The sequence below is a fragment of the Cryobacterium suzukii genome, from assembly GCF_004403185.1.
GTDB classification, from domain to species: domain Bacteria; phylum Actinomycetota; class Actinomycetes; order Actinomycetales; family Microbacteriaceae; genus Cryobacterium; species Cryobacterium suzukii.
On sequence record NZ_SOHJ01000013.1, the window covers coordinates 55,872 to 171,214 of the forward strand.

Sequence of the window (115,343 nt, forward strand, 5' to 3'; positions counted from 1 at the left end):
TTTCACGAGCGCTTGAGGCATAGCCTTCATGGCCGCCGCGAAGTGAGTGCTGTTCACGTGAGCTCCCGCGGCGTCATCTTGGAATGCCTCGACGAGGACGAACTGGTGAGGATCGTCAACACTTCGCGACCAGTCGAACCACAGGTTGCCCGGTTCCTGGCGCGTGGCCTCTGTGAAATCTCGGGTGAGGTCCAACCAACGATCACTCCACTCTGGTTTCACAGTGAACTTGGCAACGATAAAAATCATGGGATGGTCCCTTTCCGTGGGTCGCGTCCCATTGAATGGTGGCGCTTCCTAAAAACCTGACAATGAGTTGTCCTAGCTTACGCGGCGGCGGATTCAGTGCGGATCGTCGTCGCCCGACCTGCGCCGCGCACCCGCATCGCCCCTATCAACCCTGGGTGTGGCAAACAAGCTGCCCGTTCAGGGACACCGCGCTGTCGAGGAGCACCTGTCGACTATATTCGAGACGAATATTGTAGACCGATCACCGCTTAGGAATTCTGAACATGAAAACTCGCAAAGTAGCCATCATCACTGGGGGCTCCCAAGGCATCGGAGCAGGTCTGGTGTCCGCCTTCCGCGGGCTCGGCTACGCCGTCGTGGCTAATTCACGCTCCATAACGGCGTCCGAACACTCGGACGTTATTACGGTACCCGGAGATATTTCGGACCCCGCTGTGGCCGGGAAGGTCGTCAGCACCGCGATGGAGAAGTTCGGCCGAATCGACACGCTCGTGAACAATGCCGGAATCTTTATCGGAAAGCCATTCACCGAGTACACCCAGGAGGACTACAACAACATTCTTCAGGTGAACCTCGGAGGTTTCTTCCACATTACGCAGAAGACCATCGCGCAGATGGTCGAACAGGGAGCGGGCCACGTGGTGAACGTGACAACGACGCTTGTTGAATTCGCGAACTCAAGCGCTCCGTCTGCTCTCGCCTCACTGACCAAGGGCGGACTGTCATCCGTCACGAAGTCCCTGGCGATCGAGTACGCCAGCCGCGGCATCCGCGTGAACGCCGTTTCTCTGGGAGTCATCCACACCCCCATGCACCCGGAAGAGACGCACGGAACGCTCGCAGGCTGGCACCCGGTCGGACGGATTGGCACGATCGATGATGTCACCCATGGCGTCCTCTACCTTGAACAGGCCCCATTCGTCACGGGGGAAATTTTACACATCGACGGCGGACAAAGCGCCGGAAGCTGAGTCATGATTCGACGTGCAGGCTGAGCTGTCCGTCTCATCTTTGACTGTAGAAAAACGTACGGGAGAGAAACCGATGACCGCGCTTGATAACATCGCTCGAGTTCGCATCTTGACGGAAGTCTTCAATGCCTGGGCGAACGGAATCCGTGAACATGAGCCGGAACGTGTCGCCTCCTACTTCACCGAAAATGCACTATTCCAAGGCGTCGCGCCAACGCATTCGATTGGCAGGCTCGGTGTGATCACCTATTACGACAGCCAGCCGGTCGGCCTCAGTCCCGCCTTTCGCATTCTCGAACACCGCCAACTCTCCGACACAACATTGATCTCATATATCGACGTCGACTTCACCCGTCCTGACGGTGTCGTCATTCCCGTTCACCTGACGGCTGTTCTGCAATACGTCGATGATTCATGGCTCATCAGCCATTACCACGTTTCACAGGTCGAGTAAGAGCGTGCGAGGTCGTTGATCGGTTCGCCGGTAGTAATTCCCTTGTGGCACAAATCGTTGAGTTCCCGGATGCGCCACGGTGCCCTTTATTTTATTAGCCTGCGCGTGTCAGCGTCACAGACTGACGATCGCTAGGTTCCGGCTGTGGTGGAGGTCGCGCGGGTGCCGTCGCTGCAGATATGCCGCGAGGTGTTCCCCGACAGGTGCGCTCCACCTTTGATCCACCGGCAGGACACCGGGGCGACATCTTCACGCGGCAGCCTGAAAGCGTTCAACGCTTCCAACGCAAGGAGATCCCATGAGCACGCCCACTGTCACCGTTCCCGCCGTATCGTTTCGACGCCGTCGCGTCGCCGGTGCTGCCGTCGCTGCTTCCCTGGTCGCCGGCCTGTCCGTCGGCGCGGCACCCAGTGCCTTCGCGAGCGAATCCGACGACGTGATCAACGCAGCGCATCGCGGCGCGAGTCAATCTACTCCCGAGAACACCCTCGCCGCCTTTCGCGCAGGAACGGACCAAGGCGCCGACCTGATCGAGATCGACGTTCAACGCTCCGTCGACGGAGAACTCGTGGTCATTCACGACACGAACCTGACCCGAACCACAAACGCGGAGGACGTCTTCCCCGACCGGGCACCATGGAATGTGGGCGACTTCACCGCTGCAGAGATGCAAACCCTCGACGCCGGCTCGTGGAAAGGCGCCCAGTTCACCGGCGAAAAGCTACCAACCTTCGCCGAGGCGATCGAGGTCATTCGAAAGAGCGGATCCGGCATGCTGCTCGAAATCAAGTCACCCGAGCTGTACACGGGTATCGAGGCCGAGATATCAGCCGCGCTTCGTGAATCCCGCGGCTACGTGCAGTCCGCCGTGGGTCAGGACAAGCTCGTGGTGCAGTCGTTCAACTTCGACTCGATGAAAACCTTCACCGAACTCGAACCGACCGTTCCGGTGGGCCTCCTCGGCACACCGACCATCGATCGACTGCCGGAACTTGCCACGTGGGCAGATCAGGTCAATCCGTACCACACGTCGATTGACGCGGCCTACGTGGCCGAGGTTCACCGCCTCGGCATGGACGTGCTCGTGTGGACGGTCAATGCGGAGGCAGACATGGTGCGGGCCATCGAGCTGGGCGTGGACGGCGTGATCACCAACCGTCCGGACGTGCTCAACTCCCTGCTCGAGAACTAACCCGAGCGCTATCGCCGGGTGTCAGGAGATCCACCGACACCGTAATCCGTGGCTTCCACGGGCGTTGCTGGACGGACATGGTTGGCAGCGGGGAACAATTCCGCCGCCACCCTCGTTGTCGCCATCATGACAACTATCGGAATCATCGGTGCAGGAAACATTGGCAGCCAGGTCGCCCGCAAGGCGATCGAGAACGGCTATGACGTCGTGATCAGCAATTCGCGAGGTGCGGAGACCCTCGCAGAGCTCGTCGCCGAGCTGGGCCCGAAAGCGACCGCCGGAACCTCGGCGCAGGCCGCTGAGGCCGCCGAGGTCGCGGTTGTGACTGTGCCGCTGAACGCCTACGCGGACGTGCCCGTTGAGCAGCTCGCCGGCAAGATCGTGATTGACACCAATAACTACTACTTCGAACGCGACGGACACATCGCAGCCCTCGATAACGGCGAAACGACCGTGACGGGCATGCTGCAGAAGCACCTGCCGACCTCACGCGTAGCGAAGGGCTTCAACCACATCACGGCCGCCGACATCACAGCGGACTCGTTCCCCACCGGCGACCCGGCGCGGCGGGCGCTGGCCACGGCGTCCGACTTCGCGGATGCGTCCGCCTTCGTTACGAAGCTCTACGACGAATTCGGCTTTGACACCGTGAACATCGGCCCGCTCGAGGAGAGCTGGCGCGTCGAGCGCGACCGCCCGGCCTATGGCATCCGTCAGACCACTGCAGAGCTCGAGGCCAATCTGGCGAAAGCCCCGCGCACCGTCTGATTGCTCAACACGCCCGCGCGAACATGGGACATCGGAATCACCGGACAAAACTGGCGAGTTAGCGAGGATTCGTGGCTTTCTCGCGCTGAGGCGACCAAGGCGGACCGACCAGGGATGTAACGAAATTTGCCCTAGCGCGTTGTGCACTGTCGACCTAGGCTATCCGCATGGCAGCTGGTCCTATACCTGCCGGGTTAGACGGAAAAGCGTCAGACACGATGTTGGCCCTTGGCCGTTTTTTCACCCGTTGGGAACACACAGATGACGGACGTGCGGTCTTCCGCGAGGGCGGCCGTAAAGGAGACGTGTTCTACCGAGACCGGTGGAGTCATGACAAGGTCGTTCGTTCCACCCACGGGGTGAACTGCACCGGGTCGTGTTCCTGGAAGGTCTACGTGCGCGACGGGATTATCACCTGGGAGGCCCAGCAGACGGACTACCCGTCGGTCGGGCCGGATAGCCCGGAATACGAACCGCGTGGCTGCCCGCGCGGTGCCGCGTTCAGCTGGTACACCTACTCGCCAACTCGGGTGCGGTATCCGTATGCGCGCGGTGTCCTCGTCGAAATGTACCGTGAGGCCAAGGCCAGGCTCAATGACCCGGTGCTGGCCTGGGCGGATGTCGTGAACGACCCGGAGCGCCGCCGCCGATACCAGCAGGCGCGCGGCAAGGGCGGGCTGATTCGCATTCCATGGTCGGAAGCTATCGAGATTTCCGCCGCAGCGCACGTTCACACCATCAAGACCTACGGGCCAGACCGCTGCTCCGGATTCTCGCCCATTCCGGCCATGTCGATGGTCTCTCATGCCGTGGGCAACCGGTTCATCCAGCTCATCGGTGGCGTCATGACGTCGTTCTACGACTGGTACGCCGACCTGCCGGTGGCGAGCCCGCAGGTCTTCGGCGACCAGACGGATGTTCCAGAATCGGGCGACTGGTGGGACGCCACGTACCTCATGATGTGGGGTTCAAACGTCCCTGTTACCCGCACACCGGACGCCCACTGGATGACGGAGGTGCGCTACCGAGGTACAAAAGTCATTGCCATCAGTCCCGACTACGCGGACAACACCAAATTTGCCGACGAATGGTTACCCGCGCAAGCCGGCACCGACGCCGCACTGGCGATGGCCATGGGGCACGTCATTCTCAAGGAATTTTTCGTCGAACGCACGATCCCGTATTTCGAGGGCTACGTGCGCCGGTATACCGACCTGCCCTTTCTCGTTCGGCTCGAACAGCACTCAGATGGGCTCGGCCTGGTGCCGACTAAATTCTTGACCGCCGCCGACCTGCCGGGCCAGGCCGCAGTCGAGGGCGCGGCATTTAAAACCGTCCTGCTGGATGCAGCAACGGGGGAGCCCGTCGTACCCAACGGATCAATCGGCTTTCGCTACGGAGAAGCCGGACAGGGCAAATGGAACCTCGACCTGGAAGGGATCGACCCCGCCCTGTCGCTGCTGGGAGTCGCGAATGGTGAGGCCGCCAGCATCCGGATGCCGTGCTTCGAAGCGCCCTCGGGCGAAGGCTCGATTCTCACCCGCGGTGTTCCAGTCCGCCGGGTGGCGGGGCATCTCGTGACAACAGTTTTTGACCTGATGATGGCCCAATACGGCGTCGGGCGCCCAGGCCTCCCGGGGAACTGGGCGTCGGGCTACGACGACTCTTCGACGCCGTACACCCCCGCCTGGCAGGCCGAGATCACTAGCGTTCCGGCAGCGGCGTGCATTCGGGTGGCCCGGGAATTCGCCCGCAATGCGGAACAGTCCAAGGGCCGCTCCATGATCATCATGGGGGCCGGAATCTGCCAGTGGTTCCACGGTGATGCCACCTACCGAGCGGTATTGTCGATGCTCATGCTGACGGGATGCATGGGCCGCAACGGCGGCGGCTGGGCACACTATGTGGGGCAGGAGAAGACCCGACCGATCACGGGGTGGATCTCGCTCGCCAACGCCATGGACTGGAGCCGGCCGCCGCGCACCATGATCGGCACCGGCTACTGGTACATGCACACCGACCAGTGGCGCTCCGACGGATATTCCGCCGACTCCCTGAAATCCCCGCTGGCGGAGGGGCACTTTGACGGAATGCACACCGCCGACACCCTCGCCCAATCTGCGCGGCTCGGGTGGATGCCGTTCTACCCGCAATTCGACCGCAACCCGCTCGACCTCGCCGACGAGGTACAGGCGGCGATTGAGCGGGGTGAGGCGACCGATGCCCCCGCCTACGTCGCGGCGGCACTCAAATCCGGGCAACTGAAAAGCGCCATCGACGATGTCGATGCCCCCGAAAACTGGCCGCGTACTCTGGTGCTCTGGCGCTCAAACCTGTTCGGTTCCTCGGCCAAGGGCAACGAATATTTTCTCAAACATCTGCTGGGTACCCACCACAATGTGCTGGGCCAGGACCACGTGAATGCGGCACGGCCTCGCGACGTGGTGTGGCACGAGAATGCACCGGAGGGCAAACTCGATTTCTTGGTCTCGGCCGATTTCCGCATGACCTCCACGACGCTCCTGTCCGACATCGTCTTCCCCGCCGCCACCTGGTACGAGAAACACGACCTCTCCTCAACCGACATGCATCCGTTTGTGCACGCCTTCACGCCGGCCATCGATCCGCCCTGGGAAGCTAAAACCGATTTTGAGATGTTTCACCTGCTCGCCGAGGAAGTCTCCAGGCAGGCCAAAAGGCATCTGGGCACTCGACGGGACCTCGTCAGCGTGCCCCTGCAGCATGACACCCCCGGCGAGATCGCCCAGCCAGGTGGGGTGGTCAGGGACTGGCGCCAGACGGATATTCCCGCGGTACCCGGCCAGAACATGCCGGTCTTCCAACTCGTGGAACGGGACTATACCCAGATCGCCGAGAAGCTGGCCACGGTCGGTCCCCTGGCGGAGCAACGGGGTTTCACCGTCAAGAACGTCACATTTCGCATGGAACACGAGATTCCACGTCTGGCTCAAAGTAACGGTGTGATGCGGGGCGGCGCGGGTCATGGACGGCCAGCGATCGACACGGATGCGAAGTTCGCGCAGGCAATTTTGAGCTTTTCCGGCACGACCAACGGCGAGCTCGCCGTTCAGGGATTCCGCGAGCTCGAGAAGCAAACGGGAATGCGCCTGGCCGACCTGGCCGAGGGGTCCGCGGAGAAACGGATCACGTTCGCACAAACCCAGGCTGCCCCGGTACCGGTGATCACGTCGCCGGAATGGTCTGGGTCAGAAACCGGAGGCCGACGCTACTCACCGTTCACGATCAACGTGGAGAGGCTGAAGCCCTGGCACACGCTGACCGGCCGAATGCACTTCTTCCTCGACCATGACTGGATGATGGACCTCGGCGAAGCCCTACCCATCTACCGGCCTCCCCTCGACATGCAACGCCTGTTCGGCGAACCCAAGTTCGGTCCGAACGGCGACACTGAGGTGACGGTGCGCTATTTGACGCCGCATTCCAAATGGTCGATCCACTCGGAGTACCAGGACAACCTGTTCATGCTGTCACTCTCCCGCGGCGGGCCGACCGTATGGATGAGCCCCCAAGATGCCGACTCCATCAAGGTCCTTGATAACGACTGGGTCGAATGCGTCAGTATGAACGGTGTTCTGGTGGGCCGGGCGATCGTCAGCCACCGGATGCCGCAGGGAGTTGTGTACGTTTACCACGCCCAGGAACGCACCATCGATGTACCCAAGTCCGAGGCCACCGGCAGGCGTGGCGGGATCCATAATTCGGTGAGCCGGTTGCTGGTTAAACCCACGCACCTCATCGGCGGCTACGCGCAGCTGTCCTACGCGTTCAACTATCTGGGCCCGACCGGTAACCAGCGGGACATCGTCTCGACGATCCGTCGGCGCTCACAGGAGGTAACGTACTGATGCGAGTGATGGCCCAGATGGGCATGGTGATGAATCTCGACAAGTGCATCGGCTGCCACACATGCTCGGTTACCTGCAAGCAGGCCTGGACGAATCGCGCCGGCACGGAATACGTCTGGTTCAACAACGTCGAGACCAGGCCAGGGCAGGGGTACCCGCGACGTTACGAGGATCAAGAGAAATGGCGCGGAGGCTGGCAGCTGAACAAGAAGGGTCGGCTGGTGCTCAAGAGCGGCGGTCGGATCAAGAAACTTCTCGGCCTGTTCGCTAGCCCGGTTCAACCGGAGCTGAAGGACTATTACGAACCCTGGACCTACGACTACAAGACGCTTATCGATGCCCCGTTGGGCGATGACTTTCCGGTGGCCCGTCCGAAATCCCTGATCACCGGCAAGGACACCAAAATCACCTGGTCGGCGAACTGGGACGACGACCTCGGCGGTGCGCCCGCGATGGGACACCTCGATCCCATCGTAGAAAAGGTGCGCAAGGAATCCGAAGACAAAATCAAATTCGCCTTCGAACAGACCTTCATGTTCTACCTGCCGCGAATCTGCGAGCACTGCCTCAATCCTTCCTGCATGGCTTCCTGCCCATCGGGAGCAATCTACAAGCGGGTCGAAGACGGCATCGTGCTCGTCGACCAGGACAAGTGCCGCGGCTGGCGGCAGTGCATCACCGGATGCCCGTACAAGAAGATTTACTTCAACCACAAGACGGGCAAAGCCGAGAAGTGCACGTTTTGCTACCCCCGCGTCGAAATTGGCCTTCCCACCGTGTGTTCGGAAACCTGCGTTGGGCGCCTGCGCTATCTGGGCCTGTTTCTCTACGACGCCGACCGGGTCACGGACGCGGCCGCTGTCACCGACGTGAAAGACCTGTACCAGTCACAAATGGATGTGCTCCTCGACCCGAACGATCCCGCAGTGGCGGCTGCCGCCACCGCCCAGGGAATCCCCGCCGACTGGCTGGACGCGGCCAGACGCTCGCCCGTCTACGCACTCGCCAAGGTGTACAAGGTTGCCCTGCCCCTGCACCCCGAGTACCGCACCATGCCCATGGTCTGGTACGTTCCGCCGCTCTCACCCATCGTCGACCTACTCACCGAACAGGGTCACGATGGGGAAGACCGTGGCAATCTGTTTGGCGCCATCGACGCGCTGCGCATTCCTGTTGAATATCTCGCGGAGCTCTTCACCGCCGGGGACACCGACATGATCACTGATGTCCTGCGCAAGCTCGCAGCCATGCGCGCCTACATGCGAGGAATCACCATGGGGGAGGAACCCGACCGGTCCATCCCCGAAGCCATAGGAATGACGCCGGAGAGCATGTACGAGATGTACCGGCTGATGGCGATCGCTAAATACGAAGAACGCTATGTCATTCCGAAGGCCCACGTCGAACAGGCGCACGATCTCGAGGAGATGGGATGTTCCGTCGATTTCGAGGGCGGGCCGGGCATGTACGAGGATTCCCCATTCGGTGAGGCCAGCGGGCGGCCAACGCCAGTCGCTGTCGAGAACTTCTATGCGCTCAAGGACCGGCAGACGTCTGACACCCCCAGCGGCGAGCGCAGCCTGCGTAACCGAGTCAATCTACTCAACTGGGATGGAAACGGGAGCCCAGAGGGTCTCTTTCCCGGCGGCAGAAATCAGCCACGCGCAGCGCAGCCGTCGCCAGCAGATCTGGACGGCCGCGGGCCGGCCGTCGATTCGACCGGCGGCTCGGCGGGTAGCCCGTCGGTGGACCCATGAAGCGCGATCATCGGGTTTTGTACCAGGCGGCCTCCTGGTGTTTGTCCTACCCCGATGCCGAGCTCATCGGCCACATCGACCTCATGCACGCCGCGCTCGCCGAACAGGGTCGAAACACGCCCAAACTCGACGAATTCCTTCGCTTCCTGGAGGGGACGGAGCTCGCCACGTTGCAGCGTTCCTACGTCGACACCTTCGATCTCAGCAAGCACCATCCGTTATATTTGTCGTACTGGACCGACGGTGACACACGGAGGCGCGGGAACGTTCTGGCAGCCTTCAAACAGGTCTACCGCAACAGCGACTACCTGACGAACACGCACGGAGAATTGCCGGACTTTCTTCCCCTGGTACTCGAATTCTCAGCGATCGTCGACCCGGCAGCCGGACGGGAGTTGCTGCTGCAATATCGACCGAGCCTGGAACTGCTGCGGCTCGCCCTATCCGAACACGAATCGCCCTATGCCGAGGTCCTGGCTGCGGTGTGCGGCACCCTCCCCGGGGCCTCGCCATCCGATCGCGAAGCAGTGCAACGGATGGCAGGCTACGGACCGCCCGTGGAATCGGTCGGGCTCGAACCCTATGACCCACGTCTGTTACCGCTACGAGGAGCGTGAGATGAACTTGTTGCTCTGGGGCGTGTTGCCGTACGTAATGGTGGCGATTCTGATCGGCGGATCGATCTGGCGTTACCGCTACGACCAGTTCGGGTGGACCACGCGGTCGTCACAACTGTACGAATCCCGCCTGCTGCGCATCGGATCGCCGATCTTTCACTTCGGCCTGCTGGCGGTGATTGCCGGGCACTTCTTTGGTTTGGTGATTCCCATGACCTGGACGCTCGCGGTGGGCATGAGCCAGGATTTCTACCACCTCAACGCACTGCTGGTCGGGGGGATCGCGGGGATAGGCACGCTCGGTGGAATCGTCATCCTGATCTACCGCCGGCGCAAGACCGGGCCGGTGTTCATGGCGACAACCCGCAACGACAAGGTCATGTACGTCGTGCTGACCGCCGCGATCATTTTCGGACTCTGGACAACTCTTGCCAGCGTGTTCGAAGGCGAACACGGGCACAACTACCGGGAGACCGTCGCGCCGTGGTTTCGCTCGTTGTTCATCTTCCAGCCAGACATCGCGGCCATGGCCGCGGCCCCGTTCTCGTTCCACATCCACACGCTGGTCGGCATGCTCCTGTTCACCATCTGGCCATTCACCCGGCTCGTGCACGCGTTCACCGCGCCACTGCACTACCTGTTCCGGCCCTACATCGTCTATCGTTCGCGCGACAAAATACCGGGTGAGGTCAGGCCCATTCGACGTGGCTGGGCACCGATCGGAACCGAGGACCGAGCGCGGGACAAACGATAGCCATGACACCGGTCACCGTGCGGGAACGGGCCAGAACCAGTAAGGGGTTCAATCTCGTCCTGGCGACCCTGTCGTCCGTGGTGTGTTTTTGGGCGTGGACGAGTATTGCCCCGCTCGGGGTGCGGTACAGCGTGCAGCTGGACTTGTCGTCAGCGCAGGCTTCCGTCTTGGTGGCCATGCCCGTTTTCGTGGGTTCGATCGGTCGTATTCCGGTGGGGGTGCTCACGGATCGGTACGGGGGGCGGATCATGTTCACCCTGGTCTTGCTGGCCACCGTTCCGGCGCTGCTGCTCGTGGCGCTCGCCGGAACCGTGGGGGTCTACTGGATGCTCGTGTCGTGCGCGTTACTGCTCGGCGTCGCCGGAACGGTCTTCGCCGTTGGAATCCCGTTCGTCAGCAACTGGTACGAGCTCTCTCGGCGTGGATTTGCGACGGGTGTTTTTGGTGCCGGTATGGGAGGTACAGCCCTGTCCGCTTTCTTCACGCCGCGCTTCGTTGACTGGTTCGGGTACATTCCCACCCACCTGATTCTGGCGTTGCTGCTGATCGGGACCGCCGCCCTGGTCTGGACCTGCATGGGAAACGCGCCGGGGTGGGTGTCCAATGCCCAGCCGTTCATACCCAAGCTCTTTGCCGCCGCAAAACTCGGTGTGACCTGGCAGATGTGCTTTCTCTACGGTGTGGTGTTCGGCGGGTTCGTGGCCTTCTCGACCTACCTGCCGACCTACCTGCGCGATATTTACGATTTCGACCTGACGGCGGCGGGAACCCGCACGGCCGGATTTGCCGTCGCCGCGGTTCTGCTGCGCCCGGTCGGCGGAATTCTCGCCGACCGCATCGGTCCCAAACCGGTCGTCATCGTGGCGCTGGCCGCGGTCGCTGTTTTGGCCTGGGTGGTAAATCTGCGCCCGGACGGCGAGATACCGGCCGGGCTGACTTTTGTTGCGATGGCGTCGGCCCTGGGACTGGGTGCGGGGGGAGTCTTCGCCTGGCTGGGGCGAAACTCGCCACCCGACACGGTCGGATCAATCAGCGGCATCGTTAGTGCGGCCGGTGGGCTCGGCGGGTACTTCCCTCCGCTCGTAATGGGCGCAACCTACAACGCCGCCGACAACAGCTATGCCATCGGCCTGCTCCTGTTGGCGGGAACGGCCGCCGTGGCCCTCGTCTTCGCCATAGTCGCGGTGCACGAACGCCGCACCCAACCGACGGCAAATCAGGTCGACTGATAGCGACGCTGCCGCTGGGCGCTGCTATTTGGTCGACTCAGGGATGAGCTTCTCGGTGCGGTAGCGATCGAACAGGGCTGTGAAGGAGTCGATCGTGCGGTGGTGCGCGGTGAAGCCGGCGAGGCGGCTCTTGGTGATGTCGGTGAAGACCTCGATGTTCCGGCCGAGGTCGGCGTCGGTGTGCCACCACGATGCGATGCGACCCAGGTCGGATTCGACGAGGCCGTGCGCGGCAGCGAGTTCGGCCCAGACCGACTCCATGCCGGCCATCTGTACCTCGAGCGGTCGTGGCTCGTTCACGAAACCTTCCGGCTCGACGCCGAAGTAGGCGGCGATCTTTGGCCACATCGCTCGCCAACGGAAGACGTCGCCGTTGACGACGTTGAATGCTTCGTTGGCGCCGGCATCCGTTGTCGCTGCCCACACCATCTGCTCGGCGAGGATCGTCGCGTCGGTCATGTCGGTGACGCCATTCCACTGGGTCTCGCTGCCGGGGAAGACGAATGGGATACCGAGGTGCCTGCACAGGGTGGCCTGTGCGGCGAGGGTGAGTCCCATGTTCATGAGGTTGCCGACCGCGTGGCCGATCACGGTGTGCGAACGGTGCACCGACCAGGTGAATCCCTGGCGAGCGGATGCCGCGAACAGCTCGTCTTCCTGTGCGTAGTAGAAGTTCGCCACGTCCAGGCGCGGTTCGTGTTCGCTGAAGGGGGTGTCGGGCATGGCGCCCTGCCCGTAGGCCTCGAACGGTCCGAGGTAGTGCTTGAGGCCGGTGACGAGCGCGACATGACGCACCGGCGCGTGGGCGAGTGCGGCGAGGAGGTCACGCACCATGCCGGCGTTCACCTCGATGTTGAGTTCTTCGGTGTTCTGACGCGACCAGGCGGTGAAGAAAACCCGTTCGGGCATCTCACTGGCCAACGCTCGATTGAGGTCGGCGGCGGAGCGAAGGTCTGCCTGGATCCAGCGCACCCCTGGCAGATCGCGGCCACTGCGGCGGGCGAGGGCGAGAACCTGCCAGCCCTCGGCAGACAACTGGTCGACGACGGCGGATCCGGTGATGCCGGATGCTCCAACGACGAGGGCGGTATGAGTGCGGGGTTCCAGTGAAATAGTCATCATGGGATGCAACCTTGTGGGGTACGAGGTATTCCTCAGGCCGAAGCAGGTAGATGGCGGTCGCTCCTGCTGGTCGCTGGATTGGCCCAGCAACTGGCACCAGCAGACCCAACGGCGCGCGAGTGGTTGAACGTTGAACGGGCGATGGGTGTCACTATGACCGTAGAGATGAGCCACGAGTAGCCTCCGAAAACGACAACGGGCGTCACCTCTTCGTTGATCGTGCGCCTAGGACTCGCCGACCGCGCACCGTACAGGAGTTCAGGAGTTCAGGAGTTCAGGCTAATTGGGCTTCTAAGGTGATCAGCGCGAGGAATCCGCGCCCTAAAATTTCCGGTGCCAAATCCTGACCACGCACGGCGTCGAATTTTCTCAGCTCTGCGCTCTGGATGCCCGCCTGACCGGCACCGGCAGCCGCACCGGTAACGACGGCAGTGCCGTGAAGCAGCACGGCAAACTGATCCACGAAGACCGGCTGCGCACGACGTTTGGACAGCTCAACAATGGAAATATACGACTTGAACTTTCCGCGTCGTGCCATCACATTGAGGTCTATCGTGGTGCCGACCGGGAGAGCGGCGCTACTGGCGCTGTCGCCCGAAAAGCGAAATGGACGATACTTCTCCATGGGATGCTCGACACCGTCGACGGTCACCACCAGAAGTTCACCGTCGATCACGGTGAGAAGGCGCTCCACACCCGAGTAAACGGAGAAATCACCGGCCTCAGCTATTTCAGCGATGCTGACTCGCCAGTCGAAGTCAGCCGAGCCACCGGGAAAAGAAGCCAGCTCGCGGGCCTGGCCTCCACCGTTACGCCAGGCAGTCGGCCTTATCTCGTGGTATCGAATGATGTCCATGGTTTCAGCCTCAGGTTAGCAGCTGCACTCCCCGGTGAACCGATACCCAGCGCCAGCTTCGGTGAATCGCCCGGAGTGCTGAACCATTTATCGGGCCACCTCGTGGTAGCTCCAAGGGCTCCCACACCCAGCTGCGCTGCACTTCACACCAACGCATCGAATAGCACCTCATCAGATAGCACCTCATCGAATAGCACCGAGAGAAGGAAGCAATCATGAACAGTAGAATTTGGCTCAAGGTCGGGCCGGTCGTCGGGGCAGTAACACTCAGCGTTCTCGTGCTGAGCGGATGCTCGCAGGGAACGACGACCCCCGCGGCCGACACCTCGAGCTCGTCCAGCGCAACCAGCGACGCCGCGGTCGAACCGGCCCTTGCGACCGCGGAGAGTTCACTCGGCACGATCGTCGTCGATACCGCAGGGATGACACTGTATGTTTTCGACAAGGACGTCGCAGACTCCGGTGAGAGCACCTGCGAGGGCGAATGCCTCGTTAAGTGGCCCGCCGTCGTCGCCGAATCGGATACCCCCACCGTCGACGGCGTGACCGGCACGGTCGGCGTCATCACCCGCACGGATGGCAGCAAGCAAGTTACTCTCAATGGCCTTCCGCTCTATTACTGGGCGGGCGACTCCGCTGCCGGGGACACCACCGGAGAGGGCGTTGGCGGCGTCTGGTGGGTAGTCGCTCCGAACGGAGACAAAATCGCTGGCTAGTCCCGCCTGCCCAGCGCGTAGCAACACGCGCGATCTCTCGCAGGTCACCGCGCCCATCGGCTCCGCGAAGCCGATGGGCGCGGTGCTGTAGTCGGCCGCCACCGGGCAGAATAGAAAAGTGTACGTATTGGTTCGTCAAACAAGTAACGGCGAACTGCTCGTCGACACGCTGGACGACGCTGGCCTCCCGATCGCGGCGACCCGCTGCCTCACCCTGACCGAGTTTCGGTTGTTCGTGTCGTCGCTCGAATCGACCACCCGCGAACCCGCGACGCCACGTTGGGTCTGGGAAGATACCGCCCGAATCTATTCGGTGCTCCTCACGGCCGGCATCCGAGTGCAGCGCTGCCACGATCTTCGTCTGTGCCACGTGATCCTGAAGAATTCGGCGCTGACCACGAGGAGCGAACTCGCTCTGGCCTCGCCGGGCCCCTGGGACGTGGCGAGCGCCACGACGAGCGACCAGGCCGAGCCCCGGGCCACACTCTTCGACTTCGAGGCGGAGGATGACCGCGACCCGGTTTCGAGCGCTGGCGCCGCAGAGTCACGTACGGCGCGGGAGTTTCGTCGCCAACTCGACGCGGTGGCATCCGCTACCGAACCGGGGCGCCTGCGGCTCCTGCTCGCCGCCGAGTCCGCCGGGGCGCTCGTGGCCGCGGAGATGCGCTACGCCGGGCTGCCCTGGCGCACCGACGTGCATGATCTCTTGCTGACCGAAGAGCTGGGAGCGCGCGTCGCGCCGGGCATGCGACCCGAACGGCTCGAACTTCTCGCCCAGCGCATCCGCCTAGAGCTGGGTGACGCCACGCTCAACCCGGACTCTCCACAGGAACTATTTAGGGCTTTGCAACGCGCGGGGCTGGCTGTCACGTCGACGCGAGGCTGGGAGCTGAAGAAGTTGCAGCATCCGGTGATCGAACCGCTCCTGCAGTATAAGAAACTGTCCCGGTTGCTCAGCGCTAACGGCTGGACCTGGATGGAATCCTGGGTTGTCGATGGCCGGTTCCACCCCGACTACGTACCCGGGGGTGTCGTGACCGGTCGCTGGGCTACCCGCGGCGGGGGAGCACTGCAGCTGCCCAAGCAGATTCGTGGGGCCGTCGTCGCTGATGATGGCTGGAAACTCGTCGTCGCCGACGCTGCCCAGCTGGAACCGCGCATCCTGGCGGCGCTGGCGCAGGATACGAGCATGGCCAAGGCCGGCCGCGGCACCGACCTGTATGCCGGCATCGTGTCGAGCGGCGTCGTCGAAACCCGCGACCACGCCAAGGTTGCCATGCTCGGCGCCATGTATGGGGCCACGACCGGAGAAAGTGGCCGGCTAATGCCGCGTCTTGCCCGCGCCTACCCTCGAGCGATCGCACTGACCGAGTCGGCGGCGCGTGCGGGCGAGCGTGGTGAGATCGTGACGACCCGACTCGGGCGCTCCTCACCCATTCCGGGATCGGGCTGGCAGGAGGCCCAGGCGCAGGCCTACGACCCGGCGGCCACGGCGATCGATGAACGGCGCGCCCGCAGCCAGGCCCGGGATTGGGGACGCTTCACCCGTAACTTCATCGTGCAGGGCAGCGCCGCCGAGTGGGCTCTGTGTTGGATGGCGGAAATCCGTCGAGAGCTTAGGGCATTGCCAGCACCCGGCAGCCGTCAAGCGGATGCCGCGCACGGTGCGCTCGGCCAGCTTGTTCCGGGAGCCGGCCCAGCAAACCCGGGGACTACGCGGGGTCGTGCTCCATTTGACGCCACACCGCATCTGGTGTTTTTCCTCCACGACGAGGTGATCGTGCACACCCCCACTGCGCAGGCTGCCGCCGTCGCTCAGATCATCGTCACTGCGGCCGAAACCGCCGGGCGGCTACTCTTCGGCGACTTCCCGGTCGACTTCATGTTGACGGTAGCAACCGTCGATAACTACGGCCAGGCCAAGTAACCCGGCGCACGTTCCCGCACAGCCGTTCCCGCACAGCCGTTCCCGCACAGCCGTTCCCGCACAGCCGCTCGCGCTCGTTCTTGTCGTCGCCTACCGCACTGGCCAAGTGTCGCGTTCCGGCGCGGTTGTCAGGACAGCCGCGCGATGCGCAGACGTCGAAGGGCGCGCGTGACCGCCCCTGCCAGACCGGAACCGAGCCGGTGACGCACGTCGGCCACGGCCACACTCCAGAGGCCGTCATTGTAGGTAGGGTACGCGTGCGTTGTGCTGGCGATATCGCTCGTGGTGAGTCGCTTCCTCACCGCCAGAGAAATTTCGCCGAGGGTTTCACCGGCCCGGGGACCCACGACTGTTCCGCCCAGTACGCGGCCGCGTTTGTCGACGATGAGCTGGGTGTAGCCGGCCGTTTTCGCCTCCGTCACGGCGCGGTCAACGTGCGCATGATCCCAGGTGAGGATTCGGTGGACTCCGGCTTGCGCATCCCGGGCTTGCAGGCCGACGGCACCCAGTTCAGGGTGAGTGAACGTAACCCGGGGGATCGCCGTACTGTCGACCGTGCGGGTCAGGCCGAGGATAGCGTTTGTTGCAGCCACGCTGGCGTTCACGCCGGCCGTGTGCGTGAACTGAGGCAGTCCGGTGACATCGCCGGCGGCCCAGATGCGCGGGTTGGAAGTGCGCATCCCGGAATTGACCACGATATTACCGTGCTCGTCCCGGCGCACTCCCACGCACTGCAGGTTGAGACCGCTCGTGTTCGGGCGGCGGCCCAGGGCCACGAAGAGCCGGTCGAAAGAGAGGGCGGTCCCATCATCGAGGGACAACGTACCGGCGAGGCGGTCGGACGAGGTCACCGAGACCGCGGTGCAGCTGGTGCGCACATCTACTCCGTCAGCAATGAGCGCGGCCCGAATGATGGCACTGGCCCGGTCGTCTTCCTTCGGCAAGATTCGTGGTCCCCGGTGCACAAGCGTCACGGCCGCACCGAGGCGAGCCATGGCCTGAGCTATCTCGCAGCTCACGGCCCCGCCGCCCAGCAGGACGAGTCGTTGCGGGGGATTCCTCAGGTTCCAGAACGTTTCGCTGGTCACCACATCGACCGCGTCGATTCCTGGGATATCCAGCAGGGCCGGTGCGGCGCCCGTGGCGATCAATGCTTGTTGGAACCGGAGTTCACGGCCGTTCACGTCGACACTGTGGGGTCCGGTGAATCGCGCTTTCCCGATCACCACGTCGATGTTGTCCCGCTCGAGGGACTCTGCGGAATCGACGGGGGCGATCTCCTGCATCGCGTTCTGAACGTGCGCCATGACCTGCGCGAAGTTGACATGGACATCGCTCACGCTTAGTCCGAGGCTAACTGAGGATCGGGCGGTCGTTGCGGCGTTCGCGGCAGCAATGAGCGCCTTCGACGGAACGCACCCGGTCCACAGGCAATCCCCGCCGAGGCGGTTGCCCTCGATCAGAACCACTTTCGCTCCGAAACTCGCCGCGGTGCGGCTGGCAACGAGTCCGGCCGTTCCGCCACCAATGACCGCCAAATCAAATTTCTTGAGTTCGTTCATGACTGTGAGCGTAGACGGTCGGCGCGGTCCGGAACGATGGTGTGCTGGCTAGGCTGGCAAAAAGAGGAAGGCCGGTCTGCACCATGGCGAACGTCTACGAAGTCGCTGCCCGTTTTTACGATGTGCTCTCCGGAGAACGCGTCGTCTACCGGGCGGGTCGAGAATCCGGCGTGGCGCTCCTGCGAGTGCGTCAGGGCGACACGGTTCTGGACCTGGCCTGCGGTACCGGCCTAAATTTTGCGCTGCTCGTCGATGCGGTTGGCCCCTCGGGCACCGTAATCGGGCTGGATCGAAGTCCGGCAATGCTGGAGATGGCCCGCCGCCGGGTGCAATTGAACGGATGGACCAGCGTGCGTTTGGTCGAAGCGGATGCCACGGCCTTTGACCCGATTGTCGTCGTGAATGAACTCCCGGCAGCGGCGGAAGGGTTCGTTGACTGCATCTTCTCCAGTTATGCCATGAGCATCTTCAACGACTGGCACCCGGCCTGGGACCGAGCGCGTGCGCTGTTGCGGCCGGGCGGTCGAGCGTGCATCGTCGACATGCAGTTGCCCGTAGGTGTCTACCGGCTATTCTCGCCGCTCGTGCGGTTGGCCGTTGCGATCGGCGGTGCCGATCTCAAGGCTCGCCCGTGGACCATCATCGAACGCGAGGGCGTGGATGTACGCTCCGTAGCCGTTCGTGGCGGCCATATTCGCGTCGTTGCAGGCACGATCCCTTAGCCCGCGACCGAGCACCATCTTTTGGATGAACGGGTCACGAGCTGGCTAGCACCCCTCGCTGTAGACATGGAGATCGACCTCAACGCCTTCGGTCGCTCGCCGTACTTGGAGCAGCGGTCAGGTGCCGTTACGCACCGCTGACTGACGCGGAATTTTATTCGTTTTACTCGGCGTCCTCTGCCAGCCGTCGCTTGTCAATGTGCAGGTCGCTGGGGCATAATGGCGCTATCGGCACGCTGGCCTCCAGCGACCGAACAATTTAATATTCGCCATCGTGCCACAACCCTGAGTTGAAGGCGCGGTCGTTCCGAGGTCGTTGGGGAAGACGAACCTACTAGGAACGGAGAAACACGATGGATGCAATACCGAACCGTCGGGCGCCGATTGCGCGGGGGGTGCTTTTTGTGCACTCTTCTCCGCGAGCGGTTTGTCCTCATGTCGAGTGGTCTGCCGGTCGCGCACTCGGCGAGGCCGTCAACTTTGACTGGTCAGAACAACCAGCCCTGCCCGGATCCCACCGCGCCGAGTATTACTGGGAGGGGTCTCCTGGCACCGGCGCCGCGCTCGCATCCGCTCTGCGCGGCTGGGAACAGCTGCGCTTCGAAGTCACCCAAGACGCCGGACCAGATTCGGATGGTGGACGTTGGTTACACACACCCGAGCTCGGTATCTTTTATTCCCAGACCGACAGCGTGGGAAACGTGGTCGTTCCAGAAGATCGCATTCGATCCGCTATGGAGAGTGCGGGGGCTAACGCCATCGAATTGCACCGGCAGTTGCGCCTGGCCCTCGGGCAATCCTGGGACGACGAACTCGAACCGTTCCGGCAGGCGAGCGACCTGAATGCTGTGGTCTGGCTGCACCAGGTCGGCTGATCAGCCACTATCCAAGCGTGCGGTTCGCCCAGGACGGCGCGGCCTGTCGACCGGCGACATTCCCGGCGGCAATCCCACGAAGTCAAGCGAAACGCCTCACAGAAATGACCCCGCCCGAACCCGGGCGGGGTCATTCTCTGCTACCGAACTTTTAGACCGACCGGAACGCCACGACGGCGTTGTGGCCGCCGAAGCCGAAGGAGTTGCTCAGCGCGAGCAGGTCTCCGGCCGGCAGGGCGCGCGGCGTGGTGACCACGTCGAGCGGAATCTCCGGATCCTGCGACGTGAGGTTGATTGTCGGCGGTGCGGTGCGGTCGGAGAGAGCCTTCACCGTGAAGAAGGCCTCGAGGGCGCCGGCGCCACCGAGCAAGTGGCCGGTTGATGCCTTCGTGGCCGACACCGGGATACCGTCGAGCAGATCGCCGAACACTCGTTTGAGGGCGTTGTACTCGGCGATGTCACCAACCGGGGTGCTCGTAGCGTGGACGTTGATGTGCGAGACATCGGCGAGGGTCGCTCCGGCGTTCTCAATGGTCGAGAGCATTGCGCGGGCGGCCGCCGATCCTTCGGGGTCCGGCGCGGTCACGTGGTACGCGTCGCTATTGACAACGCCGCCGAGCAACTCGGCGTAGATGTGGGCGCCGCGCGCCTTGGCGTGCTCCTCGGTCTCGATGACGAGGGCGGCTGCACCCTCACCGAGAACGAAACCGTCGCGAGTCACGTCGTACGGGCGGCTCGCGGTGGCCGGGTCGTCGTTACGAGTCGACAGTGCGTGCATCGCTGCAAACGAGGCAATTGGCAGGGGGTGAATGGCCGCCTCGGAGCCTCCGGCGATGACGATGTCGGCCAGTCCGGATTGCAGGCGCTTGTACGCGTTGATCAGTGCTTCGGTACTCGACGCGCACGCGGAGACCACCGTGGTGATGCCGGCACGGGCGTGCAGGTCCATTCCGATGGCCGCTCCCGGACCATTGGGCATGAGCATCGGCACGGTCATCGGCAGTACGCGACGCGGGCCGCGTTCGCGCAGGGTGTCCCATGCATCCAGTAGGGTCCACACTCCGCCGATCCCGGTCGCCCAGTCCACGGCGAGCCGCTCGGGCTCGACCGCGGGGGAGCCAGCATCGGCCCAGGCTTCGCGTCCGGCGATCAGTGCGAATTGGCTTGACGGATCAAGGCGCTTGACCTCAAATCGCTGCAGAACATCCACGGTTTTCACGCGTGCCTGTGCTGCGAAAGTTACGGGGATCGCTGTTTGCGCGACCCAGGCCTGCTCGAGGGTGGTGGCACCCGATTCGCCGGCCAGGAGGGCCGTCCAGGTGTCGACCGCCGTGCCGCCCAGCGGCGTAGTGGCACCGATGCCGGTGATAACGATTTTCTTGGTCATAAGTCAACTCTCCATGGAACGACAAACGTGTGGGCCGGTGCGTTGTGGCACCAGCCCAATGAACAGGTCGGCCGTTTTCCGACCGACCCGGTTCAGGCTTGGGTCTAGTCCTGTGCCTTCACGATGAACTCGACGGCATCGCCGACGGTCTTGAGGTTCTTAACCTCTTCATCGGGAATCTTCACATCGAACTTCTCTTCTGCGTTGACAACAATGGTCATCATCGAGATCGAGTCGATGTCCAGGTCGTCTGTAAACGACTTGCCGAGCTCAACCGTGTCGGTTGCAATTCCGGTCTCGTCGTTGATGAGCTCGGCCAGGCCGGTCAGAACTTCTTCGGTGGACAATGCCATGTTTTTTCTCCTTGAGGGGTGTCTCGGTTGACCGAGACTTAGTTTAGAGGGTGGATAGGTTAGGGCAGCACAACGACTTGCGCACCGAACACGAGTCCGGCACCGAAGCCAATCTGCAGCGCGAGTCCGCCGCTGAGCTCTGGGTGTTCCTCGAGCAGGCGGTGGGTGGCGAGGGGGATCGAGGCCGATGAGGTGTTACCGGTCGTGGCGACATCGCGGGCGATGACGACGGATTCCGGCAACTTGAGCTGCTTAGCAAACTCGTCGATGATGCGCATGTTGGCCTGGTGGGGAATGAACGCGGCGAGGTCGGCGCTGTCGATTCCGGCTACTTCGAGGGCTTTCTTAGCTACCTTGGCCATGTCCCAGACGGCCCAACGGAAGACGGTCTGTCCTTGCTGACGCAGGGTTGGCCAGTCGGCCTCGCCGCGACGGTGCTCCTGCAGAGTGTGATTCATCTGAATCGCGTCTGCCTTGGAACCATCTGATCCCCACACCGTGGTGGAGATGCCCGGGTAGTCACTCGGGCCGATGACGACAGCGCCAGCACCGTCGCCGAGCAGGAATGAGATGCTTCGGTCTGCAGGGTCGACGAGGTCAGAGAGCTTTTCAGCGCCGACGACGAGTGCGTAGTGCGCAGCCCCCGTGCGAATGAGCGCATCCGCCTGGGCGATGGCGTAGGCATATCCGGCGCAGGCCGCATTGATGTCGTAGGCCGCGGCAGGATTGCTGCCAACGCGGTCGGCCAAAACGGCGGCCATGGATGGTGTCTGGCGGCCGTTGCTGATGGTGGCGACAATCACGGCATCAATGAGCGCCGGGTCAATGCCACTCTTCTCGATGGCTTCGCGGGCGGCATCCGTTGCCATGTCGACAGCTTCGACGTCCTGGCTCGCACGCGTGCGGGTGATGATGCCGGTGCGCTGCTGGATCCACTCGTCGGAGGAATCGATCGCTGCGACCAGTTCGTCGTTGGGTACGTCGAGGTCACCGCGGGCGGCGCCGATCGAGAGGATGCGGGTGTACTGCGGTCCGTGGGACTGCTTCAGTGTTGGCACGGTTGCTTTTGTTGGCTTTGGCATTGTCTCTCTTATCAGATTCAGGACTGCTGGTCGATCATGGCCCAGGCGGCGGGCAGGTCGTCCGGGGTCTTGATGGCGACGGTGGGAACGCCTTTGAGGGCGCGCTTTGCGAGACCGACGAGCGCGCCGGCAGGCGCGACCTCGATGATTCCGGTGACTCCCGCTGCGGCGAAAGCCTCCATGCACCTGTCCCACCGTACCGGCGATGACACCTGACCCACGAGCAGATCCACAAAGCGGATGCCCTCGGCGACCTGGCTGCCGTCACGATTGGTCCAGATGGGGAGGGTGGGGTTGGTGGGGGTGAGCGAGTCGGCGACCACGGTCATCCGTTCGACGGCCGGCTTCATATAACGCGTATGGAATGCGCCGGCGACCTGAAGGGGGATGACTCTGGCCCGGTGCGGGGGAGCCTCGGCGAGTTCGGCGAGAGCGTCGAGTGCCCCGGCGACGACGATCTGACCACTGCCGTTAAAATTGGCGGGTTCGAGGCCGAGCTCGGCCACTCGGGTGAGCAGTTCGGTCTCGTCTGCACCGATCACGGCACTCATTCCGGTGGGAACGAGTGCGGCGGCTGCCTGCATTGCCAGGCCACGCTCGCGGACAAATCGCACGGCGTCGGCGGTTCTTAGGATGCCGGCGCCCGCGGCGGCAGTGAGCTCTCCGACCGAGTGCCCAGCGATCCCGGCAATGCGGTCTCGGCGACCATCCGCGAGCAGCGCTTCAAGTGTGAGGATGCCCGCGGCCACGATGAGGGGCTGGGCAATCGCCGTGTCGCGGATGGTGTCGGCGTCGCTGACCGTGCCGTGGGTGACGAGGTCCAGGTCAGCGTCGTCGGAGATTTGCCGCAGGCCTTCTTTGAAGGCAGGCAGAGCCAACCACGGTTCGAGGAATCCGGGAGTTTGGGAGCCCTGACCCGGGCAGACGACAACGATCACTTAGCTAGTCTTCCAATCTGGTGACGCAAATGAATGTACAGATGACACTAAGTATTTCGGGAACCTTTGTAGATTCCTGCAGGTGTATTCCTCGGGGAGAGATTTCGGTTTCTCAAATCGTGATCGATGGCGGGATCATTCCCGGCTTTGGTGCGATTCAGAATGCGCCTCGCTGACCGACGGTTGGGTGTCCGCTGCGCCGCTCGCTCCACGCCCACTCCGGTAACGCCACAGGCCGACGCCCACGAGCAGTCCGGCCAGCAAGAGAGAGAGCCCGAGGGATTCCCTCGTTTCCGGGATGATCAACATGCCAACGAGCAGGGCGAGGATGCTGAGGATGGCGAACCAGGTGAGGTAAGGGAACAACCACATCTTGAGCGAGAGTGCCTTGGCGGCATCCGGTCCCATTCGGCGACGGAGGATCAACTGCGAGGCGGCAATCACGAGCCAGACGAATAGGGCGATAGCGCCGGAGGTGTTCACGAGGAACAGGAATACGGTGTCTGGGGCAACGTAGTTGAGACCGACAGTCACAAACCCGACGATGGTCGAGGCGAGCACGGCGCTGCGTGGCACCCCCCTGGCCGAGATCTGTGCCCAGGAGCGGGGAGCGTCGCCGCGCGTCGAGAGCGAAAACAACATTCGGCTGGCGGTATAGAGACCAGAGTTGAGGCAGGACAGCACCGAGGTGAGCACAATCACGTCCATGATCGTGCCAGCACCGGGAATCCCATAGAGCTCGATGGCCGCCACATAGGGACTCTTCGCCACGGAGGCGCTGTCCCAAGGCAGCAGGGTGACGACAATGGCGATCGAGCCGATGTAGAAGATCAGGATTCGCCACACGGTGGACCGCACGGCCTGCCGAACAGCGGCGACGGGGTTTTGCGACTCCCCGGCCGCGATTGTCGCGATCTCGGCGCCGAAGAAGGAGAAGACGACCACGAGCACGCCACCGAGTACCGCTCCGGCACCGTTGGGGAAGAATCCACCGCGACCGGTCAGGTTGTCGAGACCGGGCGCAGCCACACCGGGCATGAAGCCGAGGATCGCCACGATGCCAAGGACCAGGAAGACCACAATCGCCGCGACCTTGATCGAGGCGAACCAGAATTCAAATTCCCCAAACGATTTTACCGAGGCCACATTCGTGAGGGTGAGTAACACCATGAGCAGGAGAGCCCATACCCACTGATCAACCTCTGGCACCCAGCGATGCACGATCGCCGCGCCGGCGGTTGCCTCGATCCCGAGGACGATGATCCAAAACCAGGCATAGAGCCAGCCGATGCTGAACCCGGCCCAGCGGCCGAGAGCCCGATCGGCGTAGGCCGAGAACGAGCCGGTCTCCGGGCTCGCCGCCGCCATTTCGCCCAGCATGCGCATCACCAGAATGACGACGAGCCCCGCGGCCGCGTAGGCCACAAGAATTCCAGGGCCGGCCTGCTGGATCGCCGCTCCCGAACCCACGAACAGGCCGGCTCCGATAACTCCCGCGATCGCGATCATCGAGAGGTGGCGGGGTTTGAGACTGCGTGTCAGTTCGCGAGCCTGCGGAGCGACGTTGGCGGCTCCAGTCGGTGGCGGAGCATCCTCGATCGCGGATTTCGGGGATGGCTGCATGACACGCTCCAAGTCTGAATACGGGCAACTCTGAACCCACGCGAGACGGCTGACGGCCATGGCAACGGCTGCTGTAGTAGCAACGACGCCCACCAAGTCGTTTCTCAGGTTGAGAGGAACGTCACGACGACGTGACGACCGAATCAAACCCTATACCCCCGCACGTCATGAAATCGCGGGCTTCATTAGCGGCGGCGGCTGGACCCATCGTGGTCGCTGATCGAACCGATGATCAGCGCGGACTGCAGGATGAGCGCCTCGCGGGCTCCCGTGGCGTCGTAGCCGATGACTTCGGACACTCGTTTCAGGCGGTACCGCACGGTGTTGGGATGCACGAAAAGTTCACGCGCGGTTGCCTCCAGGGAGCGGCCGTTATCGAGGTAGCACCACAGGGTGGTGAGCAGTTCGGTGGAATGGGCTTGCAGAGGCCGATAGATGCGATGGATGAGCGTGGCACGTGCGAGTGGATCACCGGCCAGGGCCCGTTCAGGGAGCAGATCGTCGGCCTGCACCGGCCGTGGGGCGTTGCGCCACGAACGAGCGACGGCGAAACCAGCCAGCGCTGCCTTTGCACTCTTCGACGCGTCCACGAGGTTGGGTACCTCGTGGCCCAGCACCAAGTGTCCGGGGCCGAAGATCGGCTCCAACTGCATGGCGATCTCCATAAAGGTGAGGGCGGCGGCCGTGCCGACGTCTTCGCTATCTTCCGGGGCGGGACGCGCGCGACCGATCACGAGCACGAGGCGATTTCCCTGCACGCCGATAAGCACGTCGGCGGCCATATGCCGGGCGGCCCGGCGCAACTGGTCGACGTCGAGCATCTGCGGCGTTGTGCCGACCAGAACGCAGACTTCACCGTGGCCGTGCCAGCCGAGAGCCGCAATCCGGCTGGGTAGCTCGTCGTCATATTCCCCACTGAGAATGGAGTCAACGACGAGAGCTTCGAGCCTCGCGTCCCAGAGCCCCCGCGCCTCAGCTGCGCGCGCATAGACATCCGCTGCCCCAAAAGCAATCTCCCGCGAGTAGAGCAGGATCGCCTCGCGGAGGGTCTCACCGCCGTCCTTGACGCGTTCTTCGACGACTTCGACCGTCACTCGAATGAGCTGCAAAGTCTGCTGCAGGCTCACCGAGCGCAGGAGCTCGCGCGGGGCGGCACCGAAGACGTCCGCGGCGATCCACGGCGTTGACCGGGGGTCGTCGAACCACGAGATAAAACTCGTGATCCCAGCCTGAGCCACCAGTCCAACGGCGGACCGCCGTCCTGGCGGCATATCGCCATACCAGGACAGCGTGTCCTCGAGTCGCTTGAGCGTCTGGGTCGACAGCTCACCGGAGATGGTGCGCAGCCAATTGAGGGTCTGCTCTTTCGTCTTGGGCGCCGGTGCCACGGTTTCTTAGCTCTCGCCCCCGGCAGAGCCGGTGGTGCCCGCGCTCACATCGTGCAGGCGATACTTTGCGATTGCCTGGCCAGCGAGGCTGCGGTCTACCTCGCCGCGACGGGCGAGCAGCTCCAGGGTGCGCACAACCATCGATGGACCGTCGATCTTGAAGAATCGGCGTGCCGCCGGACGGGTGTCCGAGAAGCCGAAGCTGTCGGCGCCGAGCGTTGCGAAGTCGCTCGGCACAAACTGCCGAATCTGATCCGGAACGGCGTGCATGAAGTCCGATACGGCCACGAACGGGCCGACAGCTCCCTCAAGCTTGGAGGTTACGTAGGGAACGCGTGGCTCGTCGTCGGGGTTGAGGAAGTTGTATTCCTCGGCGGCGAGACCATCGCGGCGCAGCTCGGTCCAGGACGTGACCGACCAGACGTCGGCCGACACGCCCCAGTCATCGGCGAGCAATTTCTGGGCCTCAAGCGCCCACGGCACGGCGACCCCGGAGGCCAGAAGCTGAGCCTTCGGACCACTGGCGGCGGATGCGCTCACCCGGTGGATACCGCGCAGGATGCCGTCCACGTCAACATCGTCGGGCTCGACCGGCTGCACGGCGGGCTCGTTGTACACCGTGATGTAGTACATGACGTTCGGGTCGGTGTGGGTTCCGCCGTACATGCGGTCAAGGCCGGCGCGCACAATGTGACCGATCTCGTATCCGTACGCTGGGTCGTAGGAAACCACGGCCGGATTAGTCGACGCCAGCAGCGGCGAGTGTCCGTCGGCGTGCTGCAGGCCTTCTCCGGTCAGCGTGGTGCGACCGGCCGTGGCGCCAATGATGAACCCGCGGGCCATCATGTCGCCCGCTGCCCAGAGGGCGTCGCCCGTGCGCTGGAATCCGAACATGGAGTAGAAGACGTACACCGGAATGAGCGGCTCACCCTGGGTGGAATACGAGGTACCCACGTTGGTGAAGGCCGAGGCGGCGCCGGCCTCGTTGATGCCCACGTGCAGGATTTGGCCCTGCGGGCTCTCCTTATAAGAGAGCAGCTGGGCGTGGTCAACGGACGTGTAGTGCTGGCCGTTGGGGTTGTAAATCTTGGCGGTGGGGAAGAACGCGTCGATGCCGAAGGTGCGAGCCTCGTCGGGAATGATTGGAACGATCCGGTTGCCAAAGTCCTTGGCCCGCACCAGCTCCTTGAGCAGGCGCACGAAAGACATCGTCGTGGCGATTTCCTGCGTACCGGAACCCTTCTTGGCCACCTTGTACGTCTCGTCGCCGGGGAGATTGACCTTGGTGTGCGCGGTGCGACGCTCGGGCAGGTAGCCGCCGAGCGCACGGCGGCGCTCGTGCATGTACTCGATCGCTTCGTCCTTGTCGCCGGGGGTGTAGTACGGCGGCAGGTACGGGTTTTCCTCGAGCTGGGCATCCGTGATCGGCACGTGCATGCTGTCTCGGAATGACTTGAGGTTGTCGAGGGTCATCTTCTTCATCTGGTGGGTCGCGTTGCGGCCCTCGAAGCTTGGACCGAGGCCGTAGCCCTTGATCGTCTTCGCCAGGATGACGGTGGGTTGGCCCTTGTGTTCCGACGCAGCTTTGAAGGCCGCGTAGACCTTGCGGTAGTCGTGGCCGCCGCGCTTGAGGTTCCAGACTTCGTCGTCGCTGAGGTGCTCGACGAGCTTGAGTGCGCGCGGGTCGCGACCGAAGAAGTTCTCGCGCACGTAGGCGCCGCTTTCGGCCTTGTAGGTCTGATAGTCGCCGTCGGGGGTGACGTTCATGAGGTTGATCAGGGCGCCGTCGACGTCGTTCTTAAGCAGGTTGTCCCACTCACGGCCCCAGACCACCTTAATGACGTTCCAGCCAGCACCGCGGAAGAAGCTCTCGAGCTCCTGGATGATCTTGCCGTTACCGCGCACCGGGCCGTCGAGGCGCTGCAGGTTGCAGTTGATCACGAAGTTGAGGTTGTCGAGGCCCTCATTGGCGGCGACCTGCAACTGGCCGCGGCTTTCCACTTCATCCATCTCGCCGTCGCCGAGGAACGCCCAGACCTGCTGGTCGCTGGCATCTTTGATACCACGGTTGGTCAGGTAACGGTTGAGCTGCGCCTGGTAGATAGCGTTGATCGGGCCGAGTCCCATGGAGACGGTGGGGAACTGCCAGAATTCCGGCATGAGGCGCGGGTGCGGATACGAGGAGATGCCATCGGGAGCGTGCGATTTTTCCTGACGGAAACCGTCGAGCTGGTTCTCCGTCAGCCGGCCCTCGAGGAACGCACGAGCATAGGTGCCGGGGGAGGCGTGGCCCTGGATGAAGATCTGGTCGCCACCGCCCGGGTGGTCCTGGCCTCGGAAGAAGTGGTTGAAACCGACTTCATACAGGGCAGCGGATGACGCATAGGTCGCGATGTGCCCGCCGACGGCGATACCGGGGCGCTGCGCGCGGTGTACCAGAACGGCAGCGTTCCAGCGAATCCAGGCGCGGTAGCGGCGCTCGATGTCTTCGTCGCCAGGAAAGTCGGGTTCGTTCTCCGGGGCGATGGTGTTGATGTAGTCCGTCGTCGGCACCATGGGAACGCCCAGGTGAAGCTCTTTCGAACGCTTCAACAGGCTAAGCATGATCTCGCGCCCGCGTTCGTGGCCGTGCTCGGCAACGAGCGCATCGAGGGATTGTGACCACTCGGCCGTTTCCTCCGGATCGGAGTCGGCGTTGTTCGTCGAGTACGGGTCCTGGTCGTTGACCGTCACAGTCGACCTCTCTTGGGGCTTAGGCAGCGATGGGGTTTATGCAAGCGATGGTGCTCCGTGGGGGCATTTTTTCGCCACTACAAGGGCACGTGCTGAAAATGAGCAGGTTGGATTGCAACCAGCGGCACCACGTAAGCCTACAGATCTTTATCCGTCGCCCGCGTGAGGAGGTTTCACCGGCCAAGATGCACTAGGCCTGATTCCCGCGGTCTGTGAATCCATGCACGTTGCCGGGCTAGAGTGTGACACCGGCCAATCCGTGCGTCTACGACGCACCAGGAAAGGAGCATTCATGGCTCTTCAGAACGACACCCAGGCACCTGATTTCAAGCTCATCAACCAGTTCGGTGAGAGCGTGCAGCTGAGTCAGTACCGAGGAATGAAATCGGTAGCACTCGTCTTCTTTCCGCTGGCATTCTCCGGAATCTGCAGCGGAGAGCTGTGTGAGCTGCGCGACAACCTCGCTCTGTTCGACGATGGCAGCGTTGAACTGATTGGCATTTCGGTCGACTCCCGACACGCCCTGCGCGCCTTTGGGGAGCAGGAGAAATACACCTTCGACCTGGTCGCGGATTTCTGGCCCCACGGCGCGGTAGCCAAGGAATATGGCGTCTTTCTCGAGGACAAGGGCTTCGCCAATCGAGCGACTTTCCTGATCGACCCGAGCGGCATTATCCGTTCCAGCTTCATCACGGCGCCGGGCGAGGCGCGGTCGATCGAGTCTTATCGGGCCGCGCTCGAGCAGCTCGCACCGGTTCTCTGAACCCGTCGGGTCGACAATCGCGTAGCGACTCTGACCTATACTGAACAGACCCGCGACTAATAGTCGTCGTCGGGGCCTTTAGCTCAGTTGGTAGAGCGCCACGTTTACACCGTGGATGTCATCGGTTCGAGCCCGGTAGGGCCCACACAATACGGTTGATCGGGACGTCTGATCAGTTAAATGTGCGGCAAGCAGGGTGAAACGCGTTCGTTTCACCCGAAGTGACGTGATCGTGAGGTCGTATGACAGAACGATGCGTTGGGGCTCCTGGCCCACACCGGTCAGGGCACGATGACTGACCGCGGTCAGTTCGGCGGGGCCATTGAGGCCTTGAGCGCTGCCTACGAACGGCAGACCAGCATGTGCCATCCGTTCGTCCACGCCTTGCCGATTGACGCTGCGAGCGTCTGCACGCTGGGCGAACCATTCGGGTCGGAAACTGTGTGCGCGAGCAACTCGGTGGCCGCAACCTTTGACGAGTTGCAGTTCGACCTGGGGGAAGGACCGTCCTGGGACGCCATGACCACAAGGCGTCCCGTGCTCATCGATGATCTTCACTCCGTGCGGCACTCGCCGTGGCCAGCGCTTCTGAAAGCAACACGAAACATCGACGTACGGTCCGTCTACGCGTTCCCCCTAACCATGGGATCGCTCGATATTGGGGCCGTGTCGCTGTTCTCACACGGCCAAGGCACACTGACGTCCGGCCAGGTCGCTGACGCGGAGGTACTCGCCCAAATTGCGGCTAGCCAGGTTTTGCGCCGGTCACTCGCGTCGCGAACATTAAAGACAAATCTGGAAGATAATGAAGGATATTCGAGGCGTGTCGTACACCAAGCGACCGGAATGGTTCTGGCCCAGCTCGATCTTTCCGCGGCCGATGCGCTTCTGATTATTCACGGCCACGCCTTCTCTCACGGACGAACTGTGCGGGAAGTAGCTGCGGATGTAGTGACACGACAGCTGGATTTTTCGTCGATGGTCGAGTCTTAGGATGGAATTATGGTGACAAAAACCCGGGAAGGTCAACTCGTTGAGACCTTCGTTACCCTGGCCGATACTCTCGTCGCCGACTACGATGTTGTCGACCTGCTGCACACGTTGGTCGAGAAATGCGCAGCCCTCCTCGAGGCATCCGCTGCCGGTATCATCCTGTCAGCTGGGGACGGGGCGCTTGAGGTAGTCGCTTCGACCAACGAGCGCAGCCGCCTGGTCGAGATCCTGCAGCTGAGGGCTGGCAGCGGGCCCTGCGTGGAGAGCTTCACGACGGGCCGCGCTGTGGCCATTGCTGATATCGAACTCACCGGCGACAAATGGCCGAAGTTTCGTTCGGGTGCCCTCGCCCAGGGCTTCGCGTCGATGCATGCCGTTCCCCTGCGACTTCGGGACACGACCATCGGCTCCCTCAACCTGTTCTGGGATCGCACCGGCGGGTTGAGTACGGGGGACACCAACACGGTTCAGGCACTGGCGGATGTCGCCACCATCGGCATCCTGCAAGAGCGGGCAATTCGGGAGAGCGATATTGTTCGCCAGCAGCTGCAGCACGCGCTGAGCAGTCGAGTGCTGATCGAACAGGCCAAGGGCGTGGTCGCCTATACCCACGGCGTGCACATGGGCGATGCGTTTGACAAGATCCGCGAATATGCGCGCAACAACGGTCTTCCCCTCGCGGACGTCGCCGAGCGGATCGTGAATCGCGCGCTCACCCTGTAGCTCTGCGCGGTTCAGTCGGATCAATCCCTCAAATATGCGAGATAGCCGAGTTTCATCGCGTTAGGGGTAGACCGGGCCTATACTGCTAAAGCGGCCCTGGACCCTGGACGCACGTGAGTTTTCCGTGAGCTTTCGAGGGGCGATCATGAAACGCATATTTCACCCGGGCGGTTCAGTTATAACCGGCAGCGATCTCGCTGATGCCGTACTTCTCTACGCCGAGGCGCTGTGCAACCGCCGTCAGGTCGATGTCGTCGATATCCCGGTGATGGGAGACGACGGGCACCTGCTGCGTGCCCAGTTCCTGATCGGTTCGGCGAGCCAGCTGGTGAGCGTGACGGCCGACAGCCTCGAACCGGAGTTGATTGAACCGGAGACCACCGATTTTCTGCACCGCAAGGCTCAAACCGGCGCCATGATTCCCGCATCCTGGACGCGCGAGGAATCGGCCGCAGCGCAGTTCGACGACTTCGACTACTGACGTCCCTTTTTGCCGGGCACGGAGCATCGAGTTGCCCCGTGTCCGGCGAAGCCTCAGCGCTGGTCTCCCGGTAGGCTGAACGAGTGCCATTCTCGCTCGCCGACATTACCCGCGTTGCCCATGCTCTGTGGCCCCTCGACGGTGCCGAGGGCTGGGACGCACCGGGCCTGGTCAGCGGAGATCCGAACCGGCCGATTCGCAGCATTCACTTGGCCGTCGATGCCGTCTCCGACACCGTCGACGAGGCCATCGAGGCCGGCGCTGACCTGCTGCTGACGCACCATCCGTTGCTGCTGCGCGGTGTCACGAGTGTGGCCGAAGACGGCTACAAGGGTGCTCTGCTTAGTCGCCTGATTCGCGCAGACTGCGCGCTGCTCGCCGCACACACCAACGCCGACGTCGTCGCTGACGGAGTGTCCGACGTGATCGCCACCCGGCTGGGACTGATCGACGTCCTGCCCATCACGGAAAGTTCCGCTCCGGGCACCGGCATCGGGCGGTACGGCCGTTTGACGGCGCCGACGACGCTGGGACACCTCGCTCACACACTCCTGGAACTTCTGCCGGCCACGGCATCGGGCGTGCGGGTTGCTGGGGATTATTCCGCGCCGATCAGCACGGTTGCGCTCTGTGGCGGCGCCGGTGATTCCCTGCTACGGAATCCCCGGGTGCTGGCAGCGGATGTTTATATCACCTCCGACCTGCGCCACCACCCGGCGCAGGAAGCACGCGAGCAGGCGCTCTGCGGCGGCGGACCGGCCCTTGTGGACGTCGCCCACTGGGCCAGCGAGTGGCTCTGGCTGGAACCGGCCGCCGAACAGCTGCGCGAGGCCTTGCCGGGAGTGTCCATATCGGTAAGCGAACTCAACACCGACCCGTGGGATTTTGCCGTCGTGCACTAATCTCCGAGTCACCCTATTTTTTCGAACCACATCTCATTTCCAGCGTTAGGTCAGGACATCGTGAAGGCATCACCACTCCAGCAGAAGGAGCTTCTGCGGCTTCAAGCCCTGGACATTAAGGTTCTTCAGCTCAGCCACCAGTCAAAGTCGCTCCCGGCGCACGCCGAGCTGGCCGAGCTCAATCGTGAAGCGGAAGCCAGCCGCATGAAGCTGCTCGGCCGGTCGGGCGAGCTCGACGACGTGCGCACCGAACTGGGACGTATCGAGAGCGACGTCGAGGTCGTAGAAAAGCGCATCGCGCGCGATACCGACCGCCTGCAGCACACCTCGTCGATCAAGGACATTCAGGCCCTCGACTCCGAGATCGCCTCGCTCAAGAAGCGCCTGTTCGATCTCGAGGAGATTGAGATTGCCGTTCTGGAACGCCAGGAGGAGCACGAAGCGGCCGTCGCCGTGGTGGCGCAGGAACGTGACGCCATCGCCGCACGGGCCAGCGCGACGGAATCAGCGCGCGATGAGGCGCTGGTTGACCTCACCCGTCAGCTCGGCGAACTCACCCGCGACCGTACCACCATAGCCGCCACCATCCCTGATGACCTCGCGGCGCTGTACGAGCGCCTGCGTGTCTCCGGCCACGGCAACGCTGCAGCGTTGCTGCGCGCCCGTACCTGCAGCGGCTGCACGATGACCCTGACGGGGAGCGACCTCGCCGACGTCCGCCAGGCGCCCGCTGACGAGGTCATCTTCTGCCCCGACTGTGGTGCCGTGCTGGTGCGCACCGAAGAGTCCGGAATCTAGTAACGGTTCGCGACGGTCCGCTTGCCCGGTAGACTCGATTCTCGGAATGGGTCGGCAAGACGGTCGCGTCATGCGCAAGATTTTCGAATCAAGCGGATGCCGAGGAACGTCCGGGCTCCACAGAGCAGGATGGTGGGTAACACCCACCCGGGGTAACCCGCGAGACAGTGCCACAGAAAGTAGACCGCCACCAGCGCGAGCTGGCGGTAAGGGTGAAACGGTGGTGTAAGAGACCACCAGAGGCCAGGGTGACCTGGTCGGCTCGGTAAACCTCGTCCGGAGCAAGGTCAGACAGAAAGCGCTAAGGCTGCTCGCCAAGCTTTCGGGTAGACCGCTAGAGGGCTGCGGCAACGTAGTCACGAGATAGATGGCCGTCGACGGTGTGTGAACACCTGGACAGAACCCGGCGTACTAGCCGGCCCATTCCCCCCCCCTGTGCCGACGGACCGCCGTCCCACCCGGCGCGGCGCGCACGCACGGGTGGGGTATTGCTGTCGGACTAGCCGGGGAAGCGGGCAGCCAAAGCGGCCGCACCAAGAATTCCGGCGTTNAAGAATTCCGGCGTTGTTGCGGTGCACAGCGGGAATGATGCGCGTCTTAAGTTTGAGCAACGGCAGAAAGTTCTCGTGGTGCTTTGAGACCCCGCCGCCGACGATGAACAGGTCGGGGGAGAAGAGCAGTTCGAGCGTTGAGTAATACTTCTGCAGGCGAGCAGCCCAGTTCTCCCAACTGAGGTTGTCACGTTCCTTGGCGGAGTAGGCAGCGCGGGTTTCGTAGTCGTGCCCATCGATCTGCAGGTGGCCCAGTTCAGTGTTGGGCACCAGCACGCCGTCGTTAAGCAGCGCCGAACCGATCCCCGTACCGAGCGTGGTCAGCAACACGACGCCAGCGACGCCCTTGGCCGCACCGAACTGTGCTTCAGCATAACCGGCAGCATCCGCATCATTGACGAAGTGAATGGGCAGGCCGAGGCCTTTTTCGAACAGGGCTTCAGCGGCGAGGCCGATCCATTTCGACGACACGTTTGCCGCTGACATGGTGTGACCATTCTTGACGACGGCGGGAAAACACACGCCGACCGGGAGGTCGCCAACGCCTTTCGAGACGGTGGAGAGCAGGGTGCGGGTCGTCTCGACGATGTCCTGCGGGCGCCCCCCCTTGGGCGTGGGCAGCTTCACCCGGTCAGTGAGGAGCGAACCGGTGGCCAGATCGACTACGGCCCCCTTGATTCCCGTGCCGCCGATGTCGATCCCAATTGCCGTCGTTGCAGTCATGTGTTCATCCTTTATCTGTTCGAAAACCGTGTCAGGCTAAGGTCAGAATCTCGGCGCCGCGCTCGGTCACTACGAGGGTGTGTTCAAATTGTGCGGTCATGCTTCGGTCGCGGGTGAGAACCGTCCAGTCATCACTCCAGATGTCCCAGTCGCCGGTTCCCAGGGTCAGCATCGGCTCGATGGTGAAGACCATCCCGACCTCCATGACCGTGTCGTACTGCGGTGCGTCGTAGTGCGGAATGATGAGGCCCGAGTGGAAGGCTTCGCCAACGCCGTGCCCCGTATAGTCGCGCACAACGCCGTAGTTGAATCGCTTGGCATAGGACGCGATGGTTCGACCGATCACGTTGACCTGACGCCCGGGGGCAACGGCTTTGATACCGCGGGCGAGAGCCTCTCTGGTTCGTTCGACCAGCAACGTCACCTCCTCGGTGGCCTCGCCCACAATAAACGTGACGTTGGTGTCGCCGTGCACGCCGTTCTTGTACGCCGTGATGTCAATGTTGACAATGTCACCATTGTCGAGCGCCGTGTTATCGGGGATTCCATGGCAAATGACCTCATTCACCGAACTGCACAGCGATTTGGGGTAGCCGCGATAACCCAGGGTCGAAGGGTATGCATCGTTAGCCACCAAGTAGTCATGACCGATCTGGTCCAGTTGCTCGGTCGTGACGCCGGGAACGATGGCTCGACCGACAGCGGCAATCGCCTCGGCGGCGATGCGGCCGGATTCACGAATGAGCTCGATCTTTTCGTTCGAATAAACGTCAGAGCCGGTGAACGGGCTCGGCCCCTTCTTGCCCACGTACTCCGGGCGAACGATGTGTGCTGGAACGGAACGGGTCGATGACACCGTTCCCGGGATGAGGTGACCGATGGAATCCTTAGGCATAGGATCAAGCTTATGGCCGACGACAAAGAACACGCATTCTGGTACAACATGCGCACGGGCGAAGTGGAGCTCGGTTTACAGTCAACATCTTTGGATCGGGTGGGGCCATTCGCTACCAGGGACGAGGCAGCCCATGCCCTGGAGAAACTGCGCGCAAACAGCGCCAAGTGGTCGGAAGACGACGCTCGGGACGCCCGCTAACCGTTGAGAGCCCCTACTCGTAGCTGTGCTCTGGCGCCGGGTAAGCACCAGAGGCGACGTCAGCGGTGAACCGCTGCACAGCATCCGTCAGCACCGCTCGAACGTCGGCGTACTGACGCACGAACTTCGGCACTCGACCACTCGTCATGCCAGCAAAATCCGTCCAGACGAGCAGCTGGCCGTCAACGGATGGCCCCGCCCCGACCCCGATAGTCGGGATGGACAGCCGTTTGGTGACGAGTGCGGCGACCGACGCCGGTACCATCTCCAGAACGACAGCGAAGGCGCCGGCGTCCTCAACCGCGAGGGCGTCCGCGATGAGTGTCTCGGCGGCGTCTCCCCGGCCCTGAATGATGTGGCCGCCCAAACCGTGTTCGCTCTGCGGGGTGAATCCCACATGGCCCATCACGGGGATGCCGGCGGAAACGATGCGCCTGATCTGCTTATGGCTACGCTGGCCGCCTTCGAGTTTCACCGCGTGCGCCTGGGTTTCCTTCATGAACCGCACGGCGGTCGCGAGGGCCTGATCCGCCCCGCTCTCGTACGAACCGAACGGCATATCGGCCACGACGAAGGCACGGGTTACTGCCCGGGCGACGGCACGGGTCAGTGGAATGAGCTCGTCAACCGTGACGGGGAGGGTGGTCTCGTACCCGAAGACGTTGTTGCCGGCGGAATCTCCCACCAGCAGAAAGTCGATTCCGGCCGCATCGAAAATCTGGGCGGTGAGCATGTCGTAGCTGGTCAGGCCCGTAATGGGGATCCCCTGGGCCTTGGCGTTTTGAAAGTGCCGAGTGCGTACTCGCTTGGGCCCGGAAACCGCGTTATAGGGAGGCTGCACGTCGGCATCGCTGCCCGCCGGGTGGGACTCTGGTGCTGTCAACTCTGGCATGCGACAAGTGTAGTCAGGCGAGCAATCATGCTCGGAGCCAGTAGCCTAGATAGTAGGTATTGAGGACGGTAGCTATTTAGGTACGTCCCCGTTGGAGCAATCAGAAAGAGCGTGAATGGACAAGCAGCGCGACTTCGTTCTTCGGACCATCGAGGAGCGGGGAATCAAGTTCGTTCGGCTCTGGTTCACCGATGTCGTCGGTACGCTGAAATCGGTGGCTATCGCGCCCGCTGAAGTTGAGGGCGCATTCAACGAGGGCCTCGGGTTCGACGGCTCGGCCATCGAGGGCCTCACCCGTTCTTTTGAAGCGGATGTCCTGGCACACCCGGATCCCACCACCTTCCAGATTCTGCCGTGGCGGGGGGAGGTCGACCCCACTGCCCGCATGTTCTGCGACATCACTACGCCGGACGGCCAGCCCGCCGTTGCTGATCCGCGCAACGTGCTCAAGCGCACCCTTGCCAAGGCGGCCGACCGTGGCTTCACGTTCTACACCCACCCCGAGGTGGAGTTCTACCTTCTCAAGTCGTCCAAGTACGGCAAGAACGGTCCGATTCCGGTCGACTCGGCCGGATATTTCGACAATGTTCCCGGTGGAACCGCCCACGATTTCCGTCGTCGCTCGGTGCGCATGCTTGAAGACCTCGGTATTTCCGTTGAGTTCAGCCACCACGAGGCCGGGCCAGGCCAGAACGAAATCGACCTGCGCTATGCCGACGCTCTGACGACCGCCGACAACATCATGACCTTCCGTACGGTGGTCAAGGAAGTCGCAATCGAGCAGGGCGTGTACGCGACGTTCATGCCCAAGCCCATGTCGGAGCACCCAGGATCGGGCATGCACACGCACATGTCCCTGTTTGAGGGTGACGCGAACGCGTTCTATGAGGCCGGTGCGAAGTACCAGCTCTCCAAGATCGGCCGCCAATTCATCGCCGGGCTGCTCAAACACGCCCCCGAGATCACCGCGGTGACCAACCAATTCGTCAATTCCTACAAGCGGCTGTGGGGCGGAGACGAAGCCCCAAGCTTCGTCTGCTGGGGTCACAACAACCGCTCAGCCCTGGTGCGGGTACCGCTCTACAAGCCGAACAAGGGCCAGAGCGCCCGCGTTGAATATCGAGCAATCGACTCCGCTGCCAACCCGTACCTCGCCTATTCGCTCATGCTGGCCGCCGGCCTCAAGGGCATCGACGAGGGTTACGAATTGCCGCCAGAAGCGGAAGACAATGTGTGGAGCCTGAGCGACACCGAACGTCGTGCGCTCGGCTACACGCAACTGCCGGCCAGCCTCGACCACGCGATCCAGTTCATGGAAGAGTCCGAACTCGTCGCGGAGACGCTCGGCGAACAGGTCTTCAATTATGTTCTGCTGAACAAGCGTCAGGAGTGGCGTGACTATCGGTCACAGGTCACACCGTTCGAACTTCAAAAAAACCTGGAGATGCTCTAACTCGCCAGTGGTGTCGATGATCGAAGGAATCACCCGCGATGGAGCGTTTGCACTTGACCCTGACCGAACTCGTTCGGGTTGGCTTCGTGGACCTTGCCGAGGTACGTGGGCGGCTCGACGAAATTGCCCAGCTCGGTGCGGGCAGCCCGCACCGAGGTTCCGGTTCGGCCGGCCGGTTGACCGATACGCGGGCATTACTGCCGCTGCTTGCGGCAACGGCGAGTCCGGATGCCGCGCTGGTCGCGCTCGTCGCCCTGCTGCGGCAGGGTTCGCCTGAGCTGTTCGAACTGCTCCAGTCACCGGCTGCGGCCGGGCGGTTGCTGAAAGTTGTCGGAGCCTCCAGCGGACTCACCGAATTCTTCCTCAGACATCCGGTGGAACTCGCGGTTCTCATGACGCCACTAACCGTGCTGCCCAGCGTCGACGAACTGGTGCGCGACCTGTTGGATTCTGTCGGAGCGACCGGGGGATTCTCCCGCCTGGTCGATGATGCAGCCTGGATCGCCCTACGGGTGCGCTACCGTCGCCGCCTGGCGCAGATCGCCGCCTTCGACCTCGAACAGTCGGACCCCGTTGCGGGGCTCGACGGCATAGCAAGTACGCTGTCCGATCTCGCCACGGCGGCGCTCGAAGCCGCCCTTGCGGTGGCCCGCACCATAAGCAGTGGCGACACGGCCGGGCACGCTGTCTTTGCTACCGACCAGGTGCGCGCAACGCGCCTGGCCATTATCGGCATGGGCAAGGCCGGGGCGAGCGAGCTTAACTACGTGAGCGATGTTGACGTTATTTTCGTCGCCGACGGCGACGAATCAGCCGGTCTGGAAAGTTCTCGGGCTGTTGAGATCGCGACCCGACTTGCCGTGCTCATCATGCGCGGCCTGGGCGAATCCGGCATTGAACCCGAGCTGTGGGAGGTCGACCCCAACCTCCGCCCGGAAGGCAAGAGCGGCGCCCTCGTACGCTCGATCGAATCCCATCTCGCGTACTACGACCGTTGGGCCAAGAGTTGGGAGTTCCAGGCGCTGCTCAAGGCCCGCACGCTGGCCGGTGACCGCGAACTCGGAGCCCGCTACATCGATGCGGTCACCCCCAAGGTCTGGAGCAGCGCCGGCCGCGAGAATTTCGTCGAATCGGTGCAGCGCATGCGGGAGCGCGTCACCGACAATATCCCCGACGACGAGGTTGATATTCAGCTCAAGCTCGGGCCGGGCGGACTGCGCGATATCGAGTTCACTGTGCAGCTGCTTCAGCTCGTTCATGGCCAGACAGACCCTGCCGTTCGACAGTCCGGCACACTCCCGGCATTGACTGCCTTGGCCACCGCCGGGTATGTGGGTCGGGCGGAAGCCTCCGAATTCGCTCAGGACTATCGCATGCTGCGCCTGATGGAACATCGGCTGCAGCTGCAAAAACTCCGTCGTACCCACCTGGTGCCGCGCGATGAGGCAAATTTGCGGGTGCTGGCCCGGTCGACCGGGCTGGCCACCAGCGCTGCCGGGCTGACCATCCGCTGGTCGGAGACGAAACAGAGGGTTCGCGGCCTGCACGAGCGGTTGTTCTACCGCCCCCTGCTATCGGCGGTGGCGTCGCTGCCGGCCGACGGGCTGAACCTGACGACTGCACAGGCTGAGGCGCGGCTCGCGGCAATCGGCTTTCTAAATACCAAGGGCGCCCTGGCGCATATTGCCGCCCTCTCCGGCGGAGTCTCCCGGCGCGCGGCGATCCAGCGGCACCTCCTCCCCGTCCTGCTGCAGTGGCTCTCGCAAGGGGCGGACCCGGACTACGGGTTTCTGGTCTTTCGGCGCCTGAGCGACAACCTGGGTTCGACCTATTGGTTTCTGCGCATGTTGCGTGACTCCTCGGGCGCCGCCGAGCGCCTCACCAGGGTTTTGTCCGGAAGTCGTTACATCGGCGAGCTGCTAGAGAAGATCCCCGAAGCGGTGGCTTGGCTCGAAGACGAAGCCGACCTTCAGCCACGTCCGCTCAGGGCCCTCCAGGATGAAACCCGAGCGGTTCTTGGCCGGCATGAAAGTGCGGATGCCGCCGCAACTATTCTGCGCGCGGCCCGGCGCCGTGAGATGCTGCGACTGGCATTCGGAGCCCTTCTCGGTCAGATCAATCTCGACCAGCTGGGCCAGGGCCTGACGGATGTCAACGCCACGTATGTTCAGGGTGTCATCGCTGCCATTCGTGGGGAAGACCTGATTGTTCCGGGTGGTTCTGATGACTGCGCGTCGAGCGGCGATGGCATTGAATTCGGTGTGATCGGTATGGGGCGGTTCGGTGGTGCAGAGCTCGGTTTCGGTTCCGACGCCGACGTCATGTACGTCTTCCGCGCTGGTAATCTCGACGGGGAAGCGGCCAACGACCGTGCCCGGTATATCGTGCGCGAACTTAATCGACTTACCGAAGACGCGCGTTTGCCGCTCGACCTGGACATTGGATTGCGGCCGGAGGGCAGCAACGGGCCGGTCGTGCGGTCGCTCGACTCCTATCAGGCGTACTACCGTCGCTGGTCACTCACCTGGGAAGCTCAGGCGCTCCTCCGCGGTCGCGGTGTGGCCGGTGATGCTGCGCTGCTGCGGGACTTCGAGGCTGTGGCTGACGACGTGCGGTACCCCGCAGCCATTAGCGAGCAGGCCGTGCGTGAGGTTCGCCGCATCAAGGCTCGGGTCGAGAATGAGCGTCTGCCGCAGGGCGCCGACCCGAACCGGCACCTGAAATTGGGGCGCGGCTCGCTCAGCGATGTGGAATGGCTGGTTCAGTTGCTTCAGCTGCAGCATGCCGCGGCGATTCCGGCGCTGCGCACGACGTCCACCCTGTCGGCGCTGGACGAGGCGGTCAGCGCCGGATTGATACCGGCGACGGATGCCGCGGTTCTGCGCAGCGCGTGGATCTTCGCGTCCCGCGCCCGCTCCGCCATCACACTGTGGACGAATCACACTTCGAACGTATTGCCCAGCGATCGCGCGGCCCTCGAGGGCATCGCCAGGGTAATGGAATACCCGCCCGGGTCGGGCAACCAATTGGAGGACGACTACCTCGCTGTGACCCGACGTTCCCGCGCCGTATTCGAGCGCTTGTTCTACGGTCCCGTCGAACGTCCAGGGCCGACCGTCGGCTAACGACCCACGGAGGGCTGGTACGCCCCGTTCTCGCAGCAATACAGTAAAGGACCGCATCCGATAGATGCGGTCCTTTACTCAGTGCCGTGTGGGCGATATACGGTGCGGTTTAGACCCCGTAATACAGTTCGAATTCGAACGGGTGCGGACGCTGGGCGAGCGGCTTGATCTCGTTTTCGCGCTTGTACTGGATCCAGGTCTCGATCAGTTCGGGTGTGAACACGTTTCCGGCGAGGAGAAAGTCGTGATCTGCTTCGAGAGCCTGCAGGGCCTCCTCGAGCGACGCCGGAACCTGGGGGATGTTCTTGGCTTCCTCGGGGGGCAGTTCGTAGAGGTCCTTGTCGACGGGCTCGTGTGGCTCAATACGGTTTTTGATGCCGTCGAGGCCGGCCATGAGCTGCGCGGCAAAGGCGAGATACGGGTTACCGGACGCGTCGGGAGCGCGGAACTCGAGGCGCTTGGCCTTCGGGTTGGTTCCGGTAATCGGAATGCGGATCGACGCCGAGCGGTTACCGGCCGAGTAGACCAGGTTGACCGGGGCCTCGAATCCGGGAACGAGACGGTGGTACGAGTTGACCGTGGGGTTCGTGAACGCGAGCACGGCCGGGGCGTGCTTAAGCAAGCCTCCGATGTACCAGCGAGCCACGTCGGAGAGCCCGCCATAGCCGGCCTCATCGTAGAACAACGGCTTGCCATCGGCCCAGAGTGACTGGTGCGTGTGCATGCCGGAGCCGTTGTCACCGAACAGCGGCTTGGGCATGAACGTTGCGGTCTTGCCCCAGTCGTGTGCGGTGTTCTTGACAATGTACTTAAACTTCAGCAGGTCATCCGCTGCGTGAACCATCGTGTCGAATCGGTAGTTGATCTCGCCCTGGCCGCCGGTGCCGACCTCGTGGTGGCTGCGTTCGAGGATAAGGCCGGATTCGATTAGCTTCAGGCAGATGTCATCGCGCATGTCGACGTGTTGGTCGACCGGACTGACCGGAAAGTAGCCGCCCTTGAACGGCGTCTTGTTGGCGAGGTTTCCGCCTTCTTCCTTCTTTCCGGAATTCCAGGCGCCTTCGCCGGAGTCAACGGAGTAAAAACTCGTGTGCTGGTTCACTTCATAGCGCACATCGTCGAAGATGTAGAATTCCGCTTCGGAACCGAAGAGCGCAGTGTCGCCAATACCCGTGGAGGCGAGGTATTTCTCGGCCTTCTTAGCTACCTGGCGCGGGTCCTTAGAGTAGATCTCACCGTTACGCGGGTTGTAGATGTCGAAGAGCATAATGAGCGTCTTCTCGGTGCGGAACGGGTCCAGGTACGCGGTCGAAACGTCGGGAATGAGCTGCATGTCCGATTCGTGGATCGACGCGAAACCGCGGATCGAGGAACCATCGAACATTTGGCCGACGGTGAAGAACTCCTCATCGACGGTGGATGCCGGAATGTTGAAGTGCTGCTGCACACCGGGAAGATCGGTGAAACGGATGTCAAGAAACTTGACGTCATTCTCTTTGATGAATTTGAGCACTTCGGACGAATCGCGGAACATGCGGATTAACTCCAGACGACGAGGGCGTAGAAACGGCCGAATCGGACACATCGGCTCCCCTGAGATTAGTAGCGCCGCGTTACTCTTCCGTGACGCTTATGTTTCCCCCATGTTACAGGGAGGGCTCCTCGGTAGACTCATCGGGTGCCAGACTCCAGCTCCCGCCCGAACACCTTTGGTCAGCTACCACCCAGTAAATGGCCGGGGGAGCGGCTCGGATTACCCCAGATCGGGCCCAGTTCCATCGGCCGTCCTGGGCGGCGACTGCTCGGCTTCGCCATTGATTGGGCGATCGCCATCGGGGTCTCCAGGGTCTTCTTCAACTATGACCCGGCCGCCAACCTGATCATTTTCGTCATTCTGCAGATCGTCTTCATTCCCACGATCGGCGCCAGCATCGGCCATCGTTTGGTGGGACTACGGATCATTTCCATCCACGGCGGATGGGTCGGATTGTGGCGTCCCATTGTGCGTTCGGTGCTTCTTGGAATTGCGCTTCCCGCGCTCGTCTGGGATTCTGACCAGCGCGGGTTCCACGACAAAATTGCGGGAACAGCTCTCATTCGCCGATAGGGGAACGACGTATGGCGGACGATGAAGGGCCGGGCGCACAGCGCCCGGCCCTTCATTTATTTGTTGCTACTAGCCGCGCTGCGGGCGTGCTTTCATCGGGTCAACGCCCTTGGGGATGGGCAGTTTCGTACCCATCGAGTTGAGACGGTTGTTAACGGCGAGAACCTCGGCCTTGGTCAGGGTGGGCTTGATCCGAGTCAGGCGACGAGCAAGCTTGTGCAGCGGCACGGCATCCGCGTCGGGGCCAACGGAGATCACGGTTACACCCACATTTCCGCCGATGCGCACGATCTTGCGCTTTTCTTCCTCGAGCATGCGCGCAGTGCGCGTTTTCGGACCCTCGCTGATCAACACGACACCGCCGCGGCCGACGGCGCGATAGATCGCATCCTGCGTCTTGCCGTTGACGGCTACCGGCATCTCGCTGCCGACCCAACCGCGCTTCAGCGAGCTGCGCAGCACGGCGCCGACGGCGCCGGGCTGACCCTCAATCTGCGAATACGCTGCCTTTTCTGCGCGTCGACCCAGAATGATCAGCATCGCCAATATGCCGGCGAGCACACCGGCGACGATCCAGAGCACCATGGTGAAGACGTTGCTGCCGGGAATCAACAAGGCCAGGGCCAGGCTGATCAGAACGGGTATGAGGAAGGCCAAAACCAGAATCCAAACGATGTTCGAGTCGTAGCGCCTCGTCATCTGGAAAACCTGCCACATTTGCTTCAAGCGGCCGGGCTGTTTTGGTTTTTTGGGGGTCTTTTCCTTGCTGCGTGCCATGGGTATAAGACTACCTAGTCACTCGAATGCCGCATGACCGAATTTGGTCACGACACTGCTTGGGCAAACCCGAGCTGGGCATCCGCCAGCTGGCGCAGTTCGGCGGGAATCTCCCGACCGGTCGCAACCATGGACTGGGCCCACAGTCGACCGGCACGATAGGAAGAGCGCACGAGCGGGCCAGAGAGAACGCCGAGAAAGCCGATCTCCTTGGCTTCCTCGTTGAGCTCGACGAACTCCTCAGGGCGCACCCAGCGCGCGACCGGCAGGTGCCGGGCGCTCGGGCGCAGGTACTGCGTAATGGTGATGATGTCGGTGCCGGCCTCGTGCAGGTCGTGCAGCGCCTGGGTGATCTCAGCTCGTTCCTCACCCATACCGAGGATGAGGTTGGATTTGGTGATCAGTCCGGCGTTGCGTCCCTGTGTGAGCACGTCGAGCGACCGGTCGTACCGAAACGCCGGGCGGATCCGCTTGAAGATGCGCGGCACGGTCTCGACGTTGTGGGCAAAGACCTCCGGCTTGGCGTCAAACACCTGGGCCAGGTGCTCCGGATTGCCGGAGAAGTCCGGCACGAGAATCTCGACACCGGTGCCAGGGCTCTGCTGGTGAATCTGCCGAATGGTTTCGGCGTAGAGCCAGGCCCCCTCATCGGGGAGGTCGTCGCGGGCGACGCCGGTCACGGTGGCATATCTCAGGTTCATCGTGACAACGGATTCGCCGACGCGACGCGGTTCGTCGGTGTCGTAGTCGGCCGGTTTTCCGGTATCGATCTGGCAGAAGTCACACCGTCTCGTGCACTGTGAGCCACCGATCAGGAAGGTCGCTTCTCGGTCTTCCCAGCATTCAAAGATGTTCGGGCACCCCGCTTCCTGGCACACGGTGTGCAGATTTTCGCTCTTGACCAGGCTTTGCAGTTTCTGATACTCCGGCCCCATCCTGGCGACCGTCTTGATCCAGGAGGGCTTGCGTTCTATCGGCGTCTCCGCGTTGCGAATTTCCAATCGCAACAGTTTGCGGCCTTCGGGTACTGCGCTCATGCGTTCGTCCTGACGTTATCGAGGCTGGCAGAGATCGTGTTGGTGGGGTTCACACTCGCCGAGCGTTGAAAGGCGGCCGTGATGGGCGCAATCAACTCGTCCGGGTCGACCGTGTCTCCAAGCACGCGCGACATGGTGGTCACACCGGCATCGCGAATGCCGCAGGCGATGATGCGCGAATAGGCTTCCAGCGAGTTACTGCAGTTGAGGGCGAAACCGTGCATTGTGACACCCTGGGCGACACGGATACCGATGGCGGCGATCTTGTCTTCACGGCCGGCTTCGCCGACCCAGACGCCCGAGCGTCCGGCCACTCGCACGGCGTCAATACCGAACTCGATCAGAACCTCGATCAGAATGCCTTCGAGGGACCGAACGTAGCCGACGACGTCGACGGGTTCCTGGAGGTGCAGGATCGGGTAGCCGACCAATTGGCCGGGGCCGTGCCAGGTGATCTTGCCACCCCGGTCGACGTCGATGACCGGCGTGTCGTCGACGGGGCGTTCCTCCGGCAGGGTGCGTTTTCCGGCGGTGTACACGGCCGGATGCTCCAGAAGGAGAACGGTGTCCGGTCGCTCACGAGCGACGACAGAACGATGGACTGCGCGTTGGAGCTCTAGGCCCTCAACATACGGCACGGAGTTGGCGCTTAGCCCCGCGACGACAAAGTCGAGCATTTGCTTAGTCTAGGGGCGCCGTGGGCAATCTGCGTGCACCGAGCACAGCGGGCGCGAGGTCAGGAAGCGAATGCCTCGACTCCTCCACACCGGGACGGATCGCTGGCTCCGCACTGATTCAAGGTGTGTGGGTCGGTCAGCGGGTTGTGTGCACGAACATGGTCCAGTGAGACGACGCGCTGAACGGTCCCCGACTTCGGTCGACGAAACACAGTATGAGTCCGTTCAGCGGGCCTCGCTTCAAGACAGCGACGATGCTGACGCTGATGCGAGCACTGTGGCATCGGTGCACACGGAGGGTGTCATTGCCGGACACCGTGTAATCCGCCTGTTGGGCGCCGGGGACCGCGCCGTCGTGTACCTGGGACATTCCGGTGCCGGGAGCGTTGTTGCGCTCAAGGTCTTCCACGCCGCCACCGAGACGACAAGCGTTGAACTCGACATCGCCGTGATGACTTCGACGGCCGCACCAGGACTCGTGCGTCTGCTGGACGTCGCCCAAGTTAGCGATGGCCGCATCTGTCTGATTTTGGAACGGCTCGCTGGGGGATCCCTCGCCAAGTATCTGATCGAACACCCGTCCCTGTCGCCGGGCGAGGTCGTGACCCTGCTGGCACCGATCACTGTAGCCCTCAGCGCCATGCACACGGCCGGGTTCGCGCACGGCGGCGTCACTCAGTCAACGATTCTGCTGGATGCGAATGGCCGGGCGGTGCTCACCGGTTTTGGTGCTGTCTCGAACCTTACCGACGCGCCCCGCGACGCAATGCGGCGCCTGCGCGCCGATTACGAACGCTTGGCAATTGTAATGATGGCTCTCTTCGAATCGGTCGCAAAAACGGACCCGCACCGCGAGAGCGGTGCCGAACTGATGCGACGATTTCAGGCTGCCATCAGTCCCGCATTAGCTCCAGTACGTCCAGATCAGGCAGCTGCCGCCGCACACCCTGGTTCGGTCCTCGGCAGACTCGAGTACGATCTTTTTGATTGGGCCGACGCTGAACCACTTCACGGCTTTCAACCCGACGACCGACGGGACGTTCAGACAGTCACAGAGAACACTGCCGCTGTCAAACCGGAAGCCGCGCGGGTCAACGGGGTTCAGCTCCGCCGCAGCGCTCTCCAAACAGACCCGGCCGGATCGCGGGCTTCCGACGACAACAACTTTCGCGATAAAGTACGCGCCGACCAAATAAACGGCAAGGTCGCCAACGAAGTAAATCCACAGCCAAACTTCCCCGACCAAATCGACGACGACCTCGTGGACGGCTTCGACGAGAGGTTCGACGACACGCCGCCGCGCCTTCATTTTGCCACCGGTGGCGGTGTCCTCGGCAGTCTCTTCGGTCGGAGCACCATCCTCGTACGTGCACTACAGCCGCGAGCACGCCGCGGTCGGGTGATCGAGAGTGTTGTCGAGTCTCTGGTCGACTCGCATCCGCTCAACTACGCGGGGCATGCACTGCGGAAACGACTGCACGGGCATCAGCGCCCCCTGCTGGTGGCCGCCATCGCAGGCGCCAGCATCCTCCTACTCGCCCTGACTCTGTTCCCCGTCTCGGGCCGTGCCGGTGAAACCGGGCCACCGCATACTTCGGGCACAGACGGTGCTGCACGTGTCAACGACACCCCAGAGTCCACCGACCGTCCGACAACACCGGCCGGTGTACCAGCGAATGCCGCGGGCTCCACCAACCAGGCGGCAATAGCGGGGGATGACCCGGTAGCGGCCGTGCTGGCCCTACTCGAGCGCCGGGCCGCGTGCCTGGCCACCGCGTCCCTGGTCTGCCTGGTCGACGTGGACCAGACCGGGTCGGCCATGCTGGCTTCAGACAGCTACGACGCCCGTGAGCGGCAGCAGGGCCTGTCGGGCCGGGATATCGCCGACTATTCGGGCTACTTGCCGTCACTTGCTGAACGCAGCGGCGACCTCGCCGTCGTCGCATTGACCCCGGCGCCCGGGCAACAAAAAAACCAGCCGGCCTCGATCCTTGTGGTCAAGGGCGAGCACGGCTGGCGTCTTCGTGAGATTTTCGACTACTGAACTGCACCAAAACCGCGGGTGGTCCAGAGCCGAAAGTTCGAGCTGTTAGATGCCGAGGTTGCCCTCGAATGCACCAGCCTCGAGCCGCGCCTTCATCGTAGTGAGGAAGCGGGCTGCATCCGCACCGTCGATGATGCGGTGGTCGTAGGACAGTGCCAGGTACACGCTCGATCGGATCGCGATCGAATCAAGGCCGTCGTTGGTGACGACAAGCGGTTTCTTGTAGACGATTCCGGTACCAAGAATGGCGCTCTGCGGCAGGAACACAACGGGCGTGTCGAACAGGGCACCACGCGAACCCGTGTTGGTCAGCGTGAACGTTCCACCACTCAGTTCGTCGGGCTTGAGCTTGTTATCCCGCGTGCGAGCGGCGAGGTCCGCGATTTGAGCGGCAAAACCGGCCAGGTCGAGTTCCCCGGCGTTGCGCACGACCGGCGTCAGGAGACCACGCTCGGTATCAACGGCAATGCTGATGTTTTCCTGGGCCGGGTACACGATCGTGTCGCCGTCGATCGTGGCGTTCACGATCGGGATGGCACGAAGCGCCTCGGCGGCAGCCAGAGCGAAGAACGGCAGGAAGGAGAGCTTGTTGCCGGTCTTCTCGGCAAATGCTCCCTTGACCCGATCGCGGAGCAGCGCTACGCGAGTGACATCGACCTCGACCACTGTCGTGAGCTGAGCGGATGACTGCATCGAGATGACAGCACGCTCGGCGACAACCTTGCGTAGGCGGGACATCGGCTGGGTCGTTCCGCGAAGCGGTGAGATCTCGATGACCGGCGCCGCTACGGCAGTGCCGACAGCGGAAGCGGCCTGAACGATGTCCTCCTTGCGGATGCGTCCGCCCACGCCGGTGCCGCTGATCGTCGACAGGTCAACGCCGGCCTCGTTCGCCAGCTTGCGCACGATCGGTGTGACGTAACCGCTGGTTCCGGCGTGCGAGCCTCGGGTCGCCGGGGCAGCAGCAGCGGGTGCCTGGACAGCAGGAGCGGGCGCCGGCGCAGCGACCGGCGCCGCTGCGACGGGTGCCGGGGTAGCGACCGGCGCGGCTGCGACGGGTGCCGGGGTGGGGGCAACGGGCTCGGGTGCTTCTACGGAAGCAGGTACTTCGGAAGCGGGTGCTTCAGCAGCGGGTGCTTCAGCAGCGGGTGCTTCAGCAGCGGGTGCTTCAGCAGCCGGTGCCTCAGCAGCCGGTTCCTCAGCGGCGGGCGCCGCTGCGCCGGAGCCATCGCCGATCGTGACGAGCGGGGTTCCGACCTCGACAGTCTCGTCTTCCTGCACCAAAATGGCTTCGATGATGCCGGCGACCGGGGACGGAATTTCCGTGTCCACCTTGTCGGTCGATACCTCGAGCAACGGCTCGTCGACCTCCACGCGGTCGCCCACGTTCTTGAGCCAGCGGGTGACCGTGCCCTCTGTAACACTCTCTCCGAGTGCCGGGAGGCTGACGGATTCGCTCATGCGTATGTCTCCTTCAAAACCGTTTACTTGTCTAAAAATTGGATGAAAATGGTTGGAACCGACTACATCGCGTGAAGCGGCTTGCCGGCAAGCGCCAGGAACGCCTCACCCATCGCTTCATTTTGTGTCGGGTGCGCGTGCAGGAACGGTGCGATGTCCTCCGGGTACGCTTCCCAGTTCACCACGAGCTGACCTTCACCGATGAGCTCACCAACGCGGGCACCGATCATGTGGATTCCCACAATGGGGCCGTCCTTGACCCGCACCAGCTTGACCGAACCGGCCGTGCCGAGGATCGAACTCTTGCCGTTCCCGCCGAGGTTGTACTCGTAAGTAGAAATCTGGTCGGCACCGAACTTGTCGGCGGCTTTCGCTTCGCTGTATCCGACCGAAGCGACCTCTGGGTCGCAGTAGGTGACCTTAGGAATGTTCACGTCTTCGACGATGATCGGGTTCAATCCGGCGATTTCTTCGGCGACGAAGATGCCCTGCTGAAAACCGCGGTGGGCAAGCTGCAGGCCTGGCACGATGTCGCCCACGGCGTAGACGCCGGGGATGTTCGTGGCGAGGCGTTCGTCGGTGATGACGAATCCGCGATCCATGGTTACGCCGACCTCGTCAAAGCCGAGACCAGCCGTGACCGGGCCACGCCCGACAGCCACCAGCAGCAGGTCGGCCTCAACGGTCGCGCCGTTCTCGAGAGTGACGACAACGCCGGAGTCGGACTGGGTGACGCTCTGAAAGCGGATGCCCAGGGAATACTCGATGCCGCGCTTGCGGAACGCGCGCTCGAGCTGCTTGGAAATCGACTCTTCCTCGTTGGGCACGAGGTGAGGCAGGGCCTCGATGATCGTGACGTCGGCTCCGAAGGACTTCCAGACGCTCGCGAATTCAACGCCGATGACGCCGCCGCCGAGCACGGCCACCTTTTTCGGCACGTAGTCCAGGGCGAGTGCGGTCTCGCTCGTGATGACACGGCCGCCGATCTCGAGCCCTGGCAGCGAGCGGGAATAGGAACCAGTGGCCAGGATCACGTTCTTGCCGACGATCAGGTCGTCACCGACCTGAACGGTCGTCGGGGAGACCAGGTGACCTTCGCCCTCGATCACCGTGATACCGCGCGCTTTGACCAGGCCCTGCAGCCCCTTGTACTTGCTCGCCACGATGCCCTCGCGGAACGCGGTGACGGCCGCAATGTCGATACCCTCAAACGCGGTCTTGACGCCGTATTTGGCGGCTTCCCGGCTGACGTCGGCGACCTCGGCCGAGTGCAGGAGGGCCTTGGTCGGAATGCATCCGACGTGCAGGCAAGTGCCGCCGAGTTTGCCTTTCTCGATCAGACCAACGGTGAATCCCAGCTGCACGGCACGCAGCGCTGCTGCATATCCACCGCTTCCGCCACCGAGAACGACAATGTCAAAATTCTGTTCCGACACTCAGCTACTCCCTCGCGCATTACGCTTTGTCACGACGGCCGACAGATTATGCTGATCGGCCGCGTGGTTTGACAAGCTTTTTCTTGCCCTTACGACTGTACTACGGGCGTGAAAAGTCCTCGGCCAGTCGAAGAAGCGCCCGAACGGACACCCCGGTTGGTCCGACACCGGTGAATCCCCAACCCGATCCGGAATTCTGAGCCGGACCGGCAATGTCGAGGTGAGCCCACGGAATAGTCTGGCCAACCGGGTCTGTTCCGATGAATTCCCTCAAAAACACCCCGGCCAGGAGCATCCCGCCGGCCGTGCTGCCGATTTTCGCATTTGCGATGTCGGCGACGTCAGAATTGAGGGTTGCCCGCAATTCGTTCGGGAAAGGCATGGGCCAGGCCGTCTCACCGGTCGCGGCGCTGGCCGCCAGCACGTGCTGCACGAGAGTGTCATGTCCCATCGCGCCGAAATACCGGTTGCCGAGGGCCACGACAGCGGCACCGGTCAGGGTAGCGACGTCGATGATGGCGTCGGGGTGTTCTTCGCCCGCGGCGACGAGTCCGTCGGCGAGCACGAGGCGGCCTTCGGCATCCGTGTTAAGGACCTCAACAGTGCGTCCGCCCCGCATGCGCAGCACGTCGTTGGGGCGGATGGCCGATCCCGACGGCATGTTTTCGGCGATACACATCCACGCGGTGATTCGTACGGGCAGTTGGAGCCGGGCAGCGGCCACCACTACCGCAAGGACTGTGGCGGCGCCGGTCATGTCGTACTTCATGCCCACCATCGATGCCGGCGGCTTGAGTGAGAGCCCGCCGGTGTCGAACGTGATGCCCTTGCCGACGAGGGCGAGGTGCTTGCCGGCACTGCTCGGGCTATAGCTGAGTTTGACCAGGCGCGGCGGGCGGGTGGAACCCGCACCGACGCCGGCAATGCCACCGAACCCGTCGGCTGCGAGCTGATGCTCATCCCAGACCGTCACGTCAAGCGGCAGGCCACGTGCGGCGTCGACCGCCAGGTCGGCCAGCGAGGCCGGGTATAGGTCGAGCGGCGGCATGTTCACGAGGTCCTTCACCAGAGCAATCGCTTCGGCGCTGACCCGGGCGCGTTCCACAGCGGATGACGCCGGGGTCGTACTGTGCACGACAACGCTCCGGGCCGGCAGTTTGGCCGCAGCCAGCGAACTGTGCCGGTACGCCGTGTACGAGTAGCCACCGAGGGCCGCGCCCTCAAGTACAGCTTCGACTTGGTCGGCATCGTCCAGGGGGAGAGCGAAGGCCACCGAGGCTGCACCGGTCAGCTGCCGTACGGCAGACCCGGCCGCGTGTCGAAGGGCCTCGGTGTTGAACACGCTACCAAGCCCGACGATGGCGATGCTGCGCGGCGTCCCGGCCGTGATTACCAGGCGCACCACCTCGTCACGTGCGCCGGTCACATTCAGGAGAGGCACCTGAGCCGTCACCGAGGCGATTAGAGCGTCACCGAGCGTGGCATCCGCGAGTAACCGCACCCCGTCATCCGTTTGGAGCGAAGCAAAAATAAGGATATCGGCGGTGGAGCCCTGCGCGGACTCGGTGGACAGGGTCAGGGTGGGAACAGTCATACCTCGATGGTATCCGTGGCGCCTCTGGCCACCTGCCCTGGCCACCAGCTCTGGGCTGTTCGCTCTGGGCTGTTCGCTCTGGGCGCGATGGTGAAAGCCCTAAAAGACCGCACGATTGGGCGCCTCGGATTAGAGTTAAGGAATGTCAGACCCCGACGAGCTCTACAAACTCACCGCCGACGCCGATGGCGTCCCTGAGGGACTACACCTAATCATGGGACTGACCGGCTTCGCGGATGCCGGTGGCGCAGTAGCGCAGTTCACCGACTACCTGCTGACCACACTGGATCACACCGTCGTTGCGTCGTTCGATACCGACACCCTGCTCGACTATCGGGCCCGACGTCCGATCATCTACTTTGATCAGGATCACCTCACGAACTACCAGCCGCCATCGCTCCAGCTCTATCTGGCCCGCGACGAGATCGGTCAGCCGTTCCTCTTCTTGACCGGCTTCGAACCCGACTTCCGCTGGGAGCAGTTCACGGCGGCCATGCTGCAGCTCGTCGATCGATTCACAATTTCCTCGACGACCTGGGTGCACGCCATTCCAATGCCTGTTCCGCACACCCGCCCGATCGGTGTGACGGTCAGCGGTAATCGTTCCGATCTGATCGAAAATCGCTCGGTCTGGCGACCGCACACGCAAGTTGCCGCCAACGTTTTACACCTTCTGGAATTCCGCCTGCAGGAACGTGGCGCATCCACTGTCGGCTACGTCTTGCTTATTCCGCATTACCTGGGTGATACCGAATTTCCCGCCGCGGCCCTCAGCGCGTTGGAAAGCACCAGCGCGTCGACCGGTTTGATCTTTCCGACCGATCGCCTGCGCGAAGCAAACCGAGAATTTGTCGCGCGCATCGACGAGCAGGTGCAGAGCAATCCGGAGCTGGCCAAACTTGTGGGCACTCTCGAGCAGCGCTACGACGCCTATATGGAGGGGAGCACGCTGCGTTCGCCACTCACCGACGAAGACGGCGAGCTGCCGTCAGCCGATGAGATCGCCGCAGAACTCGAGAACTTCCTCGCCCTGCGCCGCAGCCGCGATGACGGCGCTATCAGCTGATAACCATCCCACGGCAGGTGATGAACCGGCATGACGTGCCGGTCGGGATGAACGCGATAGGTTAGATCCAGTGAACTCGTCTCGATCCACCCTGATCTTTATCGTCGGGTCGTTCGCCTACCTGTCGGCCGTGCTTCAGCGCACGTCAATGGGAATCGCCGGGGTGGCCGCCACGGAAAAATTCGGTGGCTCGGCCGCTATTCTCTCGAGTCTGGCCGTCGTACAACTCATCGTGTACGCCGCCGCGCAGATTCCGGTCGGGGTATTGATCGACCGGTACGGTCCGCGAGTGCTCATGATCACGGGAACCGCGCTCATGGTCACCGGTCAGATCACCCTAGCCCTGGCCCCGGATATCTCGGTCGCCATCATCGGCCGCATTCTCGTCGGCGCGGGTGATGCGACCATATTCATCTCGATGATCCGCCTCATCAGCTCCTGGTTCAGCGGTCGCATCGTTCCCCTATTGAGTCAGTGGATGGGTAACATCGGCCAACTCGGCCAGGTGCTCTCCGCGGTGCCCCTGGCTTGGTTGCTACACAGGAGCGGCTGGATGGCGGCCTTCCTCTCGGCGGCCTCCGTGGCGGTTATCGCCCTGATCGTGGTCATCATTTTCGTGCAGGACCGACCGAAGAACGTCACCGAGCACGTGCATGCCAACAGCCTCGGCATGGCGCTGACCCAGCTGCGGCACAGTTTTCGGCGCCCGGGCACCCAACTCGGATTTTGGTCTCACTACGTGAGCCAGTCCTCCGGTACCGTCTTCACCCTGCTCTGGGGCTACCCGTTCATGGTCTTCGGACTGGGTTACGAACCGACTTTCGCGGCCGGAATGCTCACGGTACTGGTCGGTGCCGGCCTGGTTTTCGGTCCGATCCTGGGCCTGCTGACGGCGCGCTACCCGCTGCGCCGCAGCAACATCGTTCTCGCCATCGTGACCGGTATCGGTGTCGCCTGGGCGATCGTGCTGCTCTGGCCCGGTGTTCCACCACTCTGGACGATCGTGCTGTTGCTCGTCGTTCTCGGAATCGGCGGGCCGGGATCGCTGATCGGCTTCGACTTCGCGCGCACCTTCAATCCACAGCGAAGCCTTGGTTCGGCCAACGGAGTCGTCAACGTCGGAGGCTTCACCGCGAGCTTCGTCATGATGTATCTCATCGGGTTACTGCTCGACCTTCAAAACGGATGGCGTGTCGCCGGGGGAGCGGCGAGTGACCTGTATGCGCTCGATGCATTTCGGGTGGCCTTCGCGGTGCAGTACCTCGTCGTTGGACTCGGCATCGGTTTTCTGGTGCAAGCCCGCCGGCGTACCAGGCGCCAGCTTTCCCGCGACGAAGGAATAGAAGTCGCACCTATCTGGGTTGCACTATCACGCGCCTGGAAACGGCGTAGTTGACGATTGTAGTATGCGTCGTGGCTTGTCGTCCAGACAAACCGTGCAATAATTACTTACAGGACCCGTTCTGGTCCGGGGCATTCCGAATTCATTTCGGAATGGGTATCCCGGGACTTGACATGGGTCCAAGTTCTGCCCAAAAACGCTTCTGGCTCCCTTGAGGTTCCCAGAAGCAGGTACGACTCCGCATGAGAGGTGTTCGAATGGCAACCACCGTCAAGACTGAGGTGACCGATGAGTCTGTCACGACTCCGGTAGTCCCGCCGGTCAAGAAGACCGTCACTAAGGCCGCCGCCGCAAAGGCCGCCGCCGCCGAAGCCGCCGCGACGAAGAAGTCTGCAGCTGCTGACCTGGCTACCGAAAAACCGGCCCCAAAGAAGCGCGCGACGAAGGCGAAGGTCGTCAAGAAAGACGACGAAGCCGACGTCGAGGGCGGTCCAGAAGCCGACGACGACGAGTCAGACGAGGACAGCACCAAGCGTTCCGCGTCGACCGAACCGCTCCCCAGCGGGGCTCTCGTGCTCTCGCTCGTCGACGACGACGACGAGGTTCCGGTCTACTCCAGCGCCATCACGGGCGCCACGGCCGACCCGGTTAAGGACTATCTCAAGCAGATCGGTAAGGTCGCCCTGCTGAACGCCGCCGAAGAGGTCGAGCTGGCGATGCGCATCGAAGCCGGCCTGTTCGCCGAAGATAAGTTGTCGGAGATGACCGACGTTGAGAAGAAGAACGCGCTGGGTCGTGAGCTTCAGTGGGTCGCCAAAGACGGCGCCAGGGCCAAGAGTCACCTCCTCGGCGCCAACCTGCGTCTCGTCGTGTCACTCGCCAAGCGGTATACCGGTCGCGGCATGCAGTTCCTCGACCTGATCCAGGAAGGCAACCTCGGCCTTATTCGTGCCGTCGAGAAGTTCGACTACACCAAGGGCTTCAAGTTCAGCACTTACGCCACCTGGTGGATTCGGCAAGCCATCACCCGGGCCATGGCCGACCAGGCCCGCACGATTCGAATCCCCGTGCACATGGTCGAGGTCATCAACAAGCTCGCCCGCGTTCAGCGCCAGATGCTGCAGGACCTCGGTCGCGAACCCACTCCGGAAGAGCTCAGTCGCGAACTCGATATGACGCCCGAAAAGGTCGTCGAAGTTCAGAAGTATGGACGCGAACCGATCTCCCTCCACACTCCGCTCGGCGAAGACGGCGACAGCGAATTCGGTGACCTCATCGAGGATACCGAAGCCGTCGTTCCAGCGGATGCCGTGGGCTTCACGATGCTGCAAAAGCAGCTCGAGAGCCTGCTCGACTCGCTCTCCGAGCGCGAAGCCGGGGTGATCCGTATGCGCTTCGGCCTCGGTGACGGAATGCCGAAGACCCTCGACCAGATCGGTGACACCTTCGGGGTGACGCGCGAGCGCATTCGCCAGATCGAGTCCAAAACGATGGCGAAGCTTCGTCACCCGTCCCGGTCGCAGTCCCTACGCGACTACCTCGAGTAAACGTGATAGTGGCAGGTCCCGCCCTGGGTATGCAGTGCGGTTCGTGAGTTCCCTTCGGTACGCCCCCGCGATTCTGGTCGGTCGGGCCGTTCGTGTGCTGGCGAGATGGCGCAAACCGGGCGGTGGCTCTGCCATCCCCGGAGTCGTCGTCAACCGGATCGCCCCTGGCTTTCTGGCCGCAACGCTGAACGGGTTTCCGCTCGGTCTCGTTATCGTGACCGGGTCAAGCGGCAAATCGACGACGACCAAGATGCTCGTCGCTATTCTTCGCGCCCACGGCCTCTCCGTGTTCACCAACCAGTCGACGGCCAACATCAGCCAGGGTCTGACCAGTGCTCTTCTGGAACAGGTCAGTCTCGCTGGTACGATCGCCGACGATGTCGCCGTGCTTGAAATGGATGAGGGACACGGAGCGTTCATTGCCGGCTCGCTGACTCCGCGAGTCGTTGCCCTGACCAACGTCATGGTCGACCAGATCGATCGGTTCCACGACTCCGAAATGGTCGCTGCCCTTCTGGCGAAAATTGCCGCTCGGGCGACAGATTCGGTCGTGCTCAATGCCGATGACCGGTACCTGGCCGACCTCGGCTCTGCGCTCGAACCTGACGTTGCGGTGTCCCGCTACGGCGTCACCGCCGAGGTCCTCGCTCAGTATCCTCGTGGACTCGGTTATGCCGACACCGCACCGACCCGCCTGCCGGCCGGAAGCGGACTGCAGCTCACTCGGGTGGTCGGCCGAGACGCCGACGTTCAGTTTGCAACGGGCGTTCACGGCATCCGCTTGCCGGCCCGCGGCATCCACTATGCCGTCGACGCGCTGACCGCGTTGAGCACGGCCAGCGCGACCCTCGGCGACCGCTTCGTTCCGGCGATGGCCTGTGCGGCGTTGTCGGCTATGCCGGCCGTGTTCGGACGTGGCGAAGTGGTGACCGTTGGTGGCAAAACCATCGAGTTCGTTCTGGTGCAAAACCCGTCGAGCTTTCAGCTCAATGTCGACAGTCTCGAACCGGGCACAGAGCAGATTCTGGTGATCATCGGCTCAGATGTTCGGGACCCGTCGTATTTCTGGCCGGTGAACACTTCCGGGCTCGGCCACGTGCTCATTGCCTCCGGACTCAAGGCGCACGAGATCGGCCTGCAGCTGGCCTATGACGACGTTGCCGTTGACCGCATCGAACCGGATGTACCGACTGCCCTCGACGCGTTCCTGGCGCTGCCCGATCCCGCATCCGGGGTGAAAACCATTATTTTTTCCGCCGACGGAATGCGGCGCACGCGCGCGCACCTCGGCCTCGTCTCCAACTCTGAGGACCCGGTATGACCGCCACTTCGTCTGACCGGCCGTTCACGGTCGTCTCGCTGCTGCCGCGCCTGCTCAACACGAATGGCGACGCCGGCAATGCCAGAGTGCTCGCGCAGCGCATTCGGTGGAGCGGCCACGACGCGCTCGTGGTCGAGGTGCATTCTCGCGCTGACCTGCCCGAACACGTGGACGCAGTGTCGATCGGTTCAGGAACGGATGCTGACCTCGTGCCGGCCAGGGACGCACTGCGTACGTTGGTCGAAGAACTGCGCGTCTGGTCCAACTCGGGTGTGCCCATCCTGGCCGTCGGAACCGGGTGGGAATTGCTGAGCTGGGGCATCGAGCTCGCCGATGGTTCTGTGCTGGAGGGACTCGGGCTCGTGGCCGGCCACGCCGTGCCGCGCGCTGCACGCGCAACCGATGACATCATTGTCGCATCGAAGTACGGGCGGTTGATCGGGTTCGAAAACCATGCCCGCGACTATGTCGGCGCCGAAGCCAGCCCGCTCGGACGGGTGATCTACGGCACCGGCAACGCGGATGCTCGGGGGAGCGGACCGCAGATCGAGGGGCTGACCATGGGCGAGGTGTTTTGTACCCACCTGCATGGACCGGTGCTCGCGCGCAACCCTGCCCTGGCCGACCACCTGCTGCAGGCAGCCTTCACCCGATCCGGACTCGACTATTCACGGGGAGCAAGGTCAGAATCCGTCGATGAGACCGCGCGGGCGGCACGCAATCAAGTGGCCGTGCGGCTTGGGCAGTTAGCGGAATAGCGGCCTTAAAGACGCTTAACAACGAGAAAGCCGCGCGGGCCGCCGGCCGAAGCCAGCCGCCTGCGCGGCGTCCGTTCTGAAATCACTGAGTCGCTAGGAACGCTGATCTTCGAGCAGTCGGCTCGATTCGTCGTGCCAGCTTTCAGCGATGGCCGCGAGCTTCTCCTGGTGCTTCCGGCCATGGTGTGCACAGAACAGCAATTCGCTGTTCTTCACGACGACACGAATGTAAGCCTGGGCACCGCAAGCGTCGCAGCGGTCGGCTGCGGTGAGCTGGTGGGGGGCACCCTGGTTGGCTACGGCACCATTTTCGGTGGCGATCTGGGACATTTTCTCCTCCTCCAGATTGAATGCATGAATCCTCTTCACTAATGTAAACACGCCTAGGGACCTATGACGAGGTGATTGCCCCGTATTTCGCTCACCGCGTAGACGTGTTGTGGTCAGTGGCGAGTCAGGGCCAGCCGGCTCCGCGCGAAAGATTGCCGGTCGGGGCCGGTATTCTTAGATGTTGTGAGCTCTGACTATTCCGCGCGCCACCTGTCAGTCCTTGAGGGACTCGAGGCAGTGCGCAAACGCCCCGGCATGTACATCGGTTCCACCGACTCGCGCGGATTGATGCACTGCCTGTGGGAGATCATCGACAACTCCGTCGATGAGGCCCTGGGCGGACACGGTGCCAGCATCAACATCGAGCTGCACTCGGACCACAGCGTCGAGGTGCGCGACACCGCCCGGGGAATCCCGGTCGATATCGAGCCCAAGACCGGACTGACCGGAGTTGAAGTCGTGTTCACGAAACTGCATGCCGGTGGAAAGTTCGGCAGCGGGTCGTACGCGGCGTCCGGTGGTCTGCACGGCGTGGGAGCATCCGTCGTCAATGCTCTGTCCGAACGTCTCGATGTCGAAGTCGACCGCGACGGCAAAACCTGGGCCATGTCCTTTCACCGGGGCGAACCGGGCCTGTTTGCCGACTCGGGGGAGAAGAGCCCCGATGCCCCGTTCACTCCGTTTGAGAACCAGAGCGAACTGCGGGTGATTGGAAAGGTCAAGCGCGGGGTCACGGGAACCCGCATCCGCTATTGGGCCGACCGTCAGATCTTCACCAAGGGCGCCACGTTCCAGACCGACGAGGTACTGGGTCGTGCCCGTCAGACCGCATTTCTTGTACCCGGTCTCGCGATCGAGGTCGCCGACCGGCGCACCGATGAGCCCGTGATCAGCCTGTTCCAGTTCGACGGCGGTATCTCCGAATTTGTCGAGCACCTCGCAACGGATGCCCCAATCACCGACACCTGGCGGCTGACCGGCAGCGGAACCTTCAGCGAAACCGTGCCAGTGCTCACCGACAAGGGTGCCATGGTGCCCACCGAGCTCGTTCGCGACTGCCAGGTGGATATCGCCCTGCGCTGGGGGACCGGCTACGACACGATCCTGCAGAGCTTCGTCAACATTATTGCCACGCCAAAGGGCGGAACCCACCAGGCCGGCTTCGATGCCGGTCTGCTCAAATTTTTGCGCGGTCAGGTCGAACTGAACGCCCGACGGCTGAAGGTCGGCAGTGACAAGCTCGACAAAGACGACGTGATGGCGGGCCTCACCGCCGTACTCACGGTGCGTTTGCCCGAACCGCAGTTCGAGGGGCAGACGAAGGAAGTGCTCGGTACGCCGGCGGTTCGGGCAATCGTCGCCAACGTGGTCGCCAAGGCCATGGCTGAGCGGTATGCCTCCCCGAAACGCGATGACAAGACCCAGTCGGCGCTCCTGCTCGACAAGATCGTCGCCGAGATGAAGTCGCGCATCTCCGCCAGGGCCCACAAGGAGACCCAACGGCGCAAGAACGCCCTCGAAAGTTCTTCCCTGCCGGCGAAGCTGGTCGACTGCCGCAGCAACGACGTGTCCACGAGTGAGCTCTTTATCGTTGAAGGCGACTCGGCCCTCGGCACCGCCAAGCTGGCCCGCGACAGCGAGCATCAAGCGCTGTTGCCGATTCGGGGCAAGATCCTGAACGTGCAGAAGGCATCCGTTGCCGACATGCTCTCCAACACGGAGTGCGCCTCGATTATCCAGGTCATCGGCGCCGGCTCAGGGCGCAGCTTCGACCTATCGGCGGCCCGCTACGGCAAGGTCATCATCATGAGCGACGCCGACGTCGACGGCGCCCATATTCGTACCCTGCTCCTCACGCTGTTCTTCCGCTACATGCGTCCGATGATCACCGAGGGCCGCGTGTTCGCCGCCGTACCGCCGTTGCACCGAGTCGTCGTGATGAACCCCGGCAGCAAACCCAACGAGACCATCTACACCTACTCGGAGACCGAACTGCACGGGGTCCTCAGCGCGCTCGAGAAGAAGAACCGGCGCTATCAAGACCCGATCCAGCGCTATAAGGGCCTTGGTGAGATGGATGCTGACCAACTTGCGACCACGACCATGGAACGCGCCCACCGCACGCTGCGGCGGGTGCGCGTGGCCGATGCCGAGTCCGCCGGCAAGGTGTTCGAACTGCTGATGGGCAACGACGTTGCTCCGCGTAAAGAGTTCATCATCGACAGCTCCGACAAGCTCTCACGGGACCGCATCGACGTCTAGCCAGTCCCCATGGCCACGACATCGGCTAGATCTCGGCGCCGATGGCTCCAATCATGGCGTCGAGCATGACTCCGGAGGCGTCGCGGCGAGAGCCGGAATCCGGCAGGGTGCGCGGAGTGCCGTCCGGGGCAACGGCGCGGGCGGGGGAGCGGCCGACCCAGGCCACTGCGAGGGTGTCCTCACCCTTGAGGAAGCGTTGGGCGCGCACGCCCCCGGTGGCGCGTCCCTTGGCCGGATATTCCGAGAAGTCGCTCTGCTTCGCGCTGCCGGGATCGGTACCCGGCAACGTCTGACTGCTCGATGCCACCGTGGCCACGACGGCCGTGCTGACGTCTTCAGTCGACAGGCTGGAAAAGAACACGACGGTTTCGCCCGGCGAAAGTTTGATGCCGGCCATGCCTCCGGCCGCTCGGCCCTGTGGGCGCACACCCGACGCGTTGAACCGCAGCAGCTGCGCATCCGACGAGATGAAAACGAGGTCGTCGTCCTCGGCGCCCTGCACGGCACCGACCACCTCGTCCTTCGGCTTGAGTGCGATGATCTCGAAGTCAGGTTTGTTGGCCCAGTCGCCGGGAGTGACCCGCTTGACAACCCCTTGTCGCGTGCCGAGCGCGATTGCCCGATCAGAGTCGAGCGAGACGATGGCCAGCACGTGTTCCTTTTTGTCGGGCAGCACGAGATACTCGCTGATCCGCACACCGGCCGCTAACTGAATGGACGTCGGCGGCATCACCGGTAGGTCGACGGGGGAGAAGCGGATGAGCCGGCCCCGGTTGGTCACCGCACCCACCTCCGTGCGGCTCGTTGTGTCGAGCGTCGACAGCACGGCATCGTGCTTGCTGCGGCGCTGCGGCGGCTGGATCCGAGGAGGCACGGCGTCGTCGACCGCGACCAGATCGACGCGGGCGATGCGCCCGGTCACGCTTAAGAACACCCGAGTGGGAATGTCCTGCACCTCAAGCACCGCGGCCTGGCGTTTGGCGGCAGCCGCCGACAGGCCAGCGATACTCGGCTTGGCCTCGGTCAGTACCGTGCGGCGCGGAGTACCAAACTTTTCAGCGACAGCGCCGAGTTCCTCCGAAACAAGCGTACGAATGGCCGCTTTCGACGACAGTAACTTCTCGAGTTTCGCAATCTCCGCGAGCAACTGGTCGCGCTCAGCTTCGAGTTCAATTCGGGAAAACTTGGTCAAGCGCCGCAACCGCAGTTCAAGAATGTACTCAGCCTGGATCTGGCTGAGGTCGAACACATCGATCAACTTGGCACGAGCCTGTTCGGTGTCGTCGCTCGCACGAATGACTTGGATGACCTCGTCAATGTCGAGAATCGCGACGAGCAGGCCGAGCACGAGGTGCAAGCGCTCCTTCCGCCGGGCCAGCCGGTACGCAGAGCGCCTGGTGACGACCTCGATGCGGTGGTTCACGTAGACGTGCAGCAGTTCGAGCAACCCCAGGGTCTGCGGGGCGCCGTTGACCAGGGCGACAGCGTTGATATTGAAGGAATCTTCCAGCGGCGTGTACCGATAGAGCTGCTCGAGCACGGCGTCGGGGCTGAAGCCGGTCTTGATTCCAATGACCAGCCGCAGTCCCTTCTTGCGGTCAGTGAGGTCGGTGACGTCGGAGATTCCGCTGAGCTTCTTGGAGTTGACGCCGTCCTTGATCTTTTCGATCACTTTCTCCGGTCCGACCAGATAGGGGAGTTCGGTCACGACGAGTCCAGTCTTGCGGGCACTGATCGCCTCGACCGAGACGCGGGCGCGGGTCTTGAAACTGCCCCGGCCGGTGCTGTACGCATCCTTGATCCCGGCCAGGCCAACAATGGTTCCGCCGGTCGGAAGGTCGGGCCCCGGCACGAATTCCATAACGTCGTCGAGGGTCGCGTTCGGGTGGGCCAGCAGGTGTCTGGCCGCCCCAACGACCTCGATCAGGTTGTGTGGGGCCATGTTCGTCGCCATACCAACGGCGATGCCGCTGGTGCCGTTGACGAGCAGGTTGGGATAGGCGGCCGGAAGTACGTCGGGCTGGGTGAGCTGGTTGTCGTAGTTCGGCACGAAATCGACGACGTCTTCGTCGAGATTCTCAGTCATCGCCAACGCTGGGGCCGCGAGGCGGGCTTCGGTGTAGCGAGGAGCGGCCGGCCCGTCATCGAGGGAACCGAAGTTGCCGTGCCCGTCGATGAGTGGAACGCGCAGTGAAAACGACTGTGCCATGCGCACGAGAGCGTCATAGATTGCCGTATCGCCGTGCGGGTGGAGCTTGCCCATCACTTCACCGACTACGCGAGCGCTCTTCACGTGACCCCTGTCGGGGCGCAACCCCATTTCGCTCATCTGGTACAGGATGCGCCGTTGCACCGGTTTAAGGCCGTCCCTGGCGTCGGGCAGAGCCCGGGAGTAGATCACCGAGTACGCGTATTCGAGGAACGACCCCTGCATCTCCGCCGACACATCGACGTCTTCGATGCGTTCGGTGCTGGCTGTGCTGGCGGCTGGTGGGGTGCTGTCTGAGCGGCTCATTAAAAACTTCTGCTTCAAGCGTGCGGCGGAAACCGATTAAACGGTCACCACTGCACTACGTAGGAAGCGCTCTCGGGAGCGCTGGAGGGCCCGGGTTCATCCCTGTGAAAGAATGAGACCCGATGCCCACCATGCTACCGGCCCGCCAATTCAGTGCCCTGCGCCTTGCCGATGTTCTCGCCAGTTCCCTCAGTGCCGTCTGCGACCGGCCGAATGCGCTGGACTTGCCCCCGGTGCGCAAAGCGATCGTGATTCTGGCGGATGGGCTCGGCGTCAGCTCTCTTCGAGCACGCGCCGGGCACGCCCGATTCCTGTCGTCCCGGCTTAACAAATCGAGCATCATCGACGGTGTCTTCCCCGCCACGACGGCCGCGGGAATCGCGTCGCTCACCACCGGCGTGGAACCGGGCCAGCACGGTCTGGTCGGCTATCAGGTTCTCGACCAGGCCAACGACCGCGTGGTCAACCAGCTCACCGGCTGGGACGACGGTATGCAACCGGCCACGTGGCAGCGGGCCCGCACCGTGTTCGACCTGGCCACCGATATAAATGTACCGAGCTTCGCCATCGGCCCCAAGCGGTTCGTAGACTCCGGCTTCACCCAGGCTGTGCTGCGCGGCGCCCAGTACGTTCCCGCCGACAGGGTGGCCGATCGATTCGCCGCCGCGCGCAGCATCCTGAACGACAACCCGACCGCGCTGATCTACCTGTATGTGGCCGAACTCGACGTGGCAGCGCACGCCCACGGCTGGGAGTCCGATCGGTGGCTGGCCCAGCTCGAAAACCTCGATTCCGAAGTGACCCGCTTCGCGGCGATGCTGCGCTCCGACGAGGGCCTGTTACTCACCGCCGATCACGGTGTAATCGACGTACCGAGCACACGACATGTACTGTTCGACACCGAGCCCACCCTCGTGGCCGGCGTGCGCCACGTCGCGGGGGACCCGCGCTGCGTACAGCTCTACCTCGATCCGCAGCAGTCCACGGTGACCGCTGACACACTGGCGGATGCCTGGCGTGCGTCCCAGGGGGATCGCGCCTGGGTATATACCCGCGCCGAAGCCGTCTCGGCGGGCCTGTACGGGCGCGTTGCCGCCGAGGTTCTCCCGCGTATCGGCGATGTGCTCGTCGCCGCCCGTAAGTCGGTCGCCTACTACGATTCCCGACCAACCGACCAGAGAGCCCGCGGCATGATCGGGCAGCACGGCTCCCTCACCGATGAGGAAGTGCGTGTGCCACTGATCCGCGCGGGCGCTTTCGCGCGATAATCCGCCAAAACCGCCCGCTGGAACCTGACCGGTTAGACCGGGTACTGGCGGCGCTTGACCTGCGGCTTGGGCAGACGCATCGGCCGCAGCTGCAGCGCACGCATGGCCGCATACCAGCGGATGCGTTCGGCCTTGTCAGTTCCGAACTTGGCCTCGATCTTCTTGGTGAGCACGAATCCGAGAACGACGCAGTCGATGACCGCGAAAATGAAAAAAGCCCAGAGCGCAATCAGAGACACGTTGGCAACGCTGGGAACTGTTGTGAGCAGGATAACCAGGAACATGACTGGAATCATCAGCTCGCCAACGTTGAAGCGGGCATCCACGTAGTCACGGGCATAGCGCTTCTGCAAGCCGCGTTCACGCAGCGGCAAGTACTTGTCTATGCCGGCGGCCATGCCGACCCTGGCCACGTCGCGCGCAGCGGTCGACTTGGCGCGTGCCTGCTTAGCGGCCAGCTTGCGGTCATCGGGAACCAACGGGCGTTTGTTGGCCGCTTCCTGCTTCTTACGAGTGGGGGTCGCCTGACCCTTGCCCGCGTTAGGCGTGACACCGAGGCGCGCTGCGGTCTCGTCGGAACTTTCGATCGACGGCTGGGCGTCGGGGTTTACGGGGGGCTTGGCCACATCAAATCCTTGCAATTGGGTGCCTTAAGATTACCCGTATGACTGGTAACCCACAGACAAATTCTCATTCCAACGGCCAGGCACCCGACTCGGCCACCGACTTGACTGCCAATTCACAGACCCGGGGTGCCCTCCGCGACGCCGTCGAATTGGGCCTTCCCACCACGATCGCTGACCTGTGCGCGCTGGTGCGCATTCCTTCTGTGTCCTGGGCAGCGTTCGATCCTGCGCAGGTCGCGGCCAGCGCCGATGCCGTAGCCGCTCTGGTCCGGGGCCTCGACGTGTTCGAGACGGTCGAGATCGTGCAGGCGGGCATTGGGCCGGCCAGCAGTGGCGGCGGCACCGAATTGGGCCAGCCCGCGATCCTGGCCTCGCGTCCGGCCCGCAACGGCCGCCCGACCGTCCTGCTGTATGCCCACCACGACGTACAACCACCCGGCAAGGACGAGGACTGGGAATCCGACCCGTTCACGCCGACCGTGCGCGGCGATCGGCTCTATGGCCGCGGCGCTGCCGATGACAAGGCCGGCGTTATGGCCCACATCGCGTCTATCCGCGCTCTGGTTGCGGCTGTCGGTCCCGACTTCGATCTGGGGATAGCACTGTTTATCGAGGGCGAGGAAGAATTCGGCAGCCGCTCCTTCGCCACCTTCCTCGACGAGAACCGCGAGGCCCTGCGCGGCGACGTGATCGTCGTGGCTGATTCAAACAACTGGGACATCAACACACCCGCCATCACCACGGCCCTTCGCGGCAATGTCACCCTACGGTTGACGGTGCGCACCCTCGCGCATGCCTCACACTCCGGCATGTTCGGCGGAGCAGTCCCCGATGCCATGCTCGCTACCATCAAGCTGCTCTCCACCCTCTATAACCAAGACGGTTCGGTAGCCGTCGCCGGCCTGACCAGCATTGACGTTCCCACCCCGGACTATTCTGAGGATCAGCTGCGGGCGGAAACCGGCCTCCTGCCCGGCGTCAGCCCGATCGGCCACGGCTCTATCCTGAGCCGAATCTGGTCGCAGCCGGCTCTCACCGTGACGGGAATCGACGCACCAACCGTCGACAACGCCTCCAATACACTCACCCCGGCGGTGACGGTTCGGCTCAGCACGCGGATCGCCCCCGGCCAGTCCGCCGTGCAAGCCGCTGCGGCAATCGAAACGCACCTTCGGGAGAACGCGCCGTTCGGCGCGATTGTTGAGATCGACGATGTGGATACCGGCGAGCCCTTCCTCGTCGATACCAGTGGATGGGCCGTGACCGAGGCTCGTTCCGCCATGACGGATGGCTGGGGTGTTCCGCCCGTCGACATCGGCGTCGGTGGCTCGATCCCGTTTATCGCCGATCTGGTGCGGGTCTTTCCGGCTGCGCAGATTCTGGTGACCGGAGTCGAAGACCCGGATTCGCGGGCCCACAGCCCGAATGAGTCCCTGCACCTCGGCGTCTTCAAACGCGCCGTGCTCAGCGAGGCCTTCCTGCTGGGTAGCCTGAACGAACGCACCGGCCACTGAGCAGACACCATGTCCGCGATCGACAATCAAAGAAATTGTGACAACGTGGGAATGCGCCCGTCGACTTAATGGTTGTCGAGGGTAGGCTTTATGACATCGCAATCTATGAGAACGCACTGTGTGTGACTGCGTGAACCGAGGAGAAGCATGACCGACACCATGACCGAAACAGTCAGCACTGCTGACACCGCCCACGTCCCAGCCGCTGCGCATGGCGTCGGACTCACCGACACGGCCGCGCTCAAGGTTCGTAGCCTGTTGACTCAGGAAGGGCGCGAAGACCTCCGCCTGCGCGTGGCCGTCCAGCCCGGCGGTTGCTCCGGCCTGATCTACCAGCTCTACTTCGACGAACGCGTGCTCGAGGGCGATGCGCTCGTTGATTTCGACGGGGTCGAGGTCGTCGTCGACAAAATGAGTGTTCCCTATCTCGATGGAGCCTCGATCAACTTCGAGGACACGATTGAGAAGCAGGGCTTCACCATCGACAACCCCAACGCCGGCGGCAGCTGCGCCTGTGGAGATTCGTTCCACTAACCGCTGACGCTCTGTGCACTGCTGAGGGCAGGGACATCATCTCTTCGATGGTGTCCCTGCCCTTTTTTTCTACCCGATCGAGCCGAATCCGGGCCGATTCGCCCCGTCCCTAGGGCTGCACGCAAAGAAAATGTGTTCGACCCGACCCGGAGTGCACTTCGCGTGCGCTCTCGCGGAGTAGGCTAGGAATCGATCAAAACACTTCCTGAGAAGTGTCCTCGAATCTCCCGAAAGGTCCCCGGTGCGCACTAACCACCGCCTTCGTTGGGCTGCTATTCCGCTCGCAGCAACGCTAGCCGTTGTCCTGGCCGGATGCACGCAAGCCCAGCTCCACGGTTTCCTGCCCGGTTTTGAAAATGAGGGCGAAACGGCGGTGACCAACCAGACCGATCGCATCGGCGGCCTGTGGACTACCTCCTGGATCGTGCTCCTTATCGTCGGTCTCATAACCTGGGGCCTCATCATCTGGACGATCGTCGTGTATCGGCGTCGCAAGGGCCAGACCGGACTTCCGGTTCAGCTGCGGTACAACATGCCGATCGAGATCTTTTATACGATCGTGCCCCTCATCCTCGTTATCGGCTTCTTCGCCTTCACCGTGCGCGACCAGATCGAGATCGAAGCTCGTTACGACTCTCCTGACGTGACAATTGAAGTTCAGGCCAAGCAGTGGGCCTGGGACTTTAACTACGTCGACGAAGACGTTTACTCACCCGGCATCCAGGCCCAGGAAGATCCCAACGGCGCCCCCGGCTCGCGGATCGAATCAGAACTTCCCGTGCTCGTACTGCCGGTCGACAAGACCATTGAGATCGCGCTGGAATCTCGCGACGTTATCCACTCCTTCTGGGTCATCGACTTCCTGTACAAAAAAGATGTCGTCCCTGGCAAAACCAACTACATGTCGGTCACCCCTCAGCGCATCGGTACATACGCGGGTAAGTGCGCCGAGCTGTGCGGCGAGTACCACTCCCTCATGCTCTTCAATGTCGAAGTTGTCTCTCAGGCTGACTACGACACGTACATCCAGTCCCTGCGCACCGCGGGTAACGTCGGTCAGCTCGATAACGAGTTCGACCGCAATCAGAATCAGCCGGGCACGAGTGCTCCGACGGCACCGGAGGGCAACTAAGCCATGACCACGACAATTTCACCCGTTGAGTCACGCCCGGCCGCACCGGTCTCCGACTCGGCCGAACGTAAGGGCAACGTACTCGTCCGGTGGATTACCTCCACCGACCACAAGGTCATCGGGTACATGTACCTAATCACCTCGTTCATCTACTTCTGCCTCGGCGGAGTCATGGCGTTGATCATTCGTGCCCAGCTGTTCGCTCCGGGACTCGACGTGGTGCAGACCAAGGAGCAGTACAACCAGCTCTTCACAATGCACGGCACGATCATGCTCCTAATGTTCGCCACGCCCCTCTTCTTCGGCTTCGCGAACTTCCTGGTTCCGCTACAAATCGGTGCGCCTGACGTCGCGTTCCCGCGGCTAAACGCCCTTGCCTACTGGTTCTTCAACTTCGGAAGCCTGATCGCCGTCGCCGGATTCCTTACGCCGCAGGGCGCGGCATCCTTCGGATGGTTCGCCTACCAGCCCCTGGCGAGCACCACGTTCTCGCCCGGAGTCGGTGGAAACCTGTGGATGGTCGGGCTAGGGCTTTCCGGCTTCGGAACAATCCTGGGTGCCGTGAACTTCATCACAACCATCATCACCATGCGCGCACCCGGTATGACGATGTGGCGTATGCCGGTGTTCACGTGGAACACTCTAATCACCGCACTGCTGAGCCTGATGGTTTTCCCGGTACTCGCTGCTGCCATGCTCGCCGCGGCGTCCGACCGCATCTTTGGTTCGCACATTTACGATCCTGCAAACGGTGGCGCGATCCTCTGGCAACACCTCTTCTGGTTCTTCGGTCACCCCGAGGTTTACATCATCGCGCTGCCGTTCTTCGGCATCGTCTCAGAAGTGTTCCCTGTCTTCAGTCGCAAGCCGATGTTCGGGTACAAGACGCTCATCTATGCGACCATTTCCATCGCGGCGCTGTCGGTCTCGGTCTGGGCGCACCACATGTACGTCACCGGATCGGTACTTCTGCCGTTCTTCTCGCTCATGACCATGCTCATCGCCGTTCCGACCGGGGTCAAGATCTTCAACTGGATCGGCACCATGTGGCGTGGTTCCATCACCTTCGAAACACCCATGATCTGGGCCATCGGCTTCCTCGTCACGTTCACCTTCGGTGGACTCACGGGTGTCATCCTGGCGTCACCGCCGCTCGACTTCCACGTGTCGGACACCTACTTCGTCGTTGCGCACTTCCACTACGTTGTGTTCGGTACCGTCGTCTTCGCGATGTTCAGCGGGTTCTATTTCTGGTGGCCCAAGTGGACCGGCAAGATGCTCAATGAGAGCCTCGGCAAGTGGCACTTCTGGCTGTTATTCATCGGCTTCCACACGACCTTCCTTATCCAGCACTGGCTCGGCGTGATGGGCATGCCTCGTCGTTACGCGACGTATTCGCCCGACGATGGTTTCACTTGGATGAACCAGGTATCCACCATCGGCGCCATGGTTCTCGCCGTGTCGATGATCCCGTTCTTCCTGAACGTGTACATCACCGCGCGCAAGGCACCACAGGTCACGGTCAACGATCCGTGGGGCTATGGGGCCTCGCTCGAGTGGGCAACGTCCTGCCCGCCGCCGCGCCACAACTTCACTTCCATTCCCCGAATCCGCTCTGAACGTCCGGCTTTCGACCTCAACCATCCCGAAGCCGGCCTACCGGTCGGTATCGGCCCCGGTAAAGATGCCCCCGACGTGACGGTTTACGACATCGATTCGAATCAGGTTAAATAAATGAAAACCAACGCAAACCTGCTCTGGGTGCTCACCGTATTCTTTGTCGTCGTCACGATTGTCTATGTCGCATGGAACCTCTTCGACCACGGCGCGGTCGAATGGGCGGGTACGTTCATGCTCGCTTTGACGGCAGTACTAATGGCACTCGTTGCCTTCTACCTCGGTAAAGTACATGCAGCCCAGGGCGGTGAGCTGCCCGAAGACCGTCTCGATGGCAACATTGATGACGGTGATCCAGAAATGGGATTCTTTAGTCCCTGGAGCTGGTGGCCTATTTTCCTGGCCGCATCAACGGCACTCCTCTTCCTCGGCTTGGCCGTGGGCTACTGGATTTGCTTCATCGGTCTAGGTCTCGGTCTCGTCGCCCTTACCGGTTGGGTGTACGAGTACTACCGGGGCCTGTTCGCCCGCTAAGCACACGACTCGTTCGATACCGATCTCCCTCACGGGAGGTCGGTATCGTCGTTTAACGGTGCAGCAGCGTCACGTCACGGGCAGGTGCAAGGCGGGGAACCGTCCTGATGCTGCGCACAGCGGATCTTAGCGTCGTCGAAAACCAAAGATGTCGAACGCGACCGTGACGACTTGATCAATTCCCGCCGGGTCCACTCCGGCAGGGCGCGAGTGATGCGCGGACGGACCCATGCCGATCAGCGACGTCACCTCTGAAGCCGTCAGCTGCACGGTACGACCGAACTGTTCGTGCACCTCGGGGGTGAACCAGGCACCGAGACTAGCTGTCAGATGAGCCGCCTTGTCGGCTTGCATTTCCACGGCGAGTCCCGAGTCGCGCAATTGCTGCAGATGGCTCGGCTGCGGAACGACGACCAGCAGCAGTCCATCCGCACGCAGCACGCGAGCGAATTCGGCGGCATTGCGGGGTGCAAAAACGTTGAGGATGAGGTCCGCGGCGCCATCGCGCACCGGGAGCGGCGACCAGACGTCCGCCACCAGCCCGTCGACGCGTTCACTTGATCGGATAGTACGACCCACGGCGGTAGGGGAGAGGTCCATTCCCAGCGCCCGTATATTGTCTCCTGAGGGCAGCGCTGCCCTCAGATAGTACCCGGTGCCACAGCCCACATCGAGGACGCGCTTGGGCGCCTCACCGGCGACGATGTCTCGGATAATGTCTCGAAGAGGTTCATACCACCCGGCCTTAAGGAACTGGTCCCGCGCTTCCAGCATGGTCGCGCTATCACCGATGAACTTGTGCGGTCCGGCGAGCAGGTTGACGAAGCCCCGCTTGTTCACGTCGAAGGAATGACCGCGCTCACATCCCAATAGCAGTTCGCCGCTGGGGTGGAGGGGGAGTAAACAGTTCGGGCACCGAAGCCACTCCGATAGCGTCTGGAGTGACATCGATGCCCGTTCTGTTCGGTGTGATCTACTTATCGGTGATCTCCGCTGGGTGATCGCCGTGAGCCCGGTTCAGCTCCGTCTGCGTAACCGGAGTGATCCGGTCCTCGAAGAACCAGCGGGACAGGCCGGCACGGACTTTCTCGGCCACGCCGATCTTGCCCTGAGCGTTAGGACGCAACATGAGGGGCTTGAAGTCGCTGTAGCTGACCAGCTTCCAACGCTCATACTCGTCGACGGGCTGGTGCACCTCGACGAACTCGCCACCGGGGAGCCGTACGATACGGCCGGACTCGTAACCGTGCAGCACGATCTCGCGGTCCTTCTTCTGCAGGGCCAGACACACGCGCTTGGCGATGAAGAAGGCGAGGAACGGACCGAGCAACGTGGTCGCCTGGAGCGTGTGGATAACACCCTCCATGGTGAGGTGAAAGTGCGTCGCCATGATGTCCGACGATGCTGCTGCCCAGAGGGAGGCGTAGAACGTGACACCGGCTGCGCCAATAGCGGTGCGAGTCGGGGCGTTGCGCGGACGATCCAGCACGTGATGTTCACGCTTGTCGCCCGTGATCCACGCTTCAATGAACGGATAGATCATGACGGTCACGATGAACAGTCCGACCACGATGAGCACCACGAGGATGTTGAGCGAGTAGGTATGGTTCAGCCAGACGAACTCCCAACCGGTAGGAATCAGACGCATGGCGCCGTCGGCGAAGCCGATGTACCAGTCGGGCTGAGTGCCTGCCGATACCGGTGACGGATCGTATGGGCCGTAGTTCCAGATCGGGTTGATCGTGAACAACGATGCGATCAGCATGACGACACCGAAGACGATGAAGAAGAATCCACCCGCTTTGGCGGCGTAGACCGGCATAACCGGGTAACCAACAACGTTCTGGTTGGTGTGTCCGGCTGCTGGGTACTGGGTGTGCTTGTGCACGACGACGAACAAGAGGTGCATGGCAATCAGCGCGACGATGATGGCCGGCAGCAACAAAATGTGCAGTGAGTACAACCGCCCGACGATGTCCGTACCAGGGAATTCTCCGCCGAAGAGGAGGAAGGAGAACCAGGTGCCGACGACCGGAATGCCCTTGATCAAGCCGTCGATGATGCGCAGGCCGTTACCGGAAAGCAGGTCGTCGGGGAGGGAATAGCCGGTGAAGCCTTCAGCCATTGCCAAGATGAAGAGGATGAAACCGATCACCCAGTTCAGCTCACGCGGTTTGCGGAACGCACCGGTGAAGTAGATGCGCAGCATGTGCAGGCCGATCGCAGCGACAAACAGTAGGGCTGCCCAGTGGTGCACCTGACGCATGAGGAGTCCACCACGAATATCAAAGGAGATATCCATCGTGGACGACATCGCCGCTGACATTGGTATGCCCTTGAGCGGGGCAAAGGAACCGTCGTACACGACCTCGGCCATCGACGCCTGGAAGAAGAAGGTCAGAAACGACCCCGAGAGCAAAATAATGACGAAGCTGTACAGCGCCACTTCTCCGAGAAGAAAGGACCAGTGGTCGGGGAAGATCTTGCGGCCAAGTTCCTTGACGGCGCCCGAGATGCTCGTGCGTTCGTCAATATAGTTGGCGGCTGAGGCTGTGAAACCTCCGGACTTCTTCACCCCGACGCCCTGGTCCTCAGCGGATTCGCGGGTGGTTATCGTTGTCATGCTCGCTCCCAGAAGCTCGGGCCGACTGGTTCAGTGAAATCGCTTTGCGCGATTAGGTAACCCTCAGCGTCCACGGCGATCGGTAGCTGGGGTAGTGCCCGTTTGGCCGGTCCGAAGATGACCTTGCAGTGGTTTTCAACGTCGAACTGCGACTGGTGGCAGGGGCAAAGGAGGTGGTGCGTGTGCTGTTCATAGAGAGCGACCGGGCATCCAACGTGGGTGCAGATCTTAGAATATGCCACGATGCCGTCATAGGACCAGGACTTGCGGTCTTCTTCTTCGATCAGGTCCTTCGGATCCATTCGAATGAGCAGAACAGCGGCTTTCGCCTTCTCTTCCAGACGGCCGTGGCCCATTTCGGACAGGCCTTCCGGAATGACGTGGAACGAAGATCCGAGGGTGACGTCCGCTGCCTTGATCGGGGTTCCGCTCGGGTCGATGGTGAGGCGTACGCCTTTTTTCCACATGGTCTCTTCGAGCAGGGCGACCGGGTCCTGGTCCATCGGGCCGAGGCCGCGAAAGAGAACGACTGCTGGCAGCGGGAACACAACGAGCGCACCGATCAAACTGTTGCGAATGAGTGTGCGGCGACCAAAGCCGGATTCCTCATTGGCTTGCTGAAAGATCTCTACGGCACGGGCCCGGACGGGTTCTGTGCCACGCACGGGGTGACGTTCGTCGACACCCTCGTGATCGCTCATGAGGGCCTTACCCCAGTGCACGGCGCCGATGCCAATGGCAAGCAGCGCAAGGCTGAGGCCGAGCCCGATGAAGAGGTTGTTCAGGCGTACGGAGCCCGGATCTTCGGCAACGATGGGAAACGCCATGTACGCGGCGATTGCAAAGACACTGCCCACGATGGACACGTAGAACAACGTGTATACGGTGCGCTCGGCCTTGCGCTCTTCCTTGTGGTCAAGGTCGGTAATGCGCGGACGGTGCGGCGGGAATCCCGGGTTGACCAGGGCATCCCGTGTAACGACGGCTGTGCTTGCGGCAGATGTCGCGAGCTGCGCGCCAGGCGAGTCGGCGGCGGTTACGTGCTCCGCGCCGTTATCGTCCTTGGCCATTGTTCTCCTTCGTGGGTGTAAATACTTTGCACTGTGGTGCTACGCGACGTTCGATCGGTACCGAATGGCGTGTCAAGACCGGATACCGCGTTCTAATTTGATTTAGCGGTGATCCACACGGTGAGGGCCACGATTGCGCCCAATCCGAAGATCCAGATGAAGAGGCCTTCAGCCACCGGTCCCAAGGAACCGAGTGCCAAACCGCCCGGAGACGGATTGTTCTCGACGTACTTGAGGTAGGTGATGATGTCACGCTTGTCTTCGGGTGAGATATTCATATCGTTGAAAACCGGCATGTTCTGCGGACCGGTGATCATGGCTTCGTAGATGTGCTGGGCCGATACGTTCTCGATCGCTGGAGCGAACTTTCCCTCCGTCAGCGCGCCACCGGCGCCGGCAACGTTGTGGCACATTGCGCAGTTGATGCGGAACAGTTCGGCTCCGGTTGCAGCGTCGCCAGCAGCGTCGAGCAGCTCACCAGAGGGAATAGCCGGTCCGGGAGCGAGCGAAGCCACGTACGCGGCCAGCGCGGCAGTTTGCTCGGGCGTGAACTGCACCGGCTTCTTCTGCGCTTGCGGGCCCTGCATCTGCATCGGCATGCGACCGGTGCCGACTTGGAAGTCGACCGAAGCAGCACCGACTCCGATCAGGCTGGGTCCTTCCGACGAGCCCTGAGCGCTGAGGCCGTGGCAGGTGGCGCAGTTCGCCGCGAAGAGCTTTTCACCCTGGGCGATGGTCTGCTGGGAGGACGCATCCGTTGTCGCAACGGCAGTGCTCGTGCTAAAGGCGACATAGGCGCCTCCAGTGAAGAGCAGTCCGACGGCAATGAGCGCAACACTGGCGAGAGGATGGCGACGTCCGGTCTTGCGTGGCCGGCGTGCACGAGGGGTTTTGATCTTGGTCATGCTGAAGTAGTCCGCTCCCGTTTCTAAGTATTGACTTCTATTTAAGAACGTAGATGACCAGGAAGAGCCCGATCCAGACGACGTCGACGAAGTGCCAGTAGTAGGAAACCACGATGGCGCTGGTGGCCTCTTTATGGCCGAAGTTCTTGACCGCGAAACCGCGCCCAATCACAAGAAGGAAGGCGAGCAGTCCAGCGGTCACGTGAATGCCGTGGAAGCCGGTCGTGATGTAGAAGGCGGAACCATAAGCGTTGGAGGAGAGTGAAATTCCTTCGGAGACCAGGGTGGCGTATTCGAACACTTGGCCGGTGACGAAGATCGCGCCGAGGGCGTAGGTGAGGAAGAACCACTCGATCATGCCCCACTCACTCGGCTTCCAGCCCGTTGAACGAGCCTGCAGCCGTTCGGCAGCAAAAACTCCGAACTGGCAGGTCACCGAGGACGACACCAGGATCAACGTATTGATCAACGCGAAGGTGAAGTTGTGCTTGTCGGCCTCAAACAGCCACAGCTCGGGGGAGGTTGAACGAAGCGTGAAGTAAATTGCGAAGAGCCCCGCGAAAAACATCACCTCGCTGCCCAACCACACAATGGTGCCTACAGCCACGCTGTTGGGCCGGTTCACGACGGGCGCACTCGCCGTCTGAGTAATTGAGGTGCTGGTCACCCCTCCATTATGGCCGATATTCCCACAGGTTTTTCTCAATCACTCGTGCAAGTGAGTCTTATTCCTTGGTTCGGGTGAGCAATTTCGGCGCGGGAGTGCCGTGAATTCGGGGGAGTTGGGCCCGTTCTCCTATGATCGGAATCATGCTTGAATCGCAGTCTTGGCCCAACATATTAAATTCCCTCCTCGTCGGACGGGACTTGAGTGTGGCCGACGCCGCGTGGAGCATGGAACGCATTATGCTCGGCGAGGCCACTCCGTCCCAACTAGGCGCTTTTTTGGTTGCCCTCCGGGCTAAGGGGGAGACCGTCGATGAGATTGTCGGATTTCGAGACGCTATCCTCGAGCAGGCAGTTGCACTCCCAGTCAATCCGATGGCTCTCGACATTGTCGGTACGGGTGGTGACCGGTTCGGGACCGTGAACATTTCTACGATGGCGTCGATCGTCTGCGCGGCAGCCGGTGTGCCGGTGGTCAAGCACGGTAACCGCGCCGCCAGTTCAGCTTCCGGATCGTCGGACGTTCTCGGCGAATTGGGGATCGACCTGTCGCGGGACGCGACGCGCGTGGCTCAGGTGTTCAAGGAGACCGGGATCACCTTTGCCTTTGCTGCGGCTTTTCATCCCGGGTTTCGCCACGTGGCCCTCACTCGCAAGGAGTTGGGTATTCCCACGGTGTTCAATTACCTCGGTCCGCTGTGCAATCCGGCGCGGCCAGAGGCATCCGCCGTCGGCGTCGCTGACCTCGATCGGGTTCCGCTCTTTGTTGGTGTGTTTCAAACTCGAGGTGCAACGGCGCTGGTCTTTCGGGGGGACGATGGCCTCGACGAAATGACGACCACGGGGCACAGCCACGTCTGGGAAGTGTCGCGCGGCCTGGTAACCGAACACGACATCGACCCGCGGGACCTCGGAATCAAGCGAGCGCAGATTAGCGATTTGGTCGGCGGTTCGCCCCAACACAACGCGGACATTGTGCACTCCGTCCTCGCGGGGGAGCCAGGACCGGTCCGCGATATCGTTTTGCTCAATGCGGCAGCCGGGCTGGTGGCCTTCGACCTGGCCAATGATGCATCCCAAGTGCAGGTGGCTATTTTGGAGCGCTTTCGCAATAAGTTGGCCGTAGCCGCCGAAGCCATTGACTCTGGCGTGGCCACGGCCAAATTGTCTGCGTGGATTGCGGCGACGCAGGTCTGAAACCGACGTCGCCGTTCGTGTGACGCGCCCTAGAGAACGTCCTCGTCGACCCACCCGAATGTCTTCGTGACCGCTTTTTTCCAATTGCGCAGCTGGCGGCTGCGTTCAGCCTCGTTCATCTGCGGCGTCCACCGGCTGTCTTCCTGCCAGTTGGTGCGCAGTTCGTCGAGACCGCTCCAGAAGCCCACCGCAAGGCCGGCAGCATAGGCTGCGCCCAACGCTGTCGTTTCCGCAACGACCGGGCGAACCACGGGAACCCCGAGAATGTCGGCCTGAAACTGCATGAGCAGGTTGTTGGTGATCATGCCGCCGTCGACCTTGATCTCCGTGAGGGGCACACCCGAGTCGGCGTTGACCGCATCGATGACCTCCCGGGTCTGAAACGCCGTCGCTTCCAGCGCTGCTCGTGCAATGTGGCCTCTGTTTACGAATCGGGTAAGACCGACCAGGGCACCGCGCGCGTCGGAACGCCAGTACGGCGCAAACAGTCCCGAGAACGCCGGTACGAAGTAGGCTCCGCCATTATCATCGACGGTTTTTGCCAGAGCTTCAATCTCGGAAGCCGAGCTGATCATGCCGAGATTGTCGCGCATCCACTGCACCAGGGCGCCCGTCACGGCGATGGATCCCTCCAGGGCATAGTGCGGGGCGTCATCGCCGAGCTTGTACCCCAGAGTCGTGAGAAGTCCGTTTTTGGAGTGCACAATCTCGGTACCGGTGTTAAAGATCAAGAAATTGCCGGTGCCGTACGTGTTCTTGGCTTCCCCCTGGTCAAACGCCGCCTGCCCGAAAGTCGCCGCCTGCTGGTCACCGAGGATGCCAGCGATGGGAACCTCACGCAGCAGGCTCGAGGTGTGGGCGGTGCCGTAGACCTCGGAGGAGGAGCGGATCGAAGGCAGCATCGACCTGGGCACGTCAAAAATGGCGAGGATCTCGTCGTCCCACTGCAAAGTCTCCAGATCCATGAACAAGGTACGGCTCGCGTTGGTGACGTCGGTGGCGTGCACGCCCCCGTCAACTCCTCCGGTCAGGTTCCACAACACCCAGGAGTCCGTTGTTCCAAAGAGCAGGTCGCCGGCATCAGCCTTGGCCCTGGCACCCTCAACGTTCTCGAGAATCCAAACTATTTTCGTGCCCGAAAAATAGGTAGCCAGGGGCAACCCGACCTTCTTTTTGAACCGTTCCACGCCTCCGTCGGTGGCGAGGCGGTCGACGATGGGCTGGGTGCGGGTGTCCTGCCAAACGATCGCGTTGTAGACGGGAACGCCGGTCGTTTTGTCCCATACCACGGCGGTTTCTCGCTGATTTGTGATGCCGACGGCCCGAATGTCGTGCCGTGTGAGGTTGGCCTTGGACAATGCCTGCCCGATCACTTCGCGGGTGTTGTCCCAAATCTCTTTCGGGTCGTGCTCGACCCAGCCGGCCTGGGGAAAAATCTGCTCGTGTTCGAGTTGCCCGGTCGACACGATCGAGCCGGCCTTGTCGAAGATAATCGCTCGCGAACTGGTGGTTCCCTGGTCTATAGCGAGAATGTAGTCAGTCATTTTGTACGTGTCCTCCTAATGGAATGCCGATTATGCAGGTGGGGTGGCGTGACAACGGGCCGGTTCACGGGGAACCGGCCCGTGTGTTCGAGTCAGGTGGCCAATAGCGGCAGCAGAACCAGGGCGGCCCAGCCAGCCAGCAGGCCGCCGATGATGGGGCCGACGACGGGAACCCAGGAGTAGGCCCAGTCGGAGCTGCCCTTGCCCTTGATGGGCAGGATGAAGTGTGCGATTCGCGGTCCGAGGTCTCGGGCGGGGTTGATGGCGTATCCGGTCGGACCTCCGAGCGAGGTACCGATGACGATCACGAGCAGTGCAACGGGGAGTGGCCCGAGGGCGGCAAGGCCGCCGGTTTCGCCCTGCCGGCCGAAGGCTATGACAACGAAGACCAGTACAAACGTGCCGATGATCTCGGTGACCATGTTCCAGCCGTACGAGCGAATGGCCGGCCCGGTCGAGAAGACACCAAGTTTGTTGGCCGGGTCCGGTTCGGCGTCAAAGTGTTGCTTGTACGCGAGCCAGCAGGCGACGGCGCCGAGAATCGCTCCGATCATCTGTGCGCCGATATAGGCGAGCACGGAGACGGCGTTGACCGGGACATCCATCCCGAATTCCGTGTCACCGTGGGCCACGAGGCCCAGGGTGACGGCCGGATTAAGGTGCCCACCCGAACGATAGGCGACCATGACGCCCGCGAAGACGGCGAAGCCCCAGCCGATGGTCACCATGAGGAACCCACCACCGAGGCCCTTGTTCTTGGCCAAAGCGACGTTGGCAACCACGCCGGTTCCAAGGAGAACCAGCATCGCAGTGCCCACGACCTCCGAGACGAATACAGCTCCGATATTTTCCACGAGAACCTTTCTGGTCAGACAAGGGACGCTGCAGCTTCCCCTCTGCGGTGAACGGACGGCAATAACATAGCGCGGGGCGTCACCAAGGGGAATAGGCCAGGCGAGTTCGCCCTGGCTCTTACTGACCTTGGTCACATCGCGTATGTTGAGCGTGGGAAAATTCGTCTGGGCGAAGCACCCGAAGGAATCCGTGGCATCACCGAGTGAATGGCTGTTCATGAAGAAGCTCATCAACGATCCGAAGAACGTCGTCAACGAGGCCGTCGCCGGGTTCGAGGTGGCGCACGCCGACATTGTGCGAGTCTCGCACGATCCGGTTTTCATTGTGCGAGCGGATGCGCCGCTGCGCGGCAAGGTCGGAATCGTCAGTGGTGGCGGCAGTGGACACGAACCCTTGCACGGTGGATTTGTCGGTTTCGGAATGCTGGATGCCGCCGTTCCCGGCCCCGTTTTCACGTCGCCGACACCGGACCCCATCCTGGCAGCGACACAGGCCGTCGACGGCGGAGCGGGAGTGCTCCACATCGTGAAGAACTACACCGGCGACGTGCTGAATTTTGAGACCGCCGCCGATCTTGCTGCCGCTGAAGGCATCGACGTTCGCGCGGTCATCATTAACGACGATGTCGCCGTGAAGGACTCGCTCTATACAGCCGGACGCCGCGGTGTGGCCGGAACGGTCCTCGTTGAGAAGATTACCGGAGCTGCCGCTGAGCGCGGAGATGATCTGGATGCCGTTCTCGCCGTGGCCGAGAAGGTGAATTCCCGCGTGCGCAGCATGGGTGTTGCGCTCACCCCGTGCGTCGTGCCGCACGCGGGGGAACCGAGTTTTACCCTGGCCGACGACGAAATCGAAATTGGCATTGGCATTCACGGCGAGCCAGGGCGAGAGCGGATCAAGCTCGAGCCCGCCGACGCCATCGTGGACCGGCTGCTCGGCCCCATTCTCGACGACCTGCCCTTTGCCAGTGGTGACGAGGCACTCCTGTTCGTCAACGGTATGGGCGGCACACCGCAGATTGAGCTATATATCGTGTTCCGCCGGGCTGCCGAAGTTCTAACGGAGCGCGGCATCACAGTCACCCGAAGCCTGGTCGGTAATTACACGACGAGCCTCGAGATGGCGGGAGCATCGATCTCCGTTCTGAAACTCGACGACGAGCTCACGGCACTCTGGGATGCCCCGGTGCAGACGTCCGCGCTACGGTGGGGACGGTAGAAGGAGATTCAATGACCCCGAACGATGAACCCGGCGCAGTTGTCTCTGACGCCGACCTCCCCAGCGCAGCACCCAGGCTGGACACCGGCTGGACCATTCGCTGGATTCGACTGAGCGCCGACGTACTCGCAGCCAATCGGGCCGCCCTCAACACCCTCGACCGCGACATCGGCGACGGCGACCACGGGGAGAACATGGATCGCGGTTTCCAGGCGATCCTGCCCAAACTCGATGGGCTCGACGACGAGACAACGCCAGGCTCCGTGTTAAAAATCGTCGCCACAACTCTGATCTCGACGGTCGGCGGCGCTGCCGGTCCGCTGTACGGTACAGCCTTTCTAAAAGCCGCCGGTGCTGTCGGCACGACGCAATCGTTGGATGCGACCGCACTGGTCGCCCTGCTGACGGCGGCGCGGGACGGCATCGTGCTGCGGGGCAAAGCAGCAGAGGGTGACAAGACCATGGTCGACGCCTGGACCCCGGCCGTCAACGCGGCGTCGGCCGCGCAGACGGCTGGCTCACCCGTTGGCGCGGTCCTGCTCGCCGCAGCGGATGCCGCGGCGCAAGGCGCCCAGGCCACCGAGCCGCTGGTAGCACGCAAGGGACGGGCAAGCTATCTCGGAGAGCGAGCGATCGGTCACCGAGACCCGGGTTCCCAGTCGACGTCACTGCTGCTGCGCGCCGCGGCCGACGTGATGGCGCAGCATTGATGGCGGCGGCATCCGCTGAACGAGTCGGCATAATTTTCGTTTCGCACAGCGAGAAGATCGCGACGGGCTTGGTCGAACTGGCACGCCAAATGGCTCCCACGGTGCGTCTTGTCGCCGCGGGCGGAACAGATTCCGGTGGAATCGGTACGAGCTTTGAGAAGATCAGCGCCGGAATCATCGCGGCGAACGGCGGCGTGGGCGTGGTGATTATCTGCGATCTCGGTTCGGCCATCCTGACCGCGGAAACCGCGCGCGATTTTCTCGAGGAGGCCGAGCAAGACCAGGTGCGGATTGTCGACGCACCCCTCGTCGAAGGTGGGGTAGCTGCAGCGGTGGCCGCAGAAACCGGGGGAGGCCTTGACGAGGTTGTGGCGGCGGCGCAGTCAGCGCTGCACGTGATGAGTAAGGCGACACTGGCCACCGAGCCGTCCGCTTCGTCCGGGGTGTCGCGCACGGTGATCCTCGTTAACAAGGACGGTCTTCACGCACGGCCAGCCGCAGAATTCGTGAATCTGGCGAGCACATTTTCGGTTCCGATTACCGTGAACGGCATGGATGCCGGCAGCCTGCTGAGCATAATGTCGCTCGGCCTCACTCGGGGGAGCAGCGTGCAGCTCACGTCGACAGACCCCGCGGCTGGACCGGCGATCAATGCCCTCGCGGACCTGCTGGAATCAGGCTTCGGAGAGAAGTGAGCCGTCGGCGCGAACTTATGGCCTAGACATAGCAGTTCCGTGCCTTATTGTCCAATCCGGCGTATCGTAATGGCATGATTCAGGACAAGAACACCTCAAGAGGTCCCGCAGAGCGGGCCACGACCGATTCCCAGGCGTGCCCGATCTGCGGTCATGCCATGCGCGAACACACCATTGATCACTCAACCCGAAATACCGTGGTCGACTGCCCGGTTCCGCATCCGGGCGCGTGGGACCGCGATGCCTTCGAACCGGTCAATGAATATGGCATGGTCATACATCGAACCCACACCTGACTCGTCAGGGCAACTTGTGCATCATGTTTATCGATGCACCCGGCCATTCTGACTGAAAATGCGAGTTGTTGCGGGCTACGGGGCGAGGCCCAGTTGTTCTAGCATGCCCTGTTGGTCGCTACTGCCCCACCGCTCGACGAGTATCCCGTTCTGGAACCGGCTGATTTGCATCCCACGTACCGACATCGTCTTGCCGCTGGCGGCCCGGCCCATGAGGGGGCCCAGGTGGGTGCCGGTGAGGGTATAAGCGAATGCGACGTCGGTGTCGTTCGCGACGAGACGTTCGACTTCGATGTGCAGGTCTGGGAAAGCGGCAATCATCTCGCCGAAGAACGCTTTGTAGCCTGCCGGGCCCGGGCCCTGGCCAGGCGCCGGGTCGTTGTCGACGGCGTCTTCGGCCACGAGGTCGTCTAGAAGGTCGAGTTTTCCGCTGTTCACGGCTTCACCAAACTTTTGCTGTGCGGCGATATTCGCTTCTTTACTCATGTGTTTACTCTTTTCTTGGGGTTGAACACGGATTATTTTGTGCGGGTCACGGGGTGTCCGCTCCCGCGCTGCCGGGAAACGCTTCGGCGACGGCGCAGGGGCTGTTAGATCTGGCCGAAAGGGGCCGCACCCTCCCGCGCGGCCACGACCCGTAAAGAGATGAAGAGGGCCTGCGCGTCGGACTCTTCCCGTCAGCGCGGACCCTCTTCGGTTTCGCTACTTCGCGAGGAAAGCGAGTACGTGCCGGTTCCATTCCTCGCGATGCGAAACGGTCAGACCGTGCGGGGCGCCTTCGATCACCACGAGTTCGCTGCCGGAAATGGCCGCGTGCGTGCGCTTGCCACTGACCTCGAAGGGCACGATCGTGTCGGAGTCGCCGTGTATCACCAGGGTTGGTACGGTGATTTTCGACAGATCATCGCGGAAGTCCGTTGTGGCGAATGCGGCCGTGCAGTCGAGCGTGCCTTTCGGCGACGCCATTTCGGCCATATCAAGGGTGTATGCAATCTGCGCGGAACTGACCTTCGGCTTATTGACCATTGACGGCTTACCGGCGGTGAAAAACATCTGAAGAAATTCGTGCAGGAATGCCGGTCGGTCTTCGGTCAGGCCGTCGTGGAACCATTGGGCCAGTTCGGCATCGACACCTCCATCGGGGTTGTCATCCGATTTCCAGAGGTACGGCGGCACTGCGCTGGCGAAGACGAGCTTCGCGATGCGGTCGGTGCCGTAGGTTCCCACGTAACGAGCAAGCTCGCCGCCACCCATTGAAAATCCAATGAGAGTGACATCTCGCAGGTCGAGGGTATCAAGAACGGCCTTCAAGTCGGCGGCGAACGTGTCGTAATCATACCCATTCCACGGCTGAGATGACTGGCCGAATCCGCGGCGATCGTACGTGATGACCCTGTGACCGGCCTCGACCAGCGCGGGTACCTGACCTTCCCAGGACCTGCTGCTGAGTGGCCAGCCGTGAATCAGTACAACGGGCTTACCGGCACCGACGTATTCGTAGTGCAGTTCGACGTCAGGACCGCTTTGACCAGGGACGGTAATGAAAGGCATGTTCTCTCCTCGTACTCGGGATGGTTCGTTGGAGGTAACTGAGTTTGTGCAGTCTAGACAATCGAGGTTCGCTGAGAAAATGCTGAAATGAAAATGCGGGGGTCCCGGCCAGCCGGTCGATTCCCGGTAGTTTGCGCCACAGAGTCGCTTATGCCCACTGGTGAGATTTCGTAGCGGCACAGTTTTTGCCGCGCGCGATGACCTGTTACGAGAGCTTCATTCAGCAGGTGCGGTTCAATGGAAGCATGGCTGGAACCTGTGTGTACACGATCGGGCATTCGACTCACCCCATTGATGAGTTCGTTGGAATGTTGAAAGCGAATGGCGTCGAACGACTCATCGACGTGCGCACCGTTCCGGGGTCTCGTCACAACCCGCAGTTTGGGGAGCACGAACTTTCGGCGAGCATGTCGGAAGCAGATATCGACTATCAGCGACTCGCCGAGCTCGGCGGTCTACGGCACACCCCGGCGGCAGAAGCATCCATCAATGGAGCGTGGCGCAATAAGAGCTTTCGCAACTACGCCGACTACATGCAAACGCCCGAGTTCGTTGCCGGTGTCGACGAGTTGATTGCACTGGCGAGGAAGCAGACGGTGGCGCTCATGTGTGCCGAGGCCGTGCCCTGGCGTTGTCACCGATCACTGATTGGAGACGCGTTGCTGGCTCGGGACATCCGGGTTGCCGACATCATGAGCCTGACCTCGACCAAGCCGCACACCCTGACCAGCTTTGCCAAACTCGATGGTCACCGCGTGTGGTACCCACCAGAAAATTCACCACGGCAGACGTTCGCGGATTGCGAGCCCCGCAATTTATCTCAAGGTCTCGGTGATGGGCGGCCAGGTTTGTAGGTCGATACGGATGAAGATTCAGCCAACCAGTATCGCCACGGAAAGTTCGTCGCGTTGCCGCCGGGCCCGCTGACGCCAACGCGGGGTCCGGTTCGGTGGGGTAAAACCACACCGGCATCCGGAATATAGAACTTCCACTGTCCGCCGAAAAGATCGTCACCGTCGTTGTCCAGGGTTGCTCCGAAGCTTTGGGCAACGCAGCCAGGACCTCGCGCCAAATTCCTATCTAGGAGAGGAACCTTTCGTGGTTTGCTTTCACGGCGGCTGCGGGCGATATCGGAACCCTCTATTACTTCTCCCGCCCTAATGAGACAACCGTATGGCTGGCCCGGTTTTCCGGCGACCAGGTTCACCGCGTGGTGCATACCGTAGGTGAAGTAGCAGTACAGGTGACCGGCGGGGCCGAACATTGTCCTATTTCGATTCGTCATGCCCCGATAGCTGTGCGCGCCGGGGTCGCGTTCCCCCGCATACGCCTCAACCTCGGTGATGCGAATGGTCACAGTGCCATCGTCATCGGTGCGTTGAAGGATGCAGCCGAGAATTTCCGGCGCGACATCGAGCACCTCGCGGGAAAAAAACCCTCGGTCCGCTAGATGAAATCCATTTAGAACGCTCATTTGGTTAGCGTATCCACTCCCGGTGAGCACCGTACGCGCAGCTCGAAACGACGATGCGGCAGCCGTTGTTCTAGCTCCTCTGCACAGGGATTGTTCAGCGGATGTGCTTATCGTCGGGGGAGGCCGTGGAATGCGACCCCCGGACGACGGATCAGTACCCGGATCGCGACAAGACTGGCCGAGGAGTAACAGTTATGTCGTGGATCGTACTCATTGCGTCCGGAGTGCTCGAAGCTGTCTGGGCAACCGCTCTCGGCAAGTCCGAGGGTTTCACCAAATTGTGGCCGACCGTTATTTTCGGTGCTGGGCTCGCGCTCAGCATGGGAGGCCTGGCCTGGGCGATGCGCGAAATTCCAATTGGAACGGCCTATGCCGTGTGGGTTGGCATCGGCGCAGCTCTAACGGTGACCTGGGCGATGGTCAGCGGGGATACCACTGTCTCCTGGCTGAAGATCGCTTTGCTGGTCGGGCTCATCGGCTGCGTCGTCGGCCTCAAGCTCGTGGATACCCCGGCCGAGGCTGCCGCCCTCGGGGACACGTACTCGGGCGTATCGACGAACTCTCGCTAACCGAGGAGCTCGTCAACGTAACACCAGCGCCACAATTCACGCGGCTCGGCGCTGCACATGATGGGGTGGCCGGACTCGTGGAAATGCCTGGTCGCGTGCTGACCGACGGATGAATCGCAGCAGCCCACCTTGCCGCAGATTAGGCACATCCGTAGGTGTACCGGGGTAGTGCCTTCGCGTACACAGTCGCTACATTCCGGGTCCGGCGGCACTGGATGCTCACCGACGGCCCGTAAGTGTTCGCAGCCGCCGGCGCCCAGGGGGACTCCAGCGTTGTCGGGCCGGGTCGCGGGATGGGCTTCGGCGCTGAAGTCGATGCCCAAATCGTCAGGCGGGGTGTCCAACATAGATTCCTCAACATCGAGCATCTCGAGCACTTCGCTGATCACCTCGTGGGCATATTCGCCCGAACGGCGCAATTTTAGAACCCGGGCTCGTTCCGCATCGAGCATGGCCAGCCGTAACTGTACGTAGCGCTTACTGGGAGTGCGGTCTGCAAGCTCCGATCGTCCGAGCCGCTCCCAGGCCGCTCGATTGCGTTCCTGTGTGCGGCGTTCGAGCATATCGAGCACCTCAGGCGGATCGTCGGCCCGCGCGTGCCGGCGCAGGTTTTCTATGCCAGCGGCGGTGGCCTGGTCCATTAGCGCAGCCTGGCTCAGCGCATCCGCTTTCGTATCTGGACCACGCACCCGCAGGATGCGAACCAGCCACGGCAGGCTCAGGCCCTGCACAACGAGGGTTCCGGCCACCACTCCCAGGGCCGCGAGAACGAGGACGGGGCGGTGGGCAACGTCCTCTGGCAGGGCGAATACCGCAGCCAGGGTGACCACACCGCGCATGCCAGCCCACGACACAATGGTCGGCAACTGCCAGGGCGGTGCGGGGTCGACCCGTCGAATTTTGGGTATCAGCCGAGGGAGATAAATCGCGGGAAACACCCAAATCGGGCGCAACAGGAGAACTGCGACGAGGATGACAGCGCAGGCACCCCAGATTCGCCCGGCACCGAGTGAGTCGCCTGAGGTCGCTTCAATGATCGACCGCACCTGTAACCCGATCAGCAGAAAAACAGAGTTCTCGAGCAGGAACTGCACCGTGGCCCAGTTGCTGCGCTGGCTCAATCGCGACGCGCCGCCCGGCATGGCGGGCGTCTTGGTGCCGATCACGAGTCCGGCCACAACGACAGCCAACACGCCAGATGCATTGATCTCCTCGGCTGGAATGTAGGCCACGAACGGGGCCGCTAGCGACATGGACGTGTTTATGGCCACATTGCGCACGCGTCTGCGGATCTGCAGTAGGAGCCACGCAGCGATCAGGCCGATCACGACACCACCACCGGCGGCAAAAGCGAGGTCTGACGCCACTTGCCAGACAGTGACGCTACCGCCAATAGCAACGATCGCCGTGCGAAGAAGTACCAGTGCGGTCGCATCGTTGACCAGCGACTCACCTTCCAGAAGACTCACTACCCGGCGCGGGAGCCCCACTCGGCGGGCGATCGTAGTCGCCGCCACCGCATCCGGGGGAGCCACCACCGCGCCAAGGGCGAACGCCGCAGCCAAGGGAACTTCCGGGATCAGCCACCAGACGATCAGGCCGATGGTCACGGTACCGAAAATGACATAACCGACTGACAGCAGGCCGATGGATCGCAGGTTGGTACGAAACTCGACCAGCGAGGTACGGATGGCGGCTGCGTAAAGCAGCGGAGGAAGGATTCCCACCAACACCAGTTCCGGATCGAGCTCTACGGCTGGAATGAACGGCAGGTATGAGCCGACGACGCCGACAACTACCAGGAGCAGTGGAACAGACAGGTTCAAGCGTCTAGCGAGTGCGCTGGCCGCGCAGACAACGACGACGAGAGTGAGTAGACCGAGTGAGACATCCATTTTTTACCGCCAAGGGTTTCTGGGGCCGGACTACGGCAAGATATGTCCAGCGGCAGTGAAGAGTCGATACCATTCCTCCCGCGTGAGGGCGATATCAGACCCCACCGCCGAATCGAGAAGGTGGCGCACGCTTGTCGTGCCGAGAACCACCTGCATGTGGGCAGGATGACGGGTGATCCAGGCAACGGCGATGGCAGCCGGGGGAGCAGCATAGGTTCGAGCCAGGTCATCGATGACCTCGTTCAATGCGGAGTAGTTTTCTCGATCGTTTAGAAAAATACCATCGAAGAACCCCTTCTGAAACGGCGACCATGCCTGCAGCGTGATGTTGTTGAGCCGGCAGTAATCGAGGATGCCGTTGTCCCGGTCAATGGACTGGTCGAGGCCGGCCATGTTGGCCGAAATGCCGGCGGCGATCAGCGGCGCGTGCGTGATGCTGAGTTGCACCTGGTTCACGATGAGCGGTTGGGCCACCGAGTGTTTCAGCAGCTCGACCTGCCCCGGGGTGTGATTGGAGACGCCAAAATTAAGCACTTTTCCCGCATCGTGCAGGACGTTGAAGGCCTCGGCGACCTCGTCGGGTTCCACGAGTGCGTCAGGGCGGTGCAGCAACAGCAGGTCGAGATAGTCGGTCTTCAACGCCGTGAGCGAATCATCGACGGATTCAAGGATGTGCTCCTTGGAGAAGTCCCAGAAGCCGGCTCTAATGCCGACCTTTGACTGGATGGCGACGCTGGCCCGATCCTCCGCCGAAAACGTCACGGCGTCGCCGAAACGCCGCTCGCATTCGTGGGGCTCGCTGCCGTACACGTCGGCGTGATCGAAGAAGTTTATGCCGGCATCTCTGGACGCTCCAACCAAGGATCGGATCTCTTCGTCGGCGAGAGGAACGATCCGCATCAGCCCCAGAATGATATTGGAGACTTCGAAGTGGGTATTCGGTAACGTCATTGTCCTCATAGCTCCAGTCTGGATGCAGACGGGCCAGAACAACACCCCAACAACTGTTTGAACGCGACCGGGACGTTATCTGTGGGCTGGGGTCTGCCTACAGTGTCGGCCGTGAAAAGATTTCGTCTGCGGCTGAACGCACGTTAGTTTCGCGCTCTACTCGGGCGGGAAGATGAGGTTGCCCGACACCAGCACGGGTGAGAGGGGGCACGCTGAAATCAATCTATTGACATAATGTGCATTATCGGTCACTTTGTAGAAGCTCTGCCAGCGAGTCCGATGGGCCTGGCATGTCTAGAATTCGACAGACGGAGTGGGTATGTAATGCACGCGCAAATCGAGCGTGTTGAGGTGCTCACGGAGCTCCGGCGCGAGTTCGGCATTGACGACCACGTCGTCGAAGTCGGCCAGGTCAGCCACGTGATACAGACCCTTGGCCTCGAACTTGCTGTCGTCAAGCACCAGCACCTTGCGATCGGCCCGAGTGAGCAAGGCTCGCTTCGTTTCGGCGGCCGCGGCGTCCGGGTGAAAGAGAGCGTCGTTCTTCACTGTCGTGGTCGACACGAAAACCACGTCGGCAGAGACCCGGCTGAGCTGCTCGACCACGACGGCACCGAGAAATGAGTCTGTCTCGTGCACGTATTGGCCACCGAGACCCACGAGCGTAATCTGCGGATGCATCAGCGTCAGTTCGCGCATCAGCCCCAGCGCGTGGGTGACCACCGCGCTCGGCGCCCGTGCGGCGAGGTGGCCGAGCATGGCTGCGACCGTAGTCGAGTCGTCGAAAGCCACAACGTCACCGGTCCGAATCAGCAGGGCTGCCTCTGCGGCGAGAGCCTTCTTGAGGCCGACCCTGGTCGCCCGGCGCAGGCGGACATCCTGTTCGGCAAACGGATGCGGCTTCGCACGAGCCCCGCCCCGCACGCGTTCGACAAGTCCCTCGCGGGCGAGGAGATCAAGGTCGCGGTGAATCGTCATGGCGCTGACGCAAAAGGTTTCGACAAGCTTTTCGAGTCGCACGGGCCCGTGTTCCTCGATGTGGCGCACCAGTTCGCTCCGCCGCACCGGACCGGTGAGGCCATCGCGCGTGAGGGAATCGTCGTCGGTGACGTGGGCCAGCTTCATGTTCGCCATAATAGGCGCCCCGACGCGTGTTGTTAAATCGATGTGAGCAAATGCGTATTTCATAACAGACGGCGTGTTAAATAAGTAAGAACATGTGTTAGTTTTGGTGCGCTCAATCTCTGGACCATCGTAAGGACGCGAAGAATGGCAGCTCAGGCTCTCACCCACCCAGGCACCCCCGCAGGCGCGACACGCGGCCTCGTGAGGCACGGGCTACTCGACCGACTTGGACTCCCCCGCCCGCTGCTGTGGGGGTACATCGGACTAGCCCTGTTCATGGTCGGTGACGGCGTCGAAACCAACATTCTTGCGCCATTCCTCACCGGCGATCACGGCTTCAGCATCCCCCTGGTCGGCACACTGGTCACCGTCTATGGCGTGGCCGTCGCCATCGCCGCGTTCCTTTCAGCCGCACTCTCTGACCTGTGGGGCCCGCGCCGCGTGATGATGATCGGCGCCGGTATCTGGGTCGTCTTCAACCTGCTCTTTCTCACCGTCGCCCTCACCTCAAGCAACGTCATGCTCATCTTCGTCACCTACGGCCTGCGCGGCTTTGGGTACCCCTTCTTTGCCTACGGGTTTCTGGTGTGGATCACCGCGACCGCCAACCCCAAACACCTCGCGAGTTCCATCGGCTGGTTCTACGTGGCTTTCACCGCTGGACTTCCCACCCTCGGTGCGCTCGTTGCGACCGGCGCCCTCGATATCTTCCATCTCTCGATGTACGAAACCCTCTGGGTTTCCCTCGTGCTCGTCATTGTCGGAGCCCTCGTTGCCTTCATCGGCGTCAAGGAGAAGGCCGGCCGCAATCCCCTCGTCGACAACCCCGAGGAGGTCGTCAAAGTCCTGTCCTATGGGCTCAAGCTTCTCTCCACCAAGCCCAGGGTGCTGCTCGTGATGCTCACCCGCATGATCAACTCGATCCCGACCTACGGCATGGCAATCTTCTTCCCGGCCCTGTTTGTGGACCGGTTCAACTGGTCGATCGGCCAGTTCCTGATTCTCACCACCGTGATCTATGCGGTGAACATTCCCTTCAACCTCGTCTTCGGCGCGCTCGGCGACCGCTTCGGCTGGAGCCGCACCGTGACCTGGTTCGGCGCAGTGCTCTGCGCCGTGTCGATGATCGGCCTCTACGTCGTTCCCATCTATGCCATCGGCCAGGGCTGGCCGTTCGCCTACGGCCTCACCCTTATCGTTGGCGCGATCTTCGGAATCGGCCTTGCCGGGTTTGTGCCGCTGTCCGCGATCGCTGTGTCGCTCGCCCCACAGCAGCCAGGCGCGGCGATGAGCTCCTACAACCTCGGCATCGGCGCGGCCGTGTTCGCCGGCCCGCTCCTCGTGGCCCTGCTCTACGGCACCCTCGGCGCACTCGGACTCGTGGTGCTCTTCGCCGCGCTGTATCTGGTGGCCGCCGTGATGGCATCCGTGTTGCGGGGAACGCAGCCCGGCTTCCACGGTGTGCCCGCTCGCATTCCATTTGATGACGCTCGACTGAATTGAGACCCACATGACCACGCTCACCACTCCCCCTTTTTCCACCGGCACCGTCCTCACGACGGATGCCCTGGCCACCCTCGCGGCCACCGTACGCGTTCCGTCCTACGACCGCACCGGACTGACCGCGGGCATCATTCACTTCGGTGTCGGCGGGTTTCACCGTGCGCACCAGGCACTCATGATCGACGACCTGCTCAGCCAGGGCCTGGCCCGTGATTGGGCGATTTGCGGAGTCGGCGTGCTGGCCGGTGACTCACGCATGCGAGACGTCATGGCTGCCCAGGATGGCCTCTACACGTTGGTCGAAAAGCATGCCGACGGGCATCTGGAGGGCCGCGTCATCGGATCGATCATCGACTATATGTTCGCCCCCGACGACGTCGATGCTGTCATCGAGCGGATGGCCAGCCCCGAGGTGAAGATCGTCTCTCTCACCGTGACCGAGGGCGGCTATAACATCAACCCGGTGACCGGGGCTTTTGACTTCGGTAACCCTCAAGTGCAGGCCGACCTGGCGCCCGGCGCCGCGCCGGCCACAGTTTTCGGCATTACCGTGGAGGCTCTGCGGCGCCGGCGCGACCGCGGAGTGACCCCGTTCACGGTCATGTCGTGCGACAACCTGCAAAACAACGGTGAGGTTGCCCACCGCACCTTCGTGGCATTCGCGACCGCCCGCGACGCTGAACTTGCCGCCTGGATCGATGCCAACGTGAGCTTTCCGAACAGCATGGTTGACCGCATCACTCCCGGCACAACGGATACCGATCGCGCGCTGGTCGCCGAAACCTTCGGCGTGCGGGACGCCTGGCCCGTGGTGTGCGAGCCCTTCTTCCAGTGGGTCTTACAGGACTCCTTTACCGACGGGCGCCCGCCCTACGAGCACGTGCGCACCCAGCTCGTCGCCGACGTCGAGCCCTACGAGCTCATGAAGCTGCGTTTGTTGAATGCGAGCCACCAGGGCCTGTGCTATTTCGCACATTTGATGGGCTATCGGCTCGTGCACGACGCCGCGGCCGACCCGCTGATCTCACTCTTCCTGCGCGCCTACATGGACCGCGAGGGCTCCCCCACGCTCAAGCCGGTGCCCGGCATCGACCTCGACGCTTACAAGGACGAGCTCATCGCGCGGTTCTCGAACCCGAGCGTGCGCGACACCGTCGCGCGGCTGTGCAACGAGTCCTCTGACCGGATCCCGAAGTGGCTCGTGCCGGTGATCGTCGACCAGCTCGCGGCCGGTCGTTCGGTGCAGTTGTCAGCAGCGATCGTGGCCAGCTGGGCCCGCTACGCGGAGGGAACGGATGAGCAGGGCCAGCCGATCGAGGTCGCCGACCGTCTAAAGGAACGTGTCATGAATAACGCTGCCGGATTCGCCTCTGACCGACATTCGTTCCTGCGCGACCGCGACCTGTTCGGCGATCTCGTCGACGACACGACGTTTGTCGGAGCCTACGACCAAGCGCTTGAGCTGCTGCACACGGTCGGCGCCCGCGAAACACTGGTCGCGCTTTTAACCTAGCCCGCGGGCGTGCTGGCCGGACTACGGAGTCGAGTGCTCGGCACCGACGTAGGCCGCGAGGTACTCGCCGGTGAGGGACGAGCGCGTGGTCACGAGGTCGGCGGGCGTTCCCTCAAAGACGATTCGGCCGCCGTCGTGACCTGCGCCCGGACCGAGATCGATGATCCAGTCGGCGTGCGCCATGACGGCCTGATGATGCTCGATGACGATGACAGACTTCCCGGAATCGACGAGCCGATCGAGCAGGCCAAGCAGATTCTCGACGTCGGCCAAGTGCAGGCCGGCGGTGGGCTCGTCCAGAACATACACCTCACCCTTTTCGGCCATGTGCGTGGCGAGCTTGAGCCGCTGGCGTTCGCCGCCGGACAGCGTCGGCAGCTGTTGGCCGAGGCTGAGATAGCCGAGCCCGACATCGGCGAGCCGGCCCAGGATCGCATGGGCTGCAGGGGTACGTGCCTGGCCCGTACCAAAGAATTCCCTGGCATCGGTCACCGACATCGCCAGCACCTCACTAATGTCGCGTCCCGCGAGGTGGTATTCCAAAACGGATGCATCGAATCGCTTTCCTTCGCATACCTCACAGGGTATTGCGACACCGGCCATCACGCCCAGGTCGGTGTAGATGACGCCGGCACCGTTACAGTTGGGGCAGGCTCCCTCTGAATTAGAACTGAAAAGTGCCGGTTTGACGCCGTTGGCCTTGGCAAAGGCCTTGCGAATCGGTTCGAGAATCCCCGTGTAGGTCGCCGGGTTGCTGCGCCTGGAGCCCCTGATCGAGCCCTGGTCGATGGAGACCACTCCGTCGCGGCCCGCTACCGAACTCTGGATCAGTGAGCTCTTTCCCGACCCGGCAACGCCGGTCAGCACGGTCAGCACACCGAGTGGAATGTCCACATCGACGTTCTGCAGGTTGTGGGCGGTAGCGCCGCGCACCTGCAATACCCCGGCAGGTCTGCGCACGCTTGGTTTCACAGCGGCCCGGTCGTCCAGGTGCCGGCCGGTCAGCGTATCGCTCGATCGAAGACCGGCCAGGGTGCCCTCGAACACGATGTCGCCACCCTCCGTTCCGGCTCCTGGGCCGAGGTCGACGACGTGGTCGGCGATCGCGATCATCTCGGGCTTGTGCTCGACGACGAGCACGGTGTTGCCCTGATCACGCAGCTGGAGCAGCAGGGTGTTCATGCGCTGAATGTCGTGCGGATGCAGGCCGATTGTCGGCTCATCGAAGACGTAAGTGACGTCGGTGAGCGACGAGCCGAGGTGGCGGATCATCTTGGTGCGCTGGGACTCACCGCCGGAGAGCGTGCCGGAGGGGCGGTCGAGCGAGAGATAGCCCAGCCCGATCTCGACAAAGGATTTGAGCAGGTGCTGCAACGACTCCAGTAGCGGTGCGACCGAGGAATCAGCCAGACTCCCAGCCCACTCGGCCAGGTCGCTGATCTGCATCGCGCAGGCATCAGCGATACTGATCTCGTTGATCTTCGACGAACGGGCCGCCGCGCTGAGTCGGGTGCCGTCGCAGTCGGGGCAAACGGTGAAAGTCACCGCCCGTTCCACAAAAGCTCGGATGTGCGGTTGCAGCGAATCGACATCTTTGGAAAGCATCGATTTCTGGATCTTGGGAATCAGCCCCTCATAGGTGAGGTTGATCCCCTCGACCTTGATCTTGGTTGGCTCCTTGCGGAGCAGGTCGTGCAGCTCCTGTTTGGTGAAGTCCTTAATCGGTGTATCGGGGTCAAAGAATCCACAACCGTTGAAGATACGACCGAACCAGCCGTCCATGCTGTAGCCGGGAATGGTGAGTGCGCCGTCATTGAGAGACTTAGAGTCGTCGTAAAGCGCGGTCAGGTCAATGTCGGTGACCGAGCCCCGCCCCTCGCAGCGTGCACACATTCCACCGGTGATGCTAAAGCTGCGCCGCTCCTTCACGGTCTGTCCACCGCGTTCGATTGAGACGGCGCCCGCGCCACTGATCGAGGCGACGTTGAAGGAGTACGCCTGCGGCGAGCCGATGTGCGGCTGGCCAAGCCGGCTGAACAGGATGCGCAGGAGCGCGTTGGCATCGGTGGCGGTCCCGACGGTCGAACGCGCGTTGGCACCCATTCGTTCCTGGTCGACGATGATGGCCGTCGTCAGCCCGTCGAGTAGGTCGACGTCTGGCCGGGCGAGGGTGGGCATGAACCCCTGCACAAACGTGCTGTAGGTCTCGTTGATCATGCGCTGGGACTCGGCAGCAATCGTGCCGAACACCAGCGAGCTCTTGCCAGAGCCGGACACGCCCGTGAACACGGTCAGGCGCCGCTTCGGAATCTGCACGCTGACATTCTTGAGATTGTTTTCACGGGCACCATGCACCCGGATCAGGTCGTGGCTGTCCGCGATCTCCGGTTCAGGTGACGGGGTGTCCGTTTTCGTGGTCGAGGTCATCGGATCTCCTGTGATTGGCGGCACTGGGCAGAAATCGGGCCCACCAGTCCAGAATAATCTCGAACCGTTGCAAACGGTGCCGGGGGCGTCCGGTACGGCTGAGTTCGTGGTTCTCCCCCGGAAAAATGACCAGTTCGGCCTGAACCCCGCCGCGTTTGAGCGCCGCGTAGTACCGCTCGCCCTGCGACAACGGGCAGCGCAGATCCTGCGCGGAATGCAGAACGAGCGTCGGGGTTTTTACCTGGCCGACCAGGAACTGCGGACTTTGACTCCGCACCAGGTTGGCATCCGTTCCTGCATATTCGTCACCGAAGAAATCGCCGATGTCGCTCGTACCGACAAATGCGTCGGGATCGAGAAAACCGCGTTCCACGATGGCCGCGGCGAATCGGTGATTGTGTGCGATCGTCCAAGCGGTCAAATAGCCCCCGTAAGAGCCGCCCATGATGCCGACACGCTGTGCATCGAGGACGGGTTCGGCTTCGAGGGCACCGTCGAGAAAGTCCAACACGTCAGCCAGGTCGAGGGTACCCATACGCTGGCGGATGGCGCGACCGTGCGCTTGGCCATAACCGGATGATCCGCGCGGGTTGCAGAGGACTACCGCATAACCCGCGTCGACGTAGACCTGGGTCTCATCGAGGAGCGCGCCGGTGTACTGGGCGTACGGGCCTCCGTGGATGGTCAGGAGCACCGGGTGCGGGCCCTGCCCTGGCGGGGTGTGCACCCAGCCGTGCACCCGGTAGCCGTCTCGCCCGGTGATCGTGAGTTCGATGCCCGCAACCACGCCGGTAGCGCGAAGGCGCCCGGAGAAGTCGGTGAGGCGTTTCGGTTCGGGGTGTGGCGTTTGCGTGCCGACGAGGCCCGTGTGTAGGAGAACGAGATCACCGGACGTACCGGCGGTCTGCACGGCGACGACGACAGATTCGCCGCTGGTACCAACTGAGGTCGCGACGGTTGCTCCGCAGTCGAGTGGCTCCACGTGCCCATCGTGGTATACCCGAAGCAGATCAACTCGGCCGCGACTGCCACGCAGCACGAGTACGGAGCCGTCCGCCATCGGACTAATACCGCCGGTTGCCTCCAGATCGAGTAAATCCTGGTCGGTCTGGTCTGGATCGGTCACGCGTATCGGTGCTGAACCGTCAAGCGGGACAGGGCAGCGGTACAGGGCGCTTACCCGTCCGACGAAATCTCGTCCGGTCGCACCCACGTCGGTGGCGAGCAGCCAGAGATTACCGTCATCGTCACTGGCGAGAGCCGAAATGCTCAGGTTCTCCGTCGAACGCACGACGGTACGAGCCGGAGCGAGTATTTCGTCCGCCTTGGTGGCTTCTTCGTCGAGGCTGAGGTTGAGTTCGATTACTTCGCTGCGCAGGTCGTTGTCACGGCCGGCATGACGCGCCGAGATAGTGAGGAGCCTTGACCCCTCACCCGCAAAGGCCAGGCCGGAATGATCGAAATCCCCCGCGGTTACCTGGCGCGCGACCGGTAGTCCGGACGGCAGGCTGGCCCGCGCTGGGGGAACGGCGTTCAACCCGGCACCCGGCTGGTCTTGAGGGTCAGCGCGAGTTGCGTCAGCCAAAACGGGTGCGAGAGCGGGCGTCGGTTCGCCCCAGACGTTGGGCACCACGGCAAGGAACACGTGCACGCGCCGGTCATTGGTGTAGCCGACTCCGTTCGACCGGTATCGCAGGGTTTCGATGCGACGTGCTGGTTCTGAATCCGCCGACAGGCCGACAACCGTGCCGTAGCGTCCACGCTCGGGAACCCGGGCCAGGAAGGCGATCCGGCCACCGTTTGGATGCCAACGAAAGTCAGTCACGCCGAGGACCGCGTCGGTCATTGCCAGGGGCTCGCCCCCGGCCGCGTCGACGACGTGCAACTGCGCGGTGCCGCCGGCGTCGGCCCTGAGAAACGCTATCAGGCTGCCGTCCGGGGAAAACTGGGGTGCCGAGTCACGAAAGCCCCGGGTGATGCGGCGCGGAGCCGGCTCCCCCGTTAGCGCGACGGTCCACAGCTGGCCGACGTAGTCATCCGCTGCAAAGTCAGCATTCACGCGCGAGAAAACCGCCCGCGAACCATCAGGATGGATCGTCGGGCGCGACACAGAGCAAAGCAGCGGAAGATCGGCAGCCTTCATTGTTTTCTCGCTTCCTAGTCGCTCGTGAACCCGGTCGTGTCGCCGACCAAACGGGTATTTCCGACCGGAACCGGGTCCACCGCGGCCGAGACGATCTCCGCCGCGAATTCGCTGACATTGTAGAGGCGCCCCGCTGCCTCCTTGCGGGCATTGAGGGCGCCCGGGTTGGACCGTTCGAGTAGCGTCGCCGTGATAGTGCCCTCGATCATGTCGCCGGAGACGACGACGAATCCGATACCGGACTCTTCAAGCTCGGGAATGACGGCGCGCAGGGCGTCTTCGCCCGCGCGCTTGCTGCGGGCGACCGGCTCATATTCCGGCATGGTGGTTGTCGTATTAATGAAGTGCGCCTGGTGGCTGGTGACAAAGACAACCCGGGAATCGTCTCCGAGCAGCGGGATGGCTCCGTTTAACAAGTTGACTTGGGCGTCGCGATTGAGTTTGAGGGCGTAGTCAGCGGCCATGCCACTTTCCATACCGCCCGATGCGTTCATCACGAGAATGTCGAGGCCTCCGTATTCGGACTTGATCGTCGCGAACATCGCGGCTACCGATGCCGGGTCGGTCAGGTCGGCGCCGACCGTGATGGCTTCCCCGCCGGCGGCGCGAATGGCTTCGGCTAGTTTGTTCGCTCGCGCCTCTTTATTGCGGTAGTTGATGACGACCCGCGCTCCGGCCTGCGCGAAATAGCCGACAGTATCGGCCCCGATACCGCGGGACGAGCCGGTGACGAGTACGCGCTTGCCCTCGAGTGATCCTGCTGCAAGTGGATTGGTCACGCATGCTCCTCTAATTCGCTCAACTTTTTTCCGTAATGAAGTGTGACCTGATCGGCCACTACCCACTCTTTCGACCTTATCAACAAGCCTCACCCGCTCCCTCGGCGTGTTGTCCCCGGTACCTGCTAGTTTCAAGGTGAAACGGAATGGGGAAGGTGTCACACATGGTCGACCTGACCGACTATCTCTGGATTTTGTGGCTCGTGTTCATTCTCGTGGCCATCACCATCGAGCTGCTGAGCTTGGAATTCACCTTCCTGATGATCTCCATCGGCAGTCTTGGTGGTTTGGCCGCGAACTTGCTCGGACTGGACTGGTGGCTGCAGATCGTGGTCGCCGCAGGGCTGTCAGTGCTTCTGCTTTTGACCATCCGTCCCTTTTTATTGCGGGCCTTACGCAAGGGGGGCGATCCGGCGCTCAGCAACATCGACGCGCTGATCGGAATGACCGGCCGCGTCATGTCGACGGTCACCGAAACCGGGGGTCTGGTGAAACTGGCCAACGGCGAAACCTGGACCGCTCGGCTTCTGCCGGCCCATCCCAACAACGACGCCAGTTTCGCGTCTGGTGTCGAGCCCGGCAAGCCGGTCACCGTACACCTTATCGAAGGCTCCACCGCCGTCGTCATCTCCGCCGAAAGGACCCAGAACAATGCTTGACCCCGCAGCTTTTATCGGTCAGATCTTCGTGATCGCCCTCCTCGCGGTGTTGGCGGTATTCGTCATCGTCATTCTCGTGCGCGCCATTCGCATCATCCCTCAGGGCAACGCCGGGGTGGTTGAGCGCCTCGGCAAGTACCACAAGACGCTGCTTCCCGGTTTGAATCTTCTCGTGCCGTTCGTCGACCGGGTGCGACCGCTCCTCGACATTCGCGAACAAGTGGTGTCTTTTCCCCCGCAGCCGGTGATCACCGAAGATAATCTCGTCGTGTCCATCGACACCGTTGTCTACTTTCAGGTAACGGATGCCCGCGCCGCCACCTACGAGATCAACAACTACCTCGGTGCGGTCGAACAGCTCACCACGACCACCCTGCGTAACGTAGTCGGCGGGTTGAACCTCGAAGAGGCTTTGACTAGCCGTGACAACATCAATAGCCAGTTGCGCATCGTGCTCGACGAAGCTACCGGCAAATGGGGCATCCGGGTGGGCCGAGTCGAACTCAAGGCAATCGAGCCACCCCACTCCATCCAGGATTCGATGGAGAAGCAGATGCGAGCCGAACGTGACCGTCGCGCGCTCATCCTGACGGCGGAGGGTACCAAGCAGTCCGCGATTCTCACCGCCGAAGGCGCTCGCCAGGCGGCGATCCTTGAGGCCGAGGGTGACGCCAAGGCTGCGGTATTGCGCGCACAGGGTGAGGCCGAAGCCATTACCACCGTGTTCAAGGCCATTCACGACGGAGATCCAGATCCGAAGCTGCTCGCCTACCAGTACCTGCTGACGCTGCCCAAGCTGGCCGAGGGCAGCGCCAACAAGCTCTGGATCGTGCCGAGCGAACTGACCGAGGCGATGAAGGGCATCGGCAGTGCGTTCGGTGCGAATGCCCAGGACCTAAAACGGGCCGCATCCGCGGGCGCCGCAACGCCGCAGGTCTAGGCGGTGGCGGAGAGCGCACAGTCCGTCTTTCTGGCCGCGCCGCATCCCCGGGTTTTCGCGCATCGCGGTTTGGCACGAAAGGCGCCGGAAAACTCCTTGCTCGCCTTTGCGAAGGCTCTGTCGGGCGGGGCTACCCATCTCGAAACCGACGTGCACGTGTCGCTCGACGGTGTGGCCGTGATCAGCCATGACGCCGACCTGACCGCGCTCGGACGGGACGTACGCATCGAGCAGCTGACCATGCCTGAGCTGAGGCGCATCAATCTGGGCTACGGCCAATCGTTGTCGTCCCTCGCCGACGCGCTCGAAGCGTTCCCATCGGCGCTGTTCAATATCGACATCAAGACGGATGCCGCGGCCGACCCGGCCGCACAGGCTATTCGTGACCAGCGAGCCACGGCTCGAGTTCTCGTGACCTCGTTCAACGACTCGCGTCGCCGCCGCGTGGTTGACCTGCTGCCCGGTGTGGTTTCCTCCGCATCGTCGCCGCTCGTGGCCCGGGCCGTGGCGGCGACGAATTTGGGCCTCACTTCTCTCGTTCGCCGGACTCTCGCGGGCTGCGTCGCCGTTCAGGTACCCGAGCGGGCCGGACCGGTCCGAATTGTCACGCCCCGATTCATCGCGATGATGCATAGAGTGGACGTCGAGGTGCACGTGTGGACCATCAACAACCCGCTGGACATGATTCGACTGCTCGATCTGGGAGTTGACGGCATCGTGACCGATCGCACGGATCTTGCTGTGGAAGCCATTACTCGCCGAACCTGAGAATTACCTCCCAGAACGGGGGGTCCGGGAAGGTTAACGCCCAGCTTGATGGTTTACAACTGTGTAAGCATCGTGGTCGAATTGTGATCGCGAGCGAGAGGAGACCACACTATGGCTGACCGCAGTTTGCGTGGCATGAGATTGGGCGCACAAAGCCTTCAGAGCGAAGAAGGCGTCACCTTCTCCCCCCGTGTTACTCACACCTACCGGTGTGAAACGTGTGGGCGCGAGACGGTAATGATTTTTTCGGCCGACGCCGAGGCTCCGGACGAATGGGAATGCAAATACTGTGCACGTACGGCGACCCGTCTGGTCGACTCCCTGCCGGTGATCGTTGACCACTCCGACGAGAAGATCGCTCGGACCCACTGGGACATGTTGTTGGAACGCCGCACCAGGGACGAACTCGAAGAGCTGCTCGAAGAGCGCCTCTCGGTGTTGCGCCTCCGCCGTGGTGGCCAGCAGAAGATCGGCGCTTAACCGCCGGTTGCACCCGCACGACCCCGCACTGTGTGCCGGGGTCGTTGTTGGTTAACCGGTCCTTCCCTGACAGCGCTGCTCCTAACGAAGTCGTCGGCGCCGGGGGGAAAGCGTGCACAGAGCCAAGCCAGCCAACCCCAACCCGGAGACGAGCCATTCGAGCCCGCGGCCGGCCACTACCGCCGGCGTGATCGTGTCGCTGAGCGGAACGCTCTGCACCATGGCTCCCGCTGTAAACGTCGGCAGGCTAGCGAGCGTCGCCCCATCGGGAGTGATGATCGCGCTCGAACCCACCGTCGAGATATTGACCACCGTACGGCTTGTTTCCATTGCGCGCAGCCGGGCGATGGCCAGCTGTTGTACGCTCTCGTCGGTGCGCCCGAAATCGGCGTTGTTGGTTTGAGCGAGAATGATTTGAGCCTGGTCGTCGATCATTTCGTGCACCAGCTGATCGTCGGCGATGTCGAAGCAGATCGCGATTCCCGCCAGAACCCCGTTGATGTCGAAAGTATTGTCACGGGTGCCGATGCCGTAGTCCCGGCCGATCAGGTCGATCAGTTCCGGTGCGAATGGCCGCCAGAAGGCCCGATCCGGCATGTACTCGGCAAACGGCACCGGGTGCACTTTGTCATAAACGTCGACGGCGCCACGGCCGGCCTCCCAGAGCAGCGAACTGTTGTAGTACGTGTCATCGGGCTTGGTGATGGTGCCGGTGATGAGAGGGGCATCCATTTTGGTACTGATGTAGTCGAGCATTTGCGCGGCTGCCTCAGAACTGGTGGGATCGATGTCGCTCGCGTTTTCCGGCCAAACGACGAAATCGACCTTCTCGCCGATCAGCGGCAAGGTGGCCGAGATGTGATCCTGCAGAATCTGACCCGGCAAATTCTCGGCAAACAGGCCGGCATCCGCGTTTCCCTGCACTGCGGCGAGGCGAACCTCGCCGATCTGGATAGTCGGCCATGCCGGGACGGCAAGGACAACCGCTACGGCACCGACGGCGATCCCCGTACGCAGCGTGCGCGCCAGCTCCGGTTCGCGGAATAACTGGACGGCGAGAGCACTCAGCCAGACCAGAATAAAGCTCAGACCTGACAAGCCCACCCAGGCCACGAGCGGACCAAACGGACTCTCCGACTGTGACAGGGCAACCCGGCCCCAGGCAAAGCCGCCGTAGGGCCAGACCGCGCTGATCGCCTCCCTGGCCGTCCACAGGCCTGCGACGATAACCGGCACAACGCCGAGACGACCCCAGGCACTCGGCCAGACCCGAGGACCATGCCGGAGGACGACGGCGGTGAAGCCGAGCCCTACGGCGAAAAACAGGCTCTCCAGCCCGCCGAGCGCGAACCACGGCACGAGACCGAGATACAGAGTGATCCAAAAGATATGGATCAACCAAAAAGACAATCCGGCGACCAGGCCCACGAGCAGTCCAGTCGCCAGACTGCGACCGAGCAGAGCCAGGAGCATGAGGGCGACCCCCACCGGCGCAAGATACCACCAGTCGCGATCCGGGAAACCGGCATCCAGAACCGCGCCGGCGCCGGCTGCGACGAGAAGGGCCGCCCACAGCGGCAGGCTGAACGCGCGCTCATTCCCCCACATAGTGAATTCAGGCAACCGAGGAGTAGGCGACGATGCCGCGGCGGATCGCGTCCATGGCGCTACGTGCGGTCGGCCCGACCTGTCCGTCGCCGGCAATGCTGAGTTGGTCGAGCAAATCAATGGTCTGTTTCGTCCAGCGCACGAAGTCACCGGCGGCCATCTCGGCCTCATAGAGTACGTCGGCCAGCGACGCGCCGCGAGCCCACTTCCACATGGCGAGGCTGAGGCCGACCGCGAGTGGATTACTGCCGGGAAGTTTGTGGTCCCGCTCGAGATCGTCGATGCGGCTCCACAGTTCCTGGGTTTCGTCGAGGGCCGGTCTGAACGGCCCCTTCGGCAGGTACCTAGCGTCGATCAGGCCTTCTTCACGTCTCGGCTCAAAGACGAGCGCACAGGCCATCGCGGCGAGGCTCGCGGCGTCGAGTTCGTTCCACAGACCGCGGCGCAGAGCTTCAGCGACCAGCAGGTCCCTTTCCGCGTAGATTCGGCGCAGGATGCGTCCGCTCTCGCTGAGGCCGATGGCGCCGCTCGCATTCGATTCGAGGTAGCCGTAGCCGAGCAGAACGTCGGTCACCCGGTCGAAGACTCGGGCGATGGCTCCGGTACGTTGCGATATTTGCTGGTTGAGGGCATCCGTTTGGCGTTTGAGCTTGAACCAGCGTTCCGCCCAGCGGGAGTGCGCCTCTCGATCGGGGCAGTGGTGGCAGCCATGGGCGCGCATTTGCTTGCGTAGGCTGGTCACCTCACGCTGGCGTTTGTCACGTTCGCCGCGCAGGGAATTGTCGGCCTTGGTACCCTCGCGCTCCACCTCGGTGAGCCGTCGACGGATAGCCGAGTACGCTTCGAAGTCGCCCAGGTTGCAGGTCATGCTGGCCTTGAACCCGGCTAAGGATTCTTCTTGCTGGCGCACCGTCCGGGCCAGATCGACGACGGCCCGATCTGCCTGAAACTGCGCGAATGACGACTCGAGTACACCGCGCGTGCGCGTGACGCCGAACTGGTCGATGAGGTTGACGGCCATATTGTAGGTGGGCTTGAAGCTGGAATTCAGCGGATACGTACGCCGGGAGGCGAGCGAGGCCACCGCCTGCGGATCCAGTCCCTGTGCCCACTGTATGACCGAGTGACCAAGCGTGTCGATTCCGCGGCGACCGGCCCGCCCGGTCAGCTGGGTGTACTCCCCCGGGGTGATCGGCACGCGGGCTTCGCCGTTGAACTTCTCGAGTTTGTCAAGAACGACCGTGCGGGCGGGCATGTTGATTCCCAGAGCCAGCGTTTCGGTGGCAAAGACAGCCTTGACAAGTTTCTTCTGGAAAAGTTCTTCAACGACCTCCTTGAACGCCGGCAACAGACCGGCGTGGTGGGCGGCGACACCGCGTTCGAGTCCGTCGAGCCACTCGAAGTAGCCCAGCACGCCGAGGTCTTCGTCGAGCAGAGTGCGGCATCGATCGTCAACGATCTGACGAATTTCCTCGCGCTCATGATCCTGGGTCAGACGAACCCCCGAGCGGAGCACCTGCCGGACGGCTTGGTCGCAGCCGACCCGGCTGAAGATGAAGAAAATAGCCGGCAACAGGTGTTTGCCATCGAGCATTCGCACGATATCTCCGCGGTCCATTCGACCGGCGTCAAACTGTGGACGTTGCTTATCATGCCCCCGAAAGCCCGCGGAAGAGCCGCCCTGGCGACCAGAACCGCGACCACGCCCCCCGGCCGAGCGCCCGCCGGCGTGCGCCATACGCACGAGTTCGGGATTGACCCGATGAGCACCGATCAGTCCGGTGGAATCGAACAGATCGAGCATATTGTTCTTGACCAGAACGTGCTGTTCGAGCGGAACCGGCCGCTCTTCAGACACGATCACGTCGGTCTCACCGCGAACTGCCTGCAACCAGTCGCCGAATTCCTCGGCGTTCGACACGGTCGCGCTCAGCGACACCATGCGCACCGGCTGGGGCAGATGGATGATCACTTCTTCCCACACGGCACCGCGAAAGCGGTCCGCCAGGTAGTGCACCTCATCCATCACCACGAAAGCGAGGTCGGTGAGTAAATCGGAATCGGCGTAAAGCATGTTGCGGAGCACCTCGGTCGTCATGACCACGATGCGTGCCCCCGGGTTGACGTTGCTGTCTCCGGTGAGCAACCCAACCTGGTCCGCTCCGTACTCGGCAACGAACTCCTGGAATTTTTGATTACTGAGAGCCTTCATGGGCGCGGTATAGAAAACCTTCGCCCGCGGCTGCTGCATTGCCAGATAGATGGCGAATTCGGCGACGATGGTTTTGCCCGCTCCAGTCGGCGCAGCGACGAGCACGCTATTGCCGGCCTCAAGGCACGCGCAGGCCTCACGCTGGAACGGATCGAGATCGAATTTCAGGCCGCGATCGAAAGCCAGCAACTTCGGCTGGCTTGCTCGGGTGCGCGCGGCCGAATACCGTTCGGCCGGCGATTGCGTGTGCGTCACGTGATCCTTAACAATTTGCTACAAACGACTCTCAGGACAGACTAAAGCGCGAATTCCTTCTCGAAAGCCAGTACTTTCTTGGCCGCTCGGCGATCGTGCAACCAGGCGATGCCGTAGGCGGCAAAGTACAACATGACCATGGGAATGGCCAGCAGGAACATTGAGACGACGTCAGCGGCCGGGGTAGCGATCGCAGTGAAGAGCACGATGACCAAAATGGCGATCCGCCAGGATTTAATGATCGACGCCGCACTGATCACGCCGGCGAAGTTGAGCAGCACTATGAAGACCGGCAGGACGAAGGCAATACCGATCGCCACGACGAGCTTGAGTACGAAGTCGAAATAGCCCTGCGCATTAATGAACGCTGAATCCTCGGTGGGCGCGAAACTCGTCATGAGCTCGACCACGTGCGGAAGCACGACCCAACCCGCCGCACAGCCAGCCAGAAACAAGGGAATGGCCGTGAAGAGAAACCCGAATGTGTATTTCTTTTCGGTGCGGGTGAGACCAGGAACCAAAAATGCGAAGACCTGATAAAGCCACACCGGGCTGGAAACTATAAGACCGACATAGAGTGAAATTTTGAGTTTGAGATCGAAGGCGCTCGTGATGTCCGGGTAATTGATCTGAGCGTTGCGATGCTGCGCATTGATGATGGCGTAGATCGGCTCTCGCAATTGATCCCAGACAAAATCGGAGAGGAACCAACCAGCGATAGCACCGATCAGAAGCCCGGCTGCAGCCAGATAGAGGCGTTTGCGCAGTTCGATCAGATGCTGCCCCAGCGACATCTTTCCAGCTTCGGTCGCACTCCGCCCAGCACGGACCATTCGGGGCTAGGGCTTCGAGGCGGGGTCGGCTGGGCGGGGCACGGTCGGGAGGGACGTCTTCGACACGTCGTCGCCGGTCGTGCTCGTCGTGCTCGTCGACCGCGGTGCGGCGTTGGGATCAGGGTCGACAGCGTCGCTCTTGATCTCGCTCTTGAAGATCTTCATCGACTGCCCCAGGCTGCGCGCGAGTCCAGGAAGCTTTGGCGCACCGAAGAGAAGCAGTACGACGACGAGGATGATCAAGAAATGCCATCCGGTCAGGTTTTGCAGCATGAGGGTGTGTCCTCTGTGTTAGCTAGCGGGCGTTTCGCATCAGTTTACCCCGCACGATCCGCGCATCGCGACGCACCTGGTTCCGGTGACTGCGGTCAGCTCGGTTCTGCTCGACATTGCGGAGCACAACAGCCGCGTCCGCGAATACGGCGGGGACGAACGAGACGGAGACCGACGGCGCAACGAGGTCCACGGCGGAAACTTGATCACTGAGGAGCTCGAGGGCCCGCAGGGTCGTTACGGCTTTGCGGTAGAGCGTCATCGCGTACCAGCCGAGGACGGTGAAGAGACCGGCCACCAGGACGCCCCAGATGAGCAACCACGACCACCACGGCATCTTCTACCCCTTGTCCGATTCGGGCCGATTGTCGCCGGCGTACTGCGCCAGTCCGGCTGCCGCCCAGTCGAAAACAACTTTGCGTGCTTCTGCCGGTTCAAGCACGGTGACAATGCCAGCGAGGCCGGTGACGAGGCGTTTAAGCACGTGGGCGTGAGCGACGCGCAGGGTTGTACGCGTGCGTGCGCCTGCTCCGACCACCTCGGACCGCTCGGGTCGGTAATCGGCCAGCAACGGCAGCGCAGCGGTTGGGAGCTCGAGTCGGACATCAACGTCGTCGCTGGACGGCTGAAACAGGGTGTCCGGCAGCAGCAGGTCAAGCGCGTGTGAACTGCGCGGCGCGGCCGTGATGAGGGGACCGGTCATCCGGTCGAGACGGAAGGTTCGCACGGCTTCGCGAAGGTGGCACCAGCCCCGGAGGTACCAGTCGTTGTCGACGGACTCAATGCGCAAGGGATCAACGAGGCGGTGTTCCTGGTCGCCACGCGCGTTGAGGTAGTCGAACTCGACCTGCATCCCTGTGCTGAGGGCAGCCTGCACAATCTCGCGGGTCGTCCCGGCGTCACGCTGCGCGACGGCGACCTGGGTGGGTGGCGCCGATGCGCCGCGGGTCAACTTCGCCATCAGCGACGCGATCGCATCGGTGTCAGCGTTGTGCGGCAGGGCAGACAGGTACTGCAGTCCAGCGATGAGTGCTGCGGCCTCGCGCGCAGAGAATCGAGGGGAGTCATCGATGGCGACCTGGTGGGTGAGCACGATCCGATCATTGGTTTCGAATTCGTCCCAGAGAATGTCGAACAGGTCGCCGTGCAGGTATTGACGGGTCTCCCCGGGAATTCCAGACAGTGCGATGAGGCTGACCAGTGCCCGCACCCGTTCCACTGACAGTCCGAAACGCTCGGCCACCTCGGTGACGGTGACCGGCCCTTGGTCGATCAGGAACGGGACGAGGGAAAGCAGGAGGGTGAGCTGGTCTCCGGCGACCCGAGGCTGGCTGGCTGGCTGGGAGGTCTGCGCGTGCAGCGGAGTCGGTCGGCGGCGCTGTGTGCGGCCGGGCGGGGACGCGGGGAGTGCACTGGCGTGAGCGTCACGAGCGGCCACCAGTCGATCGTGTACGGCTGTGCGTAACGCGAGTGGACTCTCGACGAACACTTCGGGACCGAACCCCGCCAGTTCGTCGGCGAGGATGTTCAGGTCGGTGAAGTGCAGGCTGCGCTCAAGCGTCGTTGGCGGGTCCGGCCGGGGTGCGGGATACTGAGCCGCCTGCCGCGCGGCGAGCCGCACGGCAGCGTCGGATCCTGACACCACGACGATGAGGGCAACATTGCTGGCCCACAGGGCATCGAGTTCCAAGAGCGCACGTGCGCTATCGGTCGCGTTGCCCGCTGCGCCGACACTAATCGGAGTCGGAGTGGAGTTCGCCAGGACGCTCACCGTGCCCACGATGCGAGCCAGCAAAAAGGTGCGCGGTGAGTGAGCGACCTCATCCGTTGCGTAGAGGTGCCACCGGCCTTCGTGCTGCACCAACGCACGCGGAGAAACTTCTCGACGGGCCGGCTTGGTCTCCCCCGGTTTGAGGTAAAGAAATGCCACAACCTGCGCGCGGTCGAGGGCCTTGCTCAACGGTTCGAAGCTCTGGTCTTGCGTGCGCAACAAGGGGGCGTAGCCCAGGACCGGTTCGCTCGATTCGACGCCGAGGGAGTTCAACTTCATCAGGGCCCGGCGGGATTCCCCGGACAACGATCCTTCCCGCCAGACCGTACCAGCGAGTTTGAGTAGGGATACCTCGTCGGGAGTGAAGGTCACGTCGGCGGGTAGGTCGTAGAGTCCCTTCGGAATTCGATACCGCAAAAAGTGATTGCTGCCCGGATCATCAGGCGACTCAATTGTTTCGAGCGGAATCCCCAATTCCCGGATGTCATCCTTGTCTCGCTCGAACTGGCGCTCCAAACTCTCGTTCGAACCGCCGGACGAGAATCGCTGTCGGTAACCCTGCACGTTCGCGAGAATGTCGGCCTTGGTCAGCCCTGATTCCGTTGCCACGAGGGCGAGGACCAAGCTGAACAGCCGTTCAGGTGCCGTCACCAGCAACGGCTTGGCCTCGGTCGCGCTTTCCCGAGATTCCGACTCCGGCGGGGTAGACATGCGGGCCAGCCGACTTAGTTGACGCCGAGAATATCGACGACGAAGACGAGCGTGGAACCGGCCGGAATAGTGGCATCCGCTGCGTCACCGTAGGCCTGGTCGGGAGGAATGACGGCGACGATCTGTGAGCCGACCGGCTGTCCGATGAGTGCCGTTGCCAGACCGGGGATTATCGCGTTGGGGACCATTTGAACGGGGCTTCCGTTGGTCCAGGTCGACACGAAGCTTGTCTTTTCCTTCCAGAGCACGCCGGCGAGATTTACCGTGACCGTCGACCCTTCTTCGACCTTATCGCCGGTACCCTGCTTGAGCACACCGATTTCGAGCGTGCTGGGAGCGTCCCCGTTGGGGACGACAATACCCGGGACACCGTTTTCATCGAGCACCACGGCAGGAAGGCCATTGGCCACGATCTGGTTGGCTCCGTCGGCTCGCGGCAGATAAGCCTTGACGATGTCAACGACGACCACGATGGCATCCGTCGCTTCGACCCGGAGCTGCTCGTTACCGCCGGCGGGACCGAACCCATCATCGGGGGAAATGACAAGGGCGATACGCTCACCTTCGCGGGCGCACAGCAGGCCGGCGACGATTCCGGGGAGGGTGATGTCGGCGAGGGCGGTGGGAAAGGCAACGCTGCCGTCGAACGGAGCCTGCTGAATGGCAGCGCCGGTCGTTCCGTTATACATGGTCATGACGGCGGAGACCATTTGACCGGCTACGAGCTTCTCACCGGAACCCGCGATTATTTGTGTGCGCTGAGTAGTTGATGACTTGAGCGGCGTCGGAAAGCTGACGTCGGGCGCCGAGCCGAAGTCGCCGACCGCCGAGACCAACGTCGAGGCCGCACCGGACGTGGCCGCCGTTTCGCAGGAGGCTTCAGCCGTGCCGGGGCTAGCGCACGCGGTCAATGCCGTCATCACGAGGCCGGCGGTGACGATCAGCGCGGATGCTTTGCGCACAAGTCCTTCTTTCGGTACGGGGTTGCTGCAGCATGGATCTGCTACGCGGGTGTGAGGTTGGTGCGGGTGCGGGTGCGGGTGCTGCTGCGGCTGCGGCCGCGGTGCAGTACAACCGAAACGGGCCGGGCCCTATCCTAACCGGCGTCGAGGTCGCGAGCCTTGGAAAGCTCGGCGCTCGTGCCAGCGGCCCGCACACGTTTGCGCATGACCTTGGCGCTGACGTTGCGTTCACCGAGCGCCCCCGGGGTCCAGGCCTCGACATCCGCGTCGCTGAAGTCCGTCTTAGACGGACGTCGCTTCAGCTCGGGCAGGATCGTATCGGGGGCGAGCCGACGCGCGGTGATCAGGAAACCGGTGTGGCCGATCATTCGGTGGTCGGGACGCACTGCGAGTCCCTCAACGTGCCAACCGCGAATCATCGTTTCATGGGAATCCGGATTGGTGTAGAAACCGGTGCCGCGGATGGCCTCGGCCACACGGGACAATTGCGTCACCGTGGCGACATAGCACAGCAGCACTCCTCCCGGCTTCAGTGCTTCGGAGACGGCGCCCAGGCATTCCCAGGGTGCCAGCATGTCGAGGACCACCCGGTCAACACTCTGCGACGGCATGGTATCGGGCAGCGTCTCGGCAAGATCGCCCAGGGTGATGGTCCAGTTCTGCGGATCATTTCCGAGAAAGGTAGCGATGTTGTCACGGGCGACGTCGGCGAATTCTTCTCTTCGTTCGAAGGATGCGAGACGGCCGGCCGGCCCAATCGCGCGCAGCAGCCAGAGCGACAAGGCCCCGGAACCAACGCCGGCCTCAACGACGGTGGCGCCGGGAAAGATGTCGGCCTGCGCCAGAATCTGCGCAGCATCCTTGGGGTAGATGATGGCTGCACCGCGCGGCATGCTCATCACGAAGTCGACCAAAAGAGGCCGCAGCGCTAGGTGCTCGACGCCAACGTTGTTGGTGACGACCGACCCGTCGGGCTGCCCGATGATGTCGTCGTGCGCGAGGATGCCGCGGTGGGTATGAAAGGTCAGGCTTTCCTGAAGGGTGATGGTGTTCATCCGCCCTTTGGGCCCGGTGAGTTGTACCCGGTCGCCGACACGAAAGAGTCCACTGTTTTGGATGACCTGATTGTTGCTCATGCGAGTGGTGCGCTTTCGTTTCGGGCGGACCCGGTGGGGTCGAGAGGGTGAATGGGAGAGGGCGCATCGGAACGCTTCAAATGGTGATACAACGCCGCAATATCGTGGATCGTCCGCCCGTCGAGCGTCGGCCACCGCGTGTAGAGCGCGCTCTCCGGCAGGTCGATCTGGTGGGGAACGGCGATGGTGATCGTGCCGGCGGCAACAGCGGATTCGACACCCGGCACGGAATCCTCGATCGCGATGCACGTTGTCGGGTCGACGCCGAGTTGCTCGGCGGCGACAAGATACGGATCAGGATGCGGCTTGCTGTTTGTAACCATATCGCCGGCGACAACAACGTCGAAGGCGGCAAAGTCGATGAGGTCGATGATCTGGCGCGCCATGCGCTCCACCGACATTGTGACGAGTGCAGTCGGGACGCCAGCGGATTTCAGCTGCCGCAAAAGCTCACGAGACCCCGGACGCCAGGGAATCCCGTGTTCGGCCAGCTGCTGCTGCACGCGGTCGGTCAGGCGCGCGACAATGGCGTCAGCGGTGAGATCGACGCCCCGCGCTTGCAGAATTGCCGCAGAATTCCACAATCCTGACCCGATCAGCAACATTCCGTCTTCGTGAGTCCAGACGCCGCCGAACTCGGCCATGAGCTCGGTCTCGGCACGCATCCAATACGGTTCGGTGTCGACGATCGTGCCGTCCATGTCCCACAGGACGGCGGCGGGGAGGGAAGCGGGCGTGGGCAGGGGCGGAGAAAAAACATTCACGGGGTTCAAGTGTAGGGCCACCGCCTATCCTTGACTGAGGCCCTTCATGCGGGAGGCTCAAGAATTGAGGACATAAACGGTGGCTGACGGTATTGGGTTTCTGGGCGGACGGCTGCTCGTCGTCGCTTTCGAAGGCTGGAACGACGCCGGAGAGGCCGCGACGGGGGCGGTTCGCGCGCTAAAGGACTTACTCGACGTTGAGATGATCCGCGAGGTTGACCCGGAGTTGTACTTCGACTACCAGTTCAACCGGCCGACCGTGTCAACGAACGAGGATGGCGTGCGCACTCTCGGCTGGCCGAGCGCGATCATGTACGGTCCGAAGACCCCAGGGACGCTGAGCGTTCCACTGGCGGACGACGCCGAATTGCGGGTCAGTGGAACGAATGCGGGCAATATTTTTCTGCTGATCGGTACGGAGCCGTCCCGCAGTTGGAAGAGCTTCGCCGCGGAGATACTCGACGCGGCCTTGGCCGCCGACGTCAGCGGCGTAGTCTTTTTGGGCGCCATGCTGGCTGACGTTCCGCACACCCGCCCGATCTCAATCTTCGTCTCGAGCGATAACGCTCAGGTGCGCGCCGAACTGCAAATTGAACGCAGCAACTACGAGGGGCCGGTCGGCATACTCAGCGTGTTGTCCGATACCGCCGAGACGGTGGGAATTCCCACCCTGTCGATTTGGGCATCCGTGCCCCACTACGTGCATAACGCACCATCGCCCAAGGCGATGCTCGCATTGATCGACAAGCTCGAAGAGGTCATCGACGTGGTCATCCCCCGCGGCGCACTCGTGACCGAGGCGGCTGAGTGGGAGACCGGTATCGATGTGTTGGCAGGCGAGGACGAGGACATGGCCGCGTACATCGCCCAGCTCGAGCAGGCCAGAGACACCGTCGACTCGCCAGAGGCGAGCGGCGAGGCGATCGCCCAGGAATTCGAGAAGTACCTGCGCAAGCGCGGTACCGACGGGCGCGATGGGCGCGCAGACGGCCGGCCCGATGGCCCCGGAAGCCGACCTGACGGGCCACGGCACTAGGAACGCAACGGGGCAGCCGAGGATTCCGCTCGGTTCTAGAGGGCGACGCCGAGCAGCGCGCTGATGGCACGATTCACCAGGCTCAAGTCATCGAGCTGGCCGGCGGCCGCGTCGTCGACGAGTTTCAGGGCCTCGGGCGTATTCAGGTCATGGCGGAGCGCGAGGCGCAGGGACTGCACGAGCGAAGCGGCCGCTCCAGGCGTCCCTCTGCTGGCACCGCTCTCGGCCGCGGTAACGGCCGCCGCGCCGAAGGCTCGTGACCACACGGACAGACGCGCGACGGCCTCCTCCAGAAGCGCGTCGGTCCATTCCCAGTCGGTGCGATAGTGGCGGGCCATCAGGGCCAGCCGAATGGCACGCGGGTCGATGCCCTGGGCGCGTAGTCCTGAGACCAGAACGAGATTCCCGAGCGACTTGCTCATCTTCTCACCCTGGTAGGCGACCATACCGGTGTGGCTGTAGACCCCGGCGAGCGGATGTCCGGACAGCGCCTGCGCATGCCCTGCGCTCATGTCGTGGTGCGGAAAGATCAGGTCTGAGCCGCCACCTTGCACGGTGAAGTCTGTGCCGAGTTCCTTGAGGGCGATCACCGAACACTCAATGTGCCAGCCGGGTCGCCCGGCGCCGACCGGAGATTCCCACGCCGGTTCCCCGGTACGGGCAGCCTTCCAGAGCAACGGGTCGAGTCGGTCGCGTTTGCCCGCCCGGTCGGGGTCTCCCCCGCGCTCGGCGAATAAGCGCAGCATGCTGTCCAGATCGAGGTTGCTCTCGTCCCCGAGCGCCCACCCGGTGCTGGCTTCGGCGGCACGAATGTCAAAGTACAGGTCAACGGCGATTGTTCCGTCTGCCCCGGCGATGGCGTCGTCCGTCTGTATCGGATAGGCCAGTCCGGCCTCCTGCAACAGGGCTACCGCGGCGGCTACCTCGTCGATGACCTCGGTCACGGCGACGAAATCATTCGGCGGAATGATGCCCAAAGCTTCCATGTCCGTGCGGAAGAGTTCAACCTGCGACTCGGCCAGGTCACGCCAGTGGACGCCGGTGGCGGTCGCCCGCTCCAGGAGCGGGTCATCGACATCCGTCACATTCTGGGCATAGTGCACGCGGTAACCGGCGTCAATCCAGACCCGCTGTAGGGTGTCGAAGGCGAGGTACGTGTTGGCATGGCCGATGTGGGTCGCATCATAGGGTGTGATGCCACAGACGTAGAGTCGGGCTGAAGCGAGCGGCTGGGCCAGCACCAGGCTGTCGGTTTTTGTGTCGTGGAGCCACGGGGCACTGGACTCGCCGGGGACAGAGACAATTTCGGGTCGTTCCCATGCACGCATACTTCAAGCCTAGCTTCGATGCAGTGGTGGGTTGGCGACCCGTCGTCGATGCGGCCACCGTTTGGTGAGCCGACTAGGCGGAAATGACGTTCGTTCCCAGGAGCACGAACAGTACGATGCCCAGCAGGATGCGATAGATCACGAATGGCAGAAAACTGCGTCGCGAAATGTAGTTCATGAAGAACGCGATCACGGCGAGGCCCACAACAAAGGCAACAATTGTTGCCACCAGGGTTTCAAGCGGTCCGAAAATTTCGGGGGTGCACGTGGTCGCACCCGCCAGACACGGATCGGCGACCGACTTGTACACCTGATAGAAGCCGCTGCCGAGCACGGCGGGAATGGCCAGCAGGAACGCATACCGGGCCGCTGCTGCGCGTTCGTAGCCGAGGAACAGCCCGGCAGTGATGGTGCCGCCCGACCGCGACACCCCGGGGATGAGTGCGAGCGCCTGGGCGACCCCGTAGATCGCGCCGTGGCCGACGGTGATGTCCTGCAACTGACGCCTTTTGGCCCCGACGTGGTCGGCAATTCCCAGCAGAACACCGAAGACGATGAGCATGGTGGCCGTGATCCAGAGCGAACGCAGCACGGTTTCAATCTGGTTCTGGAACAGCAGTCCGAGAGCGATGATGGGCAGTGAGCCCAGGATGATCAGCCACCCGAGGCGGGCGTCGGGATCCGTGCGGGCGACTCGGCCGGTGAGCGATTTCGCCCACTGGCCGATGATGCGCACG

Annotated in this window: 100 protein-coding genes, 1 tRNA gene, 1 other RNA gene, 1 pseudogene and 1 riboswitch (2 of these 104 cut by a window edge); of the genes and pseudogenes, 52 read left to right on the top strand and 51 right to left on the bottom strand. The window is 62.5% G+C overall.

Annotated features, from left to right (window positions below):
• On the bottom strand, positions 1-249 hold the 5' portion of the coding sequence (locus tag E3T39_RS13055; RefSeq protein ID WP_134516028.1) for a putative quinol monooxygenase. 75 nt of this gene lie to the left of the window's left edge; the window shows 249 of its 324 coding nt (coding positions 1-249); its start codon is at positions 247-249; its stop codon lies off the left edge, out of view.
• A gap of 263 nt (positions 250-512) precedes the next feature.
• On the opposite strand from E3T39_RS13055, the gene E3T39_RS13060 reads away from it, so the two are divergent.
• The 9 genes from E3T39_RS13060 (at position 513) to E3T39_RS13100 (ending at position 11,878) form a co-directional block, all read left to right on the top strand.
• Positions 513-1,220, top strand: coding sequence for an SDR family NAD(P)-dependent oxidoreductase (locus E3T39_RS13060; protein WP_134516030.1), 708 nt, complete (start codon positions 513-515; stop codon positions 1,218-1,220).
• 73 nt (positions 1,221-1,293) lie between these two features.
• Complete coding sequence (locus tag E3T39_RS13065; protein ID WP_134516032.1) at positions 1,294-1,674, top strand: nuclear transport factor 2 family protein; 381 nt, start codon at positions 1,294-1,296, stop codon at positions 1,672-1,674.
• A 298-nt stretch (positions 1,675-1,972) separates the two neighbouring features.
• The gene (locus E3T39_RS13070) at positions 1,973-2,866 is read left to right on the top strand and encodes a glycerophosphodiester phosphodiesterase (RefSeq protein ID WP_134516034.1); all 894 of its coding nucleotides are present in this window, start codon (positions 1,973-1,975) and stop codon (positions 2,864-2,866) included.
• Positions 2,867-2,992: 126 nt separating this feature from the next.
• Complete coding sequence (locus E3T39_RS13075) at positions 2,993-3,634, top strand: NADPH-dependent F420 reductase (protein ID WP_134516035.1); 642 nt, start codon at positions 2,993-2,995, stop codon at positions 3,632-3,634.
• A gap of 167 nt (positions 3,635-3,801) precedes the next feature.
• Positions 3,802-7,521, top strand: coding sequence for a nitrate reductase subunit alpha (locus E3T39_RS13080; RefSeq protein WP_134516037.1), 3,720 nt, complete (start codon positions 3,802-3,804; stop codon positions 7,519-7,521).
• Entirely contained in the window at positions 7,521-9,278 is a 1,758-nt protein-coding gene (gene narH / locus E3T39_RS13085) for a nitrate reductase subunit beta (protein WP_134516039.1), read from the top strand. The genes E3T39_RS13080 and narH overlap by 1 nt, the downstream gene beginning before the upstream one ends.
• Entirely contained in the window at positions 9,275-9,895 is a 621-nt protein-coding gene (gene narJ, locus E3T39_RS13090; RefSeq protein ID WP_134516040.1) for a nitrate reductase molybdenum cofactor assembly chaperone, read from the top strand. Before narH ends, narJ begins: the two co-directional genes overlap by 4 nt.
• A gap of 1 nt (position 9,896) precedes the next feature.
• Positions 9,897-10,649, top strand: coding sequence for a respiratory nitrate reductase subunit gamma (gene narI / locus E3T39_RS13095; protein WP_134516042.1), 753 nt, complete (start codon positions 9,897-9,899; stop codon positions 10,647-10,649).
• Positions 10,650-10,651: 2 nt separating this feature from the next.
• On the top strand, positions 10,652-11,878 hold the full coding sequence (locus E3T39_RS13100; protein ID WP_134516044.1) for an MFS transporter: 1,227 nt from the start codon (positions 10,652-10,654) through the stop codon (positions 11,876-11,878).
• Between the two features lie 24 nt (positions 11,879-11,902).
• On the opposite strand, the gene E3T39_RS13105 is transcribed toward E3T39_RS13100, so the two are convergent.
• On the bottom strand, positions 11,903-13,000 hold the full coding sequence (locus E3T39_RS13105) for an SDR family oxidoreductase (RefSeq protein WP_134516045.1): 1,098 nt from the start codon (positions 12,998-13,000) through the stop codon (positions 11,903-11,905).
• A 274-nt stretch (positions 13,001-13,274) separates the two neighbouring features.
• The gene (locus E3T39_RS13110) at positions 13,275-13,856 is read right to left on the bottom strand and encodes a HutD/Ves family protein (protein ID WP_134516047.1); all 582 of its coding nucleotides are present in this window, start codon (positions 13,854-13,856) and stop codon (positions 13,275-13,277) included.
• A 215-nt stretch (positions 13,857-14,071) separates the two neighbouring features.
• Here E3T39_RS13110 and E3T39_RS13115 point away from each other — a divergent pair, with 215 nt between their 5' ends.
• Both E3T39_RS13115 and E3T39_RS13120 read left to right on the top strand, forming a co-directional pair.
• Complete coding sequence (locus E3T39_RS13115; RefSeq protein ID WP_134516049.1) at positions 14,072-14,572, top strand: COG4315 family predicted lipoprotein; 501 nt, start codon at positions 14,072-14,074, stop codon at positions 14,570-14,572.
• Positions 14,573-14,690: 118 nt separating this feature from the next.
• On the top strand, positions 14,691-16,499 hold the full coding sequence (locus E3T39_RS13120) for a bifunctional 3'-5' exonuclease/DNA polymerase (RefSeq protein ID WP_134516051.1): 1,809 nt from the start codon (positions 14,691-14,693) through the stop codon (positions 16,497-16,499).
• A 128-nt stretch (positions 16,500-16,627) separates the two neighbouring features.
• Here the strand turns inward: E3T39_RS13120 and E3T39_RS13125 are convergent, their stop codons facing one another.
• Complete coding sequence (locus E3T39_RS13125) at positions 16,628-18,061, bottom strand: dihydrolipoyl dehydrogenase family protein (protein WP_134516053.1); 1,434 nt, start codon at positions 18,059-18,061, stop codon at positions 16,628-16,630.
• An 83-nt stretch (positions 18,062-18,144) separates the two neighbouring features.
• Between E3T39_RS13125 and E3T39_RS13130 the strand changes: the two genes are divergently transcribed.
• Both E3T39_RS13130 and E3T39_RS13135 read left to right on the top strand, forming a co-directional pair.
• Positions 18,145-18,783: a class I SAM-dependent methyltransferase gene (locus E3T39_RS13130; RefSeq protein WP_134516055.1), complete on the top strand. Its 639-nt coding sequence runs from the start codon at positions 18,145-18,147 to the stop codon at positions 18,781-18,783.
• 353 nt (positions 18,784-19,136) lie between these two features.
• Positions 19,137-19,658, top strand: a complete 522-nt coding sequence (locus E3T39_RS13135; protein WP_134516057.1) for a DUF3145 domain-containing protein — start codon at positions 19,137-19,139, stop codon at positions 19,656-19,658.
• Positions 19,659-19,809: 151 nt separating this feature from the next.
• Here the strand turns inward: E3T39_RS13135 and E3T39_RS13140 are convergent, their stop codons facing one another.
• From E3T39_RS13140 to aceE, 7 genes are all read right to left on the bottom strand, one after another.
• Positions 19,810-21,045, bottom strand: coding sequence for a beta-ketoacyl-[acyl-carrier-protein] synthase family protein (locus E3T39_RS13140; protein ID WP_134516059.1), 1,236 nt, complete (start codon positions 21,043-21,045; stop codon positions 19,810-19,812).
• A gap of 104 nt (positions 21,046-21,149) precedes the next feature.
• The gene (locus E3T39_RS13145; protein ID WP_092108059.1) at positions 21,150-21,398 is read right to left on the bottom strand and encodes an acyl carrier protein; all 249 of its coding nucleotides are present in this window, start codon (positions 21,396-21,398) and stop codon (positions 21,150-21,152) included.
• A 59-nt stretch (positions 21,399-21,457) separates the two neighbouring features.
• On the bottom strand, positions 21,458-22,480 hold the full coding sequence (locus E3T39_RS13150) for a beta-ketoacyl-ACP synthase III (RefSeq protein WP_134516061.1): 1,023 nt from the start codon (positions 22,478-22,480) through the stop codon (positions 21,458-21,460).
• 17 nt (positions 22,481-22,497) lie between these two features.
• A complete protein-coding gene (locus E3T39_RS13155; protein WP_134516063.1) occupies positions 22,498-23,418 on the bottom strand; it encodes an ACP S-malonyltransferase in 921 nt (306 codons plus the stop codon).
• 135 nt (positions 23,419-23,553) lie between these two features.
• Entirely contained in the window at positions 23,554-25,041 is a 1,488-nt protein-coding gene (locus tag E3T39_RS13160; protein ID WP_134516065.1) for an amino acid permease, read from the bottom strand.
• Positions 25,042-25,226: 185 nt separating this feature from the next.
• Positions 25,227-26,429: a PucR family transcriptional regulator gene (locus E3T39_RS13165; RefSeq protein ID WP_134516067.1), complete on the bottom strand. Its 1,203-nt coding sequence runs from the start codon at positions 26,427-26,429 to the stop codon at positions 25,227-25,229.
• 6 nt (positions 26,430-26,435) lie between these two features.
• Positions 26,436-29,162 carry a pyruvate dehydrogenase (acetyl-transferring), homodimeric type gene (gene aceE / locus E3T39_RS13170; protein ID WP_134516068.1) on the bottom strand — a complete coding sequence of 909 codons (2,727 nt, stop codon included), beginning with the start codon at positions 29,160-29,162 and terminating at the stop codon, positions 26,436-26,438.
• 292 nt (positions 29,163-29,454) lie between these two features.
• On the opposite strand from aceE, the gene E3T39_RS13175 reads away from it, so the two are divergent.
• From E3T39_RS13175 to rnpB, 8 genes are all read left to right on the top strand, one after another.
• Positions 29,455-29,925 carry a peroxiredoxin gene (locus E3T39_RS13175; RefSeq protein ID WP_134516070.1) on the top strand — a complete coding sequence of 157 codons (471 nt, stop codon included), beginning with the start codon at positions 29,455-29,457 and terminating at the stop codon, positions 29,923-29,925.
• 72 nt (positions 29,926-29,997) lie between these two features.
• Positions 29,998-30,070, top strand: a tRNA-Val gene (locus E3T39_RS13180).
• 146 nt (positions 30,071-30,216) lie between these two features.
• A complete protein-coding gene (locus tag E3T39_RS13185; protein ID WP_134516072.1) occupies positions 30,217-30,918 on the top strand; it encodes a GAF and ANTAR domain-containing protein in 702 nt (233 codons plus the stop codon).
• Between the two features lie 9 nt (positions 30,919-30,927).
• The gene (locus tag E3T39_RS13190; RefSeq protein WP_174845131.1) at positions 30,928-31,641 is read left to right on the top strand and encodes a GAF and ANTAR domain-containing protein; all 714 of its coding nucleotides are present in this window, start codon (positions 30,928-30,930) and stop codon (positions 31,639-31,641) included.
• Positions 31,642-31,786: 145 nt separating this feature from the next.
• Positions 31,787-32,122 carry a hypothetical protein gene (locus E3T39_RS13195; protein WP_134516074.1) on the top strand — a complete coding sequence of 112 codons (336 nt, stop codon included), beginning with the start codon at positions 31,787-31,789 and terminating at the stop codon, positions 32,120-32,122.
• Positions 32,123-32,205: 83 nt separating this feature from the next.
• Positions 32,206-33,024 carry a Nif3-like dinuclear metal center hexameric protein gene (locus tag E3T39_RS13200; RefSeq protein ID WP_134516075.1) on the top strand — a complete coding sequence of 273 codons (819 nt, stop codon included), beginning with the start codon at positions 32,206-32,208 and terminating at the stop codon, positions 33,022-33,024.
• Between the two features lie 60 nt (positions 33,025-33,084).
• The gene (locus tag E3T39_RS13205; RefSeq protein ID WP_134516077.1) at positions 33,085-33,822 is read left to right on the top strand and encodes a zinc ribbon domain-containing protein; all 738 of its coding nucleotides are present in this window, start codon (positions 33,085-33,087) and stop codon (positions 33,820-33,822) included.
• Positions 33,823-33,869: 47 nt separating this feature from the next.
• Positions 33,870-34,249: RNase P RNA component class A (rnpB, locus tag E3T39_RS13210), an RNA gene on the top strand.
• A gap of 124 nt (positions 34,250-34,373) precedes the next feature.
• Here the strand turns inward: rnpB and ppgK are convergent.
• Together ppgK and map are read right to left on the bottom strand one after the other, a co-directional pair.
• Positions 34,374-35,096, bottom strand: a pseudogene (gene ppgK / locus E3T39_RS13215) (polyphosphate--glucose phosphotransferase); the annotation flags it as partial.
• 31 nt (positions 35,097-35,127) lie between these two features.
• Positions 35,128-35,991, bottom strand: a complete 864-nt coding sequence (gene map, locus E3T39_RS13220; protein WP_134516079.1) for a type I methionyl aminopeptidase — start codon at positions 35,989-35,991, stop codon at positions 35,128-35,130.
• Between the two features lie 12 nt (positions 35,992-36,003).
• Here map and E3T39_RS13225 point away from each other — a divergent pair, with 12 nt between their 5' ends.
• Positions 36,004-36,192, top strand: coding sequence for an SPOR domain-containing protein (locus E3T39_RS13225; protein ID WP_134516081.1), 189 nt, complete (start codon positions 36,004-36,006; stop codon positions 36,190-36,192).
• 13 nt (positions 36,193-36,205) lie between these two features.
• Here E3T39_RS13225 and panB read toward each other — a convergent pair whose 3' ends face one another.
• Positions 36,206-37,084, bottom strand: coding sequence for a 3-methyl-2-oxobutanoate hydroxymethyltransferase (gene panB, locus E3T39_RS13230; RefSeq protein ID WP_134516083.1), 879 nt, complete (start codon positions 37,082-37,084; stop codon positions 36,206-36,208).
• Between the two features lie 115 nt (positions 37,085-37,199).
• Here panB and E3T39_RS13235 point away from each other — a divergent pair, with 115 nt between their 5' ends.
• Together E3T39_RS13235 and E3T39_RS13240 are read left to right on the top strand one after the other, a co-directional pair.
• Positions 37,200-38,537 (top strand): glutamine synthetase family protein, encoded by a 1,338-nt coding sequence (locus E3T39_RS13235; protein WP_134516085.1) that lies wholly within the window; start codon positions 37,200-37,202, stop codon positions 38,535-38,537.
• A 38-nt stretch (positions 38,538-38,575) separates the two neighbouring features.
• The gene (locus E3T39_RS13240; RefSeq protein ID WP_134516087.1) at positions 38,576-41,662 is read left to right on the top strand and encodes a bifunctional [glutamine synthetase] adenylyltransferase/[glutamine synthetase]-adenylyl-L-tyrosine phosphorylase; all 3,087 of its coding nucleotides are present in this window, start codon (positions 38,576-38,578) and stop codon (positions 41,660-41,662) included.
• Between the two features lie 109 nt (positions 41,663-41,771).
• On the opposite strand, the gene glnA is transcribed toward E3T39_RS13240, so the two are convergent.
• Positions 41,772-43,196, bottom strand: coding sequence for a type I glutamate--ammonia ligase (gene glnA, locus E3T39_RS13245; RefSeq protein WP_134516089.1), 1,425 nt, complete (start codon positions 43,194-43,196; stop codon positions 41,772-41,774).
• Positions 43,197-43,340: 144 nt separating this feature from the next.
• On the opposite strand from glnA, the gene E3T39_RS13250 reads away from it, so the two are divergent.
• Positions 43,341-43,769: an RDD family protein gene (locus tag E3T39_RS13250; protein ID WP_134516091.1), complete on the top strand. Its 429-nt coding sequence runs from the start codon at positions 43,341-43,343 to the stop codon at positions 43,767-43,769.
• 69 nt (positions 43,770-43,838) lie between these two features.
• On the opposite strand, the gene E3T39_RS13255 is transcribed toward E3T39_RS13250, so the two are convergent.
• Genes E3T39_RS13255 through lipB form a run of 3 tightly spaced genes read right to left on the bottom strand, consistent with a single transcriptional unit; the run spans position 43,839 to position 46,260 of the window.
• Positions 43,839-44,546 carry a DUF4191 domain-containing protein gene (locus tag E3T39_RS13255; protein WP_134516093.1) on the bottom strand — a complete coding sequence of 236 codons (708 nt, stop codon included), beginning with the start codon at positions 44,544-44,546 and terminating at the stop codon, positions 43,839-43,841.
• Positions 44,547-44,593: 47 nt separating this feature from the next.
• The gene (lipA, locus tag E3T39_RS13260; RefSeq protein ID WP_134516095.1) at positions 44,594-45,583 is read right to left on the bottom strand and encodes a lipoyl synthase; all 990 of its coding nucleotides are present in this window, start codon (positions 45,581-45,583) and stop codon (positions 44,594-44,596) included.
• Positions 45,580-46,260: a lipoyl(octanoyl) transferase LipB gene (lipB, locus tag E3T39_RS13265; RefSeq protein ID WP_134516097.1), complete on the bottom strand. Its 681-nt coding sequence runs from the start codon at positions 46,258-46,260 to the stop codon at positions 45,580-45,582. Before lipB ends, lipA begins: the two co-directional genes overlap by 4 nt.
• 166 nt (positions 46,261-46,426) lie before the next feature.
• On the opposite strand from lipB, the gene E3T39_RS13270 reads away from it, so the two are divergent.
• Positions 46,427-48,304 carry a protein kinase domain-containing protein gene (locus tag E3T39_RS13270; RefSeq protein WP_166784134.1) on the top strand — a complete coding sequence of 626 codons (1,878 nt, stop codon included), beginning with the start codon at positions 46,427-46,429 and terminating at the stop codon, positions 48,302-48,304.
• A gap of 45 nt (positions 48,305-48,349) precedes the next feature.
• On the opposite strand, the gene E3T39_RS13275 is transcribed toward E3T39_RS13270, so the two are convergent.
• The 3 genes from E3T39_RS13275 to E3T39_RS13285 all read right to left on the bottom strand — a co-directional run bounded on the left by E3T39_RS13275 (position 48,350) and on the right by E3T39_RS13285 (position 52,795).
• The gene (locus E3T39_RS13275) at positions 48,350-49,765 is read right to left on the bottom strand and encodes a 2-oxo acid dehydrogenase subunit E2 (RefSeq protein WP_134516101.1); all 1,416 of its coding nucleotides are present in this window, start codon (positions 49,763-49,765) and stop codon (positions 48,350-48,352) included.
• Positions 49,766-49,827: 62 nt separating this feature from the next.
• Positions 49,828-51,201: a dihydrolipoyl dehydrogenase gene (gene lpdA / locus E3T39_RS13280; protein WP_134516103.1), complete on the bottom strand. Its 1,374-nt coding sequence runs from the start codon at positions 51,199-51,201 to the stop codon at positions 49,828-49,830.
• A gap of 100 nt (positions 51,202-51,301) precedes the next feature.
• Positions 51,302-52,795, bottom strand: coding sequence for a leucyl aminopeptidase (locus tag E3T39_RS13285; RefSeq protein ID WP_134516105.1), 1,494 nt, complete (start codon positions 52,793-52,795; stop codon positions 51,302-51,304).
• A gap of 142 nt (positions 52,796-52,937) precedes the next feature.
• On the opposite strand from E3T39_RS13285, the gene E3T39_RS13290 reads away from it, so the two are divergent.
• The 5 genes from E3T39_RS13290 (at position 52,938) to E3T39_RS13310 (ending at position 58,829) form a co-directional block, all read left to right on the top strand.
• A complete protein-coding gene (locus E3T39_RS13290; protein ID WP_134516107.1) occupies positions 52,938-53,861 on the top strand; it encodes a proteasome assembly chaperone family protein in 924 nt (307 codons plus the stop codon).
• 70 nt (positions 53,862-53,931) lie between these two features.
• A complete protein-coding gene (locus E3T39_RS13295) occupies positions 53,932-55,257 on the top strand; it encodes an MFS transporter (RefSeq protein WP_134516109.1) in 1,326 nt (441 codons plus the stop codon).
• 203 nt (positions 55,258-55,460) lie between these two features.
• Positions 55,461-56,750: an RNA polymerase sigma factor gene (locus tag E3T39_RS13300; RefSeq protein ID WP_134516111.1), complete on the top strand. Its 1,290-nt coding sequence runs from the start codon at positions 55,461-55,463 to the stop codon at positions 56,748-56,750.
• Between the two features lie 43 nt (positions 56,751-56,793).
• Positions 56,794-58,071, top strand: coding sequence for a Mur ligase family protein (locus E3T39_RS13305; RefSeq protein ID WP_134516113.1), 1,278 nt, complete (start codon positions 56,794-56,796; stop codon positions 58,069-58,071).
• Positions 58,068-58,829 (top strand): type 1 glutamine amidotransferase, encoded by a 762-nt coding sequence (locus E3T39_RS13310; RefSeq protein WP_134516115.1) that lies wholly within the window; start codon positions 58,068-58,070, stop codon positions 58,827-58,829. The genes E3T39_RS13305 and E3T39_RS13310 overlap by 4 nt, the downstream gene beginning before the upstream one ends.
• A 93-nt stretch (positions 58,830-58,922) precedes the next feature.
• Here E3T39_RS13310 and E3T39_RS13315 read toward each other — a convergent pair whose 3' ends face one another.
• Positions 58,923-59,159 carry a DUF7455 domain-containing protein gene (locus tag E3T39_RS13315; RefSeq protein WP_134516117.1) on the bottom strand — a complete coding sequence of 79 codons (237 nt, stop codon included), beginning with the start codon at positions 59,157-59,159 and terminating at the stop codon, positions 58,923-58,925.
• 183 nt (positions 59,160-59,342) lie between these two features.
• On the opposite strand from E3T39_RS13315, the gene E3T39_RS13320 reads away from it, so the two are divergent.
• Entirely contained in the window at positions 59,343-61,421 is a 2,079-nt protein-coding gene (locus E3T39_RS13320) for a DNA gyrase/topoisomerase IV subunit B (RefSeq protein ID WP_134516119.1), read from the top strand.
• Between the two features lie 25 nt (positions 61,422-61,446).
• Here E3T39_RS13320 and E3T39_RS13325 read toward each other — a convergent pair whose 3' ends face one another.
• Complete coding sequence (locus E3T39_RS13325) at positions 61,447-63,936, bottom strand: DNA gyrase/topoisomerase IV subunit A (RefSeq protein ID WP_134516121.1); 2,490 nt, start codon at positions 63,934-63,936, stop codon at positions 61,447-61,449.
• 122 nt (positions 63,937-64,058) lie between these two features.
• Here E3T39_RS13325 and E3T39_RS13330 point away from each other — a divergent pair, with 122 nt between their 5' ends.
• Positions 64,059-65,204 carry an alkaline phosphatase family protein gene (locus E3T39_RS13330; RefSeq protein ID WP_241979704.1) on the top strand — a complete coding sequence of 382 codons (1,146 nt, stop codon included), beginning with the start codon at positions 64,059-64,061 and terminating at the stop codon, positions 65,202-65,204.
• Between the two features lie 32 nt (positions 65,205-65,236).
• On the opposite strand, the gene E3T39_RS13335 is transcribed toward E3T39_RS13330, so the two are convergent.
• Complete coding sequence (locus E3T39_RS13335) at positions 65,237-65,830, bottom strand: DUF3043 domain-containing protein (protein ID WP_134516123.1); 594 nt, start codon at positions 65,828-65,830, stop codon at positions 65,237-65,239.
• Positions 65,831-65,868: 38 nt separating this feature from the next.
• On the opposite strand from E3T39_RS13335, the gene E3T39_RS13340 reads away from it, so the two are divergent.
• From E3T39_RS13340 to E3T39_RS13360, 5 genes are all read left to right on the top strand, one after another.
• The gene (locus E3T39_RS13340) at positions 65,869-67,344 is read left to right on the top strand and encodes a dipeptidase (protein ID WP_134516125.1); all 1,476 of its coding nucleotides are present in this window, start codon (positions 65,869-65,871) and stop codon (positions 67,342-67,344) included.
• Positions 67,345-67,491: 147 nt separating this feature from the next.
• Positions 67,492-67,878: a HesB/IscA family protein gene (locus E3T39_RS13345; protein ID WP_134516127.1), complete on the top strand. Its 387-nt coding sequence runs from the start codon at positions 67,492-67,494 to the stop codon at positions 67,876-67,878.
• A gap of 241 nt (positions 67,879-68,119) precedes the next feature.
• Positions 68,120-69,010, top strand: a complete 891-nt coding sequence (gene ctaC, locus E3T39_RS13350; protein ID WP_134516129.1) for an aa3-type cytochrome oxidase subunit II — start codon at positions 68,120-68,122, stop codon at positions 69,008-69,010.
• Positions 69,011-69,013: 3 nt separating this feature from the next.
• The gene (gene ctaD / locus E3T39_RS13355; protein WP_134516131.1) at positions 69,014-70,744 is read left to right on the top strand and encodes an aa3-type cytochrome oxidase subunit I; all 1,731 of its coding nucleotides are present in this window, start codon (positions 69,014-69,016) and stop codon (positions 70,742-70,744) included.
• Positions 70,745-71,161, top strand: coding sequence for a cytochrome c oxidase subunit 4 (locus E3T39_RS13360; RefSeq protein ID WP_134516133.1), 417 nt, complete (start codon positions 70,745-70,747; stop codon positions 71,159-71,161).
• Between the two features lie 126 nt (positions 71,162-71,287).
• Here the strand turns inward: E3T39_RS13360 and E3T39_RS13365 are convergent, their stop codons facing one another.
• The 5 genes from E3T39_RS13365 to ctaE form a co-directional block, all read right to left on the bottom strand.
• Positions 71,288-72,109 carry a methyltransferase domain-containing protein gene (locus E3T39_RS13365; RefSeq protein WP_134516135.1) on the bottom strand — a complete coding sequence of 274 codons (822 nt, stop codon included), beginning with the start codon at positions 72,107-72,109 and terminating at the stop codon, positions 71,288-71,290.
• A gap of 25 nt (positions 72,110-72,134) precedes the next feature.
• Complete coding sequence (gene qcrB, locus E3T39_RS13370) at positions 72,135-73,784, bottom strand: cytochrome bc1 complex cytochrome b subunit (RefSeq protein ID WP_134516137.1); 1,650 nt, start codon at positions 73,782-73,784, stop codon at positions 72,135-72,137.
• Entirely contained in the window at positions 73,781-74,854 is a 1,074-nt protein-coding gene (gene qcrA / locus E3T39_RS13375) for a cytochrome bc1 complex Rieske iron-sulfur subunit (RefSeq protein WP_134516139.1), read from the bottom strand. Before qcrA ends, qcrB begins: the two co-directional genes overlap by 4 nt.
• Positions 74,855-74,946: 92 nt before the next feature.
• Complete coding sequence (gene qcrC / locus E3T39_RS13380) at positions 74,947-75,759, bottom strand: cytochrome bc1 complex diheme cytochrome c subunit (RefSeq protein WP_134516141.1); 813 nt, start codon at positions 75,757-75,759, stop codon at positions 74,947-74,949.
• 37 nt (positions 75,760-75,796) lie between these two features.
• On the bottom strand, positions 75,797-76,426 hold the full coding sequence (gene ctaE, locus E3T39_RS13385; RefSeq protein WP_241979706.1) for an aa3-type cytochrome oxidase subunit III: 630 nt from the start codon (positions 76,424-76,426) through the stop codon (positions 75,797-75,799).
• A gap of 143 nt (positions 76,427-76,569) precedes the next feature.
• Between ctaE and trpD the strand changes: the two genes are divergently transcribed.
• Positions 76,570-77,622: an anthranilate phosphoribosyltransferase gene (trpD, locus tag E3T39_RS13390; RefSeq protein ID WP_134516143.1), complete on the top strand. Its 1,053-nt coding sequence runs from the start codon at positions 76,570-76,572 to the stop codon at positions 77,620-77,622.
• 29 nt (positions 77,623-77,651) lie between these two features.
• Here the strand turns inward: trpD and glpK are convergent, their stop codons facing one another.
• On the bottom strand, positions 77,652-79,166 hold the full coding sequence (gene glpK / locus E3T39_RS13395; protein ID WP_134516144.1) for a glycerol kinase GlpK: 1,515 nt from the start codon (positions 79,164-79,166) through the stop codon (positions 77,652-77,654).
• A gap of 92 nt (positions 79,167-79,258) precedes the next feature.
• Positions 79,259-80,020 carry an MIP/aquaporin family protein gene (locus E3T39_RS13400; RefSeq protein ID WP_134516146.1) on the bottom strand — a complete coding sequence of 254 codons (762 nt, stop codon included), beginning with the start codon at positions 80,018-80,020 and terminating at the stop codon, positions 79,259-79,261.
• 217 nt (positions 80,021-80,237) lie between these two features.
• Here E3T39_RS13400 and dhaK point away from each other — a divergent pair, with 217 nt between their 5' ends.
• From dhaK to E3T39_RS13420, 4 genes are all read left to right on the top strand, one after another.
• Positions 80,238-81,239, top strand: coding sequence for a dihydroxyacetone kinase subunit DhaK (gene dhaK, locus E3T39_RS13405; protein ID WP_134516289.1), 1,002 nt, complete (start codon positions 80,238-80,240; stop codon positions 81,237-81,239).
• Between the two features lie 11 nt (positions 81,240-81,250).
• Positions 81,251-81,949 carry a dihydroxyacetone kinase subunit DhaL gene (gene dhaL / locus E3T39_RS13410; RefSeq protein ID WP_134516148.1) on the top strand — a complete coding sequence of 233 codons (699 nt, stop codon included), beginning with the start codon at positions 81,251-81,253 and terminating at the stop codon, positions 81,947-81,949.
• Positions 81,949-82,644 carry a dihydroxyacetone kinase phosphoryl donor subunit DhaM gene (gene dhaM, locus E3T39_RS13415; protein ID WP_134516150.1) on the top strand — a complete coding sequence of 232 codons (696 nt, stop codon included), beginning with the start codon at positions 81,949-81,951 and terminating at the stop codon, positions 82,642-82,644. Before dhaL ends, dhaM begins: the two co-directional genes overlap by 1 nt.
• Positions 82,645-82,718: 74 nt before the next feature.
• A complete protein-coding gene (locus E3T39_RS13420) occupies positions 82,719-82,940 on the top strand; it encodes a hypothetical protein (protein ID WP_134516152.1) in 222 nt (73 codons plus the stop codon).
• 75 nt (positions 82,941-83,015) lie between these two features.
• Here the strand turns inward: E3T39_RS13420 and E3T39_RS13425 are convergent, their stop codons facing one another.
• Both E3T39_RS13425 and E3T39_RS13430 read right to left on the bottom strand, forming a co-directional pair.
• Positions 83,016-83,426 carry an ester cyclase gene (locus tag E3T39_RS13425; RefSeq protein WP_134516154.1) on the bottom strand — a complete coding sequence of 137 codons (411 nt, stop codon included), beginning with the start codon at positions 83,424-83,426 and terminating at the stop codon, positions 83,016-83,018.
• Between the two features lie 216 nt (positions 83,427-83,642).
• Complete coding sequence (locus E3T39_RS13430) at positions 83,643-84,491, bottom strand: alpha/beta fold hydrolase (protein ID WP_134516156.1); 849 nt, start codon at positions 84,489-84,491, stop codon at positions 83,643-83,645.
• A 260-nt stretch (positions 84,492-84,751) separates the two neighbouring features.
• On the opposite strand from E3T39_RS13430, the gene E3T39_RS13435 reads away from it, so the two are divergent.
• On the top strand, positions 84,752-85,345 hold the full coding sequence (locus E3T39_RS13435) for a DUF488 domain-containing protein (protein ID WP_241979707.1): 594 nt from the start codon (positions 84,752-84,754) through the stop codon (positions 85,343-85,345).
• On the opposite strand, the gene E3T39_RS13440 is transcribed toward E3T39_RS13435, so the two are convergent.
• A complete protein-coding gene (locus E3T39_RS13440; protein ID WP_134516158.1) occupies positions 85,312-85,965 on the bottom strand; it encodes a DNA-3-methyladenine glycosylase in 654 nt (217 codons plus the stop codon). The genes E3T39_RS13435 and E3T39_RS13440 overlap by 34 nt on opposite strands.
• 117 nt (positions 85,966-86,082) lie before the next feature.
• Positions 86,083-86,148: riboswitch (guanidine-III (ykkC-III) riboswitch) on the top strand.
• 11 nt (positions 86,149-86,159) lie between these two features.
• On the opposite strand from E3T39_RS13440, the gene E3T39_RS13445 reads away from it, so the two are divergent.
• Complete coding sequence (locus tag E3T39_RS13445) at positions 86,160-86,534, top strand: DMT family transporter (RefSeq protein WP_134516160.1); 375 nt, start codon at positions 86,160-86,162, stop codon at positions 86,532-86,534.
• Here the strand turns inward: E3T39_RS13445 and E3T39_RS13450 are convergent.
• The 3 genes from E3T39_RS13450 to E3T39_RS13460 form a co-directional block, all read right to left on the bottom strand.
• Positions 86,531-88,429, bottom strand: a complete 1,899-nt coding sequence (locus tag E3T39_RS13450; RefSeq protein WP_134516162.1) for a Na+/H+ antiporter — start codon at positions 88,427-88,429, stop codon at positions 86,531-86,533. The two genes, E3T39_RS13445 and E3T39_RS13450, sit on opposite strands and share 4 nt — an antisense overlap.
• A gap of 30 nt (positions 88,430-88,459) precedes the next feature.
• A complete protein-coding gene (locus tag E3T39_RS13455; RefSeq protein WP_134516164.1) occupies positions 88,460-89,389 on the bottom strand; it encodes an aldo/keto reductase in 930 nt (309 codons plus the stop codon).
• A 285-nt stretch (positions 89,390-89,674) separates the two neighbouring features.
• Positions 89,675-90,514 carry a DeoR/GlpR family DNA-binding transcription regulator gene (locus E3T39_RS13460; RefSeq protein ID WP_166784136.1) on the bottom strand — a complete coding sequence of 280 codons (840 nt, stop codon included), beginning with the start codon at positions 90,512-90,514 and terminating at the stop codon, positions 89,675-89,677.
• 135 nt (positions 90,515-90,649) lie between these two features.
• Here E3T39_RS13460 and E3T39_RS13465 point away from each other — a divergent pair, with 135 nt between their 5' ends.
• Positions 90,650-92,008, top strand: coding sequence for an MFS transporter (locus E3T39_RS13465; RefSeq protein WP_134516167.1), 1,359 nt, complete (start codon positions 90,650-90,652; stop codon positions 92,006-92,008).
• A 7-nt stretch (positions 92,009-92,015) separates the two neighbouring features.
• Positions 92,016-93,521: a mannitol dehydrogenase family protein gene (locus E3T39_RS13470; RefSeq protein ID WP_134516169.1), complete on the top strand. Its 1,506-nt coding sequence runs from the start codon at positions 92,016-92,018 to the stop codon at positions 93,519-93,521.
• A gap of 21 nt (positions 93,522-93,542) precedes the next feature.
• On the opposite strand, the gene E3T39_RS13475 is transcribed toward E3T39_RS13470, so the two are convergent.
• From E3T39_RS13475 to E3T39_RS13485, 3 genes are all read right to left on the bottom strand, one after another.
• Complete coding sequence (locus E3T39_RS13475) at positions 93,543-95,948, bottom strand: ATP-binding cassette domain-containing protein (protein ID WP_134516171.1); 2,406 nt, start codon at positions 95,946-95,948, stop codon at positions 93,543-93,545.
• Entirely contained in the window at positions 95,911-98,007 is a 2,097-nt protein-coding gene (locus E3T39_RS13480; RefSeq protein ID WP_338145282.1) for a prolyl oligopeptidase family serine peptidase, read from the bottom strand. The genes E3T39_RS13475 and E3T39_RS13480 overlap by 38 nt, the downstream gene beginning before the upstream one ends.
• 98 nt (positions 98,008-98,105) lie before the next feature.
• Positions 98,106-98,870 carry an SDR family oxidoreductase gene (locus E3T39_RS13485; protein ID WP_134516174.1) on the bottom strand — a complete coding sequence of 255 codons (765 nt, stop codon included), beginning with the start codon at positions 98,868-98,870 and terminating at the stop codon, positions 98,106-98,108.
• Positions 98,871-99,034: 164 nt separating this feature from the next.
• On the opposite strand from E3T39_RS13485, the gene E3T39_RS13490 reads away from it, so the two are divergent.
• The 4 genes from E3T39_RS13490 (at position 99,035) to E3T39_RS13505 (ending at position 101,717) form a co-directional block, all read left to right on the top strand.
• Positions 99,035-99,529, top strand: coding sequence for an NfeD family protein (locus E3T39_RS13490; RefSeq protein WP_134516176.1), 495 nt, complete (start codon positions 99,035-99,037; stop codon positions 99,527-99,529).
• On the top strand, positions 99,522-100,469 hold the full coding sequence (locus E3T39_RS13495) for an SPFH domain-containing protein (protein WP_134516179.1): 948 nt from the start codon (positions 99,522-99,524) through the stop codon (positions 100,467-100,469). The genes E3T39_RS13490 and E3T39_RS13495 overlap by 8 nt, the downstream gene beginning before the upstream one ends.
• A gap of 3 nt (positions 100,470-100,472) precedes the next feature.
• The gene (locus E3T39_RS13500; RefSeq protein WP_241979708.1) at positions 100,473-101,237 is read left to right on the top strand and encodes a glycerophosphodiester phosphodiesterase family protein; all 765 of its coding nucleotides are present in this window, start codon (positions 100,473-100,475) and stop codon (positions 101,235-101,237) included.
• 111 nt (positions 101,238-101,348) lie between these two features.
• On the top strand, positions 101,349-101,717 hold the full coding sequence (locus E3T39_RS13505; protein WP_134516182.1) for an RNA polymerase-binding protein RbpA: 369 nt from the start codon (positions 101,349-101,351) through the stop codon (positions 101,715-101,717).
• A gap of 81 nt (positions 101,718-101,798) precedes the next feature.
• On the opposite strand, the gene lnt is transcribed toward E3T39_RS13505, so the two are convergent.
• From lnt to E3T39_RS13555, 9 genes are all read right to left on the bottom strand, one after another.
• Positions 101,799-103,340: an apolipoprotein N-acyltransferase gene (gene lnt / locus E3T39_RS13510; protein WP_241979709.1), complete on the bottom strand. Its 1,542-nt coding sequence runs from the start codon at positions 103,338-103,340 to the stop codon at positions 101,799-101,801.
• A complete protein-coding gene (locus tag E3T39_RS13515; protein ID WP_134516185.1) occupies positions 103,333-105,792 on the bottom strand; it encodes a DEAD/DEAH box helicase in 2,460 nt (819 codons plus the stop codon). Before E3T39_RS13515 ends, lnt begins: the two co-directional genes overlap by 8 nt.
• A gap of 41 nt (positions 105,793-105,833) precedes the next feature.
• Positions 105,834-106,586, bottom strand: a complete 753-nt coding sequence (tatC, locus tag E3T39_RS13520; RefSeq protein ID WP_104192853.1) for a twin-arginine translocase subunit TatC — start codon at positions 106,584-106,586, stop codon at positions 105,834-105,836.
• Positions 106,587-106,631: 45 nt separating this feature from the next.
• A complete protein-coding gene (gene tatA, locus E3T39_RS13525) occupies positions 106,632-106,898 on the bottom strand; it encodes a twin-arginine translocase TatA/TatE family subunit (protein ID WP_134516188.1) in 267 nt (88 codons plus the stop codon).
• A gap of 22 nt (positions 106,899-106,920) precedes the next feature.
• Positions 106,921-107,235, bottom strand: a complete 315-nt coding sequence (locus E3T39_RS13530) for a hypothetical protein (protein ID WP_134516191.1) — start codon at positions 107,233-107,235, stop codon at positions 106,921-106,923.
• 3 nt (positions 107,236-107,238) lie between these two features.
• A complete protein-coding gene (locus E3T39_RS16505) occupies positions 107,239-109,380 on the bottom strand; it encodes a helix-turn-helix transcriptional regulator (RefSeq protein WP_241979710.1) in 2,142 nt (713 codons plus the stop codon).
• Between the two features lie 14 nt (positions 109,381-109,394).
• Positions 109,395-110,342, bottom strand: a complete 948-nt coding sequence (locus tag E3T39_RS13545; RefSeq protein ID WP_134516193.1) for an FKBP-type peptidyl-prolyl cis-trans isomerase — start codon at positions 110,340-110,342, stop codon at positions 109,395-109,397.
• A 134-nt stretch (positions 110,343-110,476) separates the two neighbouring features.
• On the bottom strand, positions 110,477-111,478 hold the full coding sequence (locus E3T39_RS13550; protein ID WP_104192702.1) for a tRNA (adenine-N1)-methyltransferase: 1,002 nt from the start codon (positions 111,476-111,478) through the stop codon (positions 110,477-110,479).
• On the bottom strand, positions 111,475-112,242 hold the full coding sequence (locus tag E3T39_RS13555; RefSeq protein ID WP_255455934.1) for an HAD family hydrolase: 768 nt from the start codon (positions 112,240-112,242) through the stop codon (positions 111,475-111,477). The genes E3T39_RS13550 and E3T39_RS13555 overlap by 4 nt, the downstream gene beginning before the upstream one ends.
• 79 nt (positions 112,243-112,321) lie before the next feature.
• Here E3T39_RS13555 and E3T39_RS13560 point away from each other — a divergent pair, with 79 nt between their 5' ends.
• Positions 112,322-113,278: a PAC2 family protein gene (locus tag E3T39_RS13560; protein WP_134516195.1), complete on the top strand. Its 957-nt coding sequence runs from the start codon at positions 112,322-112,324 to the stop codon at positions 113,276-113,278.
• Between the two features lie 35 nt (positions 113,279-113,313).
• Here the strand turns inward: E3T39_RS13560 and mshC are convergent, their stop codons facing one another.
• Entirely contained in the window at positions 113,314-114,606 is a 1,293-nt protein-coding gene (mshC, locus tag E3T39_RS13565; protein WP_134516197.1) for a cysteine--1-D-myo-inosityl 2-amino-2-deoxy-alpha-D-glucopyranoside ligase, read from the bottom strand.
• A 73-nt stretch (positions 114,607-114,679) separates the two neighbouring features.
• Positions 114,680-115,343 carry the 3' portion of an undecaprenyl-diphosphate phosphatase gene (locus tag E3T39_RS13570; RefSeq protein ID WP_134516199.1) on the bottom strand. Its footprint extends 191 nt past the window's final position, so 664 of the gene's 855 nt are visible here — the last part of the coding sequence; the start codon falls outside the window, past its right edge; it ends in the stop codon at positions 114,680-114,682.

Excerpts from the sequence above, each read along its gene's own strand:
- E3T39_RS13455 (WP_134516164.1), bottom strand. The coding sequence starts at position 89,389 with ATGAGGACAATGACGTTACCGAATACCCACTTCGAAGTCTCCAATATC.
- E3T39_RS13150 (WP_134516061.1), bottom strand. The coding sequence starts at position 22,480 with ATGCCAAAGCCAACAAAAGCAACCGTGCCAACACTGAAGCAGTCCCAC.
- E3T39_RS13430 (WP_134516156.1), bottom strand. The coding sequence starts at position 84,491 with ATGCCTTTCATTACCGTCCCTGGTCAAAGCGGTCCTGACGTCGAACTG.
- E3T39_RS13530 (WP_134516191.1), bottom strand. The coding sequence starts at position 107,235 with ATGCCGTGGTGGTCGTGGTTGCTCATCTGGGGCGTCCTGGTGGCCGGT.
- tatA (WP_134516188.1), bottom strand. The coding sequence starts at position 106,898 with ATGCTGCAAAACCTGACCGGATGGCATTTCTTGATCATCCTCGTCGTC.
- E3T39_RS13140 (WP_134516059.1), bottom strand. The coding sequence starts at position 21,045 with ATGACCAAGAAAATCGTTATCACCGGCATCGGTGCCACTACGCCGCTG.
- E3T39_RS13100 (WP_134516044.1), top strand. The coding sequence starts at position 10,652 with ATGACACCGGTCACCGTGCGGGAACGGGCCAGAACCAGTAAGGGGTTC.
- E3T39_RS16505 (WP_241979710.1), bottom strand. The coding sequence starts at position 109,380 with ATGTCTACCCCGCCGGAGTCGGAATCTCGGGAAAGCGCGACCGAGGCC.
- E3T39_RS13175 (WP_134516070.1), top strand. The coding sequence starts at position 29,455 with ATGGCTCTTCAGAACGACACCCAGGCACCTGATTTCAAGCTCATCAAC.
- mshC (WP_134516197.1), bottom strand. The coding sequence starts at position 114,606 with ATGCGTGCATGGGAACGACCCGAAATTGTCTCTGTCCCCGGCGAGTCC.
- trpD (WP_134516143.1), top strand. The coding sequence starts at position 76,570 with ATGCTTGAATCGCAGTCTTGGCCCAACATATTAAATTCCCTCCTCGTC.
- narH (WP_134516039.1), top strand. The coding sequence starts at position 7,521 with ATGCGAGTGATGGCCCAGATGGGCATGGTGATGAATCTCGACAAGTGC.
- panB (WP_134516083.1), bottom strand. The coding sequence starts at position 37,084 with ATGCCAGAGTTGACAGCACCAGAGTCCCACCCGGCGGGCAGCGATGCC.
- narJ (WP_134516040.1), top strand. The coding sequence starts at position 9,275 with ATGAAGCGCGATCATCGGGTTTTGTACCAGGCGGCCTCCTGGTGTTTG.
- ctaD (WP_134516131.1), top strand. The coding sequence starts at position 69,014 with ATGACCACGACAATTTCACCCGTTGAGTCACGCCCGGCCGCACCGGTC.
- E3T39_RS13065 (WP_134516032.1), top strand. The coding sequence starts at position 1,294 with ATGACCGCGCTTGATAACATCGCTCGAGTTCGCATCTTGACGGAAGTC.
- E3T39_RS13340 (WP_134516125.1), top strand. The coding sequence starts at position 65,869 with ATGACTGGTAACCCACAGACAAATTCTCATTCCAACGGCCAGGCACCC.
- E3T39_RS13285 (WP_134516105.1), bottom strand. The coding sequence starts at position 52,795 with ATGACTGTTCCCACCCTGACCCTGTCCACCGAGTCCGCGCAGGGCTCC.
- tatC (WP_104192853.1), bottom strand. The coding sequence starts at position 106,586 with ATGTCGCTGGGGCAGCATCTGATCGAACTGCGCAAACGCCTCTATCTG.
- E3T39_RS13195 (WP_134516074.1), top strand. The coding sequence starts at position 31,787 with ATGAAACGCATATTTCACCCGGGCGGTTCAGTTATAACCGGCAGCGAT.
- E3T39_RS13425 (WP_134516154.1), bottom strand. The coding sequence starts at position 83,426 with ATGAGTAAAGAAGCGAATATCGCCGCACAGCAAAAGTTTGGTGAAGCC.
- E3T39_RS13070 (WP_134516034.1), top strand. The coding sequence starts at position 1,973 with ATGAGCACGCCCACTGTCACCGTTCCCGCCGTATCGTTTCGACGCCGT.
- narI (WP_134516042.1), top strand. The coding sequence starts at position 9,897 with ATGAACTTGTTGCTCTGGGGCGTGTTGCCGTACGTAATGGTGGCGATT.
- dhaL (WP_134516148.1), top strand. The coding sequence starts at position 81,251 with ATGACCCCGAACGATGAACCCGGCGCAGTTGTCTCTGACGCCGACCTC.
- E3T39_RS13105 (WP_134516045.1), bottom strand. The coding sequence starts at position 13,000 with ATGATGACTATTTCACTGGAACCCCGCACTCATACCGCCCTCGTCGTT.
- E3T39_RS13440 (WP_134516158.1), bottom strand. The coding sequence starts at position 85,965 with ATGAGCGTTCTAAATGGATTTCATCTAGCGGACCGAGGGTTTTTTTCC.
- E3T39_RS13325 (WP_134516121.1), bottom strand. The coding sequence starts at position 63,936 with ATGAGCCGCTCAGACAGCACCCCACCAGCCGCCAGCACAGCCAGCACC.
- E3T39_RS13445 (WP_134516160.1), top strand. The coding sequence starts at position 86,160 with ATGTCGTGGATCGTACTCATTGCGTCCGGAGTGCTCGAAGCTGTCTGG.
- E3T39_RS13365 (WP_134516135.1), bottom strand. The coding sequence starts at position 72,109 with ATGTCACTCCAGACGCTATCGGAGTGGCTTCGGTGCCCGAACTGTTTA.
- dhaM (WP_134516150.1), top strand. The coding sequence starts at position 81,949 with ATGGCGGCGGCATCCGCTGAACGAGTCGGCATAATTTTCGTTTCGCAC.
- E3T39_RS13315 (WP_134516117.1), bottom strand. The coding sequence starts at position 59,159 with ATGTCCCAGATCGCCACCGAAAATGGTGCCGTAGCCAACCAGGGTGCC.
- E3T39_RS13160 (WP_134516065.1), bottom strand. The coding sequence starts at position 25,041 with ATGCAGCCATCCCCGAAATCCGCGATCGAGGATGCTCCGCCACCGACT.
- E3T39_RS13310 (WP_134516115.1), top strand. The coding sequence starts at position 58,068 with ATGACCGCCACTTCGTCTGACCGGCCGTTCACGGTCGTCTCGCTGCTG.
- E3T39_RS13490 (WP_134516176.1), top strand. The coding sequence starts at position 99,035 with ATGGTCGACCTGACCGACTATCTCTGGATTTTGTGGCTCGTGTTCATT.
- E3T39_RS13110 (WP_134516047.1), bottom strand. The coding sequence starts at position 13,856 with ATGGACATCATTCGATACCACGAGATAAGGCCGACTGCCTGGCGTAAC.
- E3T39_RS13240 (WP_134516087.1), top strand. The coding sequence starts at position 38,576 with ATGGAGCGTTTGCACTTGACCCTGACCGAACTCGTTCGGGTTGGCTTC.
- E3T39_RS13135 (WP_134516057.1), top strand. The coding sequence starts at position 19,137 with ATGGATGCAATACCGAACCGTCGGGCGCCGATTGCGCGGGGGGTGCTT.
- E3T39_RS13360 (WP_134516133.1), top strand. The coding sequence starts at position 70,745 with ATGAAAACCAACGCAAACCTGCTCTGGGTGCTCACCGTATTCTTTGTC.
- E3T39_RS13125 (WP_134516053.1), bottom strand. The coding sequence starts at position 18,061 with ATGAACGAACTCAAGAAATTTGATTTGGCGGTCATTGGTGGCGGAACG.
- E3T39_RS13420 (WP_134516152.1), top strand. The coding sequence starts at position 82,719 with ATGATTCAGGACAAGAACACCTCAAGAGGTCCCGCAGAGCGGGCCACG.
- qcrC (WP_134516141.1), bottom strand. The coding sequence starts at position 75,759 with ATGACCAAGATCAAAACCCCTCGTGCACGCCGGCCACGCAAGACCGGA.
- E3T39_RS13290 (WP_134516107.1), top strand. The coding sequence starts at position 52,938 with ATGTCAGACCCCGACGAGCTCTACAAACTCACCGCCGACGCCGATGGC.
- E3T39_RS13235 (WP_134516085.1), top strand. The coding sequence starts at position 37,200 with ATGGACAAGCAGCGCGACTTCGTTCTTCGGACCATCGAGGAGCGGGGA.
- E3T39_RS13190 (WP_174845131.1), top strand. The coding sequence starts at position 30,928 with ATGGTGACAAAAACCCGGGAAGGTCAACTCGTTGAGACCTTCGTTACC.
- E3T39_RS13330 (WP_241979704.1), top strand. The coding sequence starts at position 64,059 with ATGCCCACCATGCTACCGGCCCGCCAATTCAGTGCCCTGCGCCTTGCC.
- E3T39_RS13075 (WP_134516035.1), top strand. The coding sequence starts at position 2,993 with ATGACAACTATCGGAATCATCGGTGCAGGAAACATTGGCAGCCAGGTC.
- E3T39_RS13475 (WP_134516171.1), bottom strand. The coding sequence starts at position 95,948 with ATGACCTCGACCACGAAAACGGACACCCCGTCACCTGAACCGGAGATC.
- E3T39_RS13185 (WP_134516072.1), top strand. The coding sequence starts at position 30,217 with ATGACTGACCGCGGTCAGTTCGGCGGGGCCATTGAGGCCTTGAGCGCT.
- lipA (WP_134516095.1), bottom strand. The coding sequence starts at position 45,583 with ATGAGCGCAGTACCCGAAGGCCGCAAACTGTTGCGATTGGAAATTCGC.
- glpK (WP_134516144.1), bottom strand. The coding sequence starts at position 79,166 with ATGACTGACTACATTCTCGCTATAGACCAGGGAACCACCAGTTCGCGA.
- glnA (WP_134516089.1), bottom strand. The coding sequence starts at position 43,196 with ATGTTCCGCGATTCGTCCGAAGTGCTCAAATTCATCAAAGAGAATGAC.
- E3T39_RS13300 (WP_134516111.1), top strand. The coding sequence starts at position 55,461 with ATGGCAACCACCGTCAAGACTGAGGTGACCGATGAGTCTGTCACGACT.
- E3T39_RS13225 (WP_134516081.1), top strand. The coding sequence starts at position 36,004 with ATGGCCGACGACAAAGAACACGCATTCTGGTACAACATGCGCACGGGC.
- E3T39_RS13460 (WP_166784136.1), bottom strand. The coding sequence starts at position 90,514 with ATGGCGAACATGAAGCTGGCCCACGTCACCGACGACGATTCCCTCACG.
- lipB (WP_134516097.1), bottom strand. The coding sequence starts at position 46,260 with ATGCTCGACTTTGTCGTCGCGGGGCTAAGCGCCAACTCCGTGCCGTAT.
- E3T39_RS13470 (WP_134516169.1), top strand. The coding sequence starts at position 92,016 with ATGACCACGCTCACCACTCCCCCTTTTTCCACCGGCACCGTCCTCACG.
- E3T39_RS13495 (WP_134516179.1), top strand. The coding sequence starts at position 99,522 with ATGCTTGACCCCGCAGCTTTTATCGGTCAGATCTTCGTGATCGCCCTC.
- E3T39_RS13345 (WP_134516127.1), top strand. The coding sequence starts at position 67,492 with ATGACCGACACCATGACCGAAACAGTCAGCACTGCTGACACCGCCCAC.
- E3T39_RS13115 (WP_134516049.1), top strand. The coding sequence starts at position 14,072 with ATGAACAGTAGAATTTGGCTCAAGGTCGGGCCGGTCGTCGGGGCAGTA.
- E3T39_RS13550 (WP_104192702.1), bottom strand. The coding sequence starts at position 111,478 with ATGAGCAACAATCAGGTCATCCAAAACAGTGGACTCTTTCGTGTCGGC.
- E3T39_RS13505 (WP_134516182.1), top strand. The coding sequence starts at position 101,349 with ATGGCTGACCGCAGTTTGCGTGGCATGAGATTGGGCGCACAAAGCCTT.
- E3T39_RS13465 (WP_134516167.1), top strand. The coding sequence starts at position 90,650 with ATGGCAGCTCAGGCTCTCACCCACCCAGGCACCCCCGCAGGCGCGACA.
- E3T39_RS13060 (WP_134516030.1), top strand. The coding sequence starts at position 513 with ATGAAAACTCGCAAAGTAGCCATCATCACTGGGGGCTCCCAAGGCATC.
- E3T39_RS13080 (WP_134516037.1), top strand. The coding sequence starts at position 3,802 with ATGGCAGCTGGTCCTATACCTGCCGGGTTAGACGGAAAAGCGTCAGAC.
- E3T39_RS13450 (WP_134516162.1), bottom strand. The coding sequence starts at position 88,429 with ATGGATGTCTCACTCGGTCTACTCACTCTCGTCGTCGTTGTCTGCGCG.
- E3T39_RS13145 (WP_092108059.1), bottom strand. The coding sequence starts at position 21,398 with ATGGCATTGTCCACCGAAGAAGTTCTGACCGGCCTGGCCGAGCTCATC.
- E3T39_RS13275 (WP_134516101.1), bottom strand. The coding sequence starts at position 49,765 with ATGAGCGAATCCGTCAGCCTCCCGGCACTCGGAGAGAGTGTTACAGAG.
- dhaK (WP_134516289.1), top strand. The coding sequence starts at position 80,238 with ATGAAGAAGCTCATCAACGATCCGAAGAACGTCGTCAACGAGGCCGTC.
- qcrA (WP_134516139.1), bottom strand. The coding sequence starts at position 74,854 with ATGGCCAAGGACGATAACGGCGCGGAGCACGTAACCGCCGCCGACTCG.
- E3T39_RS13130 (WP_134516055.1), top strand. The coding sequence starts at position 18,145 with ATGGCGAACGTCTACGAAGTCGCTGCCCGTTTTTACGATGTGCTCTCC.
- E3T39_RS13255 (WP_134516093.1), bottom strand. The coding sequence starts at position 44,546 with ATGGCACGCAGCAAGGAAAAGACCCCCAAAAAACCAAAACAGCCCGGC.
- qcrB (WP_134516137.1), bottom strand. The coding sequence starts at position 73,784 with ATGACAACGATAACCACCCGCGAATCCGCTGAGGACCAGGGCGTCGGG.
- map (WP_134516079.1), bottom strand. The coding sequence starts at position 35,991 with ATGCCTAAGGATTCCATCGGTCACCTCATCCCGGGAACGGTGTCATCG.